98 protein-coding genes and 1 tRNA gene (1 of these 99 cut by a window edge) are annotated in these 101,115 nt (G+C 44.8%); 69 read left to right on the top strand and 30 right to left on the bottom strand.

Going from position 1 to position 101,115, the window contains the following annotated elements; all coding sequences use genetic code 11:
• Positions 1 to 372: 372 nt before the first annotated feature.
• The 23 genes from AC1RNB_RS02630 (at position 373) to AC1RNB_RS02520 (ending at position 18,069) form a co-directional block, all read left to right on the top strand.
• Positions 373 to 606 (top strand): PLD nuclease N-terminal domain-containing protein, encoded by a 234-nt coding sequence (locus AC1RNB_RS02630; RefSeq protein ID WP_493080453.1) that lies wholly within the window; start codon positions 373 to 375, stop codon positions 604 to 606.
• Positions 607 to 860: 254 nt separating this feature from the next.
• Positions 861 to 1,733, top strand: coding sequence for a WG repeat-containing protein (locus AC1RNB_RS02625; protein ID WP_493080452.1), 873 nt, complete (start codon positions 861 to 863; stop codon positions 1,731 to 1,733).
• Positions 1,734 to 1,847: 114 nt separating this feature from the next.
• On the top strand, positions 1,848 to 2,174 hold the full coding sequence (locus AC1RNB_RS02620; protein WP_493080450.1) for a hypothetical protein: 327 nt from the start codon (positions 1,848 to 1,850) through the stop codon (positions 2,172 to 2,174).
• Positions 2,175 to 2,376: 202 nt separating this feature from the next.
• On the top strand, positions 2,377 to 2,955 hold the full coding sequence (locus tag AC1RNB_RS02615) for a dihydrofolate reductase family protein (RefSeq protein ID WP_493080448.1): 579 nt from the start codon (positions 2,377 to 2,379) through the stop codon (positions 2,953 to 2,955).
• Positions 2,956 to 3,108: 153 nt separating this feature from the next.
• Positions 3,109 to 3,810 carry a hypothetical protein gene (locus tag AC1RNB_RS02610; protein WP_493080446.1) on the top strand — a complete coding sequence of 234 codons (702 nt, stop codon included), beginning with the start codon at positions 3,109 to 3,111 and terminating at the stop codon, positions 3,808 to 3,810.
• A gap of 741 nt (positions 3,811 to 4,551) precedes the next feature.
• A complete protein-coding gene (locus AC1RNB_RS02605) occupies positions 4,552 to 5,547 on the top strand; it encodes an SDR family NAD(P)-dependent oxidoreductase (protein ID WP_493080445.1) in 996 nt (331 codons plus the stop codon).
• A gap of 197 nt (positions 5,548 to 5,744) precedes the next feature.
• Entirely contained in the window at positions 5,745 to 6,566 is an 822-nt protein-coding gene (locus tag AC1RNB_RS02600) for a helix-turn-helix domain-containing protein (protein ID WP_493080444.1), read from the top strand.
• A gap of 278 nt (positions 6,567 to 6,844) precedes the next feature.
• Complete coding sequence (locus tag AC1RNB_RS02595) at positions 6,845 to 7,342, top strand: RidA family protein (protein ID WP_493080443.1); 498 nt, start codon at positions 6,845 to 6,847, stop codon at positions 7,340 to 7,342.
• A gap of 271 nt (positions 7,343 to 7,613) precedes the next feature.
• Entirely contained in the window at positions 7,614 to 8,243 is a 630-nt protein-coding gene (locus tag AC1RNB_RS02590; RefSeq protein ID WP_493080441.1) for an MmcQ/YjbR family DNA-binding protein, read from the top strand.
• A gap of 47 nt (positions 8,244 to 8,290) precedes the next feature.
• Positions 8,291 to 8,884, top strand: coding sequence for a DJ-1/PfpI family protein (locus AC1RNB_RS02585; protein ID WP_493080439.1), 594 nt, complete (start codon positions 8,291 to 8,293; stop codon positions 8,882 to 8,884).
• A 125-nt stretch (positions 8,885 to 9,009) separates the two neighbouring features.
• Positions 9,010 to 9,603 carry a YdeI/OmpD-associated family protein gene (locus tag AC1RNB_RS02580; RefSeq protein ID WP_493080438.1) on the top strand — a complete coding sequence of 198 codons (594 nt, stop codon included), beginning with the start codon at positions 9,010 to 9,012 and terminating at the stop codon, positions 9,601 to 9,603.
• A gap of 198 nt (positions 9,604 to 9,801) precedes the next feature.
• A complete protein-coding gene (locus AC1RNB_RS02575) occupies positions 9,802 to 10,137 on the top strand; it encodes an ArsR/SmtB family transcription factor (RefSeq protein ID WP_493080436.1) in 336 nt (111 codons plus the stop codon).
• Positions 10,121 to 10,585 carry an SRPBCC family protein gene (locus AC1RNB_RS02570; RefSeq protein WP_493080434.1) on the top strand — a complete coding sequence of 155 codons (465 nt, stop codon included), beginning with the start codon at positions 10,121 to 10,123 and terminating at the stop codon, positions 10,583 to 10,585. The genes AC1RNB_RS02575 and AC1RNB_RS02570 overlap by 17 nt, the downstream gene beginning before the upstream one ends.
• A 47-nt stretch (positions 10,586 to 10,632) precedes the next feature.
• The gene (locus tag AC1RNB_RS02565) at positions 10,633 to 11,076 is read left to right on the top strand and encodes an SRPBCC family protein (RefSeq protein WP_493080433.1); all 444 of its coding nucleotides are present in this window, start codon (positions 10,633 to 10,635) and stop codon (positions 11,074 to 11,076) included.
• A 3-nt stretch (positions 11,077 to 11,079) separates the two neighbouring features.
• The gene (locus tag AC1RNB_RS02560; RefSeq protein ID WP_493080431.1) at positions 11,080 to 11,574 is read left to right on the top strand and encodes an SRPBCC family protein; all 495 of its coding nucleotides are present in this window, start codon (positions 11,080 to 11,082) and stop codon (positions 11,572 to 11,574) included.
• 150 nt (positions 11,575 to 11,724) lie between these two features.
• Complete coding sequence (locus AC1RNB_RS02555) at positions 11,725 to 12,294, top strand: cysteine hydrolase family protein (protein WP_493080430.1); 570 nt, start codon at positions 11,725 to 11,727, stop codon at positions 12,292 to 12,294.
• A 106-nt stretch (positions 12,295 to 12,400) separates the two neighbouring features.
• Positions 12,401 to 13,084, top strand: coding sequence for an aspartate/glutamate racemase family protein (locus AC1RNB_RS02550; protein ID WP_493080428.1), 684 nt, complete (start codon positions 12,401 to 12,403; stop codon positions 13,082 to 13,084).
• A 116-nt stretch (positions 13,085 to 13,200) separates the two neighbouring features.
• On the top strand, positions 13,201 to 14,052 hold the full coding sequence (ygiD, locus tag AC1RNB_RS02545; RefSeq protein WP_493080426.1) for a 4,5-DOPA-extradiol-dioxygenase: 852 nt from the start codon (positions 13,201 to 13,203) through the stop codon (positions 14,050 to 14,052).
• Positions 14,053 to 14,158: 106 nt separating this feature from the next.
• Positions 14,159 to 15,256 (top strand): VIT1/CCC1 transporter family protein, encoded by a 1,098-nt coding sequence (locus AC1RNB_RS02540; RefSeq protein ID WP_493080424.1) that lies wholly within the window; start codon positions 14,159 to 14,161, stop codon positions 15,254 to 15,256.
• A gap of 65 nt (positions 15,257 to 15,321) precedes the next feature.
• The gene (locus tag AC1RNB_RS02535) at positions 15,322 to 16,428 is read left to right on the top strand and encodes a DNA alkylation repair protein (protein WP_493080422.1); all 1,107 of its coding nucleotides are present in this window, start codon (positions 15,322 to 15,324) and stop codon (positions 16,426 to 16,428) included.
• Between the two features lie 52 nt (positions 16,429 to 16,480).
• A complete protein-coding gene (locus AC1RNB_RS02530; protein ID WP_493080421.1) occupies positions 16,481 to 16,864 on the top strand; it encodes a hypothetical protein in 384 nt (127 codons plus the stop codon).
• 130 nt (positions 16,865 to 16,994) lie between these two features.
• The gene (locus AC1RNB_RS02525; RefSeq protein ID WP_493080420.1) at positions 16,995 to 17,564 is read left to right on the top strand and encodes a PepSY domain-containing protein; all 570 of its coding nucleotides are present in this window, start codon (positions 16,995 to 16,997) and stop codon (positions 17,562 to 17,564) included.
• 49 nt (positions 17,565 to 17,613) lie between these two features.
• Positions 17,614 to 18,069 (top strand): GNAT family N-acetyltransferase, encoded by a 456-nt coding sequence (locus tag AC1RNB_RS02520; protein WP_493080419.1) that lies wholly within the window; start codon positions 17,614 to 17,616, stop codon positions 18,067 to 18,069.
• A gap of 7 nt (positions 18,070 to 18,076) precedes the next feature.
• Here the strand turns inward: AC1RNB_RS02520 and AC1RNB_RS02515 are convergent, their stop codons facing one another.
• Both AC1RNB_RS02515 and AC1RNB_RS02510 read right to left on the bottom strand, forming a co-directional pair.
• The gene (locus AC1RNB_RS02515) at positions 18,077 to 20,746 is read right to left on the bottom strand and encodes a glycoside hydrolase family 3 C-terminal domain-containing protein (RefSeq protein WP_493080418.1); all 2,670 of its coding nucleotides are present in this window, start codon (positions 20,744 to 20,746) and stop codon (positions 18,077 to 18,079) included.
• A gap of 37 nt (positions 20,747 to 20,783) precedes the next feature.
• Positions 20,784 to 21,389 carry a GNAT family N-acetyltransferase gene (locus AC1RNB_RS02510; RefSeq protein WP_493080416.1) on the bottom strand — a complete coding sequence of 202 codons (606 nt, stop codon included), beginning with the start codon at positions 21,387 to 21,389 and terminating at the stop codon, positions 20,784 to 20,786.
• Positions 21,390 to 21,493: 104 nt separating this feature from the next.
• Between AC1RNB_RS02510 and glmS the strand changes: the two genes are divergently transcribed.
• Both glmS and AC1RNB_RS02500 read left to right on the top strand, forming a co-directional pair.
• Entirely contained in the window at positions 21,494 to 23,332 is a 1,839-nt protein-coding gene (gene glmS, locus AC1RNB_RS02505) for a glutamine--fructose-6-phosphate transaminase (isomerizing) (RefSeq protein WP_493080414.1), read from the top strand.
• Positions 23,333 to 23,385: 53 nt separating this feature from the next.
• Positions 23,386 to 25,608, top strand: coding sequence for a DUF4954 family protein (locus tag AC1RNB_RS02500; protein WP_493080412.1), 2,223 nt, complete (start codon positions 23,386 to 23,388; stop codon positions 25,606 to 25,608).
• Positions 25,609 to 25,683: 75 nt separating this feature from the next.
• Here AC1RNB_RS02500 and AC1RNB_RS02495 read toward each other — a convergent pair whose 3' ends face one another.
• Complete coding sequence (locus AC1RNB_RS02495; protein ID WP_493080411.1) at positions 25,684 to 26,277, bottom strand: porin family protein; 594 nt, start codon at positions 26,275 to 26,277, stop codon at positions 25,684 to 25,686.
• A 116-nt stretch (positions 26,278 to 26,393) separates the two neighbouring features.
• Entirely contained in the window at positions 26,394 to 27,650 is a 1,257-nt protein-coding gene (locus AC1RNB_RS02490) for a metallophosphoesterase (RefSeq protein ID WP_493080409.1), read from the bottom strand.
• 222 nt (positions 27,651 to 27,872) lie between these two features.
• Between AC1RNB_RS02490 and AC1RNB_RS02485 the strand changes: the two genes are divergently transcribed.
• The 7 genes from AC1RNB_RS02485 to AC1RNB_RS02455 all read left to right on the top strand — a co-directional run bounded on the left by AC1RNB_RS02485 (position 27,873) and on the right by AC1RNB_RS02455 (position 33,234).
• Entirely contained in the window at positions 27,873 to 28,553 is a 681-nt protein-coding gene (locus AC1RNB_RS02485) for a metal-dependent hydrolase (protein ID WP_493080407.1), read from the top strand.
• A gap of 43 nt (positions 28,554 to 28,596) precedes the next feature.
• Entirely contained in the window at positions 28,597 to 29,397 is an 801-nt protein-coding gene (locus AC1RNB_RS02480) for a ParA family protein (protein WP_493080405.1), read from the top strand.
• Between the two features lie 93 nt (positions 29,398 to 29,490).
• Positions 29,491 to 30,414 carry a ParB/RepB/Spo0J family partition protein gene (locus tag AC1RNB_RS02475; RefSeq protein ID WP_493080403.1) on the top strand — a complete coding sequence of 308 codons (924 nt, stop codon included), beginning with the start codon at positions 29,491 to 29,493 and terminating at the stop codon, positions 30,412 to 30,414.
• Positions 30,415 to 30,420: 6 nt separating this feature from the next.
• Positions 30,421 to 31,086, top strand: a complete 666-nt coding sequence (locus tag AC1RNB_RS02470) for a DUF5683 domain-containing protein (protein WP_493080399.1) — start codon at positions 30,421 to 30,423, stop codon at positions 31,084 to 31,086.
• A 123-nt stretch (positions 31,087 to 31,209) separates the two neighbouring features.
• Positions 31,210 to 31,926 (top strand): 4-hydroxy-tetrahydrodipicolinate reductase, encoded by a 717-nt coding sequence (gene dapB / locus AC1RNB_RS02465; protein WP_493080397.1) that lies wholly within the window; start codon positions 31,210 to 31,212, stop codon positions 31,924 to 31,926.
• A 128-nt stretch (positions 31,927 to 32,054) separates the two neighbouring features.
• Positions 32,055 to 32,465, top strand: a complete 411-nt coding sequence (locus AC1RNB_RS02460) for an RrF2 family transcriptional regulator (RefSeq protein WP_493080395.1) — start codon at positions 32,055 to 32,057, stop codon at positions 32,463 to 32,465.
• Between the two features lie 22 nt (positions 32,466 to 32,487).
• Positions 32,488 to 33,234, top strand: coding sequence for a hypothetical protein (locus AC1RNB_RS02455; RefSeq protein WP_493080394.1), 747 nt, complete (start codon positions 32,488 to 32,490; stop codon positions 33,232 to 33,234).
• 130 nt (positions 33,235 to 33,364) lie between these two features.
• On the opposite strand, the gene AC1RNB_RS02450 is transcribed toward AC1RNB_RS02455, so the two are convergent.
• On the bottom strand, positions 33,365 to 34,327 hold the full coding sequence (locus AC1RNB_RS02450; RefSeq protein ID WP_493080393.1) for an NAD-dependent epimerase/dehydratase family protein: 963 nt from the start codon (positions 34,325 to 34,327) through the stop codon (positions 33,365 to 33,367).
• Between the two features lie 163 nt (positions 34,328 to 34,490).
• On the opposite strand from AC1RNB_RS02450, the gene kdsA reads away from it, so the two are divergent.
• On the top strand, positions 34,491 to 35,315 hold the full coding sequence (gene kdsA, locus AC1RNB_RS02445; protein WP_493080391.1) for a 3-deoxy-8-phosphooctulonate synthase: 825 nt from the start codon (positions 34,491 to 34,493) through the stop codon (positions 35,313 to 35,315).
• A 72-nt stretch (positions 35,316 to 35,387) separates the two neighbouring features.
• Here kdsA and AC1RNB_RS02440 read toward each other — a convergent pair whose 3' ends face one another.
• On the bottom strand, positions 35,388 to 35,609 hold the full coding sequence (locus AC1RNB_RS02440; protein ID WP_493080390.1) for a PspC domain-containing protein: 222 nt from the start codon (positions 35,607 to 35,609) through the stop codon (positions 35,388 to 35,390).
• A 235-nt stretch (positions 35,610 to 35,844) separates the two neighbouring features.
• Here AC1RNB_RS02440 and AC1RNB_RS02435 point away from each other — a divergent pair, with 235 nt between their 5' ends.
• Positions 35,845 to 38,112, top strand: a complete 2,268-nt coding sequence (locus tag AC1RNB_RS02435) for an aconitate hydratase (protein ID WP_493080388.1) — start codon at positions 35,845 to 35,847, stop codon at positions 38,110 to 38,112.
• 264 nt (positions 38,113 to 38,376) lie between these two features.
• The gene (locus AC1RNB_RS02430; RefSeq protein ID WP_493080386.1) at positions 38,377 to 39,012 is read left to right on the top strand and encodes an energy transducer TonB; all 636 of its coding nucleotides are present in this window, start codon (positions 38,377 to 38,379) and stop codon (positions 39,010 to 39,012) included.
• 69 nt (positions 39,013 to 39,081) lie between these two features.
• Here AC1RNB_RS02430 and AC1RNB_RS02425 read toward each other — a convergent pair whose 3' ends face one another.
• A complete protein-coding gene (locus AC1RNB_RS02425) occupies positions 39,082 to 39,690 on the bottom strand; it encodes a DinB family protein (RefSeq protein WP_493080384.1) in 609 nt (202 codons plus the stop codon).
• 210 nt (positions 39,691 to 39,900) lie between these two features.
• On the opposite strand from AC1RNB_RS02425, the gene AC1RNB_RS02420 reads away from it, so the two are divergent.
• Together AC1RNB_RS02420 and AC1RNB_RS02415 are read left to right on the top strand one after the other, a co-directional pair.
• Positions 39,901 to 40,404: an ORF6N domain-containing protein gene (locus tag AC1RNB_RS02420; RefSeq protein ID WP_493080382.1), complete on the top strand. Its 504-nt coding sequence runs from the start codon at positions 39,901 to 39,903 to the stop codon at positions 40,402 to 40,404.
• 27 nt (positions 40,405 to 40,431) lie between these two features.
• Positions 40,432 to 40,647, top strand: a complete 216-nt coding sequence (locus tag AC1RNB_RS02415) for a VF530 family protein (RefSeq protein WP_493080381.1) — start codon at positions 40,432 to 40,434, stop codon at positions 40,645 to 40,647.
• 26 nt (positions 40,648 to 40,673) lie between these two features.
• On the opposite strand, the gene AC1RNB_RS02410 is transcribed toward AC1RNB_RS02415, so the two are convergent.
• Entirely contained in the window at positions 40,674 to 41,738 is a 1,065-nt protein-coding gene (locus tag AC1RNB_RS02410; RefSeq protein WP_493080379.1) for an NADH:flavin oxidoreductase/NADH oxidase, read from the bottom strand.
• 160 nt (positions 41,739 to 41,898) lie between these two features.
• Between AC1RNB_RS02410 and AC1RNB_RS02405 the strand changes: the two genes are divergently transcribed.
• Entirely contained in the window at positions 41,899 to 43,014 is a 1,116-nt protein-coding gene (locus AC1RNB_RS02405) for a hypothetical protein (protein ID WP_493080377.1), read from the top strand.
• A 15-nt stretch (positions 43,015 to 43,029) separates the two neighbouring features.
• Here AC1RNB_RS02405 and AC1RNB_RS02400 read toward each other — a convergent pair whose 3' ends face one another.
• A complete protein-coding gene (locus AC1RNB_RS02400; RefSeq protein WP_493080375.1) occupies positions 43,030 to 43,221 on the bottom strand; it encodes a hypothetical protein in 192 nt (63 codons plus the stop codon).
• Between the two features lie 314 nt (positions 43,222 to 43,535).
• The gene (gene dnaK, locus AC1RNB_RS02395; RefSeq protein ID WP_493080373.1) at positions 43,536 to 45,446 is read right to left on the bottom strand and encodes a molecular chaperone DnaK; all 1,911 of its coding nucleotides are present in this window, start codon (positions 45,444 to 45,446) and stop codon (positions 43,536 to 43,538) included.
• A 287-nt stretch (positions 45,447 to 45,733) separates the two neighbouring features.
• On the opposite strand from dnaK, the gene AC1RNB_RS02390 reads away from it, so the two are divergent.
• Positions 45,734 to 48,289 carry a DUF5686 and carboxypeptidase-like regulatory domain-containing protein gene (locus AC1RNB_RS02390; RefSeq protein ID WP_493080371.1) on the top strand — a complete coding sequence of 852 codons (2,556 nt, stop codon included), beginning with the start codon at positions 45,734 to 45,736 and terminating at the stop codon, positions 48,287 to 48,289.
• A gap of 73 nt (positions 48,290 to 48,362) precedes the next feature.
• Entirely contained in the window at positions 48,363 to 50,543 is a 2,181-nt protein-coding gene (locus tag AC1RNB_RS02385) for a right-handed parallel beta-helix repeat-containing protein (RefSeq protein WP_493080370.1), read from the top strand.
• On the opposite strand, the gene AC1RNB_RS02380 is transcribed toward AC1RNB_RS02385, so the two are convergent.
• On the bottom strand, positions 50,533 to 51,030 hold the full coding sequence (locus tag AC1RNB_RS02380) for a GtrA family protein (RefSeq protein ID WP_493080369.1): 498 nt from the start codon (positions 51,028 to 51,030) through the stop codon (positions 50,533 to 50,535). The two genes, AC1RNB_RS02385 and AC1RNB_RS02380, sit on opposite strands and share 11 nt — an antisense overlap.
• Positions 51,031 to 51,087: 57 nt before the next feature.
• Here AC1RNB_RS02380 and argS point away from each other — a divergent pair, with 57 nt between their 5' ends.
• The 4 genes from argS (at position 51,088) to AC1RNB_RS02360 (ending at position 55,572) form a co-directional block, all read left to right on the top strand.
• Positions 51,088 to 52,878, top strand: coding sequence for an arginine--tRNA ligase (gene argS, locus AC1RNB_RS02375; protein WP_493080367.1), 1,791 nt, complete (start codon positions 51,088 to 51,090; stop codon positions 52,876 to 52,878).
• A gap of 182 nt (positions 52,879 to 53,060) precedes the next feature.
• Positions 53,061 to 53,146 (top strand) — tRNA-Leu (locus AC1RNB_RS02370).
• A 67-nt stretch (positions 53,147 to 53,213) separates the two neighbouring features.
• Positions 53,214 to 54,467 carry a DUF2130 domain-containing protein gene (locus AC1RNB_RS02365; protein WP_493080366.1) on the top strand — a complete coding sequence of 418 codons (1,254 nt, stop codon included), beginning with the start codon at positions 53,214 to 53,216 and terminating at the stop codon, positions 54,465 to 54,467.
• Positions 54,460 to 55,572 (top strand): hypothetical protein, encoded by a 1,113-nt coding sequence (locus tag AC1RNB_RS02360; RefSeq protein ID WP_493080364.1) that lies wholly within the window; start codon positions 54,460 to 54,462, stop codon positions 55,570 to 55,572. The genes AC1RNB_RS02365 and AC1RNB_RS02360 overlap by 8 nt, the downstream gene beginning before the upstream one ends.
• Before the next feature lie 92 nt (positions 55,573 to 55,664).
• Here the strand turns inward: AC1RNB_RS02360 and AC1RNB_RS02355 are convergent, their stop codons facing one another.
• Positions 55,665 to 56,288: a 4'-phosphopantetheinyl transferase family protein gene (locus tag AC1RNB_RS02355; RefSeq protein WP_493080363.1), complete on the bottom strand. Its 624-nt coding sequence runs from the start codon at positions 56,286 to 56,288 to the stop codon at positions 55,665 to 55,667.
• 69 nt (positions 56,289 to 56,357) lie between these two features.
• On the opposite strand from AC1RNB_RS02355, the gene dcd reads away from it, so the two are divergent.
• On the top strand, positions 56,358 to 56,894 hold the full coding sequence (gene dcd, locus AC1RNB_RS02350) for a dCTP deaminase (RefSeq protein WP_493080361.1): 537 nt from the start codon (positions 56,358 to 56,360) through the stop codon (positions 56,892 to 56,894).
• A gap of 25 nt (positions 56,895 to 56,919) precedes the next feature.
• Here dcd and AC1RNB_RS02345 read toward each other — a convergent pair whose 3' ends face one another.
• Positions 56,920 to 57,396 (bottom strand): TspO/MBR family protein, encoded by a 477-nt coding sequence (locus AC1RNB_RS02345; RefSeq protein ID WP_493080359.1) that lies wholly within the window; start codon positions 57,394 to 57,396, stop codon positions 56,920 to 56,922.
• Positions 57,383 to 58,504 carry a DUF3810 domain-containing protein gene (locus AC1RNB_RS02340; RefSeq protein ID WP_493080357.1) on the bottom strand — a complete coding sequence of 374 codons (1,122 nt, stop codon included), beginning with the start codon at positions 58,502 to 58,504 and terminating at the stop codon, positions 57,383 to 57,385. Before AC1RNB_RS02340 ends, AC1RNB_RS02345 begins: the two co-directional genes overlap by 14 nt.
• Before the next feature lie 122 nt (positions 58,505 to 58,626).
• On the opposite strand from AC1RNB_RS02340, the gene AC1RNB_RS02335 reads away from it, so the two are divergent.
• The 12 genes from AC1RNB_RS02335 to smpB all read left to right on the top strand — a co-directional run bounded on the left by AC1RNB_RS02335 (position 58,627) and on the right by smpB (position 68,032).
• Positions 58,627 to 59,172: a YceD family protein gene (locus AC1RNB_RS02335; RefSeq protein WP_493080356.1), complete on the top strand. Its 546-nt coding sequence runs from the start codon at positions 58,627 to 58,629 to the stop codon at positions 59,170 to 59,172.
• A gap of 29 nt (positions 59,173 to 59,201) precedes the next feature.
• Complete coding sequence (gene rpmF / locus AC1RNB_RS02330; RefSeq protein WP_078830450.1) at positions 59,202 to 59,396, top strand: 50S ribosomal protein L32; 195 nt, start codon at positions 59,202 to 59,204, stop codon at positions 59,394 to 59,396.
• A gap of 32 nt (positions 59,397 to 59,428) precedes the next feature.
• Positions 59,429 to 60,373 (top strand): phosphate acyltransferase PlsX, encoded by a 945-nt coding sequence (gene plsX / locus AC1RNB_RS02325; protein ID WP_493080354.1) that lies wholly within the window; start codon positions 59,429 to 59,431, stop codon positions 60,371 to 60,373.
• 85 nt (positions 60,374 to 60,458) lie between these two features.
• The gene (locus tag AC1RNB_RS02320) at positions 60,459 to 61,040 is read left to right on the top strand and encodes a 1-acyl-sn-glycerol-3-phosphate acyltransferase (RefSeq protein ID WP_493080352.1); all 582 of its coding nucleotides are present in this window, start codon (positions 60,459 to 60,461) and stop codon (positions 61,038 to 61,040) included.
• Positions 61,041 to 61,286: 246 nt separating this feature from the next.
• Entirely contained in the window at positions 61,287 to 61,463 is a 177-nt protein-coding gene (locus AC1RNB_RS02315) for a hypothetical protein (protein WP_493080350.1), read from the top strand.
• 191 nt (positions 61,464 to 61,654) lie between these two features.
• Entirely contained in the window at positions 61,655 to 63,010 is a 1,356-nt protein-coding gene (locus AC1RNB_RS02310) for a pyridoxal-phosphate dependent enzyme (protein WP_493080348.1), read from the top strand.
• 37 nt (positions 63,011 to 63,047) lie between these two features.
• Positions 63,048 to 63,947 (top strand): LysR substrate-binding domain-containing protein, encoded by a 900-nt coding sequence (locus tag AC1RNB_RS02305; protein ID WP_493080346.1) that lies wholly within the window; start codon positions 63,048 to 63,050, stop codon positions 63,945 to 63,947.
• A 58-nt stretch (positions 63,948 to 64,005) separates the two neighbouring features.
• Positions 64,006 to 64,236 (top strand): hypothetical protein, encoded by a 231-nt coding sequence (locus tag AC1RNB_RS02300; RefSeq protein WP_493080344.1) that lies wholly within the window; start codon positions 64,006 to 64,008, stop codon positions 64,234 to 64,236.
• 28 nt (positions 64,237 to 64,264) lie between these two features.
• Entirely contained in the window at positions 64,265 to 65,065 is an 801-nt protein-coding gene (locus tag AC1RNB_RS02295; protein ID WP_493080342.1) for an ABC transporter substrate-binding protein, read from the top strand.
• Positions 65,066 to 65,177: 112 nt separating this feature from the next.
• Positions 65,178 to 66,245: a class II fructose-bisphosphate aldolase gene (gene fbaA, locus AC1RNB_RS02290; protein WP_493080340.1), complete on the top strand. Its 1,068-nt coding sequence runs from the start codon at positions 65,178 to 65,180 to the stop codon at positions 66,243 to 66,245.
• A 281-nt stretch (positions 66,246 to 66,526) separates the two neighbouring features.
• Positions 66,527 to 67,447, top strand: a complete 921-nt coding sequence (accD, locus tag AC1RNB_RS02285; protein ID WP_493080338.1) for an acetyl-CoA carboxylase, carboxyltransferase subunit beta — start codon at positions 66,527 to 66,529, stop codon at positions 67,445 to 67,447.
• A 156-nt stretch (positions 67,448 to 67,603) separates the two neighbouring features.
• Entirely contained in the window at positions 67,604 to 68,032 is a 429-nt protein-coding gene (smpB, locus tag AC1RNB_RS02280; RefSeq protein WP_493080456.1) for an SsrA-binding protein, read from the top strand.
• A gap of 7 nt (positions 68,033 to 68,039) precedes the next feature.
• Here smpB and AC1RNB_RS02275 read toward each other — a convergent pair whose 3' ends face one another.
• Positions 68,040 to 68,489: a hypothetical protein gene (locus tag AC1RNB_RS02275; protein ID WP_493080336.1), complete on the bottom strand. Its 450-nt coding sequence runs from the start codon at positions 68,487 to 68,489 to the stop codon at positions 68,040 to 68,042.
• Between the two features lie 308 nt (positions 68,490 to 68,797).
• A complete protein-coding gene (smc, locus tag AC1RNB_RS02270; protein ID WP_493080335.1) occupies positions 68,798 to 72,319 on the bottom strand; it encodes a chromosome segregation protein SMC in 3,522 nt (1,173 codons plus the stop codon).
• A gap of 241 nt (positions 72,320 to 72,560) precedes the next feature.
• Here smc and AC1RNB_RS02265 point away from each other — a divergent pair, with 241 nt between their 5' ends.
• Positions 72,561 to 73,649, top strand: a complete 1,089-nt coding sequence (locus AC1RNB_RS02265; RefSeq protein ID WP_493080333.1) for a glycosyltransferase — start codon at positions 72,561 to 72,563, stop codon at positions 73,647 to 73,649.
• Complete coding sequence (locus tag AC1RNB_RS02260) at positions 73,649 to 74,773, top strand: glycosyltransferase family 4 protein (RefSeq protein ID WP_493080332.1); 1,125 nt, start codon at positions 73,649 to 73,651, stop codon at positions 74,771 to 74,773. The genes AC1RNB_RS02265 and AC1RNB_RS02260 overlap by 1 nt, the downstream gene beginning before the upstream one ends.
• Positions 74,774 to 74,860: 87 nt before the next feature.
• Here AC1RNB_RS02260 and AC1RNB_RS02255 read toward each other — a convergent pair whose 3' ends face one another.
• Together AC1RNB_RS02255 and AC1RNB_RS02250 are read right to left on the bottom strand one after the other, a co-directional pair.
• A complete protein-coding gene (locus AC1RNB_RS02255) occupies positions 74,861 to 75,541 on the bottom strand; it encodes a cell division ATP-binding protein FtsE (RefSeq protein WP_493080331.1) in 681 nt (226 codons plus the stop codon).
• Positions 75,542 to 75,654: 113 nt separating this feature from the next.
• Positions 75,655 to 76,824: an AIR synthase related protein gene (locus tag AC1RNB_RS02250; RefSeq protein ID WP_493080330.1), complete on the bottom strand. Its 1,170-nt coding sequence runs from the start codon at positions 76,822 to 76,824 to the stop codon at positions 75,655 to 75,657.
• A gap of 137 nt (positions 76,825 to 76,961) precedes the next feature.
• Here AC1RNB_RS02250 and AC1RNB_RS02245 point away from each other — a divergent pair, with 137 nt between their 5' ends.
• A complete protein-coding gene (locus AC1RNB_RS02245; RefSeq protein WP_493080328.1) occupies positions 76,962 to 77,927 on the top strand; it encodes a bifunctional riboflavin kinase/FAD synthetase in 966 nt (321 codons plus the stop codon).
• A gap of 5 nt (positions 77,928 to 77,932) precedes the next feature.
• Here AC1RNB_RS02245 and AC1RNB_RS02240 read toward each other — a convergent pair whose 3' ends face one another.
• Positions 77,933 to 78,196, bottom strand: coding sequence for a helix-turn-helix domain-containing protein (locus AC1RNB_RS02240; RefSeq protein WP_493080326.1), 264 nt, complete (start codon positions 78,194 to 78,196; stop codon positions 77,933 to 77,935).
• A gap of 319 nt (positions 78,197 to 78,515) precedes the next feature.
• On the opposite strand from AC1RNB_RS02240, the gene AC1RNB_RS02235 reads away from it, so the two are divergent.
• Positions 78,516 to 79,289: a hypothetical protein gene (locus AC1RNB_RS02235; protein WP_493080324.1), complete on the top strand. Its 774-nt coding sequence runs from the start codon at positions 78,516 to 78,518 to the stop codon at positions 79,287 to 79,289.
• A gap of 10 nt (positions 79,290 to 79,299) precedes the next feature.
• Positions 79,300 to 79,476 (top strand): hypothetical protein, encoded by a 177-nt coding sequence (locus AC1RNB_RS02230; RefSeq protein ID WP_493080323.1) that lies wholly within the window; start codon positions 79,300 to 79,302, stop codon positions 79,474 to 79,476.
• Positions 79,477 to 79,550: 74 nt separating this feature from the next.
• On the opposite strand, the gene AC1RNB_RS02225 is transcribed toward AC1RNB_RS02230, so the two are convergent.
• The 3 genes from AC1RNB_RS02225 to AC1RNB_RS02215 all read right to left on the bottom strand — a co-directional run bounded on the left by AC1RNB_RS02225 (position 79,551) and on the right by AC1RNB_RS02215 (position 82,251).
• On the bottom strand, positions 79,551 to 80,225 hold the full coding sequence (locus AC1RNB_RS02225; protein WP_493080321.1) for a YiaD family glycine zipper/OmpA-like lipoprotein: 675 nt from the start codon (positions 80,223 to 80,225) through the stop codon (positions 79,551 to 79,553).
• A gap of 173 nt (positions 80,226 to 80,398) precedes the next feature.
• Positions 80,399 to 81,397, bottom strand: coding sequence for a DNA polymerase III subunit delta (gene holA, locus AC1RNB_RS02220; RefSeq protein ID WP_493080319.1), 999 nt, complete (start codon positions 81,395 to 81,397; stop codon positions 80,399 to 80,401).
• A gap of 134 nt (positions 81,398 to 81,531) precedes the next feature.
• Positions 81,532 to 82,251: a ribonuclease H-like domain-containing protein gene (locus AC1RNB_RS02215; RefSeq protein WP_493080317.1), complete on the bottom strand. Its 720-nt coding sequence runs from the start codon at positions 82,249 to 82,251 to the stop codon at positions 81,532 to 81,534.
• A gap of 43 nt (positions 82,252 to 82,294) precedes the next feature.
• On the opposite strand from AC1RNB_RS02215, the gene AC1RNB_RS02210 reads away from it, so the two are divergent.
• Together AC1RNB_RS02210 and AC1RNB_RS02205 are read left to right on the top strand one after the other, a co-directional pair.
• Complete coding sequence (locus tag AC1RNB_RS02210; RefSeq protein WP_493080316.1) at positions 82,295 to 83,287, top strand: DUF8428 domain-containing protein; 993 nt, start codon at positions 82,295 to 82,297, stop codon at positions 83,285 to 83,287.
• A 202-nt stretch (positions 83,288 to 83,489) separates the two neighbouring features.
• Positions 83,490 to 84,662, top strand: a complete 1,173-nt coding sequence (locus tag AC1RNB_RS02205; protein WP_493080314.1) for a sensor histidine kinase — start codon at positions 83,490 to 83,492, stop codon at positions 84,660 to 84,662.
• On the opposite strand, the gene AC1RNB_RS02200 is transcribed toward AC1RNB_RS02205, so the two are convergent.
• From AC1RNB_RS02200 to glgB, 3 genes are all read right to left on the bottom strand, one after another.
• Entirely contained in the window at positions 84,631 to 84,927 is a 297-nt protein-coding gene (locus AC1RNB_RS02200; protein WP_493080312.1) for a hypothetical protein, read from the bottom strand. The two genes, AC1RNB_RS02205 and AC1RNB_RS02200, sit on opposite strands and share 32 nt — an antisense overlap.
• A 313-nt stretch (positions 84,928 to 85,240) precedes the next feature.
• Positions 85,241 to 85,906, bottom strand: a complete 666-nt coding sequence (locus tag AC1RNB_RS02195; protein ID WP_493080310.1) for a GIN domain-containing protein — start codon at positions 85,904 to 85,906, stop codon at positions 85,241 to 85,243.
• 96 nt (positions 85,907 to 86,002) lie between these two features.
• A complete protein-coding gene (glgB, locus tag AC1RNB_RS02190; protein ID WP_493080308.1) occupies positions 86,003 to 88,045 on the bottom strand; it encodes a 1,4-alpha-glucan branching protein GlgB in 2,043 nt (680 codons plus the stop codon).
• Positions 88,046 to 88,166: 121 nt separating this feature from the next.
• Here glgB and AC1RNB_RS02185 point away from each other — a divergent pair, with 121 nt between their 5' ends.
• Positions 88,167 to 90,938, top strand: a complete 2,772-nt coding sequence (locus tag AC1RNB_RS02185) for an outer membrane beta-barrel protein (RefSeq protein WP_493080306.1) — start codon at positions 88,167 to 88,169, stop codon at positions 90,936 to 90,938.
• 1 nt (position 90,939) lies between these two features.
• Complete coding sequence (locus tag AC1RNB_RS02180) at positions 90,940 to 91,683, top strand: GLPGLI family protein (RefSeq protein ID WP_493080304.1); 744 nt, start codon at positions 90,940 to 90,942, stop codon at positions 91,681 to 91,683.
• A gap of 68 nt (positions 91,684 to 91,751) precedes the next feature.
• Here the strand turns inward: AC1RNB_RS02180 and AC1RNB_RS02175 are convergent, their stop codons facing one another.
• The 5 genes from AC1RNB_RS02175 to AC1RNB_RS02155 all read right to left on the bottom strand — a co-directional run bounded on the left by AC1RNB_RS02175 (position 91,752) and on the right by AC1RNB_RS02155 (position 98,063).
• Entirely contained in the window at positions 91,752 to 91,946 is a 195-nt protein-coding gene (locus AC1RNB_RS02175) for a cold-shock protein (RefSeq protein ID WP_493080302.1), read from the bottom strand.
• An 11-nt stretch (positions 91,947 to 91,957) separates the two neighbouring features.
• The gene (locus AC1RNB_RS02170) at positions 91,958 to 93,805 is read right to left on the bottom strand and encodes a glycoside hydrolase family 13 protein (RefSeq protein ID WP_493080300.1); all 1,848 of its coding nucleotides are present in this window, start codon (positions 93,803 to 93,805) and stop codon (positions 91,958 to 91,960) included.
• A gap of 1 nt (position 93,806) precedes the next feature.
• Complete coding sequence (locus AC1RNB_RS02165) at positions 93,807 to 95,141, bottom strand: MFS transporter (RefSeq protein WP_493080298.1); 1,335 nt, start codon at positions 95,139 to 95,141, stop codon at positions 93,807 to 93,809.
• Between the two features lie 158 nt (positions 95,142 to 95,299).
• Positions 95,300 to 96,583 (bottom strand): glucose-1-phosphate adenylyltransferase, encoded by a 1,284-nt coding sequence (locus AC1RNB_RS02160; protein WP_493080296.1) that lies wholly within the window; start codon positions 96,581 to 96,583, stop codon positions 95,300 to 95,302.
• 64 nt (positions 96,584 to 96,647) lie between these two features.
• Positions 96,648 to 98,063: a glycogen synthase gene (locus tag AC1RNB_RS02155; protein ID WP_493080295.1), complete on the bottom strand. Its 1,416-nt coding sequence runs from the start codon at positions 98,061 to 98,063 to the stop codon at positions 96,648 to 96,650.
• A gap of 142 nt (positions 98,064 to 98,205) precedes the next feature.
• Here AC1RNB_RS02155 and AC1RNB_RS02150 point away from each other — a divergent pair, with 142 nt between their 5' ends.
• The 3 genes from AC1RNB_RS02150 to AC1RNB_RS02140 all read left to right on the top strand — a co-directional run.
• The gene (locus tag AC1RNB_RS02150) at positions 98,206 to 99,654 is read left to right on the top strand and encodes an MFS transporter (RefSeq protein WP_493080293.1); all 1,449 of its coding nucleotides are present in this window, start codon (positions 98,206 to 98,208) and stop codon (positions 99,652 to 99,654) included.
• Positions 99,655 to 99,705: 51 nt separating this feature from the next.
• Entirely contained in the window at positions 99,706 to 100,683 is a 978-nt protein-coding gene (locus tag AC1RNB_RS02145; protein ID WP_493080291.1) for an ROK family protein, read from the top strand.
• A gap of 91 nt (positions 100,684 to 100,774) precedes the next feature.
• Positions 100,775 to 101,115, top strand: the 5' portion of a protein-coding gene (locus tag AC1RNB_RS02140; RefSeq protein ID WP_493080289.1) for a four helix bundle protein. Its footprint extends 37 nt past the window's final position; only the first 341 of its 378 coding nucleotides appear in the window; the start codon lies at positions 100,775 to 100,777; its stop codon lies off the right edge, out of view.

Here is a 101,115-nt window from a genome sequence, read left to right as displayed (position 1 = left end):
TATCCTCGGGTTACTGGCGGGTTATCAATGAATTAGAAAACCATAGAAACAGGCTGTCCCCAGGGTATACCTGCACACGGGTACGAAGCGGTATTGAAGGGTTATGCGAGGTAGGCTGGCTGGTTCTTAACAGTAGTTTGCGTTGCAGTTACAAAAGCAGTAAGCCAAGTGCAATAGTTGGTCCTGTTAGTTCGGGAAATTGCGCAGCTTCTTTCGATGACCTATACTATTTTTCCCTATATTTATTAAGCGTTAATTATACGCGCAAAGCCAACCTAAATAGCGGCATTGGCGCAATAGGCAAAGCCCATAACTAAGTTACACGTCACCAATGTAACAGCTTAATTGTGTAAACGCAAAAAAAAGAAACTCATGAATATATTGGAACCAAACTTTGGTCTTCTATTTTGGATACTCCTCAACCTTATCAGTCTTATTCTTACGATCATCGCTTTATTTCAACTCCTACAAAATAATAAAATTGACTCGCGTACAAGGTTGTCGTGGACACTCGCCATTATTTTCATACCAATTTTCGGCGTAATCGCCTTTTTCAGATTTAATAAACGACATAGTAACCATTTTTCGGAAGAGAAAACCTGTTAGTCTGTCATTCAAAATTTAAAAGACGAACGCACAACATCGGCTTTCAGTAATTGGGGCTTACAGCATATATTTTTCATCAGAAGTGCAAATCCCGACTTCCGTTTCAGGGCGACCCAATACGGCTTACCAGTAGAATATGTTAATAAGCTTTTGTACATTTATTCAGTGGCAGTAACAAGGGTGGACGAAAGTAAATTTCCCAACTTCTTAAAGCTCCAGTCGTTAGCTTCCATAAGCCGAGCAGGCATCAATCTATGAAACACATCATTTACACACTTCTGCTTACGCTCACATTTCTGAACTGCAAATCGCAGGACCTGTTGCCCTTTAGTGTGGACACTCTTTGGGGGTTCAAAGACTTACAAGGACTTGTAAAAATTGAACCACAATTTCAATATGCTTTAAAGTTTATGGGTAACATTGCTATTGTAGCTAAGAACGATAAATGGGGCGCAATTGACAAGAATAATAATTTAATTGTTCCCTTCCGGCATGAGTTTCTACAACCATTGGACACCGCAGAATTTCTATTCGGATATAATGCGAAATATTTTGGTGAATACATCATGGGTGTAATGACAAAAGATGAGATAGTAAAAATTCCAGCAGCGTACAATTACATTTCTAAATATAATAACAGTTACACAGTTACAAAAAAAGTAGATAGCATAATGGGCAAAAGCTCAGTTGGAGATGTTCGTTCAGTTAAGAGTTTTTATGGGCTTATTGACCTCAATGGTAAAATTATAATTCCCTGCCAATACAACTACTTACGTTGGATCAATGACAGCTTATTAGTTTTAACCGTGGGTGGTTCAGAGACAAGCCAAGCACTCTTCAACAAAAAAGGTGAGCAGCTAACAGGGTTTGAATATGTGGTATTCGGTGGATTTTTTGAAGGTGTTGCAAAAGCAAGAATTGGCGACAAGTTCGGGTTTATTTATCCGACAGGAAAAGTCGCAATTCCAATAATATTTGATTACTGCGAAGATTTCAATAAAGGTTTTGCCCATATTAAAAAAGGTGGCAAATGGGGAGCTATTAATAAAAAAGGCGAGATCATAATACAGCCGACTAAAACCTATCAAGAAATGACGGCCGAACTTAATGAGAGGTACCGAAGGTAACATCGTATTAGCACCATTGCAGCTGACGAAACTCGGGTACCGAGCTGCGACAAGAAACCAGTTATGGTTCCAGCTTGACATTATAAATTTAGCAACAGAATAAATCAGTGCCTTTTGAACCTGGTAATCTTGGAAGCAGTTGCCAATAAAAAAGGAAGAAGATTAACAGCTAAAGTGGAAACCACCGGTACAGCAGCCGAAATTGTGGTAACTACTGATAAAACTACCCTGGTGGCCGATGGGATGGATGCAACAGTAATCAACATGACGGCTGTGGATCAGGAAGGGCGTGAAGTGCCTGATGCAGGTGATTTGATTAGCTTTGAAATAGAAGGCGATGCCCGTATCATAGGAGCAGGTAATGGAGATCCAAGCAAACATGAAGCTGACCAGTATATAGAAGGCAAGGATTTGCGGGATGGAGGCACTATGTTGCCGTAATCTCCGGAAGGGCCTATCAGGGCTTATATTTCAGTAGACGGAATTCTTCCTGCCAGTAGTTTTAAACTTCAGCTTTTAGTCATAAATTCAGCTTTGGTTCGAGTTTTTGTTCAATTTCCAACTATACAAAGCCTCGAATGTTTTTAGCCATATTATATAATAACAGCAAGAAGTCATAAACAACCATTAACCATAGAATTTTATGCGAAAAATCATCTCCTTCATGCACCTATCCCTCGATGGTTTTGTAGCAGGTCCGAACGGTGAAATGGACTGGATCAAAGTGGATCAGGAAATTTTCGACCATGTAGGCAAACGGATCAGCCAAACCGACACTGCTTTATATGGGCGGGTAACTTACCAGATGATGGAAGGTTACTGGCCCACGGCCGGGAACAAACCAAACGCCAGCAGGCATGATATAGAACATTCCAAATGGTATAGCCAGGCGCACAAAATAGTTTTATCGCAAACAATGAAAGGTGTGGTGTTGCCTGACACAACCATCATCAGTGATACTCTCACTGAGAGGATACACGCTTTACAACAATCACCCGGCGGCGGCAGTAATGAGATTCTGCTATTTGGCAGTCCCACAGCAACCCATGCACTCATGTCATTAAACCTGATTGATGGCTACTGGCTGTTTGTGAATCCGGTGATTCTGGGAAAAGGTATCCCCTTGTTTGCAGGCATCCAGGACAAAATCAAACTGCACCTGGTAACCACACAACAATTTACCTGCGGGGTAACCGAACTGAGTTATATAGTGGACAAATAGCAGCTCCGGACTGCTAACCTTGTATTGATAACCATTCCCCCCTTCGCCAGAGCAAGGTCCATGGAGGATTTTCGGGCTGGAATTACCCGTTACACAGGTTATCAGTTTGATAAGTGCTGGTATATGTTTAAGTACAGAAAGCAATTAACTACGATGCGTAAAATACCCTTGCTTATTTTATCGGTTTGTGTATGTGGCATTATATCTGCTCAGTTTAAACAGAACGACACTTTATTTTTTATCAGGGAATTAAACGATTCGCTATACCACCGTGTTTTTATTGATACCAATAAAAAGTCTATATTTTATACCTACGTCTCCGATTTTAACATCGCCGGTTTTGACATAGACACTTACAGAAGATCGCTCAGCTATTTATATTCCAAAAAGTTATACCCCAAAAAACAGACATTGGCAAATATTCCCAGAGAATGGGTAATGTTGGAATCGTATAAGGGCCAGATCTATGTATATTCACCTGCTGATTATTACGGTCATTACAAAGTGAAAATAACCGACTCGCTATGGATAGATTGGACGGGCGAAGGGCCGGAAGCCACCTATATTCAAAAGTTTAGCAGACCCACCTCATCCAGCTATCAGTTTACCTTACAATCGCAAATGTGCCCACGCCAGGAAATCCTGATCAGGTACATAGATGAGGAAAAAGGCATTGCTTTATTTAAAATCAAACAATACAATCCGGATGCAAAAAAACAGGAAGTATACTATCGTTTGATGGCTGATGTAAAAAAGATGAGAAATATCCCCTTACTCGTTAATACCTGTGATACACAGAAGCAGAATGAACTTGACTTCGATATAATTGATTATGCTAAAAAGGGCTGGCATTAGTATTAATGATAACGTATTCTATTAAAAATCACCCTGATAGTCAGGATTTTTTGTCGCTCACGGCCGCTGGGCCCCGTCCCTGTTTCCGGGCTGCTTTTTCTTCTGCTCCCGCTTTTAGCGGGATGCTACGCATCATTTTGTCTGCCCTCGCCTTCGCTCGGCACCGAACAAAAAGAGGCCCGTCCGCCAAAGGCGGACTGATTAGAAATTTTTCATCCAACACTCTGAAGTAGCAGTTTTTATTTTACTAACCAAACAAACCTTGAACTATCCAATAGCACAAGACGTTAATGATACTAAGATGTATGGTATTCTCTCTTGTCCAACATCATCAGGGCTACCATGTATGCCAGATTCCCTACCATGCACTTTCCCATATCTCATTCTTGCTCTTAGATGACAGATTAGCGTGTGTTTGAAGCGGCCATCAGAAAAGCAATGAACCTGCAGGATTAAAAAACTGCGTTAAAGCAATGCCTGAAAAAAGCAGGATAGCGTTTGTAGGCAGGCAACAACATGAAAAAGCAGATTGCTAATGTTGCCCGGGCTAGCACACTGAATTTCAGGGAATCAATACAAACAGGACCCTGCAGCGGATTATCCTTGTCATATTACAGGCCTCCTATAGCTGTTGGTGCTGATACCGGCCTTTTGAACAAAGTAAATTCGGACCTTTCAACAAAACTGTAGGCAAAGGCAGCAGGTAATTTTGTTTCCACTAAACAATTAAAAAGTATAGATATGGAACAAAACAATTACCAGGGAATCTTACAGATGCCGGTTGGCTCTGGCTTTACAGCCTCTTCTACTGCCAGTGAAGTAATCAGTGGCATTGATCTTACAGGAAAAACAGCCATCGTAACCGGCGGAAACACCGGCATTGGCCTGGAAACTGCCAAAACCCTGGCTGCCGCAGGGGCAGAGGTAATTGTTCCTGCAAGAGATACAGAAAAGGCAAAGAAAAATCTGCAAGGCATTGCCCATATAACCGTTGCATCTATGGACCTGATGGATCCAAATTCGATTGATGCATTTGCAGATATATTCCTCGCATCCGGAAAGCCCCTGCATTTGCTCATTAACAATGCAGGTATTATGTGGGTTCCGTTACGCAGAAACAAACAGGGTATTGAATCTCAGTTAGCCACCAATTACCTGGCGCAATTTCAACTGACGGCCCGCTTATGGACAGCCTTACAAAAAGCAGATGGGGCAAGGGTGATCAATCTGTCTTCTCAGGGGCATCACTTTTCGCCCTTTCATTTTGAGGATCCCAATTTCCTTCACCGTCCTTATGAAACCCTGCTGGGATATGGCCAGTCAAAAACGGCCAGCAATTTGTTTACACTTGAGTTAGACAATCGGGGCAAACACCATCATATAAGAGCCTATGCTGTACATCCCGGATCCATCAATGGAACTGAACTGGGCAGGGAAGCACCTATAGAACTATTCCAGCAAATGGGCTTTTGCGATGCGGAAGGACATATACTGCCCGAGGTAGCTGCCACACTGAAAACGGTACCGCAGGGTGCTGCCACCACCCTTTGGTGTGCTACCAGCCCGCTGCTGAATGATACCGGGGGCGTTTATTGTGAAGATGCCGATATTGCCAAGCTGGCCCTTGACCCATCAGCCAGCCATGGCGTACAACTGTATTCACTGGATCAGGCCAACGCTAAACGTTTATGGACACTCAGCGAAGAACTGACCGGTATCCGATTCATTATCAACTGAGGTTTGCCCATTAATACGCGTAAACCGGAACACTATGCATACAATTTACTAAAAGAGCCAATCTAAAAGAGTAAGTTGCCATTAGTAAATATTGGCTGATTTACTTACAGGAAACAAGTCTTCTAAACACAAATACATGATACTTTCTATTTTTGCCATATTGATTTCCTTTCTGAGAAGGAATAAAAACAAACAGAATGGAGTATACCGCTAAATATATTACAGACGATATCAAACTATCCTGTTATGAAGACAGGTTTTTTAAATCGGATATTATGTTCGATCAACATATGCTTATCTGGTTCATCTCGGGCGAGACAAAAATAGTTCAGGCAGATGCCACTTATTATTTTAAGAAAGGGGATATTTTTTTAATTCCGAGAAATCAATTAGCCACGATTATTAATTATCCGAAGGATGGCCAGCCGCACAAAACAGTAGTAATGCATTTGTCTGCCAATAGACTAAGGGATTTTTATGCGAACATCACCAAAAATCCAGGCAATCAGGTAACGCCTACTATTCTCCGGTATAGTAATCACCCTTTACTGGAAAGCTGTCTCGCTTCGCTAATTCCGTATTTTGAATTGAAAGAGATTCCGGAAGATATTGCTTCACTAAAAATAACAGAAGCCATCAGTATACTCAGAACCATTGACAAAGGAATTGATCATGTATTGGCCAATTTTGAAGAACCCGGGAAAATTGACCTGGCTGGTTATATGGAAAAGAATTTCATGTTTAACCTTCCTCTAAAAAAATTCAGTTACCTGACAGGCCGGAGTCTGACTACTTTTAAACGCGACTTCGGTAAAGCATTCCATACAACCCCGCAAAAATGGCTTATACAAAAACGCTTAGAACTTGCCCATTATCATTTCGTTGAAAAGAAAAAGAAACCTATAGATGTTTGTTATGAGGTGGGTTTTGAAAACATTTCTCATTTCTCGTTTGCGTTTAAGAAAAGATACGGCTGTTCCCCAACTGAACTATTAGAGAAACAGGCTGCCTGCCGTTAACAACAGGCAGTAAACTCCCTTCCTGTTCTGTTGAATTCACTTCAGGGTTGCTGCAACTAAGCACCAAGGCAAAAGAAATGCAGTTGCATAGGTAACAATAAATTTTCCTGAAAATAAAATGGCCGATACTTTATTTCAGTAAGTCAACTATTGGATTTCTAACCAGGGTTTACTAATTTCAGCGCAGCCGGCAAGAGTTCTATGGCAGTTCTTATAGCGGACTAAATCTGCTGGCTGAAATTGTAAGGCAGTTATTATTGTTATCAAAAAACGTATCTATGTATCTCAAAAAAAGCAGGCTTCACAAATGGTTTCTTTTTCTTTCCCTATTCATGTCCATCCAGGTTTTTTCACAAACCAATACTCCTATAGTAAGTTTCCGGAACCCGAGTACCGTTTCTACTCCCACGGGCTATTCGCATGTTGCTGCAATTGACCTGGGAAATTGTACCATGCTGCTGATTTCCGGCCAAGTGGCGTTGGATGCCAACGGTAGTTTAATCGGTAAAAACGACCTGACCAAACAAACCGAGCAAGTGTTTATCAATATCAAAAACATCCTTGCGGCCAGTGGCGGAACCATGGACCACCTGGTTAAAACAGGCATTTTTATGAGGGATGTTTCGCAGATTCAGCTATTCAGAGATGTCAGAAATAAGTTCATCAATGCCAGAAATCCACCCACCAGTACCCTGGTAGAAGTAAGCCGGCTTTTCCGCGACGATATATTGATTGAGATAGAAGCCACTGCTATCATTCCTAAACAAAAGAAATGAGGTTTCGCATATTAACCTCCCTCCTACTTCAAATTTGTTTTTTGTAAAGAAATAAAGCGTTCGGCACAAAAAAACGTCTTTCATCGATAACACGTATCCCAAACGCCGACCCAGTTTGTCACACACAGATAGTCTGTCAAACAAACCATGTTATGCAATCCCTTTAGGAAAATTGCAACAGCAGTTATAGGATTTCTAATCCAACCTGCGTAATTTGGTTTCAGCTAACCGGCTATTAGTCGTTTTAGCTGAAAAATACAATCAATACGTAATGATCTCAGCCATCTCTTTCCGCAAAACAGCCAACAGCTTTGAACAGGTAAGCGAAAAGCCACATTTCCATAAAACCTCGTTCCGGGTAAAGGGAAAAATATTTGCTACGCTGGATCAGTTAGCGAACCAGGCCACGCTGAAACTCACAGCAGCTGACCAATCGGTCTACTGCCTGATGCGCCCGTCCTTTGCCTTTGCGGCCACCGGTACCTGGGGTAAACAGGGCTGGACACTTATTGACCTTACAAAAGCTCCCAAACAGTTAGTAACAGAAGCGCTGCAGAAAGCCTATGCGCAGGTAGTTCCGAAAAGTAAAGCAGAAAAAATCTCTTCCGCAAAAGCGGAAGAAAAAATTCAGACTTTACATCCCGACAAAACCAAAACAAACAAGAGAATATCGCTCAGCAAATACAATCAGATCAAAAATGCCATACTTGGTATACTCGCAACAGGCGAGCTGACACATACGGAACTGATGGAGTTGTTATATCAACAGGTAAAAGACAGTTTTGAAGGAGGGGTGCAATGGTATGGAGAAACCGTTAAGCTAGACCTGGAAGCAAGAAACATCATCACAAGGACAGATGCTACACCCGCAAAATACCGGCTTTCCAAAAAGAAGCGGTAATATACATTGCCAGGCGATTCGAAATCAATCATTATAAATATCCCACCATGCATGTAACAGTCCTGCTTTTCGATGATTTTGAAACCCTCGACGTATTCGGACCTGTAGAGATCTTTGGCAGGCTAACAGATCTGTATACCATTCGTTTTTGTTCATTGAATGGTGGACTCATCCATAACCGCCACGGCGTTTCCATTCCTACTGAAAAATTAGAGACTGTAATGGATTCCATTGACATCTTTCTGATACCCGGCGGTTACGGAACCCGGCAGGAAGTGAATAATATCCGCCTCATTGAACTGATAAAAACAATCGCCGGCTCCTCCCAATATGTGCTTACCGTTTGTACCGGCTCCTCGCTGCTGGCCCGCACGGGTTTGCTGGATGGCAAGGTAGCTACTTCCAATAAAATTGCTTTTCAATGGGTTATGTCCAACAGTAAGGAAGTGCTTTGGAACGAACGCGCCAGGTGGACGGTGGATGGAAAATATTATACTTCTTCCGGCGTAACCGCCGGTATGGATATGACCCTGGGATTTATCGAAGACAGGCAAGGCATTGAAACAGCATTACGGGTAACCCGGGAAATTGAATACTGCTGGATCCGTGATAAAGACAATGACTCATTTGTGGCATGTTAAATTGCCTGCCAGTTATTGGATTTCTTCAGTGCGTGGTTTAATTTAGTTTCTGCTATGCAGATACAAACTTTTGAATACCGAACAAAGAACACAGAACCCAACACTACCCGCATAATCATTCCCATATGCCAAAAACAAATCCCAACCCCACTGTTAACTTCTTTTTTACCAAAGCCAAAAAATGGCAGGCAGCATTTGAGGCCTTACGGGAACTGGCGCTGGACTGTGGGCTAACCGAGGAACTGAAATGGGGTTGTCCCTGTTACACGTTGGGAAAAGCCAATATCATTTTAATACATGGGTTCAAAGAATACTGCGCCCTGCTGTTCATGAAAGGAGCATTATTAAAGGATGAGAAAGGGATCCTGGTACAACAGACAAAAAATGTGCAGGCAGCGAGGCAGCTTCGGTGGACAAGTGTTACAGAAATAGCAAAGATGAAAACCACCATCAAAGCCTATATCAAAGAAGCTATCGCCATCGAAAAAGCAGGGGAGAAAATTGTTTTCAAAGCAGTTGCAGCATATACAATGCCCGAAGAATTTCGGCAGGCACTGCATGATATGCCGGAATTGAAAACTGCTTTTAACCAGTTAACCCCGGGGCGACAAAGAGGTTACCTGCTCCATTTTTCCGCACCCAAACAATCGCAGACCAGGGTATCCAGAATTGCCAAATGCGTGCCTGCTATTCTGAAGGGTAAAGGATTAACGGATTAAAAATATGTGCAAAAATTCTTTTCTAAAATACAGAACACTTTGATTATCAAACTGTTCTTATCACTTTTTCCAACCAGCCTTTTGACGCCCCCTCCCTCCCCTGAAATATTGTTTAAAAAAAGTTGTTCCAATATTTGCGTAACCGAATTGTTACATATATATTCGTAACCGATTGGTTACAAAATAAAGTGATCCCCCATGAGAAGAGATGTGTTTCAGGCCATTGCAGACCCTACCCGCCGTAGTATCCTGGCTTTACTGGCTTTACAGTCGTTAACACTGAATGCGGTAGCGGAGAATTACTCCATCAGCCGGCCGGCTATTTCCAAACACATCAAGGTATTAACGGAATGTGGTCTGGTAGAGATTAAACAGGAAGGACGGGAAAGGTATTGTACAGCTAAACTGGAAAAACTGAGCGAAGTAAACGAATGGGTTACCCAATACAAACAATTCTGGGAAAGCAAACTGGATGCACTGGAATTGTATTTAGCCAAGATCCAAAAACAAAAGAAACATGGCAAACGGAAATAACACAACCGACAGGGAGATCAGGATGTCCCGATTATTACAGGCCCCCATTGCATTGGTATGGGAAGTATGGACCGATCCGGAACATATTAAAAACTGGTGGGGCCCCGATGGTTTTACGAATACCATTTCGCAAATGGACATGCGTGAGAACGGAGAATGGAACCTGGTGATGCACGGTCCTGATGGTACCGATTACCGCAACAAGAGCATTTTTAAAGAAGTGGTGAAACACAAACGGATCGTGTATGAACATATCAGTGCACCCAGATTTCTTACCACGATCGAGTTTGAAGAACAGGGAGAACAGACCCTTTTGCACTGGCATATGCTGTTTAACAGTAAAGAAGAATTTATACAGACAGTGAAAACCTTCAAAGCGGATGAAGGATTAAAACAGAATATTGAAAAACTGGCTGTATACCTCGCTAACCGCTTAGCCCGGCAATAATGGGTCTGCCATAAACCGTATGTTCAACTATATTAACCAATACTGATATGACAGAGAATCGTTTCACCATCGAAAAAATCTATGCCGCTCCTATTGCGCTGGTATGGAAAGCTATTACAGACAGAAAACTGATGAAGGAATGGTATTTTACTTTTGGCGAAGATTTTACATTAGAAACCGGTGCCGTTTTTGAATGGGAGGCCGGCTCGCCCGATGGAAAACAATGGCTGCACAGGGGCAGGATACTGGAAATTGTGCCTGAACAAACACTGGTGCATACCTGGGAATATCCCGGTTATACAGGAACTTCTACGGTGTACTGGCATCTCAGCAAAATAGATGAAGACACCACAAAACTCACGCTCATTCAAGATTTCACTGTTCCATTCGATCCGGCAGTGGCCGCTTTACAAAGAGAAAATTTCGTAACCGGCTGGAACCATATCATCCATATTTCTTTACAGGAATTCCTGCAAAAACAAAAAAAATAAATCATGTCAACCGCAGCCGTATTTACCATTAGCCGAACCTTAGCCGCTTCCAAACAAACGGTATTTGATGCCTTCAGTAAGGCCGATGCACTGGCCCTATGGTGGGGTCCCGTGGAAGCGCCGATAGATGTAGTAAGCCTCGACTTCAGGCCCGGTGGCATTTTTCATTACCGGATGAAAGGGCAACAGGTTTCTTACGGGATTTTCAGGTATATCGCCATCCGGGAACCCGACAGTATTGAATGGGTAAACTCTTTCGCCAACGAAAAAGCAGAAATCATCAAAGCTCCGTTTGAGGGAATTGATTTCCCGAAAGAAATGCTGGTGACCATCCACTTAACAGAAACAGATGGCATAACAACACTTGTATTAACGAGTAAGCCGCTAAATGCTACTGAGAATGAAACCAAAACTTTTAACGCAATGACCAGCAGTATGGAGCAGGGTTTTGGCGGAACTTTCCGGCAATTGGAAAACTATTTGCGGGATAATAGTTAACTGGAAACAATTAATGTAAATGAGCTATCAGAACTATAGCTGCCATTTATATATTTTCTACACAAAAAGACAGTCTAATTCAGTAACTTTATATGCCGTCGCAATATGCGATGGCATTTTTTTTCGGCATACAAAGCATACGTACATCCTATGAAACTTACAAAAACAGGCAGACCCGCATTGATCCTGATAGATATCCAGAAAGGTTTTGATAACCTTGCCTATTGGGGCGGAGAAAGGAATAACCCCGAAGCAGAAGATAACGCTGCCCGCTTATTGCAACGATGGAGAGAAAAAGGCTTGCCCGTTTTCCATATCCAGCACTGCTCCCCCAACCCGGCCTCTTTGCTGAATGCATCCAGCAAAGGCAACGAGTTCAAAGACATGGTAACACCAATGGCAGGTGAACCTGTGATCAAAAAGCAGGTGAACAGCGCTTTTATCGGTACAGACCTGAAAGAGCAGTTAGACAATGCCGGTATTACCCAACTGGTGATTGTTGGTTTAACCACAGACCACTGCGTATCTACCACTACCCGTATGGCGGGCAATTTTGGATATGATACGTATCTCGTGGCAGATGCTACCGCTACCTTCAATAAAAAAGGCGTGGAAGGCCAGGCCTATACGGCTGAACTGATTCATGAAACGGCACTGGCCAGTCTGAACGAAGAGTTTGCCACTGTGGTACATACGGCTGACATACTTCAAACTATTTAAAGACCAACGGAACAGGAATTGACAAAGGCTGTGATCATTCGTACCAGTCAGCCATAACTTTCTATCCGGCTAACAACAGATAGATTCCTTCACCAAAAAAAAAGAAATGAAAAAGATTGGTCTTATCGGTGGCATCAGTTGGGTTTCTACAGTAGATTATTACAGATATATCAATGAAGGTATTAATCAACAATCTGGTGGACTTCAGTTTGCCGAATGTATCATTTACTCGCTCAACTTCGGAGAAGTACAGGAAAAAACATGGGAACATTCTTTTGATTTGTTTGTGCAGGCAGCCGAAACGCTAAAGGCGGCCGGAGTTTCTGCGCTTGTATTGTGCGCCAATACCGCACATCTTTTTGCCGATGCACTGGAACTCAGAACCGGTTTACCTATCATTCATATTATTACAGAAACAGCAAAGACCATTAACCGTGTGGGTTTGAAAAAACTGGGACTGTTAGGTACAAAGTTTACAATGGAAATGGATTTCTACCGAAAGAAACTGGAAGCGGCAGGTCTGGAGATACTGGTACCCGAAGAACAGGATACCCGTGATTATATCCAATATACCTTAAAAGAAGAATTAGGCAGAGGATTGGTTAACCCGGTTACCAAAGAAACTTATCTCCAAATCATCCAAAGCCTCATTAACCGGGGGGCTGAGGGGATCATTGCAGGCTGTACCGAAATTCCATTACTACTTAACCAGGATGATCTTACCATTCCTCTCTTTGATACAACAGCTATCCATTCTCAGGCTGTTGTTACCTATATGCTTTCCGACTGAGTGGATCATTTCCTGCAATCATACCGGCCGGTTGCTCCTTTTACAGTAATTTTACATGTATAGCAGTTAAACATGTTTAACCCGGGGTTGTTCATTGCTACTAAATGTATTCTCTCATGGGAACAGGCTCTACACTGAAACTGAACGAACTCAATAAACTTGCCAGTGCACTGGGCAATACCGAATCCATGCCGGTACTGTTTCTCGGCCATGGGAGCCCGATGAATGCGATTGAAGAAAATGAATTTGTACAGGGCTTCCGCGAAACAGGTAAAACCATTCCCAGACCAAGTGCCATCCTATGCATTTCGGCACACTGGGAAACCAGGGGTACTTTTATTACCGCCATGGAAAAACCCAGAACCATCCACGATTTTGGCGGGTTTCCACAGGCTTTATTTGATGTACAGTATCCCGCTCCCGGCGATCCTTTGCTGGCTAAAGAAACCCAAAACCTGATTACAAAAACAACTGTTGGCCTGGATGAAAGCTGGGGACTGGATCATGGTGCCTGGAGTGTGATCAAACATTTATATCCTGCGGCTGATGTACCGGTGATAGAAATGAGCATCGACCACTATCAAACCCCGTTATATCACTATGAACTGGCCAAAGAGCTGACGGCCCTCCGTAAAAAAGGGGTGCTTATTATCGGCAGCGGTAATATGGTACACAATCTGCGTATGGTGGCCTGGGATAAATTGAATACGGATGCTTACGGTTACGACTGGGCCATTGAAGCGAGTGAGCAGATGAAACAATATATCCGCTCCGGCGATCACCAGTCATTGATCCGCTTCCGTTCACAGGGCCTGGCCTTTGATCTCGCCATTCCTACACCCGAACATTACCTGCCCCTGTTGTACACGTTGGCACTGCAGGAAAAAGGCGACCAGGTAAGCTTTTTTAATGATAAACCCGTGGGTGGTTCCTTAACCATGACTTCAGTAAGAATAGACAAAGCATAAAACCAGTCTTTTATCTGAACCCTGCATACCAACGTTATTTACTGCCAGGGCCTCTCACTATCTTTCGTAACTTTACCAGGTTACCGCTTCATGCAAATATTTTACCATGAAAAATCAAAATATTCAGACAGAAGTTGATGCCAGTTATCTCTACCACAAACTGGCCGAAAACGAATCAGACCCCACTATTGCCAATGTGTTCAGGCAGATGAGCGAGATTGAGAAAAGTCATGCGGAAGCTTTCGCCAAAAAAGAAAATATTCCGGCAGCACAACTGATGCAGCCTTCCTGGCGCGCCAAAACCCTGAACACCATCGGCCGTATTTTTGGATATGATTACGTGCTGGGCTCTTTGATGGATACGGAGAAAAGTCTCTCCAATGCCATCATCAGCACCAAAAAGAAAAACCAGTTAGCGTTAACGGGTACAGAAAATAACCATGTAACCATCCTCCGCACCATCCTGGAAAAAGAGGATAAAGTAACAGGCGCCCAGTTGTCAAAGTTTGAAAGAAAACACCGTTCTGTAGGTGGTAATGCTATTCGCGCCGCAGTGTTGGGTGGTAACGATGGACTGGTGTCTAATTTCAGTCTGATCATGGGTATTGCAGGTGCCACTGCCGGACAGGAAGGTGTGTTACTCGCAGGTTTGGCGGGTTTACTGGCAGGGGCTTTGTCTATGTCGCTGGGCGAATGGATCTCGGTAAAAAGCTCACAGGAATTATACGAGAACCAGATGCAGATAGAAATGGATGAACTGGAAACCAACCCCGAAGGCGAAATGAGAGAGCTGGCCCTGATCTATATTGCCAAAGGTGTTCCGGAAGAACAGGCACATATCATGGCGCAGGATATTATGAAAGATAAGGGAGTAGCGCACGATGTGCTGGTAAGGGAAGAGTTAGGTATTAATGCAGAAGAACTGAAAGGTTCTGCCATGGAAGCAGCTGTATATTCCTTTATTTTCTTTGCAGTCGGTGCCATCATACCCGTGATCCCTTTCTTCTTTCTAACTGGTATGAATGCTGTTATGCTGAGCGTGGGAATGAGTGCCGTTGGTTTATTCCTGATCGGTGCCGCCATCACTCTATTTACCGGAAAAAATGTATGGTATTCCGGTTTCAGACAGGTATTATTCGGTCTGGCAGCAGCCGCCATTACTTTCGGGATCGGTAAACTGATCGGTGTTTCGATAGCGGGTTAAAAAATCCTGCCATTCATCTATTTTTTACGCCCGGCAAAAAATGCCGGGCTTATTTTTACAATCCTATGAGCTCATTGCTGAAAGATATTTATTCTCCTGCCTTTTATAACCGATTTGGAGGGGTGGTAGCCGAAGTGATCCCTGCTTTCGACAAAAAGAAATTTACCCAGCTGATCTTTGCAGACAACTGGGAAGAAAAAGAACTGAAAGACAGGATGCGGCATACCTCGCTGGTGCTGCACCAGTTCTTACCCAAGGGTTTTGATAAGGCAGCCAAAGCCATTGACAAAATCATCCTGCAGTTAAAAAAAACAGGTTTTACCGAGAACAGCCTCGAGTTCATGTTCTTTCCTGATTATATAGAAGTATTTGGCCTGGATGATTTTGCCACGGCGGTGCGGTCCATCGAATCTGTCACCCAATTCACGAGCTGCGAATTTGCGGTGCGCCCGTTTTTATTGAAATACGAGAAAGAGATGCTGGCGCAGATGTATCAATGGTCGTTGCATCCCAATCACAAAGTAAGACGTCTTTCTTCTGAAGGTACCCGGCCAAGACTACCCTGGGCCATGGCCATTCCTTATCTGAAAAAAGATCCCTCGCCCATTCTTCCGCTGTTGGAAAATCTCAAAAATGATCCTGCAGAATGGGTGCGTCGCAGTGTGGCCAATAACCTGAATGATATTTCGAAAGATCATCCGCAGATAGTTACCCGGATTGCCCAAAAATGGAAGGGCATCAGCAAAGAAACAGATGCCATTATCAAACATGGCAGCAGAACCTTGTTGAAGCAGGGACATACAGACATACTGCAGTATTATGGTCTGAGTAACAGTACCGATATTGAAGTAAAAAAAGCCACCATCCAAACGCCTTCCGTAAAAATCGGTAAAGAGCTGGCATTCAGCTTTACGCTGCACAATAATTCCGGAAAAGTACAAACGGTGAGATTGGAATATGGCATTTATTACCTGCGCCAGAACGGGCAGTTATCCAGAAAAGTATTTAAGATCAGTGAAAGGTTGATGCAGGCTGGCGAAAAGCTGGAGCTTACCCGTAAACAGAGTTTCCGATTGATTACTACCCGTACATTTTATCCGGGACAGCAGCAGTTATCGATTATCATCAATGGACAGGAACGAAAAACCATGCGGTTCAGCTTAACAGACTAGCCCTTTTTACCCTCAGATCCGGTTCGTATCTTTAGGGTGTCAATAAAAAACCATGCTTACTTATCTGCTCCTCTGGTTCCCGATGATGCTGATCGCAGTACTCAATGGAACTGCAAGAGACCTCGTGTATAAAAAATATACGGGTGAGCTGGCCGCACACCAGTTATCTACGGTTTCGCTGCTGATACTGTTAGGTGTATATAACTGGTGGGTGATGGATCATTATCCAGCCACCTCGGCCGCACAGGCTTTGCTGATCGGTTTCATATGGACGGGACTCACTTTACTATTTGAATTTGGACTGGGCAGAGCAAGGGGCAGATCCTGGTCGGTTTTACTGGCAGACTACCAAATATGGAAGGGTCGTATCTGGGTATTGATCCCTGTTTGGCTATTGATTGCGCCGTGGATCTTCTTCCGGTTAACACAACATTAACCTACCTGTTGCATTCGTTATGCGGCAGCCTCCTACTCCATTTCATCTCTTTCCGAAAACAAACATGTAGAACTGGAAGCGGATGCGTTTACTACATCTTTTGTAACTTCATTCAAATCGCAGCAGCTTTATGGCCAGGCAAACAGACAGGCAACAGCAGGCAAAACTATTACGTGTGTTCCGGAAAGTGCACCGGATGACAGGTGCTTTTTTGTTTGTATTTTTTTTCCTTGTGTCACTGACGGGATTATTGCTGGGTTGGAAAAAACACAATAACTGGCTGCTCCCCAAATCGCATAAAGGCAGTTCCACCAACCTGAAAGAATGGTTGCCGATGGATAGTTTGCACAGCAATGCCTGCCGTTACCTGCACGATTCCGTGTCGCCTGACCTTTCACTGAAACTGGAGCGGATCGATATCCGCAAAGACAAGGGTATGGTGAAATTCGTTTTTGAAGACGGGTTCTGGGGCCTGCAACTGGATGGTACCACCGGTAAACTGCTGACGATAGAAAGAAGGCGTTCCGATTTTATCGAAAAAATCCATGACGGTTCTATATTGGATCTCTATTTCAATACTCCGAACGGAGAGATCAAACTCGTGTATACCACTATTATGGGGCTGGCACTACTCGTATTTACCATTACCGGATTCTGGTTATGGTACGGACCCAAAAGAATGCGGCAACACACAGGTTAAGTTTGACGTAGTTGATAAATAATATATTCAATACCTGAAATGAACTACTATGCTAAGCCTGATCAGAACCCATTCAGTCAATCCGGATTTCGTTTCGCTGATTCTACAATTGGATCAGGACCTGGCAGAACGCGATGGCAAAGAACATGGTTTTTACGCACAGTTTAATACCCTTACCGCCATTCAGCATGTAGTGGTAGCTTATGAAGAAGGCAAAGCTGTGGCCTGCGGTGCCATGAAAGAACTGGATAAAAATACCATGGAGATAAAACGCATGTTTACCACACCTACTCACCGCGCAAAAGGTATTGCTTCGCAGGTGCTGGGCGAACTGGAAACATGGGCAAAAGAATCAGGTTATACAGTATGCCGTCTGGAAACGGGGAAACGACAACCGGAAGCGATTGCAGTGTACCAGAAAAACGGATACGTACAGATCCCCAATTACGGACAATATGCAGGCATTGAAAACAGTGTTTGCTTCGAGAAAAAATTACCAGAATAACATACCGCTATTCTGTTACACGTAAAGTTTCCTTAAGCCACAAATCCCTCGAAGAAGCACCGATCATGATACGGAAATCGCCGGGTTCTACTACTGTATTCATTTTCTCATCCAGCATCTGCAGCATCGCTGGTGTGATGGTAAAACTTACCTGTTTACTTTCTCCGGCCCGCAAATGAATCCTTTGAAACCCTTTTAGTTCGAGTACAGGTCTGGCAACAGTTGACAGGAGATCCCTGATATATAACTGCACCACTTCATCCCCATCCCTGCTACCGGTATTGGTAATGGTTGCCTGAACGATAACAGATTCATTTTTCCGGATACTGTTTTTTGGTAAACGGATATCGCTGTAAGCAAAACGGGTATAACTCAATCCATACCCAAAAGGGAATAAGGGTAATCCACTGAGATTATAATAATCATCTCCCCTTCCGGTGGGTTTGTGGTTATATACCAATGGCAATTGTGCTTCCGACAAAGGAAAACTAATGGGCAACCGACCGGCAGGATTGGCATCACCGAACAGAATATCAGCTACGGCCTTACCACCTTCCTGCCCCGGGTACCAGGCATCTATAACGCCCTGCACCTGATCCAGCCATTGCTGCATCGTAATCGCACTTCCACCTATTAAAATCACTACCACCGGTTTGCCGGTAGCAGCCACCCGTTTGATCAGTTCTTCCTGTTTACCAGGCAGGGCAAGCGAGGCCCTGTCCTGGAACTCTCCTTCATGAATACCCGCAACCACTACAGCTATATCCGCAGCAGCAGCCGTGCGTACCGCTTCTGCGATAGCAGCTTCGGAATCTGTTACACCCGTTGCATTCCATACCAAACGGATATGCCCATTACCCAGCGATTCATGAAATTCAATACGGAGATCATACACACTGTCTTTGGCAAATACATATTCCACCAGCTGGGTATGATAACTTTGTTTTCTCCATCGATCGATCACTAACCGGTCATTGATATACAAACGATATCCATCGTTACCATCCAACCCGATCGCATATTTTCCGCTAACTGGCGAGCGCAACTGCCCCGTCCATCTTACTGCATACTGATCAGCAGACAGTAAAGAATGCGGGGGATATAAGGTCCAGTGAAAATCAATCTGAGGGTCTATGCGTTGCATCACCGGTTGTCCTGAGAAAGCAAAGTTGTTATAATACGCTGCCCGCAATCCTGTTGCCGGCAAACCATTCTCACGGGTAGATAGATACATAACAGGCACTACCTGCCAATGGGTTTCCTGGATGCCTGGTCCGGCAGCATATTTTACCGCAACACCAGCTCCCAATTTCTGACGGATCCCATCGAGGATGGAAATTTTTCCATTGCCCGGACCACTATAACCACCGAGCCTGGCTTCTACCGCATCGGTTCCGATGATAGCAATAGCGTTGACTTTTTTAGACAGCGGTAATATATCATTTTCATTCTTTAACAATACCATCGACTTTTCTGCAGCCTGTTTAGCCAATGCTCCATGTTCAACCGGAACTGTTACAGCCACTGCTGTTTCAGGCACATAAGGATTTTCAAAGAGTCCCAGTGCAAATTTGGCGGTTAATACCCTGGCTACTGCATCATCGATTCTCGCCTTTGGTATGCCGCCGTCCAGAAAAGGCGGAATGAATAAGCGGTGATGTTCCCAGGCTGTCTGAAAAATAACATCCAATCCGTTGGTGATCGCTTTTTTTCCGGCATCCGCGTAATCACTGGCCGTATAATGTAGCACATTGGCACCACCTACCGCGCTCGCATCAGAGATCACAAATCCTTTGAAACCCCATTTCTTTTTCAGTTGTTGATTCAATAATGCGTTACTGGCAGTAGCGGGACTTCCATCCACCGAGTTATACGATGTCATGATTGAGCGTGCGCCACCCTGTTGTATCGATGCCTGAAAAGGGGGAAGGTATATTTCCTGCAGTATCCTTTCATTCAGATGAATGGGATAACTATCGCGGCCACCATCGCCCACGTTGGCGAGAAAATGTTTGGGCGTGGTAATGATCCCGTTTTTCTCAAAAGGAGATACAAAAGCCACTGCCATGGCAGATGCCAGGAAAGGATCTTCGCCATAGGTTTCTTCTGTTCTGCCCCAGCGAACATCCGAAGCAATATTCACCACCGGTGTTAATACCTGCCGGATCCCGCGGCTCCTGGTTTCTTTGGCAATGGCATGGGCCACCTGCTGCATCAGTGCCGTATCCCAGCTGGCTGCCAGTGCAATGGCCTGTGGAAAGGAAGTGGCTCCGGCTCTTACCAGTCCATGCAGCGATTCATCAAAAGCAATGATGGGTATACCCAGCCGGGTTCTTTCTACAAAATAACGCTGTATGCTGTTGATCTTTTTAGCCAGTGCCAAAGCGGTCTCCTTGGTTTCATATTGCAATAACTGCGCAGACGCATCTCCGCTACCGGATGCGGCACTTACCTGTAAACCAAAAATGCCGTTTTTGTATTTTGTTTCGTCATTGCCCAGGTCGCCGGGGATCATGAACAGCTGCCAGAATTTTTCTTCCGGAGTCATTCTTTGCAACAGGTCTTTTACCCGCAGTGGAATAGCCAGTTTAGGATTCTGATACGGCAATACCGTTTGCGCCAACAGGCTGCAGGCAACAATAACAAAACAAAAAATCAGTGCGGGTTTTCTAACCATAATGAATGCAATAACATGTATCAGCGATGCTGACACTCTATGATGATAATCTTTCTCTTAACCTCTCTTTCACTCCATTCTCCCATTCCTGTTTCAAAATACTCAGTACAATACTATCGCGTCGGGTACCATCCGGCTTAGGTTGGTGTTGCCGCAGAATTCCTTCTTCTATACAACCAATACTTTTCATCGCTGCAATACTTCTCGTGTTGGTAGCATCGGCGCGGAACTCTACCCTTACCATACCCAGTTCTTCAAAGGCAAACTGCAGCAATAAAAATTTGCAGTGGCGGTTTAATCCGGTACCCTGAAATTGTTTTCCATACCAGGTATAACCCAGCTGCAGGGTTTGGTGAGTGATCTGGATATCATAAAAACGGGTGCTGCCGGCATATTGCTGTGTGCGTTTATCGAATACACTAAATGCATATTCTTTGCCGTCTTTTCTGGCATCAAGTGCTGTTTGAATATAATTCCGGAAAGGCTGTTCACCCGCTACTATCGTAGTGGAATATTTCCAGATCTCAGGTTGCTCTAAAGCAAATACCAGCATATTCTTGCAATCTTCCGCCACCAAAGGTTGCAATAAAACGCAAGCGTCTTCTAACACATAGTTTTTGGAGAGATCGAATACTTCAGACATGGTAAAAAATTGATACTTTTAACGCTTAATTTCAGGTTGGTAACTCATTGGCTTCAAGTCAAATTTATTGATCTTACCCGTTAATTCATATTTAATCAAAACATATGTGCGGAATTGTTGGTTATACAGGACACCGGGAAGCATTTCCGGTGATTTTAAAAGGATTGAAAAGACTTGAATACAGAGGTTATGACAGTTCGGGCGTGGCTTTACTCAATAACGGCCATCTGAACGTATTTAAAAAGAAAGGTAAAGTAGCCGAGCTGGAAGAAGCCGTGATGGGTAAAGACCTGCATGCCCATATCGGCATTGGCCATACCCGCTGGGCCACCCATGGCGAACCCAGCGACCGGAACGCCCACCCCCACCAGTCGCAGAATGGCGAACTGGCCATGATCCACAACGGGATCATTGAGAACTATACCCAGATCAAACAGGAACTATTATCCAAGGGTTACACGTTCAAGAGTGATACCGACACAGAAGTGTTACTGAATTTCATTGAAGACATCAAGATCAACAACAACTGTTCTGTTGAAGAAGCCCTGCGTATTGCTTTAAAACGAGTGGTAGGTGCGTATTGTATTCTATTGATCAGTGCCGAAAATCCGGATACCATCATTGCGGCCCGTAAAGGGAGTCCGCTGGTGATCGGCATTGGCAAAGGCGAACATTTCCTTGCCAGCGATGCCTCCCCCATTATTGAATACACCAAAGAAGTAGTGTATGTGAATGACTACGAGATCGCCATCGTAAAGCCTGATGAACTGATCCTGAAGAATCTCGGTAATGAAAAACAAACTCCTTTCATCACCAAGCTGGATATGGAACTGGCTGCCATTGAAAAAGGTGGCTACGACCATTTCATGCTGAAAGAAATTCATGAACAACCCGAAACGATTTTCGACTGTTTACGTGGAAGATTACTGACGCAGAGCGGTCAGATCATGATGGGGGGTATTGAGAATAACCTTGAGGCTTTTATAAAAGCACCCCGTATCATCATTGTTGCCTGTGGAACCAGCTGGCATGCGGGTCTGATTGCCGAATACCTGATCGAGGAACTCTGCCGTATCCCTGTTGAAGTAGAATATGCATCCGAGTTCCGTTACCGCAATCCGGTAATTCACAAGGGTGATGTGATCATTGCCATTTCGCAAAGCGGCGAAACGGCCGATACGCTGGTAGCACTTGAAAGCGCCAAGGAAAAAGGAGCTTTTATTTTTGGTGTGGTGAATGCAGTAGGCAGCAGTATTGCGCGGTTGAGTCATGCGGGTGCCTATACCCACTCCGGACCGGAGATAGGTGTGGCCAGTACCAAAGCCTTTACCGGTCAGTTAGCCGTATTGGCAATGATGGCCTGTAAGATCGGTTATGCCAAAGGCTCGATTGATGAAAAACGTTACCTGCAATTGCTGCACGATCTGGAAGCTATTCCGGAAAAAGTAAAAGAGATCCTGCAGGACACTTCCAATATCCAGCGCATTGCTGAAAAATACAAAAACGCAACTGATTTTTTATTCCTGGGCCGTGGATACAATTTCCCCATAGCACTGGAAGGCGCTTTGAAACTGAAAGAAATTTCTTATATACATGCAGAAGGATATCCTGCTGCTGAAATGAAGCATGGTCCGATTGCACTGGTAGATGAAAAACTGCCGGTGGTATTTGTGGCTACCAAAGATTCCTATTACGAGAAAATCGTTTCCAATGTACAGGAGATCAAGGCGCGTAAGGGAATGGTTATTGCAGTAGCAACGGCCGGTGATGAGATCATTCCGGGCATGGCAGACGATGTGATGCTGGTACCCGATGCAGACGAAGCCATTGCACCTTTACTGAGTGTAATACCACTGCAGTTACTCAGTTATTATGTTGGACTTGCCAAGGGATTGGATGTTGACAAACCACGTAACCTTGCCAAAAGTGTTACGGTTGAATAAACCGGTAATGGCTCCCGTTTATCCATTCTATTCGTTTTATCAAACCTGAGAAAATGCCGCAACAGAATATAATTTATAAAACACCCCTGGATGCATTGGGGTATAATTTTGTAAAAGCACCTCACCTCCCCAAGGGGAAAGATGAATATTACCTGCGCGATATGCAGATCAAAAACGGGATCCATTACCGGAAACTGTCTGCCTACGAAATAGAAATGCTGGTACGCAATGGTAATACCAGCGATAACTGGAACAATATCCTTGTATCAGATGCCTTCAATCCAGAACTGGTAAAGAACTGTAAGTTTTATGGACTTGTAAGGATCGGCAAACTGGAACCTTTCTGCCTGGGCTTCAGCGATCTGAAAGCGCCGGTAGGTTTGTATAACTCCACCATTATCAGTTGCGATTTTGGCGACAATGTGGTGATCGATAATGTTAACTATCTCTCGCATTATATCATCGGCAGCGAAGCCATCATTACCAATGTGAATGAACTGGTAACCACCAACCATGCCAAATTCGGTAATGGTATTTTAAAAGAAGGTGAGTCGGAAGATGTGCGGATCTGGATGGAGCTTTGTAATGAGAATACGGGCAGACGGGTAATGCCGTTTAATGGTATGTTACCGGGAGATGCTTTTTTATGGAGCCGTTTCCGCAACGATCATACCCTGCAGGAAAAATTCAAAGCCTTTACCGAACAGAAATTTGATAACCGCCGTGGTTATTATGGCAAGATCGGTGACCGCACGGTGATCAAAAACTGCAAGATCATCAAAGATGTGTGGGTGGGAACCGACGCTTACTTCAAAGGGGCCAATAAACTCAAGAACCTGACGGTGAATTCCGGTCCGGAAGGCCGCACACAGATAGGCGAAGGTTGCGAGATCGTGAACGGGATCATCGGTTTTGGCTGCCGTTTGTTTTATGGTGTAAAAGCGGTCCGTTTTATCATGGCCTCTCATTCGCAACTGAAATATGGAGCCAGGCTGATCAACTCTTATCTCGGCAATAATGCCACTATTTCCTGTTGCGAGGTATTGAATTCACTGATCTTCCCGGCACACGAGCAGCACCATAATAATTCCTTTTTGTGTGCGGCACTGGTAATGGGACAAAGCAATATTGCCGCAGGTGCCACCATTGGATCTAATCACAATAGCCGCGGGGCTGATGGTGAAATCATCATGGGTCGTGGTTTCTGGCCGGGTTTATGCGTGAGCCTGAAACACAATTCGCAATTTGCGAGTTTTACCATTTTAACCAAGGGCGATTATCCGGCAGAACTGAATATACCCATCCCCTTCTCGTTGGTGAGCAATGATATTACTAATGACAGACTGGTGATCATGCCAGGTTACTGGTTCCTCTACAACCTCTATGCGCTGGCGCGTAATTCCTGGAAATATGTAGACAGGGATAAACGCACAGAAAAGATCCAAAACATCGAATATGATTTTCTGGCACCGGATACGGTGAATGAAATGTTCACAGCCATGGAACTGATGGAAACAGCTGTTGGCAAAGCCTATGCACGCAGTGGTAAAATGGAAGGTACTTTCAACGACGATGCTGCTGCCGGCCGGTACCTGCTGCAGAGCGGCAACAAGATCGTGAACGACCTGGAAGTGCTGGCAGAACAGGTAGAGAACAGCAAACGAAAAGTGGTACTGATCAAAGTACTTTCTTCCTATAAAATTTATGAAGAACTGATCGTGTATTACGGCACTATCCGTCTGCTGGATTTTATACGCAGTAATGAACTATCCACACTGGACGAAGTAAAAGCAGCCATCCCGGCTAAAAAAAGCAGGGGCAACTGGATCAATGTTGGCGGACAGTTATTACCCGAAGAGGACCTCACCCTATTGAAAGATAAAATCAAGTCAGGTAAAATTAAATCATGGGATGGTGTGCACGAATATTATACCGCTCACGGAGAAAAATACCCGTTGCTGAAACTCAAACACTCACTGGCCTCTTTATCAGACATCACGGGTATACACCTGAAAAAAATGGATGCCCACCAGTTCGCCAACCTGCTTAACAGGGCCGTGGTAACCAAAGAGTGGCTCACCAAAGGCATTTACGATGCAAGGGCCAAGGATTATACCAACCCCTATCGCAAAATGGTATATGAAAGTATCGGGGAGATGAATGAAGTACTGGGTAAACTGGAAGAAAACAGTTTTATCAAACAACAGATCCAGGAACTGAAAGAATTTAAAGCAGGGATCACAACCCTGAAAAAGAAATTCAAACTCAAATCATAGATATGCAAAACGCTTAACGCCAAAAGCAGATAAAATTGCGTTCAGCGTTAAGCGTTTTGCGTTCAGCGTTTACTTTTAGAAACGGAAACCTAACCCTGCCTGTATCTGCTGGTTGGTCCATTTGTCTTTATTATCGATATCATTGATATTCTGCAAGCCGATATTATATCTTCCATAGATCCGCAGAAACTTGAAGTTCAACTGTGCTCCTGCTACAAAAGCAAAGTCTCCGCTTTTGAACGCTGACTGGCCATTCTGCAGCAAAGTATTATCCTTCTTGATCAGGATACTGTACTGAGGGCCGGCATTCAGGGTAAGGATGCCACCTACATTATAACGCAGCAAAATCGGAATACTCAGGTAATCTAACTTGATCTGGTTATTGCTATTGAAACTCGGATTGGTTACACCGGCATACAAGGTCTGGAAATTAGAAGGCTTGGATGCGGTCTGGCTCCAGAGTAATTCCGGCTGAATTCCCCATTTTTTATTCAGGTCCAGTTCCAGGAAACCACCAAAATGATAAGACAGGTCAAACCCGTCATTAAAAGACTGACCGGAGATCTTATTGAGACTCGCTCCCGCTTTCAATCCTGCTCTTACACCTTGCGCCTGTGAGATTCCTGCCAACGACAACAGGAATAAGGCTGACAAAATTACTTTCTTCATACAATTGATTTTGTTTGATAGTCTATATTCAATGACCGTGCCAAAAAAATCAATCGAAAAAAGAAAGGTTTAAAAATGTAAAATCTGCAAGTATCTATGACGGCCTGTAAAAAAATTTAACTTTTCACTGCCAGCTCAATCACTGTTATTTCGGGTAAGATACCCACCCTGCCGGGATAACCGATAAATCCATATCCACGGTTCACATATAATTTCTGGTTACCTTCTTCGTACAGTCCTGCCCATTGTTTATACATCCACTGCACCGGACTCCATTTGAAATAGGGATTTTCCAAACCAAACTGCATCCCATGCGTATGGCCGGAGAACATAAGATTGATATCGCTGTATTGAGTTTTCACTTCAGCGTCCCAATGGCTTGGATCGTGGCTTAGGAGCATTTTAAAAGGGATTTTTTCGGTACCGGGATAAGCTTCCTGCATCTTCCCGTATTTAGGAAAACGCCCTTTGGCGCCCCAGTTCTCAATACCCAGCAAAGCGATCTGCTCACCCCCTTTCTCAAACAGCACATGTTCATTCATCAGCAAGCGCCAGCCCAGTTGCGCATGTACCTGTTTCAGCCTTTCCAGGTTTTCTGCCTTGGCCTGTTGCGATGGCCATGACACATAATCCCCATAATCATGGTTACCAAGCGAACTGTAAACCCCCATGGGTGCGGTAAGCCGGTTAAACACATCCATATACTCCTGCATTTCTTCTGCCCGGTCGTTCACCAGATCGCCCGTAAACAGGATCAGATCGGGTTTTTGTTGCAGTATCAGGTCAACCCCATGGTTCACCGCCGCTTTATTCTGAAAGCTACCACTATGTATATCACTGATATGAACAATCTTCATTCCTTCAAAAGCTTTTGGAAGGTTTTCGAAAGCCAGTGTCAGTTTTTTTACCTGGTATTTATATTTATTGCTGAATCCATAGAGTAATGTACCGAAGAGGCCACCACCGAGTCCCAGCCCGAGCCAGCTCAGGAAGGCAGAACGGGGGATCCCTTTGCCCTCACCCATAAAACGTGCACCGGTATCGGGCATCACTTTAGACAACAGAAATAAGGAACCCCGGCGCAAATCATCCGTTAAAAAGAACAATGAACCCACCAGTTTGGCAAAAAACAGGCCTACCAATATGGCAAAAACATAGTTCCGGAACAGCTTGGAGCTCTGTAAAGCCTGGATATAAGGAAAAGAAAGTAAGGCAGCCAGGGTAAGCGCCGAAATGACCCAATAGGTAATATGAATAACGGTACGCAGCCGTTCATTGGAACTTTGGGTAACCGTTTTCAGGGCCTGAAACACATATAGATCCAGTAATAACATGATCAGGGCTATAATCCACCAGGTGCCGGCATTTCTCATCGATTTAAATTTATCTGTTTTTCTGGGTTGACGTTTCAGCAACAGATTTATTGCATCTGTTGCCGGTAAAAGAACAAAGATAGGCTTCCTGGTTCCGGGCAGGTTTGCGGTAATCCTTCCACTGTTGAAAACTTGTCTTCTCTCATAACAGGGTTTGGAGAATATTGTTTCGGAAGATGTAGCCTAAAGTGTATTTTTGAAACTTTCTAATCAGACATCCACATGAAACTGACCTATTACGGCCATTCCTGCTTTCAGGTAAACATCGGAGAGAAAAAAATTCTCTTTGACCCCTTTGTTACCTATAACGAGCTGGCCAAAAATGTAGATGTTAATCAGATAGAAACAGATTATATATTTTTATCACATGGTCATGCCGACCATATTGCCGATGCCATTTCCATCGCACAAAGAACGGGCTGCCAGGTAATTGCCAGTTGGGAAATACATGAGTGGCTGAATAAACAGGGTATAACCAATACCCATCCTATGAACACGGGAGGTAAATGGAAATTCGACTTCGGCACCGTAAAATGCACCGTGGCCCAGCATAGCAGCGGCCTGCCCGATGGCAGTTATGGCGGCAACCCGATGGGATTCCTGTTCAGTACGGCTGAGGGTAATTTTTATTATAGCGGCGATACGGCTTTAACCCTCGATATGCAACTCATCCCCCTTTGGGCCAAACTGAACTTTGCGGTGTTACCCATTGGCGACAATTTTACCATGGATGTGGAAGATGCCATCCGGGCGGCAGATTTTGTTGAATGCAAAACAGTAGTAGGCGTACATTACAATACATTTGGTTTTATAAAGATCGATGAAGCCGCGGCAAAAGCCAGCTTTGCAGCGGGCGGGAAACAACTCCTGCTGCCGGCCATCAGCGAAACAATCACTATTTAACTTTTCATCAAAAAAAGCTCCCGCAGGGAGTTTGGGGGTAAACATGGCGAGAATTATCGGAGTAGCCAATCAGAAAGGCGGCGTAGGAAAAACAACATCGGCAATCAATGTGGCAGCCAGTCTGGCTGTTCTCGAATTCAGAACATTGCTGGTAGATGCCGACCCGCAGGCCAACAGCACCACCGGCGTTGGATTTGACCTGCATAATATCACCAACAGTCTCTACGACTGTATGGTTAACAATGTATCTGCCGCCGATGTGATCCTGAAAAGTGATGTACCCAATCTGGATATCGTTCCTTCACATATAGACCTGGTGGGTGCTGAAATTGAAATGATCAATTATCCTAACCGCGAGAACGTGTTAAAAGGTATCCTGGATGCGGTACGTGATAAATATGATTTCATCATCATCGACTGCTCTCCTTCACTGGGCCTGATCACTGTTAACTCACTGGTAGCATCTGACAGTGTGATCGTTCCGGTACAGTGCGAATTTTTTGCACTGGAAGGATTGGGTAAATTGCTGAATACCATCAAGATTGTACAAAGCCGCCTCAACCCCGAACTGCAGATTGAAGGTATCCTGATGACCATGTACGATGGCCGTTTGCGTTTGTGCAACCAGGTGGTCAGCGAGGTAAGAAGACATTTTGACGATATGGTCTTCGATACCATCATCCACCGCAATACCCGTTTAAGTGAAGCACCCAGTGTGGGTAAACCGGTGATCCTGTACGATGCAGAAAGCAAAGGCGCCGTTAACTACCTCAACCTGGCCAAAGAAATCCTGCAGAATAACGGTATGACCAAGATGACAAACGAAGAAAGAATCCTGGAATAAATGAATTAGTAATGAGTAGTTAGTAATGAATAATTACTAACTGCACAAACGTGAACCCAATTACTAATTGCTAATGATTAATTTCTAATTACAATGACTACTCCCAAACAAAACAAAGACCTGATCGGCAAAGGCCTCCGTTCTTTGTTACAGAATATTGACCAGGACCTGAAAACAACAGCAGGAAGTTTAAAAACCGACGTGGTAGAACAGGTTACCCATACCAACCGGATTGCACTGAGTGATATCCAGATCAACCCCAAACAGCCCAGAAGGGATTTTGATGAAACCGCTTTGAATGAACTGGCCGCTTCTATCAAGCTGCACGATATCATTCAGCCCCTCACCGTTTCTAAATTACCCAATGGCAAATACCAGCTGATTGCAGGTGAACGTCGTTTCAGAGCTTCTAAGATTGCAGGACTAAAAGATGTACCTGCCTATGTACGCCAGGCCAACGACCAGCAGTTACTGGAACTGGCTTTACTCGAAAACTTACAGCGCGAAGACCTGAATGCAGTAGAGATCGCCCTCAGCTACAAACGTATGATGGAGGAACTTGACTACACACAGGAACAGGTGGCCGAAAGAATGGGTAAGGAAAGAAGTACCGTTACCAACTACCTGCGTTTGCTGAAACTGCCACCTGATATTCAATTGGCAGTAAGAAACGGATCATTAAGCATGGGCCATGCGAGGGCATTGGTGAATATTGACACCATCGATAAACAGTTATTCGTTTATAAAGAGATCAAGGATAAAGGATTGAGTGTACGCCAGACAGAAGAACTGGTGCGCAATATGTACAAAGCCGAAAAATCCGGTGCTGTTAAAAGTTCCGTAAAGTCTGAATTGCCGGCAGCCTACAAAAAAATTGAAGATAATTTAGCCTCTCATTTTGCCACTAAGGTAAAAATGGTTCATAATAAAAAAGGGTACGGAAGCATTACCATCGAGTATTATTCACTGGAAGAACTGAATAAATTACTGGATGCCATGAATGTTTCTGTGAGTTAACCACTGATGAGATTATATCTGTTCTTCATATTGTTACTGATGGGTGTAGTGGTTTTCTGTGAAGCGCAGGCACAGGATGATAAAAAGGCATTGGCCAACAGCAGTGCCTTTAGTACCAACCCTGCAGACAGTACCCCGAAACCACCGGTAGCTGTAAAAAAAGATACTCTCAAAAAACACGATCCCCGAATTGCCACACGCCGGTCTGCACTGATACCGGGTTGGGGGCAGGCATACAACAGGGAATACTGGAAGATTCCGCTGGTATATGGTGTGCTGGCGATCCCTACCGGCTTGTATTTCTACAACAACAGTTACTATAAAAAAACAAAATTTGCCTACGAGGCAATGTTTAAAGCGGCAGGACCAAATAAAGATTCCACCGATCTCCCCTTAATCGATCCGCAATTAAAAAACCTCAGCATTACTTCTTTGCAGAGTTACCGGAACGCTTTCCGCCGCGACCGGGATTATTCTATCCTTTGGTTTCTGCTGGCCTGGGGATTGCAGGTAGCCGATGCTACTGTTTTTGCCCATCTGAAACAGTTTGATGTAAGCAATGATCTTACAATGGAGCTCACGCCTGTTTTCAATCCCCTTACCCGTACCCCCGGTCTGGGCCTTACCCTGAACCTCAAACCACCCGCACGCAAACCGGTGATAGCACGCTAAAATGCCATCGCTTACCAAGAAAATTCCTGCAGAAACTTGAATTCTACTTCCGATGTGTTTCCTTTGCAGAATGGATAAGGGTATACTATCATATCCATCATACAAATTCATCAAATCTGCGCTATGAAGATTGCTCTGATCGGCTACGGAAAAATGGGGAAAGCCATTGAAAGCATTGCCCTGGAAAAAGGACATGAAGTGATATTAACCATTGATCTCAATAATGCAGCTGATCTGAATAAAGAGAAAATGGCCAAAGCAGATGTGGCCATCGAGTTTACCGGCCCGCACAGCGCTTTTGATAATGTAATGAAATGTCTCGAAATCGGAATTCCGCTGGTATGTGGTTCTACCGGCTGGCTGGAGCATTGGAATGAAGCAAAAAGTTTTTGCGAAAAACAGAACGGCACACTTATTTATGCCAGTAATTACAGCATTGGTGTGAACCTTTTCTTTGAACTCAATACCCGCCTCGCCAAACTGATGAGTGGTTATCCGGAATACAATGTAGTAATGGAAGAGATTCATCATACCCAGAAAAAAGACGCGCCGAGTGGTACAGCCATTACTTTAGCAGAGCAGGTGCTGGCCAATATTCCTTCCAAGAAGATCTGGGTAAACCATCCCGCGCAAAACCCGGAAGAGCTTGAAATTATTTCAGAAAGAATTGATCCGGCACCGGGTACACATAAAATCAAATATGCTTCTTCTGTGGATGATATTGAGATCATCCATACCGCACACAACAGAACCGGATTTGCCGGCGGAGCCGTACTGGCAGCCGAATTTGCTATGAATAAAAAAGGTATATTTGGCATGAAGGATGTACTGGGTCTGTAAACATGCCCCCACTGTTTATGATACCCCGGGAAGTTATTGCAGTTAGAACAACCTCCCGAACAATGAATCCAATCTATCCAGCCCCCATGGGCCTTATTCTGAATCCGTTTTTTTGCTAATTTAACACCATGCTGTCGAAGAAAACACAATACGCATTAAAAGCACTGACCTACATGGCCGAACGTAAAAAAGACGGGCCTGTATTGATTGCAGAAATTGCCAAAAAGAAAAAAATTCCCCTTAAATTTCTGGAGAATATCCTGCTTGAGCTGAAAAAAGCCGGGATGCTGGATAGTAAAAAAGGAAAAGGAGGCGGTTATTTTTTTAAAACAGATCCCGCCGAAATCCCTCTCGCACAGGTAATGCGACTGATTGAAGGTCCGATAGCTTTATTGCCCTGTGTCAGTCTCAATTTTTACCAGAAATGTAAGGACTGTGATGAAAAGAAATGTGGCCTGAACAAAGTGATGAAACAGGTGCGCGATAATACCCTCATCATTCTCGAGAACAAAACCATATCCGATCTACTCGCAAAATAAACCACTAACCAAAACCTAAACCATGAAAAAAATCATTGTACTGCTTCTCTGTTTACCCATGTTCGCAGGAGCACAAAGCCTGATCGGCGGGAAAAACATCCTGCGCTGGAACATTGGCTCTGTAGCCATGCGAAACTATCACTTCACCTATGAGCGCAGTCTGACCAAACATTTCTCTGCCTCACTCAGCTACCGTACAATGGCAAAAGGCAGTCTGCCTTTCCAGGACAAACTGGCTGATGTTATCGACAGCAAAAATATAAACTTCGGTAATTTCCAGATCGGTGGTACCGCCTGGACGCTGGAAGGCCGGGTATATGTAGGGCTGGGACGTATGAAAGGTTTTTATCTGGCTCCTTACCTTCGTTTTGCCAATTTTGATATCTCTGCACCCGTAAAATACACCTATACATCAACCACTGCCCCTACTGCCGGACAAACCTTTTCCAAAGAAGCCAACTTCTCTGGAAAAATCAACTCTACCAGTCCGGGATTGTTGCTGGGCTGGCAGTTTCAGATTGCTACCAAAATCGTACTTGACCTCCAGATTATCGGCGGACATTATGGGAAAGGTTCGGGTGATCTGAACTTTGCATCTGCTTTATCCAACGATGAAGTAACCGCACTGAACAACAGTATCAACGACATCAAAAACAATTCTGGCCCTTATAAAATTACAGGTAGCGCCAACAACGCCGGTGCCTTGATCAGAGCCGATGGCCCCTGGTTTGGTATCCGTTCCAATATCGGAATCGGCGTCAGGTTTTAATTAATAATTAGCAATTAGAAATTAAAAATTTAAGGGGGTTGCTATTTTCGGATCACCGAAAATAGCAACCCCCTCTTTATTCGAAGAACATAATCCTATCGCTTTACCCTGTTCTTCCAATTTTTAATTTTTAATTTTTAATTTTTAATTTAAGATTCTCCAGCATATCCACCGTCATCTTCCCCAGGTCATATTCTGCTTTCCATCCCCAATCCCGATAGGCCACACTGTCATCAATACTCTGCGGCCAGCTGTTGGCAATGGCCTGCCGGTAATCGGGGGCATAACTCATCACAAAATCAGGAATATGTTTTTGAATTTCAGCACCGATCTCTTTCGGAGAAAAACTCATACCGGAAATATTGTAGGAGGTACGGATACTGATCTTGTCTGCGGGTGCATCCATCAGCTCCAGTGTGGCGCGGATAGCATCGGGCATATACATCATGGGCAGGTAAGTATCTTCCTGTAAAAAACATTTGAATTTTTTACGCTCCAGCGCTTCCCCATAAATTTCAACCGCATAATCGGTGGTACCACCACCGGGTTCCGATTTATAGCTGATCAGTCCGGGATAACGGATGCTACGCACATCAACCCCATACCGCTGATGATAATAATTGCACCAGAACTCTCCAGCATATTTACTGATTCCATATACCGTAATGGGTTCGATCACTGTTTGCTGTGGGCAGTTCTGCTTGGGAGAAGTGGGGCCAAATACAGCGATACTGCTGGGCCAGTAAACTTTCTGCAGGTTTTCTTCGCGGGCAATATCGAGCACATTCAGCAAGCCCTGCATATTCAGGTGCCAGGCAAGATTAGGATTTTTTTCGCCGGTGGCGGATAAAATCGCGGCCAGTAGATAGATCTGGGTAATATTCTGTCGGATCACCTGCACATGCAGCATTTCCTTGTTCATCACATCCAGGCTCACATAGGGCCCTGTTCCTTTCAGCAGCGGATTTTCTTCGCGGAGGTCAGAAGCCACCACATTATTATTTCCGTATTTTTTCCTGAGGGCAAGCGTTAATTCCACCCCGATCTGGCCGGAAGCACCAATCACGAGGATCTTATCTTTTACAATAGACATGGCAATCTTTTTAATCAAGGCAAAGAAACTAAAAAAGAGGTACCAATATCGCATATCCCGTAAGGAATATCGGATGTAGGAAGAGATAGTTCTGCCTGTCACCTGCCTGTTTATATTCATCTGCAGGAAATGCTTAAATTTGCACTTCATTCAATACAGCTATATGCAAGCCTCTTACCTCACAGAATTGTTCAAAAACCAATCTTATAACCCGGATCATTTTTTCCTGATTGCCGGTCCCTGTGTGGTAGAAAGTGAGGAACTGGTAATGGAGATCGCAGATAAAGTATCGGCTATCTGCCAACGACTTGAGATTCCCTATGTGTTTAAAGCCAGCTACCGCAAAGCCAACCGCACCAGTGCGGGTTCTTTTACCGGTATCGGTGATGATAATGGACTTTCGCTGATCAAAAAAGTAGGCACTACCTATGGCCTGCCCACTACTTCAGATATCCATGCACATGAAGAAGCCGCTATGGCTGCCCCTTTTATTGATATTTTACAGATCCCGGCTTTTTTATGCCGCCAAACAGACCTGCTGGTAGCAGCCGCTGAAACAGGAAAGATCGTGAATGTGAAAAAGGGACAGTTTCTGAGTGGCCCTTCTATGAAATTTGCCGTAGATAAGATCAAACTGGCGGGTAATGAAAAAGTAATGCTGACAGAAAGGGGAAACACATTTGGTTACCAGGACCTGGTGGTAGATTACCGGAATATTCCCCTTATGCAGGAAAACAAAGTACCGGTGATCATGGATTGCACCCATTCACTGCAGCAACCCAATCAAACATCCGGCGTTACCGGGGGGAACCCACAAATGATCGAAACCATTGCCAAAGCGGCCATTGCCACAGGAGCAGACGGTCTCTTCATAGAAACACATCCCAACCCATCCGTAGCCAAAAGCGACGGTGCCAATATGCTGCGTCTTGACTTGCTGGAACCCCTATTGGAAAAGCTGGTAAAACTACGGAAAGCTGCAAAATGATAGTGGCTCTTTGCACATTCACTCATTCACTCATTCACTCATTCACTCATCCTATCATTCACTCATTGATTCTTACCAGTTCCTGATCGGATTTCTTCTCCCCGCCAGGATATAATTCTTGATATTGATCCAGAAAGCGAGGATCATATATATTACCAACGGAGACCCCATGGTAAGAAAACTGATGTAAATGAACCACAAACGGATTTTCGCAGAAGCGATACCCAGTTTTTCACCAATTTTAGAGCAAACGCCAAAAGCGCTTAATTCGAGAAATTCTCTGATCTTTTGCATAACACGGGTTTGATTTACCGGGGGACGGTAAATACTGTACGCAAATTAGACAAATAAGACTAATAAAAGTTTAAAACTGTGTTAACCCCCACCCGTTTTTTCGTAAATTCGCGACTTAAAAGCTTAACGCCGATCGCGTAAAGCTTAACGCAGGTTTCTCTTTCTCTATTGCCGTTAAGCGTTCAGCATTCAGCGTTCAGCATCCTGAACAGACACAAATTTTAAATTTAGACATATGGCTTTTGACATTGAAATGATCAAAAAAGTGTACGCCGAAATGCCTGCCAAGGTAGATGCAGCCCGTAAAGCACTGGGACGGCCGTTAACACTGAGCGAGAAAATATTGTTTGCCCACCTGCATGCCGACCAGCAGGCAGCCGGTTTTGAAAGGGGAAAAACTTATGTAGATTTTGCACCGGACCGCGTAGCCATGCAGGATGCTACGGCACAGATGGCATTATTGCAGTTTATGCAGGCTGGTCGCCCAAAAGTGGCCGTTCCCTCTACCGTACACTGTGACCACCTGATTACCGCCAAAGTAGAAGCCAAACAGGATCTGCAGGTAGCCAATACAGAAAGTAAAGAAGTATATGATTTCCTCGCTTCCGTATCCAACAAATATGGCATTGGCTTCTGGAAACCCGGCGCAGGTATCATTCACCAGGTAGTACTGGAAAACTATGCATTCCCCGGCGGTATGATGATCGGAACCGATTCTCACACGGTAAATGCCGGTGGTCTGGGTATGATCGCCATTGGTGTAGGTGGTGCCGATGCCTGCGATGTAATGGCGGGTCTGCCATGGGAACTGAAATGGCCTAAACTGATCGGTGTAAAACTGACAGGTAAACTGAATGGCTGGACAGCCCCCAAAGATGTGATCCTGAAAGTGGCCGGTATCCTGACCGTAAAAGGTGGAACCGGTGCCATTGTGGAATATTTTGGCGAAGGTGCCACCAGCATGAGCTGTACCGGAAAAGGAACCATCTGTAATATGGGTGCCGAAATCGGTGCCACCACGTCTACTTTTGGTTACGACGACAGCATGAGCCGCTACCTGAAAGCCACCGGCCGCGAAGAAGTAGCTAAAATGGCGGATGGAATCAGTGCTTACCTGAATGCAGATACGGAAGTATACGCTGATCCTAAGAAATACTTTGATGAAGTGATCGAGATCAACCTGAGCGAACTGGAACCCCACCTGAACGGACCTTTCACACCAGATCTGGCCACCCCTATCTCTAAAATGAAAGAAGCGGCAGCCGCCAATGGTTGGCCTACTAAAATTGAAGTGGGTCTGATCGGTAGCTGTACTAACAGTTCTTATGAAGATATCAGCAGGGCCGTTAGTTTAGCCAGACAGGTAAAAGAAAAAGGACTTACCCTGAAAAGTGAGTTCACCATCACACCTGGTTCTGAGCAGGTACGTTTTACCATTGAGCGCGATGGATTCCTGGCCGAGTTCGATAAAATTGGTGCCAAAGTATTTGCCAATGCCTGTGGACCTTGTATTGGGATGTGGGACCGCGTAGGTGCCGAGAAAAAAGAAAAGAACACCATCGTTCATAGCTTTAACCGAAACTTCGCCAAACGTGCCGATGGTAACCCGAATACATTTGCTTTTGTAGGTTCACCTGAACTGGTAACCGCATTAGCTATTGCCGGAGACCTGAACTTTAACCCGTTGACAGATACCTTAACCAACGATAAAGGTGAACAGGTAAAACTGGATGCGCCCACAGGTTTTGAATTACCCGTAAAAGGTTTTGCCGTAGATGATCCCGGTTACCAGGCACCTGCTGCCGACGGTAGCGGCGTAACAGTGGCTGTAGCGCCAGACAGCAAGCGTTTACAGCTGCTTGCACCATTTGCCGAGTGGGAAGGAACCGATCTGAAAGGATTGAAACTCCTGATCAAAGCCAAAGGAAAATGTACCACCGACCACATCAGTATGGCAGGTCCCTGGTTAAAATTCCGTGGCCACCTCGATAATATCAGTAACAATATGCTGATCGGTGCGGTAAACTTCTACAACGAAAAAACCGACAACGTTAAGAACCAGTTAACCGGCGAATACGGCCCGGTACCCGCTACCCAGCGCGCTTACAAAGCCGCAGGTGTAGGAAGTATTGTGGTAGGCGATGAGAACTATGGCGAAGGAAGTTCACGCGAACACGCTGCCATGGAGCCCCGTTTCCTCGGTGTTCGTGCAATCCTGGTAAAATCATTTGCCCGTATTCACGAAACCAACCTGAAAAAACAGGGCATGCTGGCACTTACTTTTGCTGACAAAGCTGATTATGATAAGATCCAGGAAGACGATAGCATCGACATCATCGGTCTTACCAGCTTCGCGCCAGGTACACCATTAACACTGGTATTTACCCATGCAGATGGCAGCAAAGACACCATTATTGCTAATCATACCTATAACGAACAGCAAATCGAGTGGTTCAAAGCAGGTGCTGCGCTGAATATCATCCGCAAACAGGTAGCCGGCTAATATCAGCCGGGACGCTACAGCGGCCTGAACGATAACTATAAAAGAATAACCACCCATTTCATAAAAACCTCGCTTCCACAGCGGGGTTTTTTATTACCCCCCTTACGAAAACAGCTCAGTCTGTTTCTGTGAATAATACAATCATTACCACAGCATCTATAACAACACCCGGCATACTAACCGGAACTTTGCCCTTCTTCACTTACAGGAAAATGTTTGTACATACAGACAACCGTAAGTCTTATTTATTAAAATTAATCAAGAATGAAAAAAATCACCACCCCGTTATTTCTGTTTATTTTGGCTGCCATAGTAACAACCGGCACATTAATTTCCTGCAAATCAAAAACGGATGCTGTAACTACCGAAGATTCCATGACAGCTGTTGTAGCTGCCGACGAAGCAGATGCTTTACAGAAAAGGCAGATGGACTCCAGCATGAGAAGTGAACAGCTCCCTGGAAAAGCAATACCCAACCCCGCTAAGAAAAAAGGTAAGGGAGTGATTGTATTACAATCCGACTGGCAGAAAAAATATGACCAGGAATACGCCAATCTGGTGATTGAAATGGATAAGGAGGGTATCTATAACAGGTCTGAAATCAAACCCAGTTATCCCGGTGGAGAAAAAGCATTAGCTAAATTTATACAGGATAATATTGTTTACCCTGCAGATGCCATTGATAATGGTGTAGAAGCAACAGTAGATGTAGTATTTGCTGTAGACGAGGCCGGAAGAGTATATACACCAAGAATCAAGGGCGAAAAAGAAGGTTATGGCCTGGATGAAGCATCCCTGGATGTTGTATCTAAAATGCCCAGGTGGAATCCCGGACAGATCAAAGGCAAGAATGTAAAGAGTTATTACAGTCTTCCGATCAGTTTTGTAATCAACAACTAATACAGGTTTATTCAAATACAGAAAAATCCTGCTTTACTGGCAGGATTTTTCTTTTAGCAGAATACCTATTTAATTTTTTGGGAAATTCGGATCAGCTTTCACTTCATTGATCTGCTGCATATGGCGGTTGCTATGGGCACCGATAAAAAGCAGCATTTGAAAACTGTCGTACACACCAATCGGTAACTGGTTGATATGGTTACGCAGGTCATCGTTGGTGGTATTTACATAGTCGATCAGTTTATCCCTGTTATCCCTGAACGATGCCATGGCTTCTTCTGCTGTTTTAAAAGGCGTGTTTACCGGCTCCAGTGGGGCAAAGGTTTTTACTTTGTTACTGCGGTCCTCCACATTTTTGATCACATCCTCATCTTTGAATTTTACTTCCCCTCTTTTTTCGGGAGTGGCTGGTTGTTTTAAATTGCCGGCCACCATACCCCATAGCATTTGTTCGCTCTGGGCAATATGTTTCAGACAATCCTCCACACTCCATTTATCCGCAGCAGGTTTGAATTGTAATTGAGCCAGGCTCAATCCCTTCACTGCCTCCCGGATCCCGTTTTTGGTATCTGTGAGAAAATCAGCAGCCAGTTTTCTTTCCTCTTTGGTTAAACTGGTGTCAGTGGTAGAAAAGGATAACAACAGAACAGACGATAAGAACAGGAACATTTTTTTCATACAAAAAAATTTAGGTGATGAATACTGGGTAACAACGGGATAACAAGATAAAAGGAATCCATACAAAAATCAATAGCGTAATGGATAAGCGGAACCCAACACGCATCAGCAGAATCAAAACCATTCCCGGAATACCTGAATAGCAGGTATTTATAACAGGTATTAACCGCAATTATTTGTATAAAAAAGCCCGCTACCTTTCTTAAAAAAATGGAAACCGCCATCATTCAAGAAAAAATATACCAGATCCGGGGAGAAAAGATTATGCTTGATTTTGACCTGGCTGGGTTATATGATGTAGAAACCAAGGTGCTTAATCAGGCGGTTAAAAGAAATATCACCCGATTTCCAGAGGATTTCATGTTTCAGTTAACCCCCACAGAATACAAGAACTTGAAGTCACAAATTGTGACTTCAAGTTGGGGCGGTTCCCGTAAGCTTCCCTTCGCCTTCACCGAGCATGGCGTTACCATGCTGGCAGGTATTTTACGCAGCGAAAAAGCCATCCATATCAATATCATGGTTGTTCGTGCCTTTATTGCGCTGAGGCAGGTGGCACTTCAATACAAGGAACTCGCAGAAAAACTGGCCGCGTTGGAAAACACCAATAATCAACAATTCAATGAAATATACCAGGCTTTGCATTTTCTGATCGATCAAAAACAGAAAGAAGAAGACTTCCACCAAAGGCAGCGGATCGGGTTTATCAAATAATGGCTAATATTACAGCCGCAATAGTTTATGGAACAACACCACAAAGATCCCCTTCACGGAAAGACCCTGCAAGTGATCCTCACTGAGCTGGTGGCGCATTTTGGATGGGAAACACTGGGATTGCATATCCCTGTTAATTGTTTTACCAATAATCCCAGCATCAATTCCAGTTTGAAGTTTTTACGTAAAACACCCTGGGCCAGAAAAAAGGTAGAAGATCTATATCTACGGATGAAAGAATAAGAATCGTTTTTGGGGTTATCCCTGCTTTACTTCTTAGCACGCATATACTGAACCGGCCAATTAATATCCTGCTGTAATTGCGATGCCGCCCGTAGCGGGAAATAAGGATCCCGTAAAGATTCTCTCGCTATCAGTACCAGATCAGCTTCTCCTTTTACAATAATAGCTTCAGCCTCTTCGGCTGTTGTTATCATCCCAACAGCACCTGTGAGTATCCCGGTTTCTTCCCGGATCTGACTGGCAAAGGGAACCTGGTATCCCGGTGCAACCGGAATTTTGGCATACCCAATATTACCACCGGACGAACAATCGATCAGATCAACACCGGCTTCTTGCAAACGGGTAGCCAATGCCACCGAGTCTGTCACCGTCCAACCACCATCCACCCAGTCTGTAGAAGAGATCCGCACAAACAAGGGAAGTTCTTTCGGCCACTCTGTTTGTACCGCAGCCACCACTTCCAGCAGCAAACGGATCCGGTTGTCAAAACTGCCACCATATGCATCCGTACGGACATTACTCAGCGGAGAATAAAATTCATGCAAAAGGTATCCATGTGCCGCATGAATCTCCACTACTTCAAACCCTACTTCTCTGGCCCTTTTGGCGGCTGATGCAAAATCTTTGGTCAATTGTTGAATGGCAGCCACACTCATTTCCACAGGCAGCTTTGTGCCTTCTTCAAAGGATATAGCACTGGGCGCCACTATCTGCCAGCCCCCGGCTTCTTCAGCCAATTGTTTGCCTCCCTTCCAGGGTGCTGCACAACTGGCTTTCCTGCCCGCATGCGCCAGCTGTATACCCGGCACGGCACCCTGTGCTTTGATAAATCTTGTGATCCTGGAAAGTGCCGCAATCTGTTCATCTTTCCAAAGACCCAGGTCAAAAGGGGTAATCCTTCCTTCCGGCACAACAGCCGTTGCTTCCATAATGATCAATCCTGCCCCACCTACAGCCCTGCTTCCGAGATGAACCAGGTGCCAGTCGTTGGCAAAACCTTCTTCTGCCGAATACTGACACATAGGAGATATGGCCAACCGGTTAGGAAAAGATATAGAGCGGATAGAGAGTGGATCAAATAGTCGGGGCATCCGGGGGATTTTAAAAAGGATGAAAATATTGCCTTAAAATTACTGCATTAAACGCATTTCCTATCTATTCATACAACCTGTTGCAGGGATAGCAGCGGGAACACTTTGATAGACAAATAGTTTTGTTTAGTTTAGTTTAGAGAAGTGTTCTGCTACTACTATGAGAAAATCAATTGTACCATGGTTATTGGGGTTGCTGGTGCTGGTTATTTCCTGTACCAAAAAAACAGCTGAAGACCTTGTCATGGGTAACCAAAGCAATGGTACAGACCTGATCAGAAATGCCTTTACAGTAATCCCTTTTGATACTATTGATATCACTGCACTGGTACCCCTCGGCAATCTGAACCCGCCTGCACATACTTTTCCTACAGATCACATGTATTTTTATTGTTTTACCAACCTGGCCTCTCTCAATATCAAATCACCCGGCAATGTGACCATTTTCCGGATCACCCGGATCCGTTATGATGCCGGCGCCCCCAACGAACGCGTAGATTACAGCATTGCCATGGGCTCTGATAAAAGTTATCTCTATTGGTCGCATGTAAGCCAGTTATCACCCCGTTTGCTGGCGGCCGTGAATAATTTTGCTTCTGCCAAATGCGAAAAACCTTATGCAACCGGTGGCACTTATTTTGAACCCTGTTACCTGGAGCTTTCTTTAACAGCCACCCCCGGCGAAGTACTGGGTATTGCCAAAACAAAAAACGGACTGGCCGGTATCGATTTCGGCGCTGTGGTGAATGGTACGGGCACCAACCCGCTCGATTTTTTTGATGCTTCCGCAAGGGCGCAACTGGAACCCAAACTGGGCAGGTTCGACGGAAAAGTAAAACGTACCATCCTGCCATTGTACGGAGAATCTATGCAGGATATTCTGACAACTGCCATGGGCAACTGGTACAGACAGGGAATGGCGAGGCAACCCGAGGACAACCATATTGCACTGGTGAAAGATAATATTGATCCTACCAAACAGGCTTTTTCTGTGGGAAACAACCAGAAGGGATTACCCAGTGGCGTATATTATTTCAATCCCGAGAACAGTGGGTATATTAACCGGCATTTTGCCGAAGTAAAAGCAGATGGCAATACCTATTGTTATACATTGGGAATTCCCAATTTTCCTTTTCCAGGTAATTCGCTGATACCTTCCACATCTGTCATCATCAGAATGGAAAACGGCACTACCCTTTCAGTAGAGAAAAGGAATTGTGATTGTAACTGCACCCCTTACCTATTCACTAATTCCAAAGCTACCTTCACCAGATAAGATTAATAGTTTCTTTTACCAACTGCCTTCCCAGGTTCTGGGAAAACGGTCTGTGACATGGATGGTTTTCATCTGTTTCTGCAGATTCCAGAGATCCACCTGTGTAAACACCGCTTCTTTCCCCGTTTCCACACATACTTCTTCTCTAAATGAGGCGATCAACCGGTCTGCCGTTACTGCGAGAACCCTGTTTTTGTCGTTTGCCATGACACTTCTTTCAGTAAGATAGTACATAAGGCCTCCTTTTTTAACTACCTGATACACAGGAAGTTTCAAGATGCAAAGTTAGCCAGCTTCTGAAATCGTCTGTATGATATTTATCAGAAAGTCTCGTTTTTGAAAGATTTACAAAACTTGCAAAAAACAAGTCTGTGACTTGCAGAAATAATAATACCCGCCCCATCTCTTTACGCAAAACAAAACAATGCGGCAAAATCCTGTATAATCCTGTAAAGGAATGTTGACCGGGCATGAAAAAGCCCTTACCGATGAGGTAAGGGCCCTTATCAAACTTTATCCTTTTACTTCACTTCTTCAAACTGTGCATCTTCTACAGTATCATTGTTCTGCGCCTGTGCACCTGCGTTCTGATCTGCACCAGGTTGTGCACCTGCACCCTGTGCAGATTCAGCCTGTGCTTTGTAGATCTCTTCGCTGGCGGCGGTCCAGGCAGTATTCATCTCGGCCATGGCAGCATCAATACCTGCTATGTCCTGATTCTTATGAGCTTCTTTCAATTTAGCCAGTGCCGCTTCGATAGGTGCTTTTTTATCAGCAGAGATCTTCTCTCCAAACTCCTTGAATTGTTTCTCGGTCTGGAAGATCATACTATCCGCCGCATTCAGTTTTTCCACTTTCTCGCGGGCTTCTTTATCTGATGCTTCGTTGGCTTTTGCTTCGGCTTTCATTTTCTCTACTTCTTCCTTGCTCAGACCACTTCCTGCTTCGATCCGGATCTTCTGCTCTTTACCGGTGCCTTTGTCTTTCGCACTTACATGCAGCATACCATTGGCATCAATATCAAACGTTACTTCGATCTGCGGAACACCCCGTGGTGCCGGTGGAATACCATCCAGATTAAACATACCCAGACTCTTATTCTGGTTAGCCATCGGACGTTCACCCTGTAATACATGGATCTGTACACCCGGCTGGTTATCGCTGGCAGTAGAATATACTTCTGTTTTCTTGGTAGGAATGGTGGTGTTAGAGGGGATCATGGTTGTCATTACACCACCCATGGTTTCAATACCCAGGCTCAACGGTGTAACGTCTAACAGCAATACATCTTTTACTTCTCCGGTTAATACCGCACCCTGGATAGCAGCACCTAAGGCAACTACTTCATCCGGGTTAACGCCTTTGTTGGGTTTTTTACCGAAGAATTTCTCTACGATCTCCTGCACTTTCGGAATACGGGTGGAACCACCCACCAGGATCACTTCGTCGATCTGCGATGTATTGTAACCGGCATCTTTCAATGCTTCTTCACAAGGTTTTAAGCAACGGGCAAACAATTTGTCTGATAACTGCTCAAATTTTGCACGGCTCAGTTTCAACACCAGGTGTTTAGGCACACCATCAACCGCAGTGATATAAGGGAGGTTGATCTCTGTTTCTGCAGAAGAACTCAACTCAATCTTTGCTTTTTCAGCAGCTTCTTTCAAACGCTGTAAGGCCATTGGATCCTTGCGCAGATCGATCGCTTCCTGTGATTTGAATTCATCAGCCAGCCAGTCCATGATCACTTTATCAAAATCATCACCACCCAGGTGGGTATCGCCATTGGTTGATTTTACTTCAAACACACCGTCGCCCAGTTCCAGGATCGAGATATCGAAAGTACCTCCACCCAGGTCAAACACCGCGATCTTCTGATCAGCATGTTTTTTATCCAGACCATACGCCAGTGCTGCAGCGGTTGGCTCGTTCACAATCCTGCGAACCGTTAAACCGGCAATTTCACCGGCTTCTTTGGTTGCCTGGCGCTGTGCATCGTTAAAATAAGCCGGTACGGTAATCACCGCTTCGGTTACCTCATGTCCGAGGTAATCTTCCGCCGTTTTCTTCATTTTCTGCAGAATCATGGCAGAAATTTCCTGTGGGGTATACAGGCGGTCATCAATGGCCACCCGAACCGTATTATTGTCACCTTTGGCTACTTTATAACTCCAGTGACTGATTTCTTCGGTCACTTCGTCGTGCCTGCGGCCCATAAAACGCTTCACACTGCTGATCGTGTTCTGCGGGTTGGTAATGGCTTGTCTTTTGGCCGGATCACCTACCTTACGCTCACCATTCTTCAGGAATGCCACTACCGAAGGGGTGGTTCTACGCCCTTCATCATTGGCAATTACTACCGGCTCGTTACCTTCCATTACGGCTACACAACTGTTGGTTGTACCGAGGTCAATTCCAATTATCTTGCCCATAACTATTGTATTTCAGATTAATAATTACTCTTTCCTTGTCAATCCTCATGCCATCCGGCCCAAAAATGCAAAAATGTCAGCCTCTTAACCGTCTCTCTAACAGTATTTCAGTACCGTTTGGCTGTTGGGAGTAAGTATTGTCAGATTGATTTCCTGGAAACAGGCAAAATCCTTAGTTTTAAACTACACCGGTACCTGTCAGACTACTTAGCCCGACTTGTATATGGTGTTCCTATCCAATCCTTTGAAAAACCGGTCTGTTTGATAACCCCCGGTAAAAACCTTGTGTGAGCATAACTGAACCCCCATTCCGTAAAGCACTCCTGTGTATAGGCCTGCTTTTGTGCTGTACTTTCTGCCTGCAGGGACAGCAAAGGGGAAACCTGCATGGTACAGTAATCAATGACTTCACCAAAGAACCCGTTTCTTTTGCCAGTGTGTATTGGAAAAAAGCCGGTGTCGGCACCCTTACCGACAGTGCCGGCAAATTCACCCTCCGCCTCAGCCACAACCTGGATGATACCCTGGTAGTGAGTTATGTAGGGTTTGCAGATGTGTATAAGAAATTCAGGAACACACTTAAAGACACTGCCCATCTCTTGCTGGTGATGCGTGAACTGAAATTGGCCAATACGGTAGAGGTGAGATCCAAATTCAACAAAGGACTTCGGTGGTGGAAAGCCATCGTAAACAACAAGGCCCGCAATAACCCCTATAAATACCAGAACTATGCGTATGAACTCTATAACAAAATGGAGCTCGATATTAATAATGTAAGCCGTAAGTACTTTACAGATAAAAAACTATTAAAGCCCTTCCTGTTTCTGCTGGATAATATCGACAGCGTATCTGACCAGAAACCTTTTTTACCGGTGTACATGACCGAAGTACTATCTGATTATTATTATTCTGTTGACCCACACCGCGTACGCGAAGAGATCAAAGCCGCCAAAACAGACGGTATGAAAAACGAAAGCATGCTGCAGTTCATTGGTGGCATGAACCAGAAGATCAATGTGTATGAAAATTATACCAATGCACTGGGCAAAGAGTTCATCAGTCCATTGAGTGATGTGGGCGATAAATACTACAATTACAAAGGGGCCGATACACAATATATCGGCGGACAGCGTTACCTGCATCTTCTCTTCAGTCCCAAACGCGAAGGTGAGAACACTTTCAGCGGCGATTGCTGGATACATGGGGGCAACTGGGGAATTTATAAAATCAACCTGACTATTTCAGCTTCGGCCAATATCAATTACGTAAACCGGCTGAGCATTGTGCAGGAGTTTGGGCTGCGTGCAGATAGCGCCTGGATGTTTTCCAAAGACAAGACGGTGATCGATTTTACCCCCTTTGGCAAGGAGAAACTATCTTTTATTGCCCGCAAAACCAGTACCTATAAAAATGTACGGGTCAATGATTCAGCGATCGACCGTAAACTGACGGCCAATAACCAGAAAGAAGAAGTGATTGTAGCAGATAACGCCAGGGAGAAAGAACTTTCGTTCTGGGAAGGTCAGCGGCATGAAGAGTTAAGTGTGAATGAAAAGAAAGTGTACCGGATGATGGATACGATCAAAACCGTTCCGGCTTTTATAAAGTATACCAAGGCAGTCACTTTCCTCTTTGACGGACATAAAAAACTGGGAATGATAGAAATCGGACCCTGGTATAAATGGGTTAGTGGAAACCAGCTGGAACGCTTTCGTATGCGTTTTGACCTGGGCACTACCGAAAAATTCAGCAAATACCTCCGGTTACATGGTTATCTGGCTTATGGATTCAGAGATGGCAGGTGGAAAGGCAGAGGTGATATCACTTTCAAGCTTCCGGGGAACGATGGGATCACACTCTTTTCATCGTACACCCATGATCTGGATAATGGCCGTACCCGTTACAACGATGAAGACATTACTACGGATAATATCTTCAGTCAGCTCATCCGTAGACAGGGTATCCCGCAGAAGTTTCTGGGTGTGGAAGAACTGAAAGTAGCTATCACCAAAGAATGGAAAAACAAATTTTCTGTGCAGCCCTTTTTTACCCGTACCGCTTATGAAACCTTTAAGCCCCTGCCTGCCACCCGTACTTTGCTTAGTCATGCGGCCCAGAACAATATTGTGAGTGCTGAAGTAGGTCTTCGTTTCCGTTATGCACCCGGCGAAAGAACATTTGCCCGCCACCGCAAAGAAATTAAACTGAAAAGCAATCTTCCCATATTCGAAGCAAGAACAGCATGGGCCATCGAAAATCTCTTCAGTTCCGATTATCAATACCTGCGGCTGGGGGTGAATGTGAGCCAGAATACGCGGATCCCGCGCTGGGGTAAACTCACTTATATGGTGTATGGCGGACAGGTACTCACCAAAGAAGCCCTGCCCTTTATGGTACTGGAGATCCATCCGGGTAATGAGATCTATTATTATAACAAGCAGTCCTTTAACCTGATGAATCGCTTTGAGTATATCAGCGATAAATATGTCGGCATTAACATAGAACATAACCTGGAGAAAAAACTGCTGAATATGCTGCCATTTATGCGCAAAACCAATATGCGGCAGTTCTGGAATTTTAAAACCGTATGGGGCAACCTGTCCGATAAACATCGCTTTTTAAATATCACCGACTATTATTACGAGTACCGGCTACGCTCTCTGCGTGGCGGTTTTTATACCGAGATCGGAACAGGTTTTGAAAATATTTTCAAACTCTTCCGGATAGACCTCGTATGGCGTAGTGCCCCGCTGCGGAATATTCCTCCGGGTATGAACCGGTCTTTGTTCAAGTCCAATACCAACGACTTTGGGATCTTCGGCAGTGTACGCTTTCAGTTTTAAACTACTGCTTATTTAATAAATCTTTACCAGCCCGGTAGTAACATCACTTATCTCAATCCTTATCTTTAACCCTATGAAAGGATGGTATATAGCCTTACTGGGACTGCTGTTCCCGTACTGCCTTTGGGCCAATTCGATTGAATTAACCAGCGGGATGGTGATCAAAACCTCTGTTACCATCCTTCCGCGCACGTATACTTTAGTGGCATCTGCCGATCTGAAAAAACCTTTGCTGGTAATAGAAGGAAATAATATTACGGTTGATTTTAACAAAGCCGTGGTACAGGGTTCCGCAGACAAATCCAGACCGGATGAGTTCTATGGTCTGGCTATCCTCATAAAAAAAGGATCAAAGAATATCACAATAAAAAACGCTTACATACACGGTTATAAAATAGCGATCCTGGCCGACAGTGTAGAAAACCTCACCATCGATCATTGCGATTTGAGTTATAACTGGCGCCAGCATTTGCAGAGTAACCGCGAGCGGGAAGATATCAGCGACTGGATGAGTTATCATCACAACGAAAAAGAAGAATGGCTTCGATATGGAGCCGCTATCTACCTTGTTAATTGCCGTTCGGCTGTTATCTCCAATAACCTCGTCACCGGCGGACAATGCGCGCTGATGATGACACGCTGCGAAAAAGCCAGCGTGTGGGACAATGATTTTTCCTTCAATTCCGGTATCGGCATTGGTTTATACCGCAGCAGCCATAATCAATTTTACCATAACCGGCTCGATTATAACGTGCGGGGATACAGCCATGGCAAATACAAACGTGGACAGGACAGTGCCGGTTTCCTGGTGTTTGAACAAAGCAGTGATAATGTGTTTGCCTTTAATACCGCTACCCATAGCGGAGATGGATTCTTTTTATGGGCCGGACAGACCACCATGGACACGGGTGAAGGCGGAAGCAACGACAATTTTGTGTATGGAAACGATTTTTCGTATGCACCCACCAATGGAGTAGAGATTACTTTCAGCCGAAACCTGGTTATGAAGAACCTGATCAAAGACTGCGACCATGGTATCTGGGGTGGGTATAGTTACGATACGGATATCACAGATAATACTTTTGAGAATAACCGCATAGGTATTGCTATAGAACACGGACAGAATATCAATCTTGTACTGAACAGTTTTACGAATGATCAGACAGGTGTAAAATTATGGTCGAGAGAGAAACAGCCTGCCGATTGGATCTATGCACAGAAACGAAATACCGATAGCCGTAATTACTGGATCGCAGCCAATAAATTCACTTCTACACCCAAAGCATTTGATATCATGGGTACCGATACGGTTGTGTTCAGTGGTAACACCAAACTGCTGGTAGCAGAACCATTGGTACTGGGCGAAAGGGCAGAGAATATTGATACCTCCCGCGAGGCAGAAGTACTGGATATGGACTACCAGAAAGATGAAAGATTAAAAACCATCAAAGCCACGGCCCTGCCACCTACTATTCTGCCGCAGGGTAAAAAGGAGATGCGGATCACAGAATGGGGGCCCTACGATTTCCGCTATCCTTTACTCTGGTTAACGGATATTGATAGTTTGGGTCATTATCATTTTGAAGTGCTGGGACCAAAAGGCAGCTGGGAGCTCACGGCTACAGATGGATTCACGATTGTTGATAAGGGAAACAACAGTTTTCCTTCAACTATCACCGCTACGGCACAAAAAACGCAGGCCCAGAGAGTCATCCGCTTACAATACAAAGGTTCCGGCTACCGCAACCAGTTCGGGAAATGGCAGGACAGCAGCAGCACACATGATTTTACCTACAGTGAATTTGAACCTGTTGCCCAATGGAATGTAAACTGGTACAGATGGAATGCCGATCAGGATCCTGGCAAGGATTATACAGCCTTTACTGCTGTATGGGAACAAACACCCGTTCATTCCGCAGTTACTTCCAACATTGATTTTACCTGGTGGGGCAAAATCGGAAAAGATTTACCCGCAGATTCTTTTGCCACAGTAGCTACTACCACCATGGTATTACCTGCCAATACCTATGAAGTAGGAATTACAGCCGATGATTATGTAAGACTGTTTATCGATGAACAGGAAGTGATCAATGCCTGGGACAGCCAATACACAGAACTGGATGAAAATACCCATCATCATACCCGCATCAAACTCAGTGCCGGCGAACACAGGTTCAGGATCGTACATGCTGAGAAAAAAGGGTTGGCCACTTTACAGTTCTATTTCAAACCCGTAGAAAAAATTATCCCTTAGCCGCTTTGAACGTATAGTTCTTTTGCGAGAGGTAACTAAACGCTACCACAAATACCGTGGTAAGCAATTTGGAAGGTGTGGGATACCACCGGAAAGTTTCTACAAACAGTTTCAAAAAACCATAGTTCAGGAACAGGCAGCCCAGTACCACCATAAAATATTTACCCAGCTGTTTGCGTTTGCCCACAGAAGTTTCCTGGAACACCACATACCGGCTCAGGTAGAACCCGATGGGGAAAGTAACACAGAAACTGATCAGGAAAGCGGCAATATGCGGGGCAATGCTGATGATACCCAGATGGATGACCTGTTTCTGCAATATGAAATTATAGGCCACAAAGAAAAGGGTGATATCCAAAGCGGTATTAAATCCGCCGCAGGCAGCATAACGGAAGGTTTGCAGGGGCATGAAACGACGAAATAATGGATAAAAAAGGTCCACTAAACCCAATATCTGGCCACGGATCGTATCATGCAGCTTTCGCATTATGGTGCCGAAGGTAGGGGTTAATTAGTTACTTTTGCCAGCCGAAATTGTTAAGAAATGAGTGTTGTTACCCGGATAAAAGAAGTTACCGCCGCCGCCATACACCAACTGTACCAGGTAGAACTGGCTCCAAAGGATGTATTGGTAAATGCCACCAAACCAGAATTTGAAGGCGATTATACCGTTGTGCTGTTTGCCTTTGTAAAACAGCTGAAAAAATCGCCCGATGTACTGGGGCAAGAGCTGGGCCAATATATTGTTGATACCCATCCCCAACTTTTTACTGCCTATAATATCATCAAAGGATTTCTCAATATTACCGTGGCCGATAGTTACTGGCTGCAGTTTGTGAACGAGCAGTACAACAATATCTCTTTCGGGCACGCGCCGAAAAACGGACAGAAGGTAATGGTAGAGTACTCCTCTCCCAATACCAACAAACCTTTACACCTTGGGCATTTGCGGAACAATTTTCTGGGCCGAAGTATTGCAGAGATCCTGAAAGCCAATGGCAATGAAGTGGTAAAAACCTGTATCGTAAACGACCGCGGTATCCATATCTGTAAAAGTATGATTGCCTGGCAGCTGTTTGGCAATGGCGCCACACCGGCATCTACGAATACCAAGGGCGATCATTTTGTAGGAGATTATTATGTAAAGTTCAACGATGAATACAAACAGCAGGTAGAAGAACTGAAAGCCCAGGGCAAGCTGGATGAAGAAGCCGAGAAAACAGCCCCCATTATGCTGGCCACCCAGCAGATGTTGCTGGATTGGGAAGCTGGCAAACCCGAAGTGATGGAACTCTGGCGTACGATGAACAGCTGGGTGTATGCCGGTTTTGAAGCTACTTACCAGCGTATCGGCAGTGATTTTGATAAGACCTATTACGAAAGCAATACCTATTTATTAGGAAAAGACCTGGTGGAAACCGGTCTGACCAAAGGCGTGTTTTACCAGAAGCCGGATGGCAGTGTATGGATCGACCTGACAGCCGACGGACTGGATGAAAAACTGGTACGCAGAAAAGACGGTACATCAGTGTACATCACACAGGATATCGGACTGGCCGAACAGAAACAGAAAGAATTCAATGCCAGCCAGAGTATTTATGTGGTGGGCGATGAACAGAATTATCATTTCAAAGTATTGAAACTGATCTGTCAGAAACTGGGATTACCTTCTGCAGATGGCATCTATCACCTGAGTTACGGCATGGTGGAATTGCCGACCGGCAAAATGAAGAGTCGCGAAGGAACCGTTGTAGACGCCGACGATCTCGTAGAAGAAATGGTGAACATAGCCCGCCAGAAAACAGAAGAGCTGGGTAAAGTGAAAGATTTTACAGCAGAAGAGCTGACAGAATTATACGATATCATCGGACTCGGTGCCCTGAAGTTTTTCCTGCTGCGGGTAGATCCCAAAAAGAAAATGGTCTTTAACCCGGAAGAAAGTATCGACTTCCACGGTTTTACCGGCCCCTTCATTCAATATACCCACGCAAGGATCAAAAGCATTTTACGGAAAGCAGGGGTAGATGCAATACCCCCAACTCCCAACTCCAAACTCCAAACTACCTTACTGCCCTTGGAAAAGGAGCTGTCCATCCACCTGGAAACCTTCCCTGCTGTATTACAGGATGCCGCCAATGAACACGACCCTTCTAAAGTGGCCATTTATGTGTTTAATCTGGCCAAGGTCTTTAACTCATTTTATACGGAACATTCTATAGCCAATGCCGAGAGCCAGGAGAAAAAAAAGCTCCGTTTACAGCTTTCCCGGCTTACAGCGCAGGTGATCAAAAACGGGATGAATGTATTAGGGATCAAGGTTCCTGAAAGGATGTAATACGTATCCGGCAACTGATTCTCAGTGGTAAGCAATTAAAATCCGGGAATCTGCCGCGAATTTTATCCGTTTCCTTTACATTTGCGTTCCCAAACCTACGGCGGGTGACAAACTTACCGAAGGGGGAAAAGGAAATTCACTTATTCCAAACTGGTTTAGTATTTCTTGTTCTCAAAATAACTGCGGAGGTGGCGAAATTGGTAGACGCACTACTTTGAGGTGGTAGCGCCTTTTACCGGGCGTGGGAGTTCGAATCTCCTCTTCCGCACAAACCGGCTCATCTGAGCCGGTTTTTTCATTTCAATGCTTAGTCTTACTTTGTAAAAAAAACATACATGTCCAGTTTTATTATCACCTGCCCTAACTGTAATCACCAGTTTGAACCCGGCGATTCTATGCGTGATGAGATCGAAAAGGAACTGCGTGGTAAAATGGTAGACTGGCAGAAGAAAAAAGACGAAGAATTCAGGTTAAAGGAAACCAGTTTTCAGCAACAGTTACAGGCCAAAGACGAAGAGAACCGCAAACAGATAGATGCGGAAAAAAAGAAACTGCAACAGGAACTGCAGGATACGATCCGTAAATCAGTGGCGGCAGATTTTGAGAACCAGCTGAAAATGCTGCAGCAGAACGCAGCCGAGAATGAAGAAAAACTGAAAGAAGCCCGCAAACAGCAACTGGAATTTCTACAGAAAGAACAGGCCCTGAAAAACAAAGAGGAAGAGCTGCAGCTTACCCTGCAGAAACAATTGATGGAAGAAAGGGAAAAACTGAAAGAACAATTACAGAAAGAAGAATCGGAAAAAATTAACCTGAAAGAACAGGAATACCAGCTACGTTTAAAAGAACTGGAAAAACAACTGGACGACCAGAAAAAACTGGCCGAAGAAATGCGCCGTAAATCGGAGCAGGGCAGTATGCAGTTACAGGGAGAAGTACAGGAACTGATGCTGGAAGAACTGTTGCAGGCCACTTTCCCCTTTGATAAAATAGAGGAAGTGGGTAAAGGCGTGCGGGGTGCGGATTGTACCCAGATTGTACGCAACCAGTTTGGTAACGAAGCAGGTAAAATTATTTATGAAAGCAAACGCACCAAAGATTTTTCGAATGAGTGGATCGAAAAACTGAAAGCGGATATGCGTACGCTCGGTGCCGATGTTGCCGTGATTGTAACACAGGCTTTCCCGAAAGATATGGACCGGTTTGGGGAAAAAGACGGCGTATATATCTGCAGTTTTGCAGAAGTACGAAGTGTGGCCCTGCTGTTAAGAAATGCCCTGCTCAAGATTGCCGATGCGAAAAAAAGCCAGGATAATAAAGGCGACAAAATGCACATGCTCTATGATTATCTGACCGGAAGCGAATTCAGTGAACAATGGAAAGCGATCCGCGAAGGGTTCATGAGTATGAAACTGAGCATCCAGCGTGAAAGAGATGCCATGGAAAAACTCTGGAAAGCCAGGGAAAAACAACTGGAGAAAGTATTGCTGAATGCCGCACATATCAAAGGATCCGTAGAAGGTATTGCCGGCGCCGACGCCATTAACCTGAATTTGCTCGAAGACACAGACCCCATATTAGTTGAGTAATCCATTCAACCATATCGACCCATCTGATCAACCCGATCGTCCATCGAAGAAGAAACCCATTTTCCCGGTAAAAGATGATCTGCGGCAGTATCTGGTAAAGTATGGCCGCGAAGTAAACCTGCCCGTTAGTTATGCCGATCTGCAGCGGTTTACCTATACGGTTCCGCTAAAAGATAAATATGGCAAAGACACGGCCTGGGAAAAAGTGTCTTACGATATGCACGAATGGGAATTCCTGCGCGAGAACCTCGTACGTATTTATGCCATTCTAAAAACCGAAGGTGATCTCAGCTTTATCAATCACCTGGATGTGGCCCGCATCGATTTCTGTTTTTTCGGCAACAGCCAGCCTTTCCGCATCCGTATCGTAAACAAGTTCAACGATAACTACGATCATTACTATATCAAACAGGCCGATGCCAGCCGTATTTACGGACTGGAACTGGAACACCTGTTATCGCCCAACCGGATGACTTATTTCACCAACAAAAACACCCTGATCGAAGAACATATTCCGGGTATCCCCGGAGATATTTTCATCCATGATTACCTGCAGGATCCGAATACCAACCAGATCCGGCTGGCCAAAGAGTTTGTGAAATTCAACGAACGCTGTTTTGTACACTTGCTGGGCGATATGCGGGCCTATAATTATGTGGTAAATATCACTCCCGATATCGAAGATTACCAATACCGCATCCGCGCCATTGATTTTGACCAGCAATCTTATGAAGGAAGGAAAAACCTGTATTTACCCCAGTTTTTCAAAGAGAACAAACCGCTGGTAGACATTGTAGCCAAACACCTCGATGCCAAATCCATTGCCCAATACCAGGCAGAAGAAAGAACTATGATGACTTTCCGTCTGGTTTCGGCCCGTTACCGCATGAAAGAGATCCTCGATATCATGAGCGGTGACGATATCTCCAAACCCGAAAAGATCGAACAACTCAAAGAAGAACTCAGTACCCATTTCAACAATCCCGTCGCTTTCAAAAAAGCCAAAACCATGGGCCAGCTGGTAAAAAGACAAATGAAAGTAATGCTCCAGAAGAACCTCATGTTCGTGCCCAAAACCAAAGCCCAAAGCCGGTTTGACGATTGAGTAATTATAAACCTCATTCCATCATTCTATCATTGAATCCCCCCTTCACTCATTCACTCATTCACTCATCCACTCATTCTCTCATTCACTCATTAATTCGTCCACACCAAACTCACCCCCTCTTCCATCCGGTAATGCAGATCCAATGCTACATCAAAATCATTTTTATGAAACCTTGTTTTTATACTGCCCTTCTCTGCCATTAAAAAAGGTTCAATCCGCAACACTTCACTAAAATCCACCTCCCCTCTGCCCCACCATTTGAACATGGCTTCCTTACAACTCCATAAAAGGGTGAGCAAAGGAATTTGTTGGTCATGAGGATAACCATGCACAAACACCAGTTCATCCGGGTGGAGAAATTTATGTTTGATCTTCTCTACTCTGGGCGAGATGGTTTCAATATCCACCCCCACCCTGTCTGTACTGCTAACGATAGCCGCCGCATACTCACTGCAGTGAGAGATGGAAAAATGGTATTGCTCTCCCGGTAAAAAAGGTTTGCGGGTATCTGCGATCTCGATCTCGTGGTGAGGAAAATCCGGGAATAAATAAGGCAGCAGAAAACGTCCCGCCAGGTGTTGCAGGCGTTTATGCGGGTGCGTGATCTCACGACCCAAAGGCACGGCACGCAGAAAAAAAGATTCGGTTTCTTCGATCTTCCAGACCGCCAGTTTTGTGGTTGGGTTAATATCTTGTTGATAAAACAGCGGCACAGGAGTAATTTAGAATTTAGCTTGCAGGGGTTCGTATTATTACAGTCTCAATAGATAAAAGTACAAAGAATGATCCTCACAGATTCACGCATACTGGAAGAAATCGCCAAAGGAACCATTAAGATAGAACCCTATAACCGGGCCGACCTCGGCAGCAACAGTTACGATGTTCATCTCGGCAAATGGCTGGCCACGTATGTAAATGCGGAACTGGATGCCAAAAAGCACAATAAGATCGAGTACTTCGAAATACCGGATGAAGGTTTTGTATTACAACCCCACGCCTTTTACCTGGGCGTAACAGAAGAATATACCGAAACCCATGCCCATGTGCCTTTTCTCGAAGGAAAATCATCTACCGGCCGGCTGGGAATTGATATCCACGCTACTGCCGGTAAAGGCGATGTAGGTTTCTGCGGTAACTGGACACTGGAGATCTCCTGCAAACAACCCGTGCGTATTTATAAGGGAATGCCCATCGGTCAGCTGATCTATTTCCCCGTAGACGGAGAGATCGCTGTTAAATACAACCAGAAAGGCAATGCCAAATACAGCGGTCAGCCGGATAAACCAGTGGAGAGTATGATGTGGAAGAACCAGTTTTAGAATTCGCGGATGACGGATTAGCGGATTATGGATTCAGCTTCCAGATGGCTGCCGTTAAGATCGTGGCAAAACTTACCCAGCCTAAATAAGGTAACAGTAGCCAGCTGGCAGTGGGAGAAAGTTTGGCAAACCAGATCATGGTGAGCAGGATGAAGATCCATAGGAACACCATTTCCAATAGGGCAGCAGCGATCAGATGCTGGTTAAAGAACAGGATGCTCCAGCAAAAATTCAGGATGAACTGGATCACGAAAAGGGCGAGCCCTACATTTCGTACGGTAGATACGGGCTGTTTCCATACAAGGTAAAAGCTGATGCCCATCAGCAGGTACAGCATCGACCATACCGGGCCAAAGATCCAGTTGGGCGGATTAAAAGAAGGTTTCTGCAAACCCGCATACCAGCCCGGGATCTCACTGATCGTGAAAATACCACCGAGAGAACCGATTCCCACGGTAAACAAAACAGACACTACCAGTTTCACCCAATTAAAGTTTGCCATATTTTTTGCGGTAAGCAATTAACCATCCCACCACTTCATTATAACTGTTCAACCCTTCCAATTGTTTATTTAGTTTCAGGTATTGATCATACAAACTGGATACGGCCGGCGAAATCCGGTTCCGTCTTTTGAAAAAGAATTCGCGGATCTCTTTCCTGTCCTTTTTCACCAGGGTATCCATCGTTTCCCTGTTCTGTTTCAATACCGCTTCAAAAATGGTAAAATCCTTTTCCTTCCCATACATCCGCACCTGCTCTCCCTGTGCATAAGAGAATAGATCAAGGTACACCGAATAACGCACATATACATCTTTAGACGCGGCAGCGGCCAGGTACCCCACAAAATTGGCTTCGCTCTCACTGGCATACCCCAGTTGGTGGGCCATTTCATGACAGGTAATATACGGTATCAATACCCGCGGTACATCTGTGCGCAACTGTGCCTCCCCGGTAAAAGGATTATAATATCCCGTAAAACCCATATAATCTGCCACCCCGTTAAACAGGCTCGATTTCACGGAATGGTTCCGGTAATTCAGGAATTCATACTGGTAAGAAGCGGCTTCATACGAACGGTAGGCCTCGCGGTACAGGGTATCCAGCGGCGGGGCGGGTAACACCGTATCGGAGATCTGACGCCGGCATTCATTCAGCTTTTCGATCAATGACAGTGCCAGTTGGGTCACTTCTTCTTTGGAATACGTCTGTTTGGAAAGGCGGAGCTGATAGGCAATACCCAGCCGGTTATAGTTGAGTCCCCACACCAGTTTAAACACGATATAGACCCATAGCATGGTTTTGGTAAACCCATAGCCCAGATGCACCAGCCGGGCCTGGGTCAGTTCCCGCCGGTACAGCAGGCGTATCATCCGTACCAGCCCGATCAGCAGCAATATCACCAGCCAGGCATATACTAAATCACCGATACTGAAAGGGATCCAACGGGTAAGGGTGCGCAGCGTAGAAGCCAGTCCGGGATAAAAACCGGTGGCATAGATGGTTTCCACCTGGTGAGGAAAAATAGAAAACAGACTGATAATCAGCGAAATACAAAACAACATACCCAGTTTCACCCATTGCCAGGTAGAAATTGCCCCCTTTTGTTTCATAACTGCAAATATGCTGCAAAATAGCCTATCATTGCCGGTGGACCAGTGATTGGCCCGGATTCAATTTTCCTTTGGCGTTTCGGGCGTTTTGGCGTACCTTTGCAAGCCCTTAAAAAACGGTTATGAATCAGCGGCGGGAATTTGAGATAGCATTTGTGGGTTTGAAGCCGGGGGTACATGTTTACGAATACCGGATTGAGGACAAGTTCTTTATACCCTACGGGGAGCAGGATTTTACGAATTGTGTGGCTGATGTAAAGCTGAGCCTTGAAAAGAACAATGGCTTTATGCAGCTTAAATTCGATATCGACGGGAGCGTGAATGCAGCCTGCGACAGATGTGGAAACACACTGCCCATGCAGCTTTGGGACGAGTTCAATATCATTGTAAAAATGGTGGAGAATCCCGACGAGATGAACGAACAGGAAGAAGACCCGGATGTATATTATATCAGCCGCGGAGAAAGCCATTTACACCTGGCCGACTGGATCTACGAGTTCGTCAACCTCAGTGTTCCGTTGCAGAAAATTTGCAGCAAGGAAGAAATGGGAGGGCCTAAATGCAACAAAGAGGTACTGGAGAAGCTGAAGAAAATGGAAGAAGAGACCCGGAAAGAGAGTGGCACCACTGTCTGGAAAGGCCTTGATAAATTTAAAAACCTGGATTAATTTTTTTTTGATACTATAAATTTCGAGATATGCCGAATCCTAAACGCAGACATTCCCAGCAACGTAGCGCAAAGAGAAGAACTCACTATGTGGCTCAGGAAGTAACATTAAGCAAAGACAGCACCACGGGTGAAACCCATGTACGCCACCGCGCGCACGTGAGCGAAGGTAAATTGTTCTATAAAGGGAAACTGGTAGCTGAAAAAGCTCCTCTGAAAGCATAACCTTTTTAGTTCAACTTTAGCTTCCTGCTACGATGAATATTGGATTAGACATGATGGGTGGAGATTTTGCACCGCTGGAGGCGGTGAAAGGTTTGCAACTATACCTGTCTGACCCATCCCGTACGGCATCTATATATTGCATAGGTGATGAAACACTGGTAAAACCTCTGTTGGAGGAACACCAGGTTACATCACCTAATTTGCATTTGGTACATGCCCCGGAAGTAATCGGCTACCACGAACATCCTACCAAGGCCCTGAAAGAAAAACAGCAATCTTCCATTGCTATCGGTTTCCACCTGCTGGCTACCGGTAAAATAGATGCGTTCATCAGTGCGGGCAATACCGGCGCCATGCTGGTGGGTGCCATGTTCAGTATCAAACCCATCGAAGGGGTACAAAGACCCACCATTGCCACTATCGTTCCCAAATTGAGTGGTTCCACAGGTGTGATCGCGGATGTAGGTCTCAATGCCGACTGTAAACCCGAACACCTGAACCAGTTTGCCATACTGGCCAGCCTGTATGCCCAGTATATCCTCAACATCAATCATCCCAAAACAGGTTTATTGAATGTGGGCGAAGAAGAAGGCAAAGGAAATATACTGGCGCAGGCCACTTATCCCCTGCTGAAAGAAAATACCGCCATTAACTTTATAGGTAATATCGAGGGCCGCGACCTGTTTAATGATAAAGCCGATGTGATCGTCTGTGACGGATTCACCGGGAATGTACTCCTGAAAATGGCCGAATCGATCTATGATGTGGCCAGCCAGCGTGGCTACCGCGATGATGCCTATTTCAGCCGTTTCCACTACGAAAACTATGGCGGCACACCGGTGCTCGGTGTTAACAAACCCGTGATCATCGGCCATGGTATCAGCAACGCCAAAGCTTTCAAGAATATGATTGAAGTAGCCGAAAAAATGATCGACTGCGATCTCTGCGGTAAAATTACCGACAAGTTCAAGTCCTGATAGTACAGTACCGTTTTACCCACTTTCAACACCTGCAACCTTCTTTCCCGATTACTGTTATTGAGGATATAACCCCTTTTTTCAAATGAACCTTTCTGCCGCCTGTTCACGTATTTTCAAAGCCACCGGCTGGACGGTTGACACGAATCTCCCTCCCGAGATTAAAAAATGTATCATTATTGCCGCACCGCATACCAGTAACTGGGATTTCTGGTACACCATGGCTGCTTTTGCCATTTACCGGCTGAAGATCCGGTTTACGGTAAAAAAAGAGTGGATGAAATTTCCTTTCAGCCTGCTGATGAAGCCACTGGGTGGTATCGCCATCGATCGTACACCCAGAACGGCGGGGGCAGACCGGAAAAGTTTTGTGGAAGCCATGATCGACCTGTTCCGGCAGCATGAGGAGTTGATTATTCTGATTACCCCCGAGGGAACCAGGAGCTTCCGCGATAAATGGAAAACCGGCTTCTACCATGTGGCACAGGGTGCCGGCGTACCCATTTGCCTTGGTTATGTAGACTATGCAAAGAAAAAAGCCGGCATCGGCAAAGTGATCTATCCCAAAGATTACGTGGCAGATATGCGCGAAATCATGGCTTTTTATGGCCAGGTAACCGCCAAATTCCCTGAAAAATTCGCCGTGGACAAGGATTTTGTCGCCTAAAATCGGTTTTAAGGTCCTTCCAGGCTGTTATTCATCAGCTTATTTATCCGCTCATCACAATCCCTCATTCCTCCCTTTTATAGGTCAGGAACAGCTAAACCCTTGATTTTACTGCATTCCAAAGCATAACTCATTATTATGCCATAGAAAATACTACCCTTAAGAAGGTACTATGTATTGCATAGTATTATTTAGCACCCTATCTTTGTTCTATCAAAGTAATTAAAACCATTAAAAATAACCGTTATGAAAAAGTTCCTTTTTACCACTTACGTGATCTTCCTGATGGCCCTGGTACCTGCTGTTGTTTTTGGATACCTGCATAGCAATACCGGCAACCAGAAAGCCAATACTGAAACCAGCAAAGAAGTAAGTAACAACCAGAGTGAAGAACGCAGCTTACAACTGGTAAAAACCTTCTAAGCTGCGCTATGCGAAGTTGGCAGGTTCTGCGTAAGCAGTCAAGACATTTACAAGGGTAGCGGATCCTACCCAACTCCCCCGGGTAATCCGCTGCCCTTTTATAAATTCCTCTTTTCGTTGTAGCTATTTTACAATTGGCTTTGCCGGGAAGCGCAAAACTCTACCTTTGCGCAAACAAGTGTTAGTTTATTATGTGGCTCAACAACATCCTGGAAACCATCGGCAACACCCCTCTGATCAAACTCAATAAGATCACCAAAGATATTCCGGCTACCGTGCTGGCTAAAGTAGATTACTTTAACCCGGGTAATTCCATCAAAGACCGCATGGCTTTGAAAATGGTAGAAGTGGCCGAACAGGAAGGCAAACTGAAACCCGGCGGTACCATCATTGAAGGTACCAGTGGCAATACCGGTATGGGCCTGGCATTGGCCGCCTGTGTAAAAGGCTATAAATGCATTTTTGTAACCACCGATAAACAATCGAAAGAAAAAGCCGACATCCTGAAAGCAGTGGGTGCGGAAGTGATTGTTTGTCCAACAAATGTTCTCCCCGAAGATCCCCGCAGTTATTATAGTGTAGCCAAAAGGCTGGGCAAAGAGATCCCCAATTCGATGTACATGAACCAGTACGATAACCTGGCCAACCGCCAGGCGCACTATGAAAGTACAGGACCCGAGATCTGGGAACAGACCGAAGGGAAGATCACCCACCTGGTGTGCACCGCAGGTACCGGCGGTACCATTACCGGTACGGCGATGTACCTGAAAGAAAAAAATCCAAACATCAAGATCTGGGCCATTGATGTGTACGGTTCATTATTGACCAAATATTATAAAACCGGCGAGATTGATATGGGTGAAGTGCATCCCTATATTTCGGAAGGTTTTGGAGAAGATTTTGTACCACAGAATTACGATATGAGCGTGATTGATCTGTTTGAACAGGTTACCGATAAAGATGGAGCGGTGATGGCCAGAAGGATTGCCAAGGAAGAAGGCATGTTCTGCGGATACAGTGCCGGCAGCTGTTTGCAGGGATTGATGCAGTTACAATCCAGCCTCACCAAAGACGATGTGGTGGTGTGTATTTTTCACGATCATGGCAGCCGTTATGTAGGTAAGATCTATAACGACCAGTGGATGATGGAGCGAGGTTTCCTGGAAGTGAAAACCTTCAAAGACATTGTAAGTGGCCGGCACAGCAAAAGACTGGTTACCCTCGAAGCCACCCAGACCGTGGCAGAAGCGGTAGAACTGATGAAGAAATATGATATTGAACATATACCGGTGATGCAGGAGAACAAATGCATAGGTGCCGTAAGCGAGAGTGGGTTGTTTCAGAAAGTATTCAGCAACCCAGAGATCCGTACCGCCACTGTAGCAAGTGTACTGGAACCAGCTTATCCTGTGGTTGACTTTGACACACCGGTAGAAAGACTTGGTAACCTGATCACAAAAGAAAATGGGGCAGTACTGTCGAGGGATGAAAAAGGGGATTATCATATTGTAACCAAGTACGATGTAATACAATGCCTCGCTAAATAGGATCATCATCACCCTGTGAAAACATAATCAATCTGCCATGATCTCTACCCGGCACGATGTTTTTTTATCCGTAGCACAGCTGAAAAGTTTTTCCAGGGCCAGTCAGGTATTGTATATTTCACAACCTGCCATCAGCAGGCATATCAAATCGCTGGAAGCCTATTACAAGACCAAACTCTTCGATCGCAAAGGCATCCTCATCGAACTAACTCCTGCGGGGAAACTGCTGTTTGAAAAACTCACAGAAGTAAAACGCATCCAGGAACAGACCGAATTCGAGATCTCAGGCATCCGTGATGTGATGCAAGCCAAGGGCATGCTGAAGCTGGGTGCCAGCACTACCGTAGCCTTGTATATACTGCCCAAAGTATTATCTGCTTTTAACCAGCACTACCCGCAGATCCATATCAGTTTGTTGAACCGCAATTCCGAATTGGTACTCGAAGCCTTGCTGAACGAAGACATTAACCTGGGTATCATTGAAGGAAGGAGTAAACTGACGCAGGTGGATTACCAACCTTTTTTATCGGATGAAGTAGTGGCGGTTTGCAGTAAAAAAAGCCCGATTGCCAGAAAGAAGAACTACGCGATACAGGAGATCCTGCAGATGCCCATGGCTATCCGCGAAAGGGGAAGCGGCACCCTCGCTGCTTTGAAGTATGCCCTCGAAAAACAAAAGATCAAACTAACTGAGCTCGATATCAAAGTGCGACTGGGTGGTACAGAAGCGTTGAAAAATTTCCTGATCGAATCCGATTCGCTCGGTTTTCTGCCCCACCGCTCTGTGATCAAGGAATTGACCTATGGAGAACTGGTACAGGTTCATTTTGACAAACTGCATATTGAAAGACAGTTTTACTTTGTACAGCGTAAGGGCGAGAACAGCGGACTCAACAAAAGTTTCATCAAACTGGCGCAGCAGATCCATAACCTGTAGTTATAGGTTATAACAACTATCTATCATCAGGGTTATATGCTTGCTGTAGTTTTACGGTATGAAAATAGCCACTGCCATCCCGCTCAACGATACCCTTCCCTCGCTCGGCCAAACAAAGCAGCTACTGCTGGATACGGAACTGATGAAAGAAGTGAAACACTTGTCGGCCCTGCTTTGTCCTGAATGGCTGGCCGGTTATATGGGCCTGAAAAAACTGGTGGAGAAACAATACCAGCCGGAAGATGATCCTGCTTCGCTGGTGATTGAAAACAGTCAAACAAGTTTTTAGCCATAACGAATTACTGTAATTTTACCGGATGTTCCGCTGCACCGACCAATTACAGAAACCAATCCTGCTTACCTCAGCTCCTAAAAGAATTGTTTCGCTGGTGCCTTCGCAAACAGAATTGCTGGCCGCCATCGGACTGAATGAAGAAGTAGTAGGCATCACCAAATTCTGCATACACCCCAATCACTGGTTCCGCAGCAAACAAAGGATTGGTGGCACCAAAAATGTAAACATCGAAACAGTAAGGGCCCTGCAACCCGATCTTATCATTGCCAATAAAGAAGAAAATGTACTGGAACAGGTGCTGGAACTGGAAAAAATCGCACCTGTATGGACCAGTGATATCCGCTCGATCGAAGATGCATTATCCATGATGCAAAACATTGGAACACTCACCGGAAAAACTGCCGAAACAACCTCCCTGATTAAAACAATCGGAGAAAAAAGAATTCTTTTACAAAAGCAGATCAATGATTCAAAGAAACGGTTACGGGTGGTATACCTGATCTGGAAAGATCCCTATATGGCAGCAGGCGGAGATAGTTTTATTGATACCATGCTGCAGGCCTGTGGCTGGGAAAACTGCCTCGGAAACCGGATGCGTTATCCCGAAATCAGTCTTTCCGAACTGCAGGAGCTGCAACCAGAGCTGGTATTACTTTCTTCTGAGCCCTACCCTTTTCAACAAAAACATATTACTGCACTGCAGCAGGTTTTGCCGGGCACAAAGATGGTTCTGGCCGATGGAGAAATGTTCAGTTGGTATGGAAGCCGGATGGCAGATGCCTTTGACTATTTCCGCAAAATGCTGCAGGAGGCTGTCTGGTAGGATATCTTGTGCATTTCGCCCACAAAAAGCTAACGGCTGTTTGCGCTAAGTAAAGTATCTTGCCAACAGCAAAGATCCCTTAGTGGTTCCCCTAACATTACAATCTACACACATGAAAAAATACCGTGCCGGCGTATTATTCGGCGAAGAGTTAGAAGCATTGTACAACGATGCAAAAGACAACCAGTTTGCACTTCCAGCAGTGAACACCATTGGTACCAATACCATTAATGCGGTGCTCGAAACAGCGGCCAAAGTGAACTCACCCGTGATCATCCAGTTTTCAAACGGAGGTGCACAGTTCATTGCCGGTAAAGGCATGCCGAACGATAACCTGCAGGGTAATATTTCCGGCGGTATTTCGGGCGCCCTGCACATCCACAATGTGGCCAAGTATTATGGCGTACCGGTGGTACTGCATACCGATCATGCTGCCAAAAAATGGTTACCCTGGATCAGCGGACTGATTGATGCGGGAGAACAATTCTACAAAGAAAAAGGACAGCCCCTGTTCAGCTCACACATGCTGGACCTCTCTGAAGAACCCCTCGAAGAAAATATTCATACCTCTGTTGAATTCTACAAACGTATGGCTCCCCTCGGCATGAGCATCGAGATCGAACTTGGTGTTACCGGTGGCGAAGAAGACGGTGTAGATAACAGCGGTGTAGAGAACGATAAATTATATACGCAACCCCAGCACGTTGCATATTCTTACACAGAATTAAGCAAAGTAGGTAAACTGTTTACGGTTGCCGCCGCATTTGGCAATGTGCATGGTGTGTACAGTCCGGGTAATGTGGAATTACGCCCCATAATCCTGAAGAACAGCCAGGATTTTATTGAGAAGGAACTCGGTACCGGTCCTAAACCCGTGTACTTTGTATTCCATGGCGGAAGCGGATCGCCACAGCACCAGATCCGGGAAGCGATCAGCTATGGCGCTATCAAAATGAACATCGATACCGACCTGCAGTGGGCTTTCTGGGAAGGCATTCATCAATTCTATGTAAAAAATGAAGCGTATCTGCAGGGCCAGCTAGGCAATCCGGAAGGGGCCGATAAACCCAACAAAAAATTCTACGATCCAAGGGTTTGGTTACGCAAGGGTGAAGAAAGTTTCAGCAAAAGGCTGGAAGTGGCTTTTGAAGACCTGAACTGCATTAACCGTAACGCTTAAACGATCCATCTTACTTAAAACCGTCAACCCAACCGTTGGCGGTTTTTTTGTGGCCGGATGAAAGAAACCTGTTATTTTTGGCCGCATACTATCAGTTGTTAGCTTTACGGGCGCAGATGGGTTTATCCTGCGAACAACCTGATAATTTGCAGGATATATATTGATTTATACCTAATTTTCGCCTTCCTCCGGGGAGAAGGTTCTGCGGCAACGGATGTTGTTTCGGAACAAGGGTGGTTAAAAAATTATTATCTTCACCGCCCCAATTGCAATTGACCGTTATGAAAAAAGAACGTGAAGAAGATTTTGAAGCAAACCTGACCGGCGATGAAAGCCAGGGCGGAGACCCTGCCAAAGAGCGATGGTTCAGACGTATCAGGAAGGGTATCTTAACTTCTACTGCCGATAAAAAAGAAACACCCGAAGGTTTATGGAACAAATGTCCGGAGTGTAACTTTATCTGTACCACCAGCGAATTAAAGGAAAACCTGTTTGTTTGTCCCAAGTGCAATTATCACCACCGTATCGGCAGTGAGGAATATTTTGATGTGATTTTCGATAACAAGGAATACACTGAACTTTTCGAAGACATACAGAGTATTGATGCACTCGGTTTTACCGATCTGAAACCTTACCAGAAACGTTTGGATGATATCCATTCCAAAACAGATCTGAAAGATTCGATGCGTGTTGCAGTTGGTAAGGCCAACGGCGAGGGTATTGTGATTGCCTGCATGGATTTTGAATTCATCGGTGGTTCACTGGGTAGTGTGATGGGAGAGAAATTCAGTCGGGCGGTAGATTACTGTATCCAGCACCACCTGCCCTATCTCGTCATCAGCAAAAGCGGTGGTGCCAGGATGATGGAAAGTGCTTTCAGTCTGATGCAGCTGGCCAAAACCAGTGGCAAACTGTCGCAGTTAAGTGATGCCAAACTTCCTTATATCTCCTTACTTACTGATCCTACTTTTGGTGGTATCTCGGCCAGTTTTGGTATGCTGGGCGACCTGAACATTGCCGAACCCGGTGCCCTCATTGGTTTTGCCGGTCCGCGGGTAATCAAAGAAACCATCAAAAAAGACCTGCCCGAAGGCTTTCAACGCAGCGAATTTTTACTCGAACACGGCTTCCTAGATTTTATTGTTGACCGAAAAGAGTTGAAAGATAAACTGGCGCAGGTGGTTTTATTATTCCGAAGCTAAACCTGGCGGTAATTAAAAATTAACAATTAGCAATTAATAATTATCGGTACTGATCAAAACCACCGGGTAAAAAAATGATCTTAAAAATGATAGGAACGCCCTACCCATTTTTAATTTTTAATTTTTAATTTTTAATTACTCTCTCCCTTGGCTGAAATGAACAACCGGCAGGCTTACTTTAACTACTCCATAGAAGACAAATATGTAGCAGGTATTGTATTGATGGGTACGGAAGTGAAATCGATCCGGGATGGGAAGCTGAGCTTTAACGATGCTTTCTGTATGTTCGATGATGGTGAATTATGGGTGCGGGGTTTGTTTATTGCGAGCTATTCACATGGTACGGCCAATAACCATATTGAAGTGCACGACCGGAAACTGCTGCTAAATAAAAAGGAATTAAAAAAGATCCAGGCAAAGATCAAAGAGAAAGGATATACACTGGTACCCCTGAAAGTTTTCTTTACGGATAAGAACCTGGTTAAGGTAGAGATCGGTCTGGGTCGCGGAAAAAAACTGCACGATAAACGCGAGACCATCAAAAACCGGGATGTGGAGAAAGAGATCAAACGTTACCTGAAATAAACCGCTGTTACTCTTCTTCGGGTGTTTTATACTTCCGCTTTTTTTCGGGTTTATAATCCAATTGCTCTACCAGGGCCTCGGCCGTAGGATTACTGGTTACAGAAACTGCTACCTGGAACAAGGCAAAGTAGATCACAATGGTTCCCAGTAGTTCTCCCCAGCTCAGCCAATAACCCCAGAAACCATATACCACAGCCTTTTCGGGATGATCGGTTTCATAGATCACTTCTGTTTTTTCTCCTTTTTCCCAGTTCCTGAAAACATAACGGGCATCAACCGCATATGCTTTCCTGCCATCATGAAACACCGCTTTGGGAATAGCATATCCAGAAACACTGTCTGCCAGCCACTGAATGGTGGCAGGCGCTTTCTCCCCGTCAAAATAGTCGGGCTGCCGGGTGGCTACGAGGTAACAGGCAAAACAGACGAGGTAAAGTATAGTAACGGATTTATACAAATTGATTGCTTATTTATTTAAAAGTTCTCTCCCCTAGTGCTACACTGCGGGCTAAAGCCCGGTTAGTAAATTAAAAGAACAGATTTTATATCCACGCCCTGAAGGGCGCGGCAAAAGTAAGTATTTTGTCATGCCCTTCAGGGCGTGGATCAATAAGGCTTACTTGTATTCATTTTGGGACTTTAGTCCCGAGTTCTATTGGATGGTATTTCTTCTTTAAACAAAAAATCATACAACCATAGCTTAGGTTAAAAAAAATGGGATCAAGAGAATACTCTTAATCCCATTTTCGTATAGATCGGGTTGGGTTAGTTCGCTAAACTCCGGAAATCTACGGGTACCAGTTTACTTACACCAGGTTCCTGCATGGTTACACCGTAGATCACATCTACCGCACTCATGGTTTGTTTGTTGTGCGTTACAATGATGAACTGTGAGTTATCACTGAATTTCTTGATCATCTGTGTAAACTTACCTACGTTGGCATCATCCAGGGGCGCATCCACCTCATCCAGGATACAGAAAGGTGCGGGCTTGATCAGATAGATGGAGAACAACAGGGCCGTGGCCGTCAGCGTTTTCTCTCCCCCACTTAACTGAGTGATAGAGGATGGACGTTTTCCCTTAGGCTTGGCGATGATCTCGATACCGGTTTCGGCCAGATTCTCTGGATTCACCAGGATCATATCTGCCGTATCTTCTTCTGTAAACAATGCCTTGAATACTTTCTGGAAGTTCTCGCGTACCTGGTTAAACGTATCGAGGAACTGCTGGTTAGCAGTGGCTTCCACTTCCTGGATAGTTTGCAGCAGGCTTTCTTTGGCTGATACCAGATCGTTCTTCTGTTCCAGGATGAACTCGTAACGTTTCTTCATTTCCGTATACGCTTCAATGGCAGTGGGGTTTACTTCTCCCATGTTCTCGAGGCGTTTGCGCATGCGGTCTGAACTGGCCTGCAGGTCTTCAAGGGCCGTATCAGTGGTTCTTGCCTGGTCCAGTATCTCATCCAGTTCTACTTTGAACTCTACGCTCAGCCTTTCTTTCATACCGGCCAGTTGCAGTTTCAGTTCGTTCAGTTTATCCTTGATCTCTGTTACCAGGTGATCAATCATTTCCTTGCTCTTCACTTTCAGACGCAGTTCACTTTCTTTTTCCTGCAATACATTACGCAGGTTGTAATAGGCCTGGTCTGCCTCGTTCAGTTTTTTCTCTTCCTCTTCCTTTTTGCGCAGCATTTCGAGCAACAGTTCTTCAGAACCGATCAATGCTTTTTCGCTCTCCTCAATATTGGCGCTGGCTTCTGATAATTGCGACGTGTTATTACCAATCTGCAGGTGCAGGTCGTTCAGCTGGTTCTCTTTGAACACCAGTTCCTGTTTCAGGCTGGTGATCTTGCTCTGCTGACGGGTTAACTGCAGGTTGGTTTCGTTGTATTGTACCGAAGCAAAATTGTATTCGTACTCGGCCGACTGGTAATCCTGCTCCACTGTTTTCAGTTCGGTAGCAGTGGTTTCCAGTTGTTCGTTCAGGGTATGAAACTCTTCGCGGGTGGTGGCAATAGCATCATGTTCTGCCTGTAAACGCATCTCCAGATCTTCCAGGCGCTGCAAACCATTTTGCTGGGCAGCCTGCAGGTTCTCCATGCGGTTCTTGGCAGCAAATACCTGGTTGGTTAACTGGTTGATCTCGTTTTCTGTTTGTTTGATCACATTCTCTTTCAGCTGGTCGTTGAAAGCGATCACTTCATTGTGTTTGGCCTGGATATCGGATTTCAGCAGGTTTACTACCGCTTCCTGGTCTGCGATCTCTTCAGACAGTTTTTCCAGGTTCTTGGCACGACCGATCTTCTTTCCTTCAAACAGTCCTACGCTACCACCGGTTAATGTGTATTTACCCTTTACATACTTACCTGTTTTTTCGAGTACCACGGCGCCGTTGCTATTGGCAATGGCTTCGTCGTTTTCGGCAATGTATACGTTAGCAAGTAAATATTGAGCCAGTTTGCGGTATTGCTCATCTACCTCAATCACATCCATTGCTTTGATGGTGTTGGCAGGTTGATGGGTGTCTACGCGGTAATCAGCGAATTTCTCCAGCATGAAGAAATTGGCTTTCCCTTTTTTATGAGCATCCAGCAGGTGAACGGCCTGTAAACCTTCTTCGAGGTTGTTCACTACATAATAGTTCAGGTAAGGCTCCAGTACATTCTCTACTGCGGTACGGTATTCTTCTTTTACATAAATGATATCCGACAGGATCGGTGCCGCATGGTTCCATTCAGGATTCTTGTGCAGGAACTTGATACTTTCCGGGTAGCCTTCCATCGAGTCGATCAAACTTTTCAGGAGGTTATACTCGTTGCGCTTGGAATCCAGTTTACGGTTCTCTTCATTGAGTTCGTTGCGAAGAACTTCCAGTTGGGCCTGTGTTTCAAAGATCTGTTCCTTGGTCTTTTCCTGGTGTTCCTGTAACTGCTGCAGGTCTATGCGTTTGGCATCGAGGGTGGCTTCCTTTTCTTCGAGTTCCACACCCAGTTGCTGCAATTGTGCTTCGCGGTTCTGTTGTTCCTCGTTCAACTGAGTTTGTGCCCTTTGCAGATTCAGGATAGAAGTATCGGCAACAGCCACTTTTTTCTCTGCATCAAACTGGCTGCGCTGGATCTGCTGGTAACGGTTGCGCAATGAATCCAGTCCGGTACGTTTTTCATCAAAACCGCGGCGTTTGTCTTCCACATCCGCTTTAGCGGTTTCTACTTTATCCTGCAGCTCCAGTAAATTGGCTTCTTCTTCTCCCACCTGGATCTGTGTATAAGAAATAGAGTCGCCGATGGTCTTTAACTGACCTTCTGCTTTCTCCAGAAATTCTTTCAGGTTGGCTTCTTTCTCTTTCAGGTAATGCAGTTTCTGGGTGGCCAGGTTTTTATCGTTCTCCCGGGTGCGCAGTTCCTGCAGGTATTCGTTAAACTCGTGCTGCATACTTTGCAGGGCACGTTCTTTTTCTATGAAGCCTACTTTTTCCTGTTCAATGGCCGCTTCTTCCGTAGCGATCTCAGCTTCCAGCCGGATCTTTTTATCGTTCTCGGCATCCTGCTGCTCGTTCAGGTTTTTGTAAGTGATATTAAATCCTTCGAGCGAGGCTTTGGCCAGCTCAATGGCTACTTCCTTGTATTCTTTTTTGATCTCGTAAAACTTCTCTGCTTTTTTGGCCTGGTTCTCGAGGGTCTTCAACTGGTTATTGATCTCGAACAATAAGTCTTCGATACGCGCCAGGTCCTGCTCGGTAGCATCCAGTTTGTTCTTGGCTTCTTTTTTACGGGTTTTGTAAATGGTGATACCGGCAGCCTGCTCCAGCATACGGCGACGACTGTTTTCTTTGTCTTTGATGATATCATCCACCATACCCAGTTCGATGATGGCATAACTATCGGTACTCACACCCGTATCGAGGAAAAGGTTATGAATATCTTTCAACCGGCAGGTAACATCGTTGAGGCGGTATTCACTTTCCCCGTTTTTGTAAAAACGGCGGGTAACCGTAACAGTGTTAAACTCGGTAGGTAATAAGTTTTTTGTGTTTTCGAAAGTGAGGCTTACTTCGGCCAGTCCGCTAGGACTTCTGGTTTTACTTCCGTTAAAAACGAGCGCTTCTAAATTTTCACTTCTGAGTGCAGATATTTTTTGCTCACCGATTACCCAGCGGATACTATCGATGATATTACTTTTTCCACAACCATTTGGTCCGATGATGCCGGTAATACCTTCATCAAAACTCACGACAGTTTTATCAGCAAAACTTTTGAATCCTTTGATTTCTAATGACTTTAATCTCACGTATATTCCCTTTTAAGTACCTGCGAACATACAGCAAAAAGGGTATAATTCCCGTAGAGAAAACGGGGCTGTGTATAAGAGGTGGAGAAGTAAACCCATAGCGGATAAAATTTAAATAAGACTATTTTAATCTATTTATAATCAATACATTAAAATGATTTACTTTATTTAAAAATTGGAGACAACCGATGCAGTATGTTAATCTGCCAGCCGGTATATTTGTTGCATAAGCTCTCTTGTTTTGTCCAGAATTATCTTCACCGTTACCAACGACCTCCGATATGACCAGCGCATGCATCGGATTGCCGGTACATTGGCAGCGCAGGGGCATACAGTAACATTGATAGGCAGGCAGTTAAAAACATCAATTGAACTTCCTGTCAAAAATTTCCGGCAAAAAAGGTTGCGTTGTTTTTTTAACAGGGGACTGGCTTTTTATGCGGAGTATAATATCCGCTTAGCCTGCTACCTCCTGTTTCAGCAGGCGGATATGATCTGCGCCATCGACCTGGATACCATCCTGCCGGTTTACTTTGTAACGGCTATCAAAAAACAAAAACGGGTGTACGATGCTCACGAGATTTTTACGGAGCAGAAAGAAGTATTATCCCGTCCGCTGGTTCACCGTTTCTGGCTGGCAGTAGAAAAATTTGCCGTGCCAAAGTTCCCCCTTGGTTATACAGTGAACGAAAGTATCCGGGCAGAGCTGCAAAAAAGATATGGTGTTAACTATGCCGTAGTCAGAAATCTTCCCCGTCTGACAGCTTTACCTGAAAAAGATCTTTCATCAGAAAAATGGATCCTGTACCAGGGTGCCGTGAATGAGGGGCGTTGTTTTGAAAGCCTGATCCCGGCCATGAAAGAAGTGAACGCCCGCTTGCTTATCTGCGGGAAGGGTAATTTTTATGAACAGACGCTAGAACTGATAAAACAATATGGGGTAACGGATAAAGTAGCGCTAAGAGGTTATGTAACCCCCGAAGAACTGCTGACTATTACACCAACGGCCTATATCGGTCTTACCCTCTTCGAATCAAAGGGCATGAACCAGTATTTTTCACTGGCCAATCGTTTCTTCGATTATACAATGGCTGGAATTCCGCAGGTATGCGTGAATTACCCGGAATATGCCGCTATAAATCAAAGTTTCAACATCGCTTACCTGATTACAGATACAAGTCCCAAAACAATTTCCGATGCTTTGAACAATCTGTTGTCTGATGATGTTCTGTATGAAGAATTACGAAAGAACTGCCTGTTTGCAAGAAACAAGCTGAACTGGGGAAACGAGGAACAGGTACTGATCGGTTTTTATAAAGAAATAACCTAGTGGAAAAGCATTTACATATTATCTCCTTCAATGTACCCTACCCGGCTGATTATGGTGGGGTAATGGATGTGTTTTACAAACTACCTGCTTTTCAGCAACAGGGTATCAAAATTCACCTGCATTGTTTTGAGTATGGCCGCGGGGTACAAACAGAACTGAACAAATATTGCGAAACGGTACAGTATTACCCCCGGTATATAGGCCATAAAGGCATTTCCAATACCCTGCCGTATATTGTTTCGAGCCGTAAGAATGAACAGTTGCTGGAGAACCTGCTGAAAGATGATTACCCGATTTTTATGGAAGGTGTGCATTGTACCTATCCGCTGCTCGACAAACGGTTTGCCAACCGGAAATGTTTTGTGCGGGTGCATAATGTAGAATACCAATACTACCATGACCTCAGCAAAAGCACTTCCTCGCTGCTGAAAAAAATGTATTACCGGATCGAGAGCTGGCTGCTGAAGTCCTACGAGAAAAAGATTGCTTCTAAAGCCGTGTTCTGGGGAACGACCGAAAAAGATGATGCAGTTTACCGCAAAGAACTGGGCTGCCAAAATATTGAACACCTCTCTTTGTACATCCCCGACTGGAAAGTGAGCTGCCTGGAAGGAATGGGTACGTATTGTTTTTATCATGGAGATCTGAGTGTAGATGCCAATGACAAAGCCGCTACCTGGTTACTCGAAAATGTATTCACCAAAATCAAAGTTCCCTTTGTGATAGCCGGGAAAAATCCTTCCGAAAAACTGGTAGAACTGGCGCACGCCCAGAACCATACCTGCCTCGTAGCTAATCCCTCCGAAAAAGAAATGCAGGATATGATCGCGAAAGCGCATATCAATGTAATCCCTTCTTTTACTACTACCGGTATGAAAACCAAATTGGTAAATGCCCTCTTTCATGGCCGGCATTGTGTTGTGAATGATGCCACCATTGCCGGAAGTAATCTTGAAGCTGCCTGCCATATAGGAACTACTGCCAATGCTTTCTGCGATATCATTGCACAATTATATCACCAGCCATTTACTCCAGACGAAATAGAACTCCGCAAACATCTGCTTACGCCCATGTTCAACAACGAGGCCAATGCGAAGAAACAGGTGGGGTGGATTTGGGGGTAGGGATTTGGTTACAGGTTACAAGTTTCTGGTTACAGGTTTCTTGTATGGGTAACACGGGGTTGCAACAGATCCGTAACGAATAATCAACTATACCGCAGCACTATCAATTACTTTACCGCCCTCTGTCTTAAGCATCCGTGAAGGGTAGCGGTTGATGACGATGAAATCGTGGGTGGCCATGAGTACGGCTGTGCCATAATCTCTGGAGATCTGCATGAGGAGCTGCATGATCTCGTCGCTGGTTTCGGGGTCGAGGTTACCGGTGGGCTCGTCGGCCAGAATTAATTTGGGGGAGTTGAGTAAGGCACGGGCAATATCTACGCGTTGCTGCTCGCCACCGCTCATTTCAAAGGGCATTTTGAAGCCTTTGCTTTTCAGACCTACTTTTTCGAGTACATCGTTGATCTTTTCTTCCATCAGCCGTTCATCCTGCCAGCCGGTGGCTTTTAATACAAAACGAAGGTTCTCCTGTACATTTCTGTCGGTCAGCAACTGAAAATCCTGAAAGATTACCCCCAGGTTACGGCGCAGGAAGGGCACTTTTTTCCAGTCCATGGTGCGCAGGTCAAAACCCACCACAGAAGCTTCGCCCTTGGTAAGGGTCAGTTCTCCGTACAGGGTTTTCAGCAGGCTGCTTTTGCCGGTACCGGTTTTTCCTACCAGGTACACAAACTCCCCGCGGGTAATATTGAAATTTACGTTCTGCAGTACCAGGTTATCGCCCTGAAAAATATCTGCATTATGGATGGATACTACGATGTCTGACATGATTCTAAATTACGATTAGTTAACAAGAAGCAGTCAACTACCTGCTTATTTAAGTTACCGATAACAATCCCTGCCTTTGTTGGTGGCTCAATCAACCATTTACCTGCACAACTTTAATACACAATCTCCCCAAAACTACCTTTCAGCAGTAAAGAAGATTTTTCAGCCGCTTCCACCCTGCCCACAATCCGTGCTTCGATTCCCAGTTTTTCTGCTACGTCCATCATAGCTGCTGCAGCTTTTTCATGGGTAAACAGTTCCAGCCGGTGGCCCATATTAAATACCTGGTACATTTCGCGGTAATCGGCACCCGAATTTTTCTGGATGAGCTGGAAAATAGGCGGCACATCAAATAAATTGTCTTTGATAATGGCCAGCGGACGGGGCAGATATTTCATACACTTGGTCTGACCGCCCCCGCTGCAATGGATCAGGCCGTTGATATCGTCAAAATGCCGGTCGAGCAGGATTTTCAGCAGTGGTGCATAGGTACGGGTGGGCGACAATAATAATTTACCTACGGATAAACTTACGCCCTTTACATCTATCTCATCCGTCATCCGGTTGGCACCAATATACACCACTTCATTGCTGAGCGAGGGTTCAAAGGTTTCCGGATATTTTTCTGCGTAATATTTGGAGAGTACATCGTGCCGGGCACTGGTTAATCCGTTACTGCCGAGGCCACTGTTATAGGCATTTTCGTATGCGCACTTACCTGAACTGCCAAACCCAACGATCACATTACCAGCCGCTATCTTATCGTTCGTTACCAGTTTGTTTTTGGGCCAGCGGGCGGTCATGGTACCGTTCACGGCAATGGTTCTCACCACATCACCCACATCGGCTGTTTCGCCACCGAGGTAATGAATGTTTACACCGTAAGTGCTTAACCGGTCAAAAAATTCCTGGGTGCCATTGATCACCGCCTCCAATACTTCTCCGGGTATCCGGCGTTTATTACGGTCGATGGTGGAAGAAAACAAGAGATTATCGGTTACGCCAACACAAAGCAGGTCATCCAGGTTCATGGCCACAGCATCTTCGGCAATACCTTTCCATACTGATACATCACCGGTTTCTTTCCAGTAGAGATAGGCCAGGATACTTTTGGTGCCCGCCCCATCGGCATGCATGATATTCACCCAATCCGGATCGCCGCAAAGCAGATCGGCATAGATCTTACAAAAAGCATGGGGGTATAAGCCCTGGTCCAGTTTCTGGATGGCTGCGTGTACTTCTTCTTTCTGGGCCGATACTCCGCGTTGTGCGTATAGAGACATTTGCAAATTTTGGTCCCACCGCAACGGGAGGGAAATTCTGGAATGGGGCAAAGGTACAGATTCGGCATAGGGGTACCAATTTCCCCTTCTCTCATTTCCAAAATTTCCGGATTTAGTCCCTTACTTTTGCGGTAATTATGCGGGTACATCGAGAATTGGCAGGGTCTTTACCGGAATTTACAAAGGCGGTGGTTACCATCGGTACATTTGATGGGGTGCACCAGGGCCACCGGAAGATTATTGCACAAATGAAGGAAGAAGCTGCAAGGATTGGCGGCGAAACGGTGATCATCACTTTTCATCCCCATCCCCGTAAAATTGTTTCTTCGGTACCCGGCGATGTGAAACTACTGACCACTCTCTCCGAAAAAATACGTTTACTCGAAGCGGCAGGCATTGATCACCTGGTAGTAGTTCCCTTTGACCATCGTTTTTCGAACCAGACCGCAGAAGAGTATGTAAAAGATTTCCTCTATCATTATTTCAGGCCACATACCGTGATCATTGGTTACGATCATCGTTTTGGCAAAGGAAGGGAGGGCAATTACCAGTTACTGAAAACCTATGGACAAACACTCGGTTTTGAAGTAAAGGAGATTTCTGAGCAATTGGTGAACGAGATCGTGATCAGTTCTACACGCATCCGCCAGGCCATTTCGGCAAACGATACGGATACGGCCAACCGCTTTCTGGGCTATGCTTATTTTTTTGAGGGCATAGTGATTGAAGGAAACAAACTGGGCCGCACCATCGGGTTTCCTACTGCTAACCTGCATATAAGCAGTGAAGAGAAACTGATACCGGGAAATGGGGTATATGCGGTGGTGGTGAATGAGAATGTGAGTGGCGAGTGGTCAGTGGGTAGTGAGGTTTCTCCTATCAGTTATAAGGGCATGATGAATATCGGGCTCCGGCCAACCGTGGATGGAAAGAAGCGGGTGATAGAGGTCAATATTTTCGACTTCAACGAAGACATATACGGAAAAACTTTACAGGTGCATGTACACCACTATCTCCGTGGCGAAGTAAAGTTCAATGGGCTGGAAGAACTGAAATCGCAATTACAGAAAGACCAGCTATCAGCTGCCGCTGTGTTGGCATAGTTCGCTTACCCGCTATTAGTATCACTTTTTTTGAATAGGGCATCCGGGTCAAAGTCGATGATCTGGCGATAATCCTCGAGTCCGAGTACAACGGCCAGCCTGATCAGGGTTTCGATTTTTACTTCAGACAAGCCGTTTTCCCAGGTAGATAAAGTAGACCGCCCCACCTGCAGGGCCGATGCCACATAACGCTGGTCGTAATTACGTAATTCCCTGATGAGCCGGATATTACGGGCAATACGCATTCTTTCTTCGCTTCGTTGGTACATACGAATGGTTTTGGAAGGGTGGCAGACCTTACAATAATACAGGCTTTCCTGATCAGAAAAAAGGGTGAAAACACGCTATGAGGACTAGTATTTCAACGGTATTTTTATACCCGTAGATATCTGTCGGTTTGGTTGACATTGTTCCGGGTCCGTTCCTTGGAAAGGGATGATCGGGTTTGGAATTTTAGTGCATCATTTGGCCAATGATGGGCTTGAATTCTTTCTGACAACTTTGCCCTTTAAAACAGCAAGGTAAGACCCGGAGTTGAAACGGGAACACAGCAAACAGCTGTTTCAACAAAACCAAAAAATGACAGTTATGAAAAAGTATTTCATTTTTCTATGGGTTTTTATTGTAACCTCTTTTGTTATTCTATCCTGTACAAAAAATACAGCAGATTCTATGACAGAGGAACAGGCTGTAGAAAATCTGGTAACTACACAAAGTTTTCATGATTTCAGTAAAACATTTATCCCTGATCTGATGGAGTTAGTCAATTATCACCGGTCTGTTATCGCAAAAAATCAACGTGCAGGTTTTATCCGGGAACTAAAAACAACAGGGGATGATGAAACAAAAATTCCGGCCGTTTATGAACAATTCGGGTTACAATTTGAAAATGTTATCACCTTAAAGAATAAGGTGGATAATGATATTCTGGCTCTTCTGAATCAGAATAGATTCCTGCTTCAATTTGACGAAGTCCAAACAAAAAGGATTTTGCTGAATGCAATGGAAAAAGGTTTTCACTCTAAGGAATTTGAATGGCAGCGAACAAAAGAAGCGATCAGTAACAGGCTTGGTCGGCCAACCCCCTTTGCGCAACTCCCCATTTTTCCACAAACAAATGGGATGGCGGTAAATAAAGCGGGCCTGACACTTGATGAAGTATGGAATTGCCTGAAAGAGGCGGTTGGAGTTGGATCGACAGGTGTTTTAGGGATCGCAGGCCTCACAAAACTTGCCAAAGATGGTATCCAGGAAGTAGTCATCGCCACGTCTAAATGGCTGGCAAAAAAAGCAGGATGGATCGGGGCCGCAATTACATTATTCGAATTTGGCGACTGTATATATTCTGAAGCCATTGATTAAAAAATGGAATATGAAAAACTATCTGATTTTTTTATCCATACTGGTTATTCTTATACCAGTTCTAATGATCATTCAATCTTTTGCAGGCAAAGATTGGATCAGCAGTAAAGAATATTTTTACCTGGTGGCCATCTACACCATGCTTATGATTCTTTATCAAGGCAACAAAAAAACAACAGATTCATAACCGTGCCCAAAAAAATCAGCGAAGTATTGATTGATACTTCGCTGATTCTATTGGATACTGCCTGTATGTTATAACTAATTACCGGTTCCCGCTTCTTTCTTCGCTTCCTCTTTCATCTTGGCATTGGCCGAGATCAGGAATTGTACGTTCCGGTTCTGCATTCTGCCTTCTACGGTTTCGTTGGTGTATTTGGCATCTTCTTCGCCATATCCCTTGCGGGTTAAACGGGAAGCATTTACGCCTGTATAAGCCAGGTAATTACTAACCGCAGTAGCCCTGCGCTCAGACAAACTCTGGTTATAGGCACTGGAGCCTGTATTATCGGTATGACCCTGTATTTCAATATTGGTATCCGGGTATTTTACCAGGATGGTATTCAGCTTATCGAGATTGGTTTTGGATTCGCCCGAAAGATCGGCACTGCTTACAGCGAAAAGGATCTTGTCGCTGAACTCAACCACGATACCCTCACCCACTCTTTCTACTTTGGCATTAGGAAGATCATTTTGAATTTCTGCTGCCTGCTTATCCATTTTATGACCAATGATAGCACCACCGATGCCACCCACTGCTGCGCCGAGTATGGCACCCAGACCTACATGCCCTGACATACTACCGATAGCACCACCTACTGCGGCACCACCTGCGGTTCCGATAACGGCTCCTTTCTGCGACTTGTTAAGTGAGGAACAACTGGCCACCACCAGCACCAGCAGTAAACAGGTTAGAATACGGGTAACATTTTTCATAAAGTAAATTGTAAGGTGAAGCAGGTGTAACACCCGAAAGCGTAGGCAAAACTGCAAATAATGAACCCTACAAAGTTGATCAGTAAACGGAGAAAAGCTGTTACATAAGCAGATGGGAGACTTACAGGTTTCACATATCCTGGCCTGTTTACCAGGAAAAGTCAATGGAATGCTCAGGCCATCATTTTCACGGCCATCTCTTTCATCAGACCGGCATCAGAAGTGCCACCATCGTGTACACCGATACCACGAAGATTGTATTGATGCAATAATAAAAGGATCTTTTCAACACCGCTGTAATCGTATTTACGGGCGGCACCCAGATAATCGCGGACAAAATAGGGATTCACACCCAGTGCCGTAGCTACCGATTTTTCGTCGGGATTGGGTACACTGAAAATCATGAACACTTTGCTGAAGAAGTTATACAAAGCAGGCAGGATCATCTGAATCGGTCCTGCCTTGGGGTTGGCCTCGAAATAACGGATGATGCGGATGGCTTTGGCAAGGTCTTTCTGCGCAATAGCCGTTTGCAGTTCAAACACATTAAATTCCTTACTTACCCCGATATAATTTTCAATATCATCTTCGGTGATATTTTTCCGGGCGCCAAGGTTAACGGCCAGTTTTTCTATTTCGTTCTGGATCCGGCTGAGATCGTTACCAATATGATCTACCAGCAAATGCAATGCTTTGGGCGAAATGGTTAATCCGTGCTGCTGCACCATCGTACCGGCCCAGTCGGGTAACTGGTTATCATACATTTTTTTGGTAGTAAGCATCTCCCCTTTCTGTTTCAGCACTTTGGCCAGTTTTGAGCGGCCATCTACTTTCTTTTCTTTATAGCTTACCACAAATACTGTTGTGGCCAATGGGTTCTCGATATAGTTCTCCAGCTTTTCAATATCACGCATCTGCTGGGCTTCTTTCAAAATCACTACCTGGCGCTCGGCAAACATGGGGTAACGCATGCAGGCATTGACCACCGAAGCCCATTCGGCATCTTTTCCGTAAAAAATGGTGAGGTTAAAACCGGCTTCAGCTTCGTTCAGAATTTTATGTTCGGCATGGTTTACTACCTGGTCGATGAAATAAGATTCCTCTCCCTCCAGCCAGTAAATGGGCTTGAATACCCCTTTTTTCCATTCACTTATGATCTTTTCTGCCGACATGGGTGCAAAGATGAAGTACCGCGAACGAATCGCGAAAAAAGCCCGCTGAAAGTTTTAAACATAAGAAAGCTCGTTGTCAATAGTGTAGTGAGCATGAGTCACAGTAATCCACAATCAACCCTCCTTTTACTAAGTTAAGGGGAATATACAACCGTTATCCGCTCTTCTGTAAGCAAAGGCAGGTTTTTGAACCGAAGGATCACGTTGGCGGTTACTACCACATCCCGCTGGCAATAGTCCACAATACGGGGTAAATTTTGTTCGATGTAATACACATCCTGCACCATACTGCCGTCTATATCTGATTTGGAAGTAGGAATTCCCAGCACATTGGCCAGCAGGTGCAGGGACACATAATTCTTATTATCTCCGAATTTCCACCAGTTCAGTGTGTCAAACATCCTCACTTCCCAGGGTTTTTTATCGTGGAGTTGCAGGTATTCGGGCAGTGGCAGGCGGTTAATAAGCAGCCGGCGGCAGATATAAGGGATATCGAATTCCCTGATATTATGCCCACCAAACTGGAAATGCCGGTGGTGCTGGTACATTTTATTACACAAATCAGTAAAAATACGCAGTATTTCTACCTCATCATTTCCATAGATACTTTTCATTTTGAGGGCCGGTTGCCCGTCTTCGGCCTCATAGAAAAAAGCGGTGGAAATACAGATAATCTTACCGAATTCGGCCAGTATCCCGGCCCGCTTCCGGTAAATTTCTTCGGGTAATACCTCTTCTGGCACAGTTTTGGATATTTTGTCCAAAAACAGGCTTTGCCAGCCGGAATCCATGTCTGTAAAGGCCGGAAACTGAGGCACTGTCTCAATATCCAGCAATAAAAGTTCTGTAAGCATCTGATAAATTTTAATAATTTTCTGACACAAAAAACCCTGACACATGAGTTACACAGAAACCGCCAGCAGCACACCCGGATCGCAATATCCGCAGCAAAAAGACAACCGTAAACTAATATACGGAATTCTGATAGCGGCCCTGATCGGCACCTGGGGCTACATTATCTACGACAAAAGCCAGACACGCGAAACGGTTACCCTGCTGGAAACCCGGATCGTGAACATAGACAGCGCCCGTAATGCCATCCAGCAGGAGTTCCTGTCTGTTTCGGCCAAAGCGGATTCTTTAACCCAGAATAATATCCAGCTGCAGGGCGACCTGGCGGATAAAAACGCAGCCATCCAGAAACTGAAGACCAATATCGGCAGCATCCTGAAAAAGAAGAACGCTTCTGATTCTGAACTGGCCCAGGCCAAACAGATGATCGGCGAGCTGAATGGTAAAATTGATGGCCTGTTTGCTGAAATTGATAAACTAAAGGGGGAAAATCAGCAGTTAACATCAGCCAACCAGCAACTGACCACTGAAAAAACACAGTTAACTGCCGATAAGCAAAGTCTGGAACAAAACCTGACCACCACCAAAACCGAGAAAAAACAACTGGAAGACAAAGTAGACGTAGCATCTACCCTGCATGCTTCCTCCATCGGTGTGGCAGCTATTAAAGTGAGCAGCAGCGGTAAAGAAAAAGAAACCAGCACCGCCAAACGCGCCAACATGATCCGCGTAGCATTTATGCTGGATGAAAACCGCGTTACCCCTACCGGCACCAAAGACATCTTTGTAATTGTAACCGGGCCAGACGGTAAAGTTGTAGGCGAGGGCGGTACATTCAATACCCGCGAAGAAGGCACCAAAGCATTCTCCAGCAAAGTAAGTGTGAACTACGAGCAGGGAAAAGCCAGTCCGGTTAGCTTTAATTGCGGACAAAACGAGAAATACAAGGAAGGTAATTATACCATCGAAATCTACAACAATGGTTTCAAAATCGGACAGGGTGTTAAGACCCTGAAAAAGGGAGGTCTGTTCAGCTAAGATTTCTCCACTACTCACGAGAAAGGCAGTTACTATATGGTAGCTGCCTTTTTTATGTTTTGATTAGCGGATTAACGGATGACGGATTTGCGGATTAGAGACGGGCGGATGGAATCCGATAATCCATTAAATTTACTTTCAGACAGATCCCATTCACCATTCACCATTCACCATTCACCATTCACCATTCACTCATTACCCTATGTTCCCTCAATGGCTTAACTGGAAAATCGTACTTACCTGTATTGCCATTGTACTGGTAAGTGGTACTATTTTTTATTCGCAGTATGTGTCGGGTAAAATAGCGAGGGAGGAACGAAAAAATGTGGAAGCCTGGGTAGAAGCTCAACGCACAATATTGAATTCATCAGACAGTGCCAGTATTAACCTGGCTACCAAGATCTCTACAGAAAATACGCGGATCCCGATTATTGAAACAAATGAACGGGATAGTATTACGGGTAATCATATCAACCTCGACAGTCAGTTGGTACGGGCCGACCCAGGTTACCTCAAAAGAAAACTGGCTGAATTTAAACGTTATAATAACAAACCAATTGTTATTGTTTTAAAGGAAGACCCTTATACGGCTAACCGGTATTATTACGGTGAGAGTGATCTGCAGAAAGAAGTGCAGTTATATCCGCTGGTGCAGTTGATCATTGTGGCATTGTTCATCACCATTGCGATACTGGCGCTGCAAACCTCGTACAGAAGCGCACAGAACCAGTTATGGGCATCAATGGCTAAGGAAACGGCGCACCAGCTGGGAACACCCGTATCGAGCCTGCAGGGCTGGTTAGAGATCTTAAAGGAACGGGAGGGCAATCAGGACATTGTTCCTGAAATAGCGAAAGACATTAACCGCCTTTTACTCATTACCGACCGCTTTGGCAAAATAGGCAGCGAGCCGCAGCTCGAAATACACAAGCCGGCAGACCAGATGCATCATATGATGGAGTATATGAAGCGGCGAACGGGTGGGCAGGTGAGTTTTGTGTTTGATGATGCCCCGATCAGGAATACTGTGATATTATTATCGCCTCCCCTCTTCGACTGGGTATTGGAGAACCTTATCAAAAATGCACTGGATGCGATCGAGGGTAACGGCAGTATCACCATCAGTGCAGAAACCAACGAAAAATATTTACTCATCGATGTGACGGATACCGGAAAAGGAATTTCAAAAACAAATGTTACAGAGGTTTTTAAACCCGGTTTTACTACCAAGAAAAGAGGATGGGGTCTTGGCCTTTCGCTCAGCAAAAGGATAATTGAGCAGTATCACAAAGGAAAACTCTTTGTAAAATGGAGTGAGCCCGGTAAAGGAACCACGTTCCGGATTATTCTCCCTCTTCCACCACAGGCGATGTAGCCGTTAACCCAAAATAACTCATAGCGGTCTGCCATTGCTGGATGGATTGTGGTGTGGCTGTTTCTACATACAGGTTGGCCTCGCTGCATAAACGAAGCAATTCTGTTTCTGCATCCATGACCTCAGCATTATTGGCTGATTCACCAATGCAACGGAAACAACTGTACATCCGCGATAACTTGTCATCCGGCAAATGATCAAAAGCATGTTGCTGAATCATCTGTCCTGCTGCATTCACCAGTAATTGATACGATCTCGTTTTCATAGCTGATGCTTTTTAATAGTGTAAAGTTCCTATAAAGACAACAGAATCAATGAAATCGTGTATTACCGAAATGTTAATGGGAAAATAAGGTGAATAAGATGTGAATAGCAGGGGGAACAGATGAATATTGAGCAAGGAACAGATGAACAGATGATCGGAGAGAGTAGTCAGAAACCGTTTTAAGTTCTATGTTCTAAGTTCTTGGTTTTATGTTCTGCCTGTTTGTTCGTCTGTTCCTTGTTCGTCTGTTCCTTGTTCGTCTGTTCCTTGTTCGTCTGTTCCTTGTTCATCTGTTCGTCTGTTCCTCTGTTCCCTACTGATTTTGCCGTTTCACACTGCCGCCACTATTTACATTGATATCGCGGATCAGTCCTTCGCCTTTGAAACGGATAAAACCACCGCTATTGGCTTTGGCTGAGATTTCTTTGTTTACCGTAACCTGCACACCCGCACCACTACTGGCTTCGGCCTTACATTGGTTAGTGATCAGCGAATAACCCCTGAACTGGGCACCACTGCTGCCATCCACATCCAGGTTATCGATTTTACCACTGAGCGAAATGGAACCACCACTACCGAGGCGGGCTTTTAAAGAAGAAAGATTGATATCGGAAGCATTGATAGAACCACCGCTGGTGGCTTTCACTGCATCAAGGGTTACATAAGACACATATACTTTTACCCGCCAGTTTTTCCATTTGTTCCAGAACTTCCAGTCATCACTGGTTCTGGTGATTTTGAGTACACCATTGTCCACTACTGTTTTTACCTGATCCATGTATTCCTGGTTGCCCACACTTACGGCCAGCTCTTCTTTATCGCCCTTACTGATCACCACTTCAATACCCGAAGAGGTTTCAATGGCATGAAAAGCGCCGATCGCTCTTTTTTCGGCATGGTCATCGTATACTACTTTCTGTGCCTGCACCGAAACAAAACTGATCAGTACCAGGGCCAGGGAGATTGCTATCTTTTTCATACGTTCTTTTGGGGTGTAACGGTTAACAGGCAGTAAAGTTACTATTGCCCGGAAAAAAATGATTCCGGCTTATCCCTGCCTCTGACCGGTTCCTGCTTATTTCAGCACAATGGCACCCAGCGCGGGCAGGTTTACCCTGATCTTATAACATTTGGAAGGTTTATCTACCAGCTCGCTGCCGACTTCGGGATTGTATACATCACCGGTTCCCCAGAATTCTTTGCTGTCGCTGTTGAAGACCTCGGCCCATTTGCCCTTGCCATGTACATAGATCTCCCAGTTATGCCTTACTACCGGTGTTACATTGAGGATGATGAGCATATTGTCTTTTTCCTTTTTGCCCTTACGCATGTACACCAGCACCGATTCGCTGCGGTGGTTCAGGTCTACCCATTCAAATCCGCCGGGTTCAAACTGTTTTTCATAGAGCGCCGGCTCTGAGCGGTAAAGTTCATTCAGTTTCTGTACACAGTATTTCATGCCACCATGGCTCGGGTGCTGCAATAATTCCCATTGCAGTTCACTTTTGTAATTCCACTCGTTGGTGGCCCCGAACTCATCACCCATAAACAGCAGCTTGGCCCCGGGGTGTGTAAACATATAAGTATATAGCACACGCAGGTTGGCAAATTTCTGCCATTCGTCTCCGGGCATTTTGTAGAGCATCGGACTTTTGCCGTGCACTACTTCATCATGACTGAGGGGCAGCATAAAATTCTCATCGTAGAAATACATCATACTGAAAGAGAATTTATCCTGGTGAAACTGGCGGAATAAGGGATCCATTTTAAAATAATCCAGTGTATCATGCATCCAGCCCATCATCCATTTCATCCCAAAGCCCAATCCACCCTCAAAAGTAGGTTTGCTGATCTTGGGCCAGTCGGTGGCTTCTTCTGCAATGGTTTGTATATCCGGGAAATCGCGGTACAGTGTTTCGTTCAGGTCTGTGATAAAGGCGATGGCTTCTATGTTTCCGTTACCGCCATATTCGTTGGGTTCCCACTGGCTTTCGCTGCGGCTGTAATCGAGGCGTAACATAGAGCTTACCGCATCTACCCGGATGCCATCGGTATGAAACTGATCGCACCAGAAACGGGCGCTGCTGATAAGGAAAGATTTTACTTCTCCCCGCTTATAATTGAAGATATAAGAATTCCAGTCTGGGTGATATCCTTTGCGCATATCTGCATATTCGTAGGTATGCGTTCCATCGAACATGAACAGTCCATGCGCATCATACGGAAAATGCGAGGGCACCCAATCCAGTATCACCCCAATGCCTGCCTGGTGAAAAGCATCTACCATGGCGGCATATTCCTGCGGTGAGCCGAAGCGCGAAGTGGGTGCAAAATAACCGGTACCCTGGTAACCCCAGCTGCCATCAAAGGGATGCTCCATCACCGGCATAAATTCAACGTGTGTAAAACCCATTTCTTTTACATAGGGCACCAGTCTTTCGGTGATCTGTGCATAGGTATTGTATACTTCTTCATCATTTTTGTCGGGCCGCATCCAGCTGGCGAGGTGTACTTCATAAACGGAATAAGGGGAAGAGAGAGAATTGTGTTTCTTCCTTGTTTTCATCCACTCGGCATCCTTCCATTCATATTGGGTTTGCCAGGTAATAGAGGCGGTATACGGACGTTTCTCCCAGAAATGCGCAAAGGGATCGCCTTTATCGAGTTTCACTCCCTGGTAGCCGTGAATATGATATTTATAGGCTTCGCCTGCACCCACTCCCGGGATAAAGCCTTCCCAGATCCCGGAATTGTCCTGCCTCACTTTCAGCGGGTGAGATTCTTTGTCCCAGTGATTGAAATATCCCACCACCGACAAAAAAGTAGCATTGGGTGCCCATACGGCAAAGTAAGTACCCCATTCATCCAGCACCTGCAGTTGTTTATTCCCAAAAAAATTATACAGGCTGTAGTGGGTGCCCTGCTGAAAATTCCGGATGTCTTCATCCGAAAACAGGGAATAATTCCATACAGCTTGCCGCTTATCCACGAAATGGATCTCTTCATATTTTTCAGGGGCCGACTTTCCAACCTTTGTACTATTCTTAACTCCTGTATCTGTCTGTTTTTTTCCGGAAGAAGCATTCATATCTGTGGCAGCTTTATTTTTTGAAGGCATAATACAGTGATTATCAAATAATATTTTTTTTTAACATTAGTTTATAACTAAAAAATTAGTTACTAATAGACAAATATGGATTTTGCACCCCATTGCATCCCATAGCCAATACTACTAACCAATGAGAAAATTACCCATCCTGCTTGTTGTATTTTGCCTGGCAGCTACTGTTTCTGTATTTGCCCAGCCCGTGTCCCTTAAAGGTACCATAACAGATACCCTAAACAAACAAAATCTTTCCAATGCCGTCATCTCCATACTCAGAGTCAAAGACTCTGTGCTCGTTAAATTTACGAGAACCAGTGCAACAGGCAATTTTGAATTAAAGAATCTTCCTGCGGGTAATTTTATTGTGATGGTGACGTATCCCAGTTATGCGGATTATGTAGAGAAAATCAGTCTGGAAGCCGGCAAAGACCGCGATCTGGGCAGTTTGCCACTGATTACCAAAGCCAATCTGCTGCAGGAGGTAATTGTACGGCAACGGGTAGGTGCCATCAGGGTAAAAGGAGACACCACCGAGTATAAAGCGGATAGTTTTCATGTAAGCGCCAATGCGGATGTACAGGAATTGTTGCGGAAAATGCCGGGCATTCAGGTAAACAGCAAGGGCGAAATAACAGCCCAGGGCGACAAAGTAGAAAAGATATTGGTAGATGGAGAAGAGTTCTTCAGTGATGATCCGGCGGTAGTTACCAAAAATCTCCGCGCCGATGCGGTAGACAAGATCCAGGCTTTTGATAAAAAAAGCGACCAGGCCACTTTTACCGGAATTGATGATGGACAAAAGATCAAGACCCTGAACATACAATTGAAAGAAGATAAAAAGAAAGGCTATTTCGGTAAAGCAGAAGCGGGTACTGATTTTGATAAATACCGTTACGGCAAGGTTCTGGCCAATGCTTTTAAAGGAAAAAGAAAGATCTCAGGTTATATCACAACCGACAATACCAAATTTGAATCGCTGAACTGGGATGAAAACCGGAACTATGCCGGTGATGCCAATACCACCACACAGATTGGTGATGATGGGGGCATCAGTATCTGGAGCAGCGGAGATGAATTCAGCTGGGGACGCGGTTTTCCAAATTCCGTGACAGGGGGGGTACACTTCAGTAACAAATGGAACAAAGACAAACATAACAGTAACAACACGTATCAATACAATGACCTGGATGTGAACAGTATTACTACCAGTAAAACACAGAATATCCTGCCCGATACCAGTTTTATCAACTCCACTTCCCAAAGTCAGGTGGCTTCGCGTAACCGTCATAAGCTTACCAGTTTTTATGAGTGGCAGATAGATTCATCCAGTTCGTTAAAAATTACGGCACGTCCATCAATTGTAAGAAGTAATGGTATCAGTACTTACCTCGGCCAATCGATCAGCGAAGATGGGAAAGTGATCAATGAGAGTAACCGGACCACTTCTTCTACCGATGAGAATAAAACACTGAATGCGAATGTTTTCTGGCGTAAGAAATTCAAGAAAAGCGGCCGTACCATTTCCTGGAACACGGATCTGAACTTTAATGATCGTGCAGAGAATACGTTATTGCTGGCTACCAACAGTTTCTATGACCCCAATGGGGCACTGGTAAAACTGGACAATGTAGACCAGATGAAAGTGAACAAACAGAACAGTTCTACCGTTAACTCGCTGTTAACCTATACAGAACCTTTGTGGAAGAATACTTTCCTGGTACTGAATTACCGCCTGAACCTGACCCGGAACGATGCAGAAAGAAATACCCTCAGCAAAAATGGTGCAGGCAAATACGAAAATTATGTAGATACCCTGAGTAACCATTTTATCTTTAATACTACCGGTAACCAGGCGGGTTTCAACGTTCGCTATAATGTAAAGAAATTCAATTTCGCTATCGGTACAGGATATGGTTCCTCTACCTATCACATGACGGATATCCGTAAAAATGCAGACCGCAATGTAACCTTCAATAATTTTGTACCCTCCATTTCTTTGAACTATACACCCAAACAGCAAAGAAGGGTAACTTTCAACTATAACGGTACTACCCGTAACCCTACCCTGCAGCAGATCCAGCCGATTCTGGACAATATTGATCCGTTGAATATCACCATCGGTAATCCGAACCTGAAGCAGGCATTTAACCACAGCTTCAATTTCAGGGCATCTGACTATAAGGTACTCAAGAGCCGGAGTATATCTTTCAGCATGAATTATTCATTTACCGATAATGCGATCTCCAATGCATCTACGGTAGATAATTTCGGCAGAAGAATTAACCAGGCCATCAATGTATCGGGAAATTACAATGCCAATGCCTATATCAGTTATGGTTTTGACCTGGTACCCTCGCTGAATGTGGGTGTTAATGTGGGGCCGAGTAAAAGCAGGTATGTAAACCAAGTCAATGGACTGAAGAATGAAACAGAGAATAACAATATCAACCTGGGCATCTACTCCGGTTACTGGGCTGATAAGTGGATCAATTTCTGGATGAACTTTAATGCCACTTATGTTAATTCAAAATCATCTATCCGCCCGGATGTAGTAACCAAATACTGGCAATATGGAACGTATTCCAACATGCAGCTAAAATTCAAAAAAATCAAAACGTATATTGACCTGGGCATGGAAGCTACCATCTTCCAGAAAACAGCGGCATTTGCCAACCAGCAGAATATATATATATTCAACCCTTCCATCCGCAAAGTGATCTCTAAAGACGACAAGTGGGAGGCTAAATTATATGTGAATGACCTGTTTAACCAGAACAGGGGTGTTAACCGAAGTGCCAGCAGCAACTTCATTTCGGAAACCACCAACCAGACCATACAACGTTATTTCCTTCTTTCTCTGATCTATAATTTTAGTAAAAATGGCAAACCAACCAGCGGTTTTTAATATGAAAAAAATACTTTTTATCGCCTGCTTCGGCTGTATATTCACGGCTTCTGCGCAAACCCAGTTCATTACCAAGGGACGTGTGGAATATGAGAAAAAACTCAACCAGCACAAAGGCATTGAAGAACAAGCCGAAAGCAGTGTTTGGATGCAGGCAATGCTGAAAGCCTATCCAAAAACTATCACCGATATCTACGAACTCCGTTTTGACAGCAACAGATCGCGCTATAAACTGGCAAAGGAAAACAATGACAACAAATACCTCATGTGGGGCACCAAACCTACCGAAACAGATGGCGTGGTGCAGGATCTCGATAATAAGACCGTTTCTACCCAGCGGGAAGTATTTGAAAATACCTATGTGATAAAAGACAGTCTGCGTAACCTGGAATGGCGGATCACCGATGAAACCAGGCAGATCGCCGGCTTTGAATGCAGGAAAGCAGTGACAAGGATCTGTGATTCTGTGTATGTAGTTGCTTTTTATACCGACCAGATTCCGGTAAGCAGCGGACCCGAAAGTTTTGGCGGTTTACCCGGCATGATACTCGGACTGGCCGTGCCCAGGTTATACACTACCTGGTTTGCTACCAAAGTAGAATTAACAGAGCCCACACCTGCGCAACTGAATCCGGTGCAGAAAGGGAAAAAAGTAAATTGGGAACAGTTATATGCAGAATTGAAAAAGGGTTTTAAAGACTGGGGCAAGGAAGCTGATAAACGACTCTGGATTGTTTCTTTATAAAATATACACTACAGGAAACTAAAAAGGTGTACCAGCCGGTACACCTTTTTAGTTTCTATCTTGTTCGTTTATCCTATCTTGGTAACACGTACAGCCATTGGTCCTTTTTTACCTTCTTCCACTTCAAACTGGACTTTATCGTTCTCGCTGACTTTTCCGTTTAGTCCGGTGGCATGAACAAAATATTCTTTTGCTTCATCATCTGCCTTGATAAATCCAAAGCCTTTGGCTTCGTTAAAAAATTTGACGGTTCCTGTTTGCATGGTGTTGATTTTTATTTAAGTAGTTCTAATATAGTAATTTTTTTGGCGGGGATGGTAAAACTTCCTGTCAAAACCGAGCCTGTAACCACATCCCTGCCCCTGCCAAACCCGCTGGTACGTTCGGCATAATCAGTCATTTCTATCTTTTTTTCTGTATCCGATGTATTCATGATACACATGATGGTCTGACCCGCATCGTACCTGAAATACACATACAGACCATCCACAGGCAGGTATTGCATGAATTTACCCGTTTTTAATGCAGAAGATCCTTTTCGGAAATTGCCCAACGTACGGGTGTATTGCTGTACTTCTTTTTCCGTTTCGGTTAGTCCTTCGCCGGTAAAAGCATTCTTTGTATCGCCTTTCCATCCTCCAGGAAAATCCAGTCTTACCCAACCATCCGGATTGGCCACTCCTTTCATTAACACTTCGGTACCATAATACAATTGCGGAATACCGCGGCAGGTAAACAGCCAGCCCAGCCCCATTTTTTGTTTGGCCACATCTTCATTTACGGTACTGAAAAAACGTGTCATATCATGATTATCGAGAAAAATCACATTCCGCATCGGATCTTTATATACCAGATCGTTGCTGAGTGTATTATAGAGTTTGTTCACGCCTTCTGTCCAGCCAAAGGGCTGGTTCAACGCAGGCTGAATGCCATACAACAAGGTTTGAAAATCTACCAGTCCCTGCAGGTTACTTTTAAAAGGAACATCCATTTTATTCTCTCCAAAATAAGCCTGGTTAATCACACCGTGCACCCATACTTCGCCGAACATGGTCATGTGTGGATACTCATCTGTGAGTGCTTTGTTACAACGGTTCATAAAAGGAAGATCGTTGTAGAGATAGGTATCAATACGCCAGCCATCCACGCCAAACTCTTCCACGCTCCAGAGGGCATGTTGTATAAGGAAATTGGCCACAAAGGGATTCTGCTGGTTCAGGTCGGGCATTTCCCTTGTAAACCATCCATCGGCTGTTTTTTTCGCATCCGATTTTGCGCCGTAGGGATCAAAAATGGGCTGGTCTTTGTAACTGGTTTGCGTAAAGCTGGACCATTGGTGTAACCAGTCTTTGGCCGGTGCATCCTGTACAATAAAATGATAACTGCCCACATGGTTGTACACCGCATCCTGTATCAGTTTCATACCGCGCTGGTGCAGGGCATCGCTTAATTTTTTATACGCAGCTTCTCCGCCAAAACGGGATTCGATCCGGTAATGATCGGTAAATGCATATCCGTGTTCTGTGCGGTTGGGCATATCGTTCTCCAGCACCGGTGTCATCCACAAGGCTGTTACACCCAGGTTCTGCAGGTAATCCAGGTGATTGATCACCCCCTGCAGATCGCCGCCATGGCGATGGAAAATGGAATCGCGGTTGAGGCTTTGATCACGAAGACCCGCTATGCGGTCGTTATTTTCATCGCCATTACTGAACCGATCGGGCATGAGGAAATAAATGAAGTCGGAAGAGGTAACTCCCTGCGCAAAGTTTTTATTTCTGCCTTCTCGCCTGGGTTTCAGCGGCCATGCCACCGCATGTGCTTTATTTCCCTCTAAAAATTCGATGGTAACCGTGCCAGGTTTGGCAATAGCAGCAATGGTAAGATCGAGTGCCAGGTATTTACCGTTTTCAAAAGTATTAACCTTTGTAAGGGTAACACCGGGATAGTTGATACGGACTTTTTCTTTACTGAACCCATCATAGTCTCCGCGTACCAATACCTGCACTTTGTTCCATTTCATTCCGGTATACCAGTTGCTGGGGTATAGTTTCGCATACTGCGCAAAAGATACCAGTACCATTCCCAGCATGGCATAACCGAACAATACAATCTTTTTCATACTAAGGGGTAGGTTTGTTTTCTTTTACAATAACGGCGCAGACAATGGCGGCTAGACATAACAAACAGCCACCGATCTGTACGGCCAGCAGCCTGTCGTTATGCAAAACATTCTCCATGATCTTTCCAAAAAACAGGGAAGCGATGATTTCAGGCAAAACAATAAAGAAATTGAAGATGCCCATATAGATCCCGATCTTGTTTTCAGGCAAACAACCCGCCAGCATGGAGTAAGGCATAGACAGAATGGAGGCCCATGCAATGCCTACCAGCCCCATGGCCACGTATAACATGGCAGGATCCGTAATATGATTCACCGCAATTAAACCGATGCCCCCTAAAAGCAGGCAGGCAGTATGGGTATATTTTTTCCCGAGTTTGCTTACCCAGAAAGGAAGGGTAAAAGCAAATCCAAAAGTGACAAGGTTTAAGATGGCCGATGTGGTATTGGCATATTCCAATCCTTTCGTATACACATCGCTGCTGTTCTTGGGATCGCCGCCAAAAATATCTGCGGCCACACCGGTACTGTAATAAAACCACATCAGAAAGAGACCCGGCCAGGTAAGAAAATTAACGAGGGCCAGTCGTTTCATCTGGTCGGGCATATTCACCATCGATGAAAAGATCTCTTTTACACCACCCATAAAACCATGACCCGATGCATTCAGTTTTTCTTTCCATTCCGGATCAGCCGGTGGATATTCTTTGCTTTTTAATACGGTATACAAAACAGATAAAAGAAATACAGCACCACCTATATAAAAGGAGTACATGATATTCTCCGGAATACCGCCACCTGTTTTATCGCGCGAAACGCCCAGCCATTCTACCAGTTTCTGCGGCAGGTAACCGGCTACAAAAGAAGCCAGTCCGATAAACATACTCTGCATGGCAAAACCATAGGAACGTTGTTTCTCATCCAGGTTATCGGCAACAAAGGCACGGAAGGGTTCCATGCTGATATTGATACAGGAATCGAGGATCCACAAAGTACCTGCGGCCATCCAGATAGCAGAGGCATTGGGCATTACAAATAATGCCAGTGAACTGAGGATGGCTCCGATCAGAAAATAAGGCCGCCTTCTTCCCAGCCTGGGATGCCAGGTACGATCGCTGAGATAACCGATGATGGGTTGTACAATCAGGCCCGTCATGGGGGCTGCCAGCCAAAGGCCGGGAATCTGTTCGGGAGAAGCGCCCAGGAATTCATAAATGGCACTCATGTTTCCCATCTGCAGGCTCCAGCCAAACTGGATCCCGAAGAAACCAAAACACATGTTCCAGATCTGCCAGAATCCCAAACGGGGTTTGGCACCAGCGTAGGTGGTTGACATAGCAATCGTTTAAAGTATCATGTAATATTTACACGTAATCTAAAATACAATAAAAAAACATCCCGAAGGATGTTTTCGTGAGTCGTCAATCGTGAGTCGTCAGTGGTGAGTAGTGAGTGGGAAGTTATACTCACGATTCACGATTCACGATTCACGTTTTATATCACAAAACCATCAGGTAACACCGCCTGTTTCTTCACTACCACAATCCCATCTTTTACGGTGTACAATGCATGATCCGTATTGGCAAGGTGCGCACCGCCGTTGATGCGTACATCGTTTCCGATGCGGCAGTTCTTGTCAATGATCGCGTCTTTGATATAACAACGTTCGCCGATGCCGATCAGGGGCAGGCCTTTCTGTTTATCCTGCGCCATTTCATCAATGGTTTCATAGTAGTCGTTACCCATGATATAGGTATTTACCACGGTGGTACCATGACCGATTCTGGCACGGATCCCCACCACACTCTGCTCCATCCTGCTCGCCAGAATAATGGAACCTTCGGCGATAATGGTTTTCTCCAGTGTGGTACCACTGATCTTGGCCGGTGGCAGCATACGTGCACGGGTATAAACAGTTTTGGTGTTGTCGAATAAATTGAAGGGCGGAATCTCCTGTGTTAAAGCCAGGTTGGCTTCGTAGAAAGAATAAATATTTCCGATATCCGTCCAGTAACCATCGTACTGGAAGCCCACTACTTTGTGGTTAACAATGGATTCCGGTATGATCTCTTTACCGAAATCGGTAGCATTCGGATATTTATCATTCAGCAGATCATATAATACCTGTTTGCTGAAAATATAGATACCCATGGATGCCTGGTAATGTTTACCGAGCTTCTGCATTTCGGCACCTGTATCGCTCACCCAATCAGGCAGTACGTCTTTTTTGGGTTTTTCGATGAAGGAAGTAATATAATTGTTCTCATCGGTTTTCAGGATTCCGAACTCGGGTGCATCGCGATCGTCTACCGGAATAGTAGCAATCGAGATATCCGCACCCTTTTCTTTGTGGGCGGCCATCATTTCGCTGAAATCCATCTGGTATAACTGATCACCACTGAGGATAAGGATATAATCAAATTCCAGGTTAGAGATATGGCGGAGGGATTGCCTTACCGCATCTGCCGTTCCCTGAAACCATCCTGCATTATCAGGCGTTTGTTCCGCCGCCAGGATGTCTACGAACCCGGTACTGAATGCACTGAAATGATAGGTGTTCTTGATATGTTTATTGAGTGAAGCAGAATTAAACTGTGTTAATACAAACATGCGGTTGATATTACTGTTGATACAGTTACTGATCGGAATATCAACCAAACGGTATTTACCTGCAATAGGTACGGCGGGTTTGGAACGGCTGGCTGTTAAAGGATACAACCGGCTACCCGCACCTCCACCAAGAATCACAGCCACCACTGATTTTGAAATAGTTTTCATATGTGCAATTTAAGAGTTGGTTTATCTGTACAAGGCTTACAGGATAGTGATGAATTTACCATACCTATCGTAAACTATTGTATACATCTGTGTATTGATCTACTGTACTTTCCCAGCTATGATCGATCTGCATCATGTACTTACGCATTTTTTCCATCTGGACTTTGTCCTGGTAAACCGCCACTGCCCGGCTTATGGAGTAATCAACATCCGAAACGGTAGCATTGTTGAACCGGATGCCAAAACCATCCGTATCCCCCATATCCACCACCGTATCCTGCAAGCCGCCGGTACTTCGCACCATGGGCACTGTTCCATAACGCATGGCATACATCTGGTTTAATCCGCAAGGCTCTACCCTGCTCGGCATTAACAGAAAATCTGCACCGGCATACATTTTATGGCTCAGGGTTTCATCGTAACCAATCACGGCATTAAACAATCCCTTGTAAGGTTGTACCATTTGCTGAAATTCCCATTCAATATGGGTTTCGCCACTGCCTAGTACCAGAAAACTGGCCTGGCCCTGTGTATGGTAAATGGCCGACTTAATCGCATCGGGAAGAATCTCTGCCGCTTTCTCTCCTACCAGTCTGCCAATAAAAACAAACAAAGGTTTGTTAGCATCCAGACCGAACATTTCGCAAAGTGCTTCTTTGTTTTTTTGTTTTCCCCTGGTCACTGTTTTCACCTGGAAGTGATCAGTGAGATATTTATCGGTAGCAGGATTCCACACTTCGTTATCGATCCCGTTCAGGATACCGAGGCATTTGCCTTTTTCGTATTCAAACAGTTTCTCGAGACCATTGGAATTATAGCGGAGTTCGCCCATATAACTCTGACTAACGGTGGTTACTTTGTCGGCGCATTTCACAGCCGAAGCCAGTGGGTTGATCGCATCCGCCCACTCCATCATCCCTCTTTTCCACAAATCCCAGCGGGGAATATAGCGGCTCTTATCCCATCCCATCTGTCCCTGGTACTGGGCATTATGAATGGTGAATACAGTAGGTACTACTGCCAGTGAGTTATAGTCGTAGCAGTAGCGCATCATGAAGGGAATCAGACCCGTGTGATGATCGTGACAGTGAACTACATCTGGCTTATGCTCCCAGCTGCTCATCCAGTTTACCACTGCTATCTGAAAGGCGGTAAAACGCTCTGTATCATCCTCATAGCCGTATACTTTCTGCCTGTCCAGCAGGCCATTGATATCTACCAGAAAAAGGTCGAAACCCAGCTTATTGGTAGGCTCTTTTATGATGGTATAATCAAAGAACCAGTTACCGAGGTTGGCCGATCCTTTAAAATCTACCGTCCAATCATTTTCATACAGGAATTTGGTCCGGTACATCGGCATCACCACTTTAGCGATATGCCCGGCTTTGGTCTGGTATTTTGGCAGTGCTCCTACCACATCACCAAGGCCTCCGGCTTTGGCAACGGGATAACATTCTGCACTGACATGTATGATCTCCATAAGAGAATAATCGTTATTTAATGATTTAGCCTATTTCCGCATGAATTTAATGAATAAGTGCATAAAGATTTAAAATTTTTAAAAATGCAAAATGTAGTTACTTTAGACTGTCATAAATAAGAAAAACCTCTAACGACTACTTATGAATCAAAAAACCAACTGGTCCCAATTTGGCACCCTTATCTCTGTATTCTTTTTCTGGGGATTTGTAGCTGCTTCCAATGATATCCTGATCCCGGTTTTCAAAAAAGCTTTTGATCTCTCCCAGGCGCAAAGCCAGTTGGTATCTCTTGCATTTTATGTTGCCTATACCGTGGGTTCCCTGATTTACTTTGGCGTTTCGAAAATGATGGGGGGTGATGTATTGAACAGGATTGGTTATAAAAACGGTATCGCACTGGGGTTAATTATTTCGGCGATCGGTACTTTATTGTTCTATCCCGCTGCTAATGATGGCTCATTTACATTAATGATTACAGGATTGTTCATTGTAGGTCTGGGTTTTTCGCTGCAGCAGATTGCAGCTAATCCATTAGCCATTGTGATTGGCGATCCGAAAACAGGTTCGCAGCGTTTGAATATGGCAGGTGGCATTAATAATTTCGGAACCACTATCGGTCCTTTGCTGGTAAGTTTTGCCATTTTCGGCAGTGTGGCGGCCGGATCCACAGAAGCCAGTATCGAAAGTGTAAAAACACCTTATCTTGTTTTAGGTGTTGCCTTTGTTTTGGTAGCTGTTTTCTTTAAGTTTTCAAGTATTCCCAATAAAATAGACCTGGATGCAGTTGCTGAAAGTGAAGCAGAAACCGATAGTAAAGTATTGCATAAAGCATCAGTATTTCAATACCCACAGCTGATTTTAGGCATGATTGCCATCTTTGTATATGTGGGTGTGGAGGTAGCTACAGCCAGTAACCTTCCCGAGTATATGAAGCAACATCTGAATATGCCAACCAACCAGATGGCTCCTTATATCTCGCTTTATTGGGCGAGTTTGATGATGGGCAGATGGACAGGGGCTGTAGGCGCTTTTGACGTAAGTGCCGGCGCCAAAAAAATTCTGAACTTCCTGATGCCATACCTCGCGTTTGGTGTTTTCTTAGCAGTGAATGCGATTGCGCAGCATGATATCAGTTCATTTTATGTATATGGTTTCATCATCATTACCATGATTGCAGGTGATATTCTGAGTAAGGGTAACCCTGCAAGAATGTTACTTATCTTTTCAACACTTGGTATTATTGCTTTGGTTATCGGCATGTTTACCACCGGAATGACCAGCGTATTCGCCTTTACCAGCGTGGGCTTATTCTGCAGTACTTTATGGCCCTGCATTTTCACATTGGCTATTGCCGGATTGGGCAAACACACCAACCAGGGTAGCAGTCTGCTGATCATGATGATCATGGGTGGCGGTATCATCAGCTGGTTACAAGGATATGTAGCCGCAGACCATCTGCTGGGTATTCAATTCAGTTATATTGTAGGTGCACTTTGTTTTGCATACCTGGCTTTTTATGCCATCCGCTGTAAGGCTATTTTGCGATCACAGGGAATTGATTACGATATCAAAACAAGCGGAGGTCACTAAATCTTATTAAACAAACCTGCTTTCTATCCGGAAAAGGAAAATTCAAGTTATATGCCAAGAACAAAACCCAGTTTAGAACAGTTAGCAATAGGAATTGATATCGGTGGTACCGGAACAAAATTCGGAATCGTTGACAGGCTTGGCAACCTCCTTTTTTCGAGCGAAATGTCTACCCGCAAACACAAGGAAGTAGAAACTTTTATAGATGACCTGCATGCGAATCTTGTACCCATGATTGAACAGGCAGGTGGAATTGGCAGGATGAAAGGCATTGGTTTGGGTGCACCCAACGGGAACTACTATACCGGTACTGTTGAATATGCGCCCAATCTTCCCTGGAAAGGAATCCTGCCTTTGGCCAAGATGGTAGAGGAAAAATTTAAACTGCCTGTGGTACTGACCAACGACGCCAATGCAGCTGCCCTTGGCGAAATGATGTATGGAGCCGCACAGGGCATGAAAGATTTTATCATGATCACGCTGGGTACCGGCGTTGGCAGCGGTATCGTAGCCAATGGCAAACTCATTTATGGACATGATGGTTTTGCAGGCGAACTGGGACATACCATCATCATTCCCGATGGACGTATGCACGATGGAACCGGTAAAAAAGGATCCCTCGAAAGTTATGCATCAGCCACCGGTGTTCGTTTAACGGCACTGGAACTGTTGGAAAAAAATGATACCCCCAGCCTGCTCAGAAACGTAAACAAAGACGAGCTGGATTCGAAAAAAGTATACGATGCCGCCATGGAAGGTGATGAACTGGCCAAAGAGATCTTTGAATACACAGGTAAAATACTGGGTATGGCTCTCGCTAATTTTGTGATGTTCTCGAGCCCGGAAGCGATTGTGTTATTCGGAGGTTTAACCAAAGCCGGCGACCTCATCCTCAAACCCACCCGCGAACACATGGAAGCCAACCTCATACAGGTATTTCAGAATAAAGTAAAAATCCTCGTCAGCCATCTGAAAGAATCTGACGCTGCGATTTTGGGAGCGAGTGCGTTGGTCTGGGAGTTGAAGTAATTAACAATTAGCAATTAAAAATTAAGAATTAAGTATAAATACGCTATGACGATTTTGAAGCATTTGCTACTTTGGTGGCAAATGCTTTCTTATGAAGGGAGATAATATTGTTTTGGATAAGAGTTATCAGTTTTCTTTAAGAACTGTTTCACTTTTCCGGTATTTAACAGCAGAAAAAAAAGAGTTCCCTCTTTCTAAACAACTTCTACGTGCAGGCACGTCTATTGGCGCCAATATTGATGAAGCCATGGGCGGTTCTTCCAGAAATGATTTCAAAGCAAAGCTGGATATCGCTCACAAAGAAGCCCGCGAAACAAAATACTGGCTCAGGCTACTCAGAGATAGTACGATCCTGGAAACAAAAGCAGCCGATTCTATGATTCAGGACTGCGAAGAATTACTTAAACTACTCGTTGCCATTCTCAAATCCCT

This window comes from Sediminibacterium sp. GW821-FHT12F12, assembly GCF_058806635.1.
Note: the sequence above shows the minus strand (reverse complement) of the source record. Positions and strands in the feature narration are given on the sequence as shown.

Bases quoted from the DNA above. Each gene is read 5' to 3' on its own strand.
- AC1RNB_RS02430 (WP_493080386.1), top strand. From the start codon at position 38,377: ATGAAAAAAATCACCACCCCGTTATTTCTGTTTATTTTGGCTGCCATA.
- ygiD (WP_493080426.1), top strand. From the start codon at position 13,201: ATGGGAACAGGCTCTACACTGAAACTGAACGAACTCAATAAACTTGCC.
- AC1RNB_RS02235 (WP_493080324.1), top strand. From the start codon at position 78,516: ATGAAAAAGTATTTCATTTTTCTATGGGTTTTTATTGTAACCTCTTTT.
- AC1RNB_RS02535 (WP_493080422.1), top strand. From the start codon at position 15,322: ATGAGCTCATTGCTGAAAGATATTTATTCTCCTGCCTTTTATAACCGA.
- AC1RNB_RS02610 (WP_493080446.1), top strand. From the start codon at position 3,109: ATGCGTAAAATACCCTTGCTTATTTTATCGGTTTGTGTATGTGGCATT.
- AC1RNB_RS02150 (WP_493080293.1), top strand. From the start codon at position 98,206: ATGAATCAAAAAACCAACTGGTCCCAATTTGGCACCCTTATCTCTGTA.
- AC1RNB_RS02195 (WP_493080310.1), bottom strand. From the start codon at position 85,906: ATGAAAAAGATAGCAATCTCCCTGGCCCTGGTACTGATCAGTTTTGTT.
- AC1RNB_RS02295 (WP_493080342.1), top strand. From the start codon at position 64,265: ATGTTCCGCTGCACCGACCAATTACAGAAACCAATCCTGCTTACCTCA.
- AC1RNB_RS02365 (WP_493080366.1), top strand. From the start codon at position 53,214: ATGTCCAGTTTTATTATCACCTGCCCTAACTGTAATCACCAGTTTGAA.
- glmS (WP_493080414.1), top strand. From the start codon at position 21,494: ATGTGCGGAATTGTTGGTTATACAGGACACCGGGAAGCATTTCCGGTG.
- AC1RNB_RS02460 (WP_493080395.1), top strand. From the start codon at position 32,055: ATGCTGTCGAAGAAAACACAATACGCATTAAAAGCACTGACCTACATG.
- smpB (WP_493080456.1), top strand. From the start codon at position 67,604: ATGAACAACCGGCAGGCTTACTTTAACTACTCCATAGAAGACAAATAT.
- holA (WP_493080319.1), bottom strand. From the start codon at position 81,397: ATGTCGGCAGAAAAGATCATAAGTGAATGGAAAAAAGGGGTATTCAAG.
- AC1RNB_RS02320 (WP_493080352.1), top strand. From the start codon at position 60,459: ATGAACCTTTCTGCCGCCTGTTCACGTATTTTCAAAGCCACCGGCTGG.
- AC1RNB_RS02435 (WP_493080388.1), top strand. From the start codon at position 35,845: ATGGCTTTTGACATTGAAATGATCAAAAAAGTGTACGCCGAAATGCCT.
- dapB (WP_493080397.1), top strand. From the start codon at position 31,210: ATGAAGATTGCTCTGATCGGCTACGGAAAAATGGGGAAAGCCATTGAA.
- AC1RNB_RS02300 (WP_493080344.1), top strand. From the start codon at position 64,006: ATGAAAATAGCCACTGCCATCCCGCTCAACGATACCCTTCCCTCGCTC.
- AC1RNB_RS02250 (WP_493080330.1), bottom strand. From the start codon at position 76,824: ATGTCTCTATACGCACAACGCGGAGTATCGGCCCAGAAAGAAGAAGTA.
- AC1RNB_RS02410 (WP_493080379.1), bottom strand. From the start codon at position 41,738: ATGCCCCGACTATTTGATCCACTCTCTATCCGCTCTATATCTTTTCCT.
- AC1RNB_RS02210 (WP_493080316.1), top strand. From the start codon at position 82,295: ATGAGTTACACAGAAACCGCCAGCAGCACACCCGGATCGCAATATCCG.
- AC1RNB_RS02180 (WP_493080304.1), top strand. From the start codon at position 90,940: ATGAAAAAAATACTTTTTATCGCCTGCTTCGGCTGTATATTCACGGCT.
- AC1RNB_RS02560 (WP_493080431.1), top strand. From the start codon at position 11,080: ATGTCAACCGCAGCCGTATTTACCATTAGCCGAACCTTAGCCGCTTCC.
- AC1RNB_RS02440 (WP_493080390.1), bottom strand. From the start codon at position 35,609: ATGCAAAAGATCAGAGAATTTCTCGAATTAAGCGCTTTTGGCGTTTGC.
- dnaK (WP_493080373.1), bottom strand. From the start codon at position 45,446: ATGGGCAAGATAATTGGAATTGACCTCGGTACAACCAACAGTTGTGTA.
- AC1RNB_RS02160 (WP_493080296.1), bottom strand. From the start codon at position 96,583: ATGAAAACTATTTCAAAATCAGTGGTGGCTGTGATTCTTGGTGGAGGT.
- AC1RNB_RS02500 (WP_493080412.1), top strand. From the start codon at position 23,386: ATGCCGCAACAGAATATAATTTATAAAACACCCCTGGATGCATTGGGG.
- argS (WP_493080367.1), top strand. From the start codon at position 51,088: ATGAGTGTTGTTACCCGGATAAAAGAAGTTACCGCCGCCGCCATACAC.
- AC1RNB_RS02155 (WP_493080295.1), bottom strand. From the start codon at position 98,063: ATGGAGATCATACATGTCAGTGCAGAATGTTATCCCGTTGCCAAAGCC.
- AC1RNB_RS02630 (WP_493080453.1), top strand. From the start codon at position 373: ATGAATATATTGGAACCAAACTTTGGTCTTCTATTTTGGATACTCCTC.
- AC1RNB_RS02185 (WP_493080306.1), top strand. From the start codon at position 88,167: ATGAGAAAATTACCCATCCTGCTTGTTGTATTTTGCCTGGCAGCTACT.
- AC1RNB_RS02175 (WP_493080302.1), bottom strand. From the start codon at position 91,946: ATGCAAACAGGAACCGTCAAATTTTTTAACGAAGCCAAAGGCTTTGGA.
- AC1RNB_RS02475 (WP_493080403.1), top strand. From the start codon at position 29,491: ATGACTACTCCCAAACAAAACAAAGACCTGATCGGCAAAGGCCTCCGT.
- AC1RNB_RS02555 (WP_493080430.1), top strand. From the start codon at position 11,725: ATGAAACTTACAAAAACAGGCAGACCCGCATTGATCCTGATAGATATC.
- AC1RNB_RS02340 (WP_493080357.1), bottom strand. From the start codon at position 58,504: ATGAAACAAAAGGGGGCAATTTCTACCTGGCAATGGGTGAAACTGGGT.
- AC1RNB_RS02400 (WP_493080375.1), bottom strand. From the start codon at position 43,221: ATGGCAAACGACAAAAACAGGGTTCTCGCAGTAACGGCAGACCGGTTG.
- AC1RNB_RS02540 (WP_493080424.1), top strand. From the start codon at position 14,159: ATGAAAAATCAAAATATTCAGACAGAAGTTGATGCCAGTTATCTCTAC.
- AC1RNB_RS02530 (WP_493080421.1), top strand. From the start codon at position 16,481: ATGCTTACTTATCTGCTCCTCTGGTTCCCGATGATGCTGATCGCAGTA.
- AC1RNB_RS02245 (WP_493080328.1), top strand. From the start codon at position 76,962: ATGCGGGTACATCGAGAATTGGCAGGGTCTTTACCGGAATTTACAAAG.
- AC1RNB_RS02580 (WP_493080438.1), top strand. From the start codon at position 9,010: ATGCCAAAAACAAATCCCAACCCCACTGTTAACTTCTTTTTTACCAAA.
- AC1RNB_RS02335 (WP_493080356.1), top strand. From the start codon at position 58,627: ATGAATCAGCGGCGGGAATTTGAGATAGCATTTGTGGGTTTGAAGCCG.
- AC1RNB_RS02310 (WP_493080348.1), top strand. From the start codon at position 61,655: ATGTGGCTCAACAACATCCTGGAAACCATCGGCAACACCCCTCTGATC.
- AC1RNB_RS02240 (WP_493080326.1), bottom strand. From the start codon at position 78,196: ATGTACCAACGAAGCGAAGAAAGAATGCGTATTGCCCGTAATATCCGG.
- AC1RNB_RS02575 (WP_493080436.1), top strand. From the start codon at position 9,802: ATGAGAAGAGATGTGTTTCAGGCCATTGCAGACCCTACCCGCCGTAGT.
- AC1RNB_RS02490 (WP_493080409.1), bottom strand. From the start codon at position 27,650: ATGAGAAATGCCGGCACCTGGTGGATTATAGCCCTGATCATGTTATTA.
- rpmF (WP_078830450.1), top strand. From the start codon at position 59,202: ATGCCGAATCCTAAACGCAGACATTCCCAGCAACGTAGCGCAAAGAGA.
- AC1RNB_RS02525 (WP_493080420.1), top strand. From the start codon at position 16,995: ATGGCCAGGCAAACAGACAGGCAACAGCAGGCAAAACTATTACGTGTG.
- AC1RNB_RS02385 (WP_493080370.1), top strand. From the start codon at position 48,363: ATGAAAGGATGGTATATAGCCTTACTGGGACTGCTGTTCCCGTACTGC.
- AC1RNB_RS02420 (WP_493080382.1), top strand. From the start codon at position 39,901: ATGGAAACCGCCATCATTCAAGAAAAAATATACCAGATCCGGGGAGAA.
- AC1RNB_RS02200 (WP_493080312.1), bottom strand. From the start codon at position 84,927: ATGAAAACGAGATCGTATCAATTACTGGTGAATGCAGCAGGACAGATG.
- AC1RNB_RS02225 (WP_493080321.1), bottom strand. From the start codon at position 80,225: ATGAAAAATGTTACCCGTATTCTAACCTGTTTACTGCTGGTGCTGGTG.
- AC1RNB_RS02565 (WP_493080433.1), top strand. From the start codon at position 10,633: ATGACAGAGAATCGTTTCACCATCGAAAAAATCTATGCCGCTCCTATT.
- kdsA (WP_493080391.1), top strand. From the start codon at position 34,491: ATGCAAGCCTCTTACCTCACAGAATTGTTCAAAAACCAATCTTATAAC.
- AC1RNB_RS02520 (WP_493080419.1), top strand. From the start codon at position 17,614: ATGCTAAGCCTGATCAGAACCCATTCAGTCAATCCGGATTTCGTTTCG.
- AC1RNB_RS02170 (WP_493080300.1), bottom strand. From the start codon at position 93,805: ATGAAAAAGATTGTATTGTTCGGTTATGCCATGCTGGGAATGGTACTG.
- AC1RNB_RS02405 (WP_493080377.1), top strand. From the start codon at position 41,899: ATGAGAAAATCAATTGTACCATGGTTATTGGGGTTGCTGGTGCTGGTT.
- AC1RNB_RS02165 (WP_493080298.1), bottom strand. From the start codon at position 95,141: ATGTCAACCACCTACGCTGGTGCCAAACCCCGTTTGGGATTCTGGCAG.
- plsX (WP_493080354.1), top strand. From the start codon at position 59,429: ATGAATATTGGATTAGACATGATGGGTGGAGATTTTGCACCGCTGGAG.
- AC1RNB_RS02415 (WP_493080381.1), top strand. From the start codon at position 40,432: ATGGAACAACACCACAAAGATCCCCTTCACGGAAAGACCCTGCAAGTG.
- AC1RNB_RS02485 (WP_493080407.1), top strand. From the start codon at position 27,873: ATGAAACTGACCTATTACGGCCATTCCTGCTTTCAGGTAAACATCGGA.
- AC1RNB_RS02145 (WP_493080291.1), top strand. From the start codon at position 99,706: ATGCCAAGAACAAAACCCAGTTTAGAACAGTTAGCAATAGGAATTGAT.
- AC1RNB_RS02605 (WP_493080445.1), top strand. From the start codon at position 4,552: ATGGAACAAAACAATTACCAGGGAATCTTACAGATGCCGGTTGGCTCT.
- accD (WP_493080338.1), top strand. From the start codon at position 66,527: ATGAAAAAAGAACGTGAAGAAGATTTTGAAGCAAACCTGACCGGCGAT.
- AC1RNB_RS02380 (WP_493080369.1), bottom strand. From the start codon at position 51,030: ATGCGAAAGCTGCATGATACGATCCGTGGCCAGATATTGGGTTTAGTG.
- AC1RNB_RS02625 (WP_493080452.1), top strand. From the start codon at position 861: ATGAAACACATCATTTACACACTTCTGCTTACGCTCACATTTCTGAAC.
- AC1RNB_RS02550 (WP_493080428.1), top strand. From the start codon at position 12,401: ATGAAAAAGATTGGTCTTATCGGTGGCATCAGTTGGGTTTCTACAGTA.
- AC1RNB_RS02510 (WP_493080416.1), bottom strand. From the start codon at position 21,389: ATGTCTGAAGTATTCGATCTCTCCAAAAACTATGTGTTAGAAGACGCT.
- dcd (WP_493080361.1), top strand. From the start codon at position 56,358: ATGATCCTCACAGATTCACGCATACTGGAAGAAATCGCCAAAGGAACC.
- AC1RNB_RS02570 (WP_493080434.1), top strand. From the start codon at position 10,121: ATGGCAAACGGAAATAACACAACCGACAGGGAGATCAGGATGTCCCGA.
- AC1RNB_RS02450 (WP_493080393.1), bottom strand. From the start codon at position 34,327: ATGTCTATTGTAAAAGATAAGATCCTCGTGATTGGTGCTTCCGGCCAG.
- AC1RNB_RS02470 (WP_493080399.1), top strand. From the start codon at position 30,421: ATGAGATTATATCTGTTCTTCATATTGTTACTGATGGGTGTAGTGGTT.
- AC1RNB_RS02205 (WP_493080314.1), top strand. From the start codon at position 83,490: ATGTTCCCTCAATGGCTTAACTGGAAAATCGTACTTACCTGTATTGCC.
- glgB (WP_493080308.1), bottom strand. From the start codon at position 88,045: ATGCCTTCAAAAAATAAAGCTGCCACAGATATGAATGCTTCTTCCGGA.
- AC1RNB_RS02515 (WP_493080418.1), bottom strand. From the start codon at position 20,746: ATGGTTAGAAAACCCGCACTGATTTTTTGTTTTGTTATTGTTGCCTGC.
- AC1RNB_RS02615 (WP_493080448.1), top strand. From the start codon at position 2,377: ATGCGAAAAATCATCTCCTTCATGCACCTATCCCTCGATGGTTTTGTA.
- fbaA (WP_493080340.1), top strand. From the start codon at position 65,178: ATGAAAAAATACCGTGCCGGCGTATTATTCGGCGAAGAGTTAGAAGCA.
- AC1RNB_RS02585 (WP_493080439.1), top strand. From the start codon at position 8,291: ATGCATGTAACAGTCCTGCTTTTCGATGATTTTGAAACCCTCGACGTA.
- AC1RNB_RS02305 (WP_493080346.1), top strand. From the start codon at position 63,048: ATGATCTCTACCCGGCACGATGTTTTTTTATCCGTAGCACAGCTGAAA.
- AC1RNB_RS02255 (WP_493080331.1), bottom strand. From the start codon at position 75,541: ATGTCAGACATCGTAGTATCCATCCATAATGCAGATATTTTTCAGGGC.
- AC1RNB_RS02425 (WP_493080384.1), bottom strand. From the start codon at position 39,690: ATGAAAAAAATGTTCCTGTTCTTATCGTCTGTTCTGTTGTTATCCTTT.
- AC1RNB_RS02480 (WP_493080405.1), top strand. From the start codon at position 28,597: ATGGCGAGAATTATCGGAGTAGCCAATCAGAAAGGCGGCGTAGGAAAA.
- AC1RNB_RS02230 (WP_493080323.1), top strand. From the start codon at position 79,300: ATGAAAAACTATCTGATTTTTTTATCCATACTGGTTATTCTTATACCA.
- AC1RNB_RS02315 (WP_493080350.1), top strand. From the start codon at position 61,287: ATGAAAAAGTTCCTTTTTACCACTTACGTGATCTTCCTGATGGCCCTG.
- AC1RNB_RS02345 (WP_493080359.1), bottom strand. From the start codon at position 57,396: ATGGCAAACTTTAATTGGGTGAAACTGGTAGTGTCTGTTTTGTTTACC.
- AC1RNB_RS02495 (WP_493080411.1), bottom strand. From the start codon at position 26,277: ATGAAGAAAGTAATTTTGTCAGCCTTATTCCTGTTGTCGTTGGCAGGA.
- AC1RNB_RS02215 (WP_493080317.1), bottom strand. From the start codon at position 82,251: ATGCTTACAGAACTTTTATTGCTGGATATTGAGACAGTGCCTCAGTTT.
- AC1RNB_RS02590 (WP_493080441.1), top strand. From the start codon at position 7,614: ATGATCTCAGCCATCTCTTTCCGCAAAACAGCCAACAGCTTTGAACAG.
- AC1RNB_RS02455 (WP_493080394.1), top strand. From the start codon at position 32,488: ATGAAAAAAATCATTGTACTGCTTCTCTGTTTACCCATGTTCGCAGGA.
- AC1RNB_RS02600 (WP_493080444.1), top strand. From the start codon at position 5,745: ATGGAGTATACCGCTAAATATATTACAGACGATATCAAACTATCCTGT.
- AC1RNB_RS02595 (WP_493080443.1), top strand. From the start codon at position 6,845: ATGTATCTCAAAAAAAGCAGGCTTCACAAATGGTTTCTTTTTCTTTCC.